A 115,343-nucleotide genomic window follows, 5' to 3' on the forward strand; every position below is an offset into this window, starting at 1 on the left:
ACTATTTCTATAGCTTGATCTTGTGAAGATGTTTTAATTTCAACAAGTCCATATTTTGATAGAGTTAGCGTAAATTCATTATTTTGAATATTTACATCAAACTGATGTGATTTATATTGAAAATAATAAGGGTTAATATCACTTTCTTTATCAAGAAAAAAAGATTGAACCAACTCAATATTATCATTGGGTATAATGAATATTATTTTTTTATCTTCAATTCTTAGATCATTAAAAGATATTTTCTTATCTTTTAAAAAATTTCTAATAACAGTTGTTGTATTTTGTAATTTTTGAATTTCAACGGGTTCATTATCAATTTCAAGCAAAAGATATGATCCGCCTTGTAAATCTAAACCTAGATTTATCTTTTTAGAAATAAAACTGTCTTCAGGGTTTTGAAAATTTGATGCAGCGATAAAAATAAAAAAAATTGATACTAAGGAAACTAAGATAATTCTTAATTTAGAAAAGTATAACACTTTAGTAAAATGTTATTTTTTTACTTCAGGGGAGTTAAGTAATCCTTGAATACCTGTAGATTTGATAATTTCTACTTTAACGTTGTCAGCAATTTGCACTTCAACTTTTTCATTATCAATAATTCTTTCAACTGTCCCAATAATACCAGCAGAAGTGACAACCTTGTCTCCTCTTGATAAGTTTTCTACCATGGCTTTATGCTCTTTAACTTTCTTTTGTTGAGGTCTTATTAAAAAAAAGTAAAAAATAACAAAAATTAAAATTAATGGTATAAATTGCCCTATTCCTTGATCCATAATTCTCCTTAATTAAAATGAATTCTTACAACATCTATCTAATTAAAACAACTTTAAATCTTAACGATTTTTTCAATATTATTCATGTAAGGCTTTAAAGCTTCTGGCACTAGAATAGACCCGTCTTCTTGTTGATAATTTTCTAATATGGCAACTAATGTTCTACCAACTGCTAAACCACTGCCGTTTAAGGTGCCAACAAGCACAGTTTCTTTTTTTTCGTTTTTATATCTGGCTTTCATTCTTCTAGCTTGAAATGATCCACATGAAGAACAACTTGAGATTTCTCTATATTTATCTTCTGATGGAAGCCACACCTCAATATCAAAAGTTTTTTCAGCACTAAAACCCATATCGCCAGTACATAAAACAATTTTTCGGTATGGAAGTTTTAGTAAATCTAAAATTTTAGTTGCACAATCAGTCATTCTATCAAGTTCAGGTAAGCACTTATCAATTTCAACAATACTCACCATTTCAACTTTGTAAAATTGGTGCTGTCTAATCATTCCCTTAGTATCTTTACCATAACTTCCTGCTTCTTTTCTAAAACAGGGTGTTGAGGCAACCATTCGCATTGGAAGTTTTTTTTTATCAATAATTTGGTCTTTTACAATATTGGTTAAAATAACTTCAGCAGTTGGAATTAAAAATTTTCTGTCACTAGAATCGTCTAATTTAAGTTCAAACTGATCATTATCAAATTTAGGTAATTGTCCCGTACCATACATAGTAGCATCTGTTGCAATTAGTGGCGGGGATATTTCTTCATAACCATTAGTATTAACATGTGTATCAAGCATAAAATTTGATAAAGCTCTTTCTAGCATGGCCAATTTATCTTTTACAAAAACAAATCTTGAACCAGTAGTTTTCGTTGCTAGATCAAAATCAAGCATGTTTAAGTCTTCACCTAATTCATAATGTGATTTAGGTTTAAATTTAAAATTTGGTATTGTTCCTGATTTAGAAATTTCTACATTTGAGTTTTCATCTTTACCTGTAGGAACGTCTGGATGAGGTATATTTGGTATTGATGACAAAATTGTTTCCAATTCATTTTTAACACTAGCTTGTAATTTACTAATATTATCTATTTCAACAGTTATCTTTTTTGATTTTTCAAAAAGTGATTGATCTTTAGACTTTGAGATATCTTTTTTTTCTTTTTCAAGTAATTCTCTTTGTTGGATGTACTCTCTATTATTCTCATCCAATGATAAAATCTTATCCACATCTATTTCTATAAATCTTTTATTCAAAGCTTTTTTAAAAGTCTCAACATCATTTCTAATTTCTTTAATATTATGCATTTTTTTTATTCTTCTTATCAATAATGTTTACAGAAAATATAGATAATTCATATAAAATCAATAATGGTATTGCTAGTCCAATTTGAGTTATGGGATCAGGTGGTGTTAATAGTGCAGCTGCAGCAAAAATTATTACAACGACATATTTTCTTTTTTTTCTAAGAAATTCAGCATCAACAATACCTACTCTAGCTAATAAGCTAAGGACAACTGGCAACTGAAAACTTATACCGAATGCAAAAATTAATTTCATAACCAGAGAAAGATATTCGCTAACTTTAGCTTCCAATTGAATGGGTAATCCTGTTGAAGCTCCTGTACTCTCAAAAGAGAGAAAAAACTTAATAGCTAGCGGCATTATTAAATAATAAACAAGCATGCCTCCTAGAAAAAATAATATAGGCGTTAAAACTAGATAAGGAACAATTGCAATTTTTTCATGCTTATAGAGTCCTGGTGCAATAAATTTCCATATTTGTACCAATATATAGGGACATGTAACAAAGAATGCTGCAAAAAAAGAAACCTTTAAGTATGTTAAAAATGTTTCCTGTAAAGCTGTAAAAATTAACCTTCTATCAGTTCCACTTTCATTTACTGCTTTAGCGAAAGGCTCAACTAAAAAACCATATAAATGTTCTGAAAAAAAATAACATCCAATAAAAAAAATGAATAAAAAAATAAAAGAATGAATTAATCTTTTTCTAAGTTCAGTTAGATGGCTTACAAAACCGCCTTCATTTTCAGATTTTGTCATTATCTTTTTTTCTTCTATGGGTTTTTCTATTTCATTAGAATTGATATCAAGGTCAGCTACTTCATTTTGTATATTGCTAATATATCTTTTTGTGGTTCCAATCCACGAACCAACTTTTTTTAACATATAGGGGAAGTCCTTGGGTCCAATAACAATGATTGCAACAGCAACAACTATTAAAATCTCAAACCAGCCAATAGTGGGCATTTAATCTATTCTTTGTCTTTGCTATCTTGATTATTTTCTGAAACATTTTTAGGCTCAGGTTCGTCTGTAATGTCTGTAGCCATACCTTTTTTAAAACTTTTTATACCTTTGGCTACATCGCCCATTAAGCTAGATATCTTGCCTCTACCAAATAAAAGTACAACAAGAATAACTACGATTGCTATTTGCCAAATTCCGATGCTCATAATATTTTATACCTCTTTTAAATTTATTTTTAAAGTAACTTTTTACTTTTCTTCATCTGGACTTAGTGTTCCACCTAACATCTCATCGATATTTTCATAAATATCCTCTTTTTTTTCAACTTGTTTCTCTTTGTAAAATTTACCAGTACCAAATATTGCATTATCAATATTTGAGCTATCAATAAGACCGGCAGATCCCAATTCGTCAACTGTAGGTAAATCAGACAATTTTTGAAGACTAAAATGACTTAAGAAATCATCAGTTGTTCCATACTGAATTGGTTTACCGGGTACGTCTTTACGGCCTTGTGGTTTTACCCAATTTAGCTCCATTAAAATCTCAAGTGTGTTTGTTCCAAAAGCAACACCTCTTATTTCTTCTATTTCAGCTCTAGTAACAGGTTGGTGATAAACAATTATTGCTAATGTTTCAACTGCAGCTCTTGACAATTTTTTTTCTACAGTTTTTTCCTGAGACATAAGGTTCGATAAATTTTCAGAAGTTCTAAAAGACCATTTATTAGAAATACAAACTAAATTAATTCCTCTTGATGAATATTCTTTTTGTAATTTCTGTAATGATTTTAAAACATCAATTTTTTTTGAAATTTTAGATTCGATAGTGTCAATATCTAATGGTTCAGCAGCAGCAAAAATTATTGCCTCAACTTCTCTTTCACCATCATTTATTTTTGATGGGAAAGTAACTATATTGTTATTTGTTTTTTTTTTTATTTTTGTCATTTTAATTCTTTAATATAAATATCATCAAATAAGTTTTCTTGCTTTATAGTCAGATTGCCCTCTTTAACCAACTCTAAGGAACCAGCAAAAATTCCTGCTTTACCAGTTGTTTTATATTTTGAGCCACTTTTAAATGAAGAAGGTATTAGTTCATTAATATTTCTCCAATCAATTAAATTACCAAAGAATTCTTTGATTCTTTTGATGCCATCTTCAGTGGTAAAAACTGGAAGTTTAGGAATATTCATCCTTTGAAAATCTTTGGTCATAATAATTGAGGAATAAGATTTTAAAAGTTCGTAAAGATTTAGTTTATATTCAGTACTATATATAGATCGTATATATCCTTTAATTCCTCTAGTTCTTATTTCTCTACCAAGTCTTTTTCTTTGTAACATTTGGTCAGAAAGTAATCTAATCAATTCTAATTTTTTTAATTGTAATTTTAATTTTTCAGCAACTTCTAAAACTTTAAATTCTTCTTCTGGATTTCCTGGCAATAAAAGTTTTGATTTAAGATAAGTTAACCATGTAGCCATCAACAAGTATTCTGATGCAGATTCTAGATTTAGATTTTTTTCATTAGTAATATAATTGTGAAATTGATCAGCCAGTAAAGTTATAGAAATATCCTCAAGGTTAACTTTTTGAGCTTTTGCCAAATCTAATAACACATCAAGTGGGCCGTTATAATTGTCAAGATCTACATTAAAGTTTTTAGAATCAGTATCAGACATGTCAAATATTAGCTTATAATCTTATAAAATTGTGATGTTTTTTTTATAATAAACTTACTTATAACTGGTGAATATAGGGCTACATCATTCATTTCTTTTAAATCTCCATTACAATGAAGAACTAAATCACAACCTGCAGCAAAGGATTTCTTTGTATTAATTGCTATAGAGCCCTTTAAACTTTTCATTGATATATCGTCAGACATCAAAATATTTCTAAATTTAATTTTATTTCTTATTAATTTTATAATTTTCTTTGAATGTGTTGCTGTGTTGACTTTGTCAATTTTTTTATAAATAAGATGTGCTGTCATTGCAAATAAACTATTTTTATTTTTGAATGCCATAAAGTCATGATTATTCAAATATCTTAATTCCTTATTGATTGTAGGGGTTTTTTTATGACTATCGACCTTTGCTAAGCCATGGCCTGGTATATGCTTTATCACAGTGGCAATTTTATTATTATGAAACTCTTTAATACAAATATCTCCAATTTCTGAAACAATCTTTGTATTGTCTGAAAAGGCTCTGTCACCAATTATTGCACTTGATCCTTTGGATCTAACATCAAGGACTGGTAAAGTATTTATGTTAATTCCTATATTTTTTAATAATAAGACAGTTTTATTGATAAACTTTTTGTATTCGATATAAAATTTTTTTTTATCTTTAAGATAAAGATTACCAAAAAATTCTCCAGTAAACTTATCTGCTTTAAAAAATTTTTTTACTCTATTAACTCTACCACCCTCTTGATCAATTAAAATAGGATATTTTTTATCATTGAATATTTTTCTAATTTGACCTGTTAATTTTTTTACTTGTGTGATATTTTTAATATTTCTTGAAAAAAGTATTATTCCCCAAGGTTTATGTTTAATTAGAAATTTTTTTTCACTAGTCAATAATTTAGTAGATTTTAAACCAACTATGAAACTTTTACGATTATCCATCATTATTAATTAGTTCCCAAAACTTGTAATTCTTTTTATTTTTATCTATGGTTTTTTCAACATATTCAACAATATCAACAGTATCACTTTTAAGTATAATAAGATTACGAGAATAATTTTCAGTTTTATCCTCAATATTTTTCAAAGATCGGTATGAATTTTTTTTATTTTCATTTGAAAAATAATATTTGAAAGATAGAAAAAAAAATAAAATTATAACAATCAAAAATAAAAGATATTTAAGTTCTTTTAACATTACATTTTTTGAGGAGTGTTTACTCCAACAATATCCATTCCAGATTTGATAACATTAGATATAACTTTTAAAAAAACTAATTTATCATTTGAAATTTTCTTTTGTTCGTTAATAAACCTTTTTGATTGATCCTCTTTGCCCATATTCCAATAAGAATGAAATTCTGATGATAGTTCGTAAAGATAAACTGGTATTCTGTGTGGTTCAAGTCTTAGACTTGCAGCTTCAATACACTTAGGCCATTCTGCTATTTTTTTTAATATCTTTATTTCATCACCAGTATATTCAAATTCGTAATCTTTTATATTCAAATCATTTTCTATATTAAGATTTACGTGTCTAAAGACAGATGATATTCTGGCATAACAGTATTGGACATAATAAAGTGGGTTATCTTTAGATTTTTCTTTAACTTTTGTAAAATCAAAATCTAACTCTACATCGCTACTTCTATTAAGCATAATAAATCTCGTGGCATCTTTACCAACTTCGGCTATCAAGTCTTCAACTGTTATATAGTCACCTTTTCTTTTTGACATTTTAAAAGGTTTTCCATCTTTAATTAATTTAACGAGTTGACTTACTTTACAAATCAATTTTTTTTTATCTCCTGATAGAGCTTCAACGACAGAAGTTATCCTTTTAATATAGCCAGCATGGTCAGCCCCTAATATATTAATAAGTGTATCGTAATTTCTATTTAATTTATTATCATGATAGGCAACATCACTAGCAAAGTAAGTCCACGATTTATCAGACTTTTGAAGTGCTCTATCTTTATCGTCACCAAAATCTGTTGATTTAAATAAAAGTTGCTCCCTTTCTACCCAGTTTTCATCATCTTCACCTTTGGGAGCCTTAATTTTTCCACTATAAACTAGCTTTTTTTCCTTTAATTTATCAATTGCTTTCTGAACTTCATTATTTAAGACAATATCAGTTTCACTTGTAAATCTATCGTGCACTATTCCAAGATTTGATAAATTATTTTTAATCAATTTTAAAGATTCTGAAACCGATAATAAAGTTAGTTCTTTTGAAACATTTTCAAATTTATCAAATTTTAAAACTTTATTAGATTTTATAATATTTTTAGCAATATCAACTAAGTAATCACCAGGATATAAATCTGAGTTTTCAATAGGGAATTTTTCATTAAAAAGTATTTCTCTAATTCTAAAAAAAACAGATTTTGTAAAATTTATGATCTGATTACCATAATCGTTAACATAATATTCTTTTGAAACATCATGCTTGTTAAAAATTAATATATTTGAAATAACATCTCCCAATATTGCTCCTCTACAATGTCCAACATGAAGAGGGCCAGTGGGATTAGCTGAAACAAATTCTATAAGATATTTTTGTTTTTTTTCTTTATTATTGACACCGTAATCCTTGTGATTTTGATTAATACTTTTAATAAAATTATTCCAATATATTGTCTTAAATTTAATATTAATAAATCCTGGTTTTGCTACAGAAATAGATTCAATTTTTTCATCTTCATTTTTAATCAATTCAATTAAAATATTTGCGATATCAATTGGAGATTTTTTATTAGCCTTAGAGAGAACCATGGCTACATTGGTTGATATATCGCAGTCAAAATTTGATGGTGGTATGTCTACATTAACTCCATTTAAAGATTCGGGTAATTCTAAAGAACCATCTTTATTAAGCTTTTTAATCAAGATTATTATTTTACCCAAGTAGAGATCAAAAATGTTCATTAAATACCTTTATTTAAATTGATTGCATATCTATCTGTCATACCTGAAATAAAATCAGCTATTGCTCTATTTGGGTCATTCTTTAATTGATCATCGTTTAAAAATTTTTTGGGCTTACTCTTAATTTTATAAAAAAGTTTATTAATAATTTTTTTTCCATGATTATTTTTTAATAATACTTTTTTGTTGTTATACATTTTGCTTCTTAGGAAAAACCTAACTTCTTTTTCAATTTTTTGAAATTTACTTGAAAAACACACTATAGGATCATCTAAATTATAAACATCTTTTAAATATTTAACTTTATTATTTTTTAAATTATTTTTAGTATTCTTAATTAAATCTCTAACCATTAAATCAATTGAATCTCGTATTATTTGATATATCAAAATATCTTTATTGTTATTTTTAATATTATTTTTGTGTGATTTATAAATATCTTTAAAAAAATTAATTTCAATCAAGTCGTTTAAATTAAACATTTTGGCTCTAATTCCATCTTGTATGTCATGATTATTATAAGCAATGTCATCTGAGATTGCTGATATTTGAGCTTCTAATGAACCAGAGTTAGTAAAGTTTATTTTATTCTTAAAACTTTTTAATCCAATCAACCTATTAACAGTAAAGAGATCATCAATTGGGCCATTGTGCTTTAATAATCCATCTAAAGTTTCTAATGTTAAGTTCAGGCCTTTAAATTTAAGGTATTTATGCTCAAGAAACATAACTATCCTTAAGGTTTGAAGATTGTGGTCAAAGCCTCCAAAGTTAACCATACATTCATTAAGAGCATCTTCTCCAGCATGTCCGAACGGTGTATGCCCTAAGTCGTGAGCCAAACTTAAGGTTTCAGCTAGATCATCATTTAAACCTAAATGTTTAGCTATTGATCTTGCAATTTGCGCAACCTCAATTGAATGGGTAATTCTAGTTCTAAAATGATCCCCTTCTGTGTTAACAAAAACTTGTGTTTTATGTTTTAACCTTCTGAATGAGGCACTGTGAATAATTCTATCTCTGTCTCTTTGAAATGGAGTTCTGTAAAGTGAATTAGCTTCTTTAAAAATACGACCTTTGCTTTTAGATAAAGCTAAATTTGAGTAATTATTCATACTTTAAATTTAATAAATTGATATTATATTAGTATTATCAGTGTTGTTATATGATTAAAGAAATTAAATTTACAGATAAAGCTATAAAACAGATTAATAATTTGTTGTCTCAAAAAGATCCAGGGTCATTTTTTAGAATCGCTATTAAAGGTGGTGGTTGCTCAGGTTTTCAATATGAGTTTACTTTTGACAAAAAATTAGAAGCAGACGACTTAAAACATGAAAATATTCTTATAGATAAAACTTCAGCAGACTTATTAAAAGGTTCAGAAGTGGACTTTGTTTCAGAACTAATTGGCGATCAATTCAAGATCACTAACCCACAAAGCAAATCTTCTTGCGGTTGTGGTGTTTCTTTCTCTATATAATGATTATTACATCTTGGAATGTTAATTCTGTTAGAGCAAGAATTGAAAGTATTAAAGAATACCTTCAAAAATTTTCTCCTAATGTTGTTATGATGCAGGAAATTAAAACACAAGATGAGACCTTTCCCTATGATGATTTTTCAGCATTAGATTATGAGAGTCATGTATTTGGACAAAAAAGTTATAATGGTGTTGCTATTATATCCAAACATAAACTAGAAAATGTTAGAATAGATTTAATTAAAGATAAATTGAAACAATCTAGAATTATTTCAGCAGAACTAAAACATAAGAAAAAAAATGTTCAACTGATTAATATTTATACTCCAAATGGTAATCCTGTAGATACTGATAAATACACTTATAAAAAAAACTGGTTAGATAAATTAATTAAACAATTAAAAACTCTTTCAAAGAAAAATGAAAATATTATCTTAGCTGGAGATTTTAATATTCTTCCCTCAGCTGAAGATGCTTATAATATTAAAGGGTTTGAAGATGACGCTTTATACAGACTTGAGATAAGAAAAAAATTTAGAGAAATGATTAATCTAGGTTTTCATGATGCCTACCGTCACATTCATGGTGAAAAGGAAGGTTATACTTATTGGGATTATATGAGAGGTGCTTGGCAGAAAAATAACGGATTAAGAATTGATCACTTCTTAGTATCAAATTCTTTATTAAATATAGTTAAGAATGTTAATATTAATAAAGACCCCAGAGGAAAAGAAAAACCCTCAGATCACACACCTATTGAAATTGAATTAACTTAAAGATTTAATTTTATTAACAAGTTCTTCGTTAATGTTTCTTGGACCTTTATCTAGTCTATTTTTATGTCTTCTTTCACCTGGAAGTCTAACACCATCCATAGCTGACATTTTACTAAAAAAATCATCAGCATGTTTATCCCAACCTTTACCAGAAATTTTATCAGGTGAAATTGCTATAATAAATTCACCACCACTTGGAGGACCACCGTCATTATTGTCTTTAGCAGCAGTTTCAAAACTAAAATTTTCACCAATTAATGCACCAGCTAATAATTCAACCATCATTGCTATACTAGATCCTTTGTAGCCACCAAAAGGAAGTATAACTCCACCATCAGCGATTTCTGCAGGATCAGTTGTTTCTTTACCATCTTTAGTTAAACCTGTTCCAAGAGGAACTTTGTGCCCTTCTCTTTTTGCTATCTGAACTTCACCCATTGCCATTGAGGCTGTTGCCATATCGTAGACAACTGGAGTTTTACCAGGTCTAGGCCAAGCAAAAGAAATTGGATTTGTACCATATAAAGGTTTCGTAGCACCCGCTGGTGCAACGGCAGGCTTGTAAGATGTACAAGCGATACCAACAAGACCAGCTTCAGCAATAGCTTCAGTTTCAGGCCAAAGAGCTGCCATGTGATGTGAATTTTTTATAGCAAGAACTGCTACACCATTTTTTTTTGCTAAATCAATAACTGCAGGTAATCCTAAGCTTAAAACCATAGGAGCAACTGCATTATTACCTAATACTTTAATAATACTTGGAGCAACATTTTCTAATTCTGGTCTTGCTTTACCGTTAATTTTTTTACTTTTTAAACCAGACACATAAGCAGGTAATCTAAACAAACCATGAGAAACAGAACCATCTCTTTCAGCTCTCATAATAGTATCTGCTAAAATACTAGCATTTTCCTCATCACAACCATTAGCTAATAATGTTTTTTTAGCTAATTCTAAAATTTCATTTAATGTTAAGGGAACTGTACTCATCCCAATATTAAATATTATTTATGCTTGCTTTTCAAATCTTTTTTTAGATCTTCATGATCACCAACGACATTATGATATTGGCTTTTGGTCACATATTTTTCTAAAAAAGGTACAGCTAATAAAGGTATGAAACCACCAAGTACAATTCCAAATGCTGCACTTTTTAAATTAGGATCAAGTAAGGCTGCTATAAAGTCTGCTATAATATGAGCTAGAACTATTCCAATTATTCCAGCAATTGCACCGTTAGAAACTAATTTTAAAAAACGGTTTATGCTCCAACCTGAATAAAAACCAATTAATGGTATTAGGGTATGTACGAAACCAAAGATAAAACCTCTTAATATTCCATATTCTTCTATAAGTTCTTCTAAAAAATGAAGAAATTCTGGTAATTCGTGTGCGTGTTCCATTAGTTACATCTCCTACATATTGTTGAAACTTCAAGCTGAAACTTGTTGAAGTCATATTTTTTGATTGGGTTTTTTTTAAATATTGTTTCAAATAATTCTGATTTAAGCTCTTCTGTGTCTCCACAATCTCTACAAATGGCTATAGATGGATTATGCTTAACATGTTCATGACTGCACAATACATAAGTCTTATTTTGATTAGATTTATGTATCTTATCCTCTTCTATTAGTTTTTTTAAAGATCTGTAAACAGCCATCGGTTGTATCTTCTTAAATTTCTGAAATTTGTCTAATATTTCATAAGCAGTTAAATGCTTCTTAGATTTCTTAATTATATCAAAAACTATATCATTATTATTCATTATGTGATGTTATAACATAACACTTTATTATGTCAATACCCTGATAATAAAGATTTTTGTTTCATCTATAATTGTAATAAATTCCTAACAAAATTACATATAAAGGAGACTATGTTTTTAAAAAAAGTTTAAAAAGATCTCTACTTAATTAAATAAGTTTAAAATAGCTGAACACTTGTAGAACTTTATCTAATTCTGCGGTATAGTTATTTCTTAAATCACCGCAATCATTTCAGCTATCTGCTGACCATCAAAAAATAAATTTAACAATTTAAAGTGTCAAAATTATGTTTTTGAAAATGATAAAAATACTCTGTTTTATGGGCATACATGACTACAAAACGTTAAATATTGAGTTTGGTTTTGGACCAACAGATAGAGTTACAACACTTGAGTGCAAAAGATGTGGTTACATTACAATTAAAGGAGGTAAATAAAAAATACTTATCATGAAAAGTATTGAAAGAAATATAGATATAAGAAGATATCTTAATTGGTCAAGAATAGTTAAGGGCAAACCCATACATATAAGGTTGTATGAATTAATTTATTACGAATTACTTATAATGTGGTTTGAGATGAATAAACCTCCTTTAAGAAGATTAATTTATGAAACTATTAACTCTCAAGACTTTGAAGAAAATTTTATCAGAGGAAAAATTTTTCAAAAATATATAGATGAGGCTTTAGAAACCCCCTGTGAAGATGGTTCTGGATATTACAATCCAGACTCAAGAGAAATTCTAACAGAAGTTAATATTAAAGAATTATATGATATTAAATTTTTGATAAAAGACGAATTGGATAATGTAAAAATGATTGATAGATACAATGGGATATTCACATTTTGTAAAATTTATGAAAAATGGTGTTTAGAAAAAAAAGCTAAACAGGTTGAAGATATAACAAAAAAAGAAAGATTTGACGTAACATCAGATCTGCCATTAAAAATTTCTGAAAAACCTTAAAATCTATTTTACTCTGCCGTATACGTCTTGATACCTAACAATATCACTCTCTTTTAAAATTGAGCCTACTTGAGCTTCAATGATTTTAACAGGTTTATTACCAGGATTTTCAATTCTATGAATTGCTTCTAATGGAATGAATATATGATCGTTTTGTTTTTTTAAAAAGCTATCTTTGTTAAGTGTAATTTTGGGAGTTCCTTCGGTTACCAACCAATGTTCTGATCTATGATGATGTTTTTGTAAACTTAATATACCTTTTGGTTTTACAAATAGTTCTTTAATTAAAAAACCTTTGCCTTCAAACAAATTAACATACCTACCCCAAGGTCGGTAATAAACATTTTTTTTCTTATAATATTTATTCTTATTTTTATCATACATTTTTAAGATCTCTTTCCAGCTGCCAAGATCTGACCAAGGTATATCTAATTTAATAGCGTTTATTTGTTTAGTTTTTTCTAAAATTGCATAATCAAAAGATTTTGCAGTAGCTTTTTCAAATGAAGCTTTATTTAGGTAATAAGTGTTATTCTTAAGTTTAGCTTTTGAAACGGCACTAACACAATTTTTATAAATAATTGGCTGGTATTTTTTAAAGTTATTTATTATTGAATCTTTTCTTAAAAAAAACATACCTGAATTCCAATAACCTTTTTGTTTAATGACTTGTTTAGCTTTAGCTTCTTTTGGTTTTTCAATAAATTTTGTAACTTTATTAATTTTTCCTTTAACTTTTTTAGTTATAAAATAACCGTATTCACTTGATGGAGATGTTGGTTTAATCCCAAAGATGAATATATTTTGGTTAGTTAAATTGGCTTTATTTATATTTATAGCTTTATTAAAAATACTTGCTTTTTCTATTAAGTGGTCTGCTGCAAAAAACATTAACGGTTGCTCATTTGGAATGTCTTTAATTAGTGCTGATGCAAGAATTGCTGGTGCTGTATTTCTTTTTGCAGGTTCTAAAACAATTTTATATTTACTTATCTTTTGTTTCTTAAGATGTTTTTTTACTTCTTTTAAATATTTAAGATTTGTACTTATGATTGGTGCATCAAAAGTTGAAGATTTAACTCTTTCAAGAGTTTTTCCTAATAAAGTCCAATTACCAAAATCAATAAATTGCTTTGCTTGATGATTTTTAGAATTAGGCCAAAGTCTAGTTCCTGCTCCGCCACATAAAATAACGGGTTTAATTTTCATTAAATATCAGCGTAAACTTTTACTTCTTTTCTTTTACCAGGATGTGTTGGTGCACCTAAATAAGCGGGACCTACTGTTTGAGCGTATTTCCAAATAGTACCAGATCCAAAGCTTGATTTTTTTGCTTTCCACTTTTTATGTCTTGTGGCTAATTGTGATTTAGTTAATCTAACGTTAATAGTTCCTTTTTTAGCATCTATATCAATTACATCACCATTACGTAAAAGAGCTAAAGGGCCGCCTAAGGCCGCTTCAGGGCCAACATGACCCACACAAAAGCCCCTCGTGGCACCTGAAAACCTTCCATCAGTAATTAAGGCAACCTTCTCACCCATACCTTGACCATAAATAGCACCCGTTGTTGAAAGCATTTCTCTCATACCAGGTCCCCCAACTGGTCCTTCATAACGAATGATAATTACATCACCTGCTTTATATTTTTTATTTTGCACACAAGCCATTGCAGCTTCTTCATTATCAAAACATCTAGCTTTTCCAGTGAATTGTAATTTCTTTAAACCAGCAATTTTAACAATTCCACCATCAGGGGCTAAGTTACCTTTAAGACCAACAACTCCTCCATCTGGTGATAAGGGATTGTCATATGCTCTTAGAACTTTTTGCTTAGGATTAAATTTAATATTTTTTAAATTTTGTTTCATCGTTTTTCCAGTAACAGTCATGCAATCACCATGAATAAAACCACCATCAAAAAGAGTTTTTAATAACATTGGAACTCCACCAGCTAACCACATATCTTTTGCAACATATTTTCCACCTGGTTTTAAGTCAGCAAGATAAGGAGTTTTTTTAAATATTTTAGCTACATCCATTAAATCAAACTTAATTCCAATTTCATTAGCAATAGCTGGTAAGTGTAAAGCAGCATTTGTCGATCCACCAGTAGCCGCAACTATTGTTGCAGCATTTTCTAAAGATTTTTTGGTAACAATATCTCTTGGACGAATATTTTTTTGTAATAAATTCATTACAGTCTTTCCACTCAATAATGCATACTTATCACGTTCTTCGTATGGAGCAGGTGTTCCAGCTGAATAAGGTAATGCTAAACCAATAGCTTCAGAAACGCAGGCCATAGTATTTGCAGTAAATTGACCTCCACATGCGCCAGCACTTGGACATGCAACTAATTCTAATTTTCTTAATTCTTTAGCAGTCATTTGTCCTGCTGAATGTTTTCCAACTGCTTCAAATACATCAACAACAGTTACGTCTTTTCCTTTGTATTGACCTGGAAGTATTGAGCCACCATAAATAAATACACTTGGGACATTTAATCTAACCATTGCCATCATTAAAGCAGGTAAAGATTTATCACATCCTGCAATACCAACTAATGCATCATAACAATGACCACGTACAGTAAGTTCAGTTGAATCAGCAATTACTTCACGAGAAATTAAAGACGATTTCATTCCCTCATGACCCATCGCAATACCATCAGTTACAGTTATTGTACAAAATTCTCTAGGAGTACCACCTGAGGCTCTAACACCTTTTTTAACCGATTGAGCTTGTCTCATTAAAGCAATATTACAAGGAGCAGCTTCATTCCAAGTTGACACAACACCAACAAAAGGTTTTGCTACATCTTTTTCCGTTTCACCCATCGCATAGTAAAATGATCTATGTGGAGCTCTATCAGCACCTAATGAAGTATGTCTGCTTGGTAATTTCTTTTTATTAAATTTTGCCATTATATACCCTTTATAGTTATTGATATTCTCTCAACATCATTTTTTAAATTATTATAATTAGTTTTTTCTTGATCAACAATATCTTTTGGTGCTCTATCAACAAAGCTTTTATTAGCTAATCTTTCTGATATCTTATTCATTTCCTCTTGGTATTTATCTTGTCTTGTAGTTAAGTTTTTTTTGATTAATTTTAAATCAACATCTTCATCAAAATATACTTTAAACAGATCACCAGAAACCATCAATGTAGCAGCTGGTTTATCTAAATCTTTATTATGTAAATTTCTAATGCGACCAAGTTTTTTAAGAATAATTTGATTATCAATAAAAAATGATTGCTCTTTTTTACTAACAGTTTCTATTGAAATATCTATAAATGACCCAGGGCTTACACTTAATTCATTTTTAAACGATCTTAATTCTGAGACTATACTTATAATCTTTTTTACTTGATTATTAGATGAATCACTTTCAAGCTCTCCAGAAGGCCAATTAGCTAACATTAAAAAGTCTTTACCTGAGTTATCAAATTTATTATTTAGCCAAATTTCTTCAGTCACAAATGGAATAAATGGATGTAATATTATTAATATTTGTCTAAACACATAAGCAGATACCTGTTTTACTTCGTCTTTTGCTTTTTCATCTTCTGAAAATAGGATTGTTTTAGATAGCTCTAAATACCAATCACAATAAGAGTGCCAAGTGAATTGATAAGCATTTTTTGCAGCTTCATCAAACCTGTAATCTTTTAGATTTTTTTCAATTTTATTTTTAGTTTCTATAAGTTCAGAATAGATCCATTTATTAATATTAATTGATAAACTTGGTTTTTCATCAATTTTAGAAAAATCACAATTATTAGTAATTAAAAAATTATTTGCATTCCATAATTTATTTAAAAAATTTCTATAACCTTTAACTCTATCTTCAGAAAGTTTTACATCTGTTCCAGGTGATGCCATTGAAAGTAAAGTAAATCTTAAAGCATCTGCACTATATTTTTCAATCAAATCTAAAGGGTTAATTACGTTTCCTTTAGATTTAGACATTTTCTGTCCTTTCTCATCTTTAACAAGGGCGTGAACATAAACGTCTTTAAAAGGTTCTTTGTCTAGAAACTCCATTCCAAACATAATCATTCGAGCTACCCAGAAAAATATAATATCAAACCCTGTAACAAGTACTGATGTAGGGTAAAATTTATCAACATATTCTTTATCGTCAGGCCACCCTAATGTAGCAAAAGGCCATAAGCCTGATGAAAACCAAGTATCTAATACATCTGGATCACGAATTAATTCTACTTCTTTATTATAGAATTTTTTGGCTTCTGCTTTTGCTTCGTCTTCATTTATTGCAACGAAGATTTTTTTATCTGGCCCATACCATGCTGGTATTTGATGTCCCCACCAAAGCTGTCTTGAGATACACCATGGCTCAATATTATTCATCCATTGAAAATAGGTTTTTGACCAATTAGTAGGAAAAAAATTAGTTTTTTTAGAGTTAACTATATCTTTAGCTTTAACTGATAATTTTTTTGCATCTACAAACCATTGTTCTGTTAAAAAGGGTTCAATTATCGAGTTAGATCTATCCCCATAGGGAACTTTATTCTTTATATTTTCTTCCTTAACAAAGAATTCTTTTTCTTTAAGTTCTTTTAAAATTTTTTTTCTAGCTTCAAATCTATCAAGGCCAATATATTCTTTGGGAGCATTATCATTGACTTTACCACCTTCAGTAAAAATATTTATGATTTCTAAATTATTTCTTTGTCCAACTTGATAGTCATTAAAATCATGAGCAGGCGTTATTTTTAAAGCACCAGTTCCCATTTCTGGATCGGCATAATCGTCTTTGATTATTTTTATTTTTCTTCCAACAATTGGAACTGTTACAAATTTATCAACTAAATGTTTAAATCGATCATCTTTAGGATTTACAGCGATGGCAGAATCACCCAACATAGTTTCAGGTCTAGTTGTAGCTATAGTTATAAAATCACTAGAACCTTCAATTGGATATTGAATGTAATAAATTTTAGAATTAACTTCTCTTTGATCAACTTCTAAGTCAGATATTGCAGTTTTTAAAACTGTATCCCAATTAACTAGTTTTTTATCCTTATAGATTAAACCTTTTTTATGAAGCTCTACAAAAACTTTTAAAACTGATTTTGAAAGATTTTCATCCATTGTAAAAGCATTTCTCGACCAATCACAAGAACAACCTAATTTTTTTAGTTGATTTAAAATGATATCACCATGCTCTTCTTTCCATTCCCAAACCTTTTCTATAAATTTTTTCCTTCCAATTTGATTTTTATCAATACCTTCAGTGGTTAATTTTTTCTCAACTAAAGCCTGTGTAGCAATACCTGCGTGATCTGTTCCAGGTTGCCATAATGTTTCGTAATTATTCATACGGTGATATCTTACCAAAAGATCTTGAATTGAATTATTCAAAGCGTGCCCCATATGAAGGCTACCTGTTACATTGGGAGGAGGTATAGCCACTGAAAATTGTTTCTTATTTTTAATGGGTTTAAATAAATTATTTTTTTCCCAATAAGAATAAATCTTATCTTCAACATCTGTATGTATGTATTTATCGTTACTCATAGGTGATAATAAGTTTATAATTTAATAATATGATTTAACAATAATCATTTTGAAAGCTTATTTGGTAGACTAATTTTATATATTTAATATATAAAAGGCTCTCTATTTGTTTTAAATTGAGATGAAAAGGCATCGTGGCGGAATGGTTACGCAGAGGACTGCAAATCCTTGTATCCCAGTTCGATTCTGGGCGATGCCTCCAAAAAAAATGTTGTTTTACTTTTAAAAAAAAGTAAGTTGTGTTTTTGATATTCCTCGGTAGCTCAGTTGGTAGAGCAGTTGACTGTTAATCAATTGGTCGCAGGTTCGAGTCCTGCCCGAGGAGCCAAAAAAATTACTATCTTTATTATTGATAAATCTTATTAAAAAGAACTTAAAATTATTAGTTTATTTATATGAAAATATTTAAATTTATTAGGGTCTTAAACTATGATTTATATTAGCCTACTTTCGAAACTCCAATATTTGAAATTTGTAAAGATTTACTAAATTTTAGTTTTTGATCGTTACTAAGTTCAGAATATAATTTAACTAAAAAATTATAATTTACATTCATGTGACCTTCTTGAGATCTTTCTAGATTTATTAAATATTCTGAAAAATCTTCAAAAAAATAATTTACTGGAACTTTTAAATAATTTGCTAATTGAAGAAGTCTTATTGAGCTAACTCCATTAGTTCCTTTTTCATATTTTTGAATTTGTTGAAAAGTAACATTAATTGCTTTTGCAACTTTTGTTTGCGTGAGACCTAAAGCTAATCTTCTTAGCTTTAATTTATTACCTAAATGTTTGTTAAAATTATCTTCCATTAAGACCCCTCTTAAAATTTATTTTTAAAACCTTATTGAACTAATTTTTGACTGTTATCGCAACACAAAAATTTTTTTATTTTAGAAAATTAGGTACAAAAATACAAAACGTGTCAAGAGTTTATAAAGTATAATTTATAAATAAAATTGTTGAGATATGAACCTTTAAAAGACCTACAAAATTTGGCTTAAAAAAAGTTTAGTTCGATCATTTTTGGGATTAGCAAAAAAGTCTTTTGTTGTGGCCTTTTCAACTATCATTCCCTCATCCATAAAAATCATTTGATCGGCTACCTCTTTAGCAAAGCCCATCTCATGAGTTACAACAATCATAGTCATACCTTGTTTTGCTAAATTAACCATAACATCTAGTACTTCTTTAATCATTTCAGGATCTAATGCTGATGTAGGCTCATCAAATAACATAATTTTAGGTTCCATACAAAGTGCTCTTGCAATGGCAACTCTTTGTTGCTGTCCGCCTGATAATTGACCTGGAAACTTTTGGGCTTGATCTAAAATTTGTACTTTTTCAAGGTGTTCTAAAGCTAATTGTTCTGCATCTTTTTTTGGCATTTTCTTTACCCAAATTGGAGCTAACGTACAATTGTCTAAAATAGATAAATGAGGAAATAAATTAAATTGTTGGAAAACCATTCCAACTTCAGCTCTAACTTGTTCTATATTTTTTGTATCTTCTGAAATTTCAGTGCCATCAACAATGATTGATCCTTTTTGATGCTCTTCTAGTCTATTAATACATCTAATTAGTGTAGATTTTCCAGATCCAGATGGTCCACACACAACGATTTTTTCTTTAGGTTTAACTTCAAGATTTATTTCTTTTAATACTTGAAAGTCCCCAAACCACTTGTTTACATTTTGAATTTGAATAATTGAATCTGACATAATTTATCTATCTGTTTTATATTTTAATTCTAATTTCTGGCTATATTTACTCATACTATAACAAATAATCCAGAATATTATTCCAGCAAATACATATCCTTCCATTGAAAATCCTAGCCATTCAGGATTAGTTTTAGCTAAATTTAACATACCAACTACCTCTAAAAGACCTACCACAAAAATTAGTGGTGTATCTTTTACAAGTGCCAAGAATGTATTCGCAATTCCTGGAATTACTAATTTTAAAGCTTGTGGAAGAATAACAAAAATATGAAGTTTCCAGTAACCCATCCCAAGTGACTTAGCTGCATCATATTGGCCTCTTGGAAGAGCTTGTAGTCCTCCCCTTATAACTTCAGCTGTATAAGCTGCTTCAAATAAAGTAATTGCTACAACAACTCTAATTAGTTTATCTACATATGTTCCGTCAGGTAAAAACATTGGAAACATTACAGCTGACATAAATAAAACTGTAATTAATGGAACACCTCTCCAAAATTCAATGAATGAAAGAGATGAATATTTAACAACGGGTAAATCAGATCTTCTACCAAGAGCGAGCATCATGCCAATTGGAAAACAAAAGATTAATGAGAAAAAAGAAACTATAAAGGTTAAAGATAAGCCACCCCACGCACCTGTTTCAACCCACTCAAGTCCAAAAGAACCTCCTGAAATCAAATAGTAAATTAAGATGAACGAAATAATTGGCAATATAAGAGTGTAATAAAGAGAAAGATAATTTCTAAATTTAGCAGGTACAAAAAATCCAGCTGCCATAAAGGCTAATACAGTAACAAATGTTACATTAATTCTCCATTGTTCAGCATTAGGATACATTCCATACATAAATCTATTAAACCAAACTTTGATATAAACCCAACAGGCACCGCCACCAGTGCACGCTTCTTTAGTGTCACCAGAAATATTAGCATCAAAAATGAACCAATTTAATAATGGAGGAAGTGAAAATATTATAAGAAAAATAATACACAAACTTAAAGCTGCGTTAAAATTACTTGGGTTAATATTTTTATTAAGGCTATCTAAAATTTTAATACCTGAAAATTCAATTCTAATAAAATGAAGACCAATTACCCCAAAGATTAAGGGAGTAAAAAAATTAATAAACCTAGGTAAAAAAGCGGTAATATTTGTACCAAAGAAATTATTTAAACAAAAATCAAAAATACCTAAGAAAAAAAATAAAATTCCAATAATAAGAGATGTATTTCTATTTATTTGAACTTTAGCTTTTGGTAAATCAAGATTTTTTGAATTCATTATTTTTCCTTTATTGCTATTCTTTGGTTGTACCAATTCATTAGTAATGAAATTGCTATACTAATAGTTAAATATGTAGCCATTGTAATACCAACAATTTCAATTGCTTTTCCTGTTTGCATCATTGCAGTACCCGCAAAAACTAAAACTAGATCTGGATAAGCAATTGCTGCTGCTAAAGAAGAGTTTTTGGTTAAATTTAAATATTGATTAGTAGTAGGTGGTATAATTATTCTTAACGCTTGAGGCATAATTACTAATTTCAAAACTTGGCTTGGTGTTAAACCAATTGATGCAGCAGCTTCTTTTTGCCCTTTACCAATACCTTGAATACCTGCTCTTACATTTTCTGCAATAAAAGTTGCCGTATAGAGAGTTAAGGCTAAAGTTAACGCAATTAGCTCAGGTGGTATACCCATACCTCCATCAAATGTGTAAGAAGATTGTGACATTTTTCTTAATTCTGGAAAGCTAAAAGATAAATCAACACCACCAACTAAAAATGTTAACAGTGGTAGACCTATAAAAATAGCTAATGAGATAATTAATACAGGCAACTGTTTTCCCTCTTGTTCTTGTTTCTTTTTTGCAAATTTGACAAAAAAGAAAATTAAAATCATTGCCACAATTAACGTTGTAAAAAAAATATCGAAATTTGTCCAAATTGGAGCTGGTGTATAAAGTCCCTTTATGGTCATGAAAGATGATCCTAATATCATTGTTGCATCTTGAGGCATTGGCAGAGCTCTTAGCGCTGCAAAATACCAAAAGAAAATCTGTAATAATAATGGAACATTTCTAAAGAATTCTATGTAAAAAGAAGCAGTTTTTCTAATCAAATAATTTGGAGATAATCTTGCAACACCAACAATAAGACCCAATAATGTAGCTAAAATAATTCCAATGAAAGCTACTAAGAGTGTATTTAATAATCCAACAAGATATGCTCTTGCATAAGAATGTGATCCGTCATAATCAATTAAAGAAAATTGTATATCAAATGAAGCTTCTTGACTTAAAAAACCAAAACCAAATTCGATACCTCTTGTATCCATGTTCTCTTGAGCATTCATGGTAAAGAAACCAAATATTAAAACTATAAATAATAATGTTAATAGTTGAGGTAAGATTTTTTTTAATTTCATGTGATGAGTATTATAAAAAAAGGGCTAGATAAATCTAGCCCTTTATGTGTTTTATTAGATATTAATTATCTTGCTGGTGGTACGTATAATATTCCACCTTTAGTCCATAATTGGTTTGGACCTCTATCAGGTAAAATACCAGTATCAGCGATATTTCTCTTGTAGCTTTCTCCATAATTACCAACTTGTTTGATAATTCTTAAGCTCCAATCGTTATCTAAACCAAATGCTGCACCCATTTCACCTTCAGAACCAACAAGTCTTTTGATTTGTGGGTTATCAGAAGTTTTCATCATGTCAGCGTTTGAAGATGTAATACCGTATTCTTCAGCTTCGATCATTACGTTTAGAGACCATCTTACGATGTCTTCCCAAACTGCATCACCTTGACGTACAACAGGTCCTAGAGGCTCTTTAGAAATAGTCTCTGGTAACACGATGTGATCATCAGGGTTAGTCATTTTTGTTCTTTGTGCTGCTAAACCAGACTTGTCAGTTGTGTAAGTATCACATCTTCCTGAGTCATAAGCTGCAACAACTTCATCAGCTTTTTCGAAAGCTACTGGCTCATATGAAATTCCTTTTGAATTAAAGAAGTCTCTCATATTAAGTTCAGTTGTAGTTCCGATGTTAGTACATGCTGAGATTCCATTTTTGAATTGGCTCGTAGAAGTAATTCCTGAGTCTTTTCTTACCATGAAACCTTGGCCATCGTAGAAGTTAACTCCAACGAAAGTTAAACCAATGTCAGCATCTCTAGAAAGTGTCCAAGTTGTGTTTCTTGATAAGATATCAATCTCACCAGAAGTTAGAGCTGTGAATCTTTCTTTAGCACTTAGTGGAGTGAACTTAACTTTGTTCGCATCACCTAATACAGCAGCAGCAACCGCTCTACATACATCAACGTCAACACCAGTCCAATTTCCAGCAGCGTCAGCATTTGAAAATCCAGGTAGACCTTGAGATACACCACATCTTACGAAACCTTTTTTCTGAGTGTTCTTAAGAGTTTTTGACTTCTTAGCGGCCATTGTTTCTGTTGTAAAAGTAAACAGAACTGCAACCATAGCAACTAGAGAAGTTAATTGTTTTACGTATTTAAACATATTTTATTCCTCTGTTTTATTTATTTATTTGTTAACAAATAATTCAAAATGATTTGAATTAAGTTAGATGTTTAACATTTTATATCTACCATCAAAATAAAAATTTAGTTTTTAGAATTGTTCTAACTATATGTAGTGCTCCATTAAAAACAATGTGTTACATATAGTGATGGTGCGCTCTGGTGGACTCGAACCACCGACCCTCGGTTTAGAAAACCGATGCTCTATCCAGCTGAGCTAAGAGCGCAAATTAATATTAGTATATTTATAGTACGAATTTAATTTTTAAAAAGAAATTTTTTACAAATAATTAATAAAGTTAGAAGCTCTAGTCTACCAATAATCATAAAGAAAATTAGATAATACTTAGTGATAAAATGTAGATCATAAAAACTAAAATCAGGCAACCCAAACATTGATGAATTTACTGTGTTCATGATGGTTAATATTGAGAGTTTAAAAGAGCTTTCAAAATCAATTCCACTTAAAGTTAATAGAAAGGTTAAAATTAATAAAGAGATTATAAAAACTATTACAGATAAAAAATATTTATAAATTTCATCTAATTTAAATGTATCTTTTGAAAACAAGTGTTTATTTATGTAAATATTTTTAGGTCTACTGTAAGAAAGAATTTCGTTAATTGAATATCTAAATAAAGAATAAATTTTTAAAAACCTAATACCAGAACTTGTCGAAAAAAAAGATCCACCAATAATAACAAGTATTAGAAAAACAAAAGATAAATTATTAGAAGAATTATTAAGAGAAAAACCTACATTAGAAATACTACTTGTTAAGGATAAAAATAATTCACTAAAATTATTTTCAAAATTTAAAAATACAAAAAAAATAATCAACAAAAATAAGAAATAAAATAACAAATGAATATCTTCATTAAAGAAATTAAGGTTATGGTTTTTTGTAAAGATTAAATTGTAAATTAAAAAAATACTAAAAAAAGAAGATAGTAATAAAATTGATATAATTATAACTTGGGAATTATTGACCAATATATTAGACAAATTATTAGATGGTAAAAAACCACCTGATGAAATTATGGTCATTGCTAAATTTAGAGAATTAAATAACCTAATATCAAAAAAACTTAAAATTATAAAAATTGAAAGCGTAATTAATGAATAAAATAAAAAAATTTTGAATGCTTGCTTGAATGTTTCGGATTTATTAAAAGATAAAAAATTAGTTAAAGATTTTTTAAAACTATGATCAAAAATATCAATTAAAAGTATTATAGAAAATAAAAAATAAAGACCCCCTATCCATTGAGATGCAGATCTCCATAATATTAAGCTTTGATCAATATGATTAATATTGTTAAAAATAGTAAAGCCTGTTGAGGTGAATCCAGAAATTGACTCGAAGAAAGCATTAACAAAAGTTAAATTATAAATACTAAAATAAAAAGGTATAGAAATAACTAGTGGTAATAAAAAATAACCAAGAAGTATTGTTAATATTTTATCATATATAGTTATTTTTTTTTCATCATTATTTTTTGAATAATAAAATAATATTGTTAAAAGAATAGAGACTATAAATGTAATTATGTAGGTATTTAGATTTAGATAGAGGTTTAGATAGTAAGAGTAAGTGATATTAAAAAAAGCTAAAATTGAGACTATTCCAAAAAAAACACTCAAGTAAATGAGTTTAAAGTATTTCATTAAATTAAATAGAACTTATACGAAACATGTTTTCTACAACATGTAGGAAATCTTTATTAGCCAAAAGAACGACAATATCCTCTTTTTTAAATACAAAATTTGATCTAGGGATAATTACTTCTTCGCCTCTTAAAACTGCACCAATTCTTATTTCATCTGGTAAGTTAGAATTTTTTAACTCTTTATTTACTAACTCTGAAGTTTCAATAATTTCAGCTTCAATAATCTCATATTCACCATTCAAAATACTATAAGCATTTTCAATAGTACCTTTGTGAATGTGTTTTAAGATACTTGATACAGTATTCATTCTAGGATCAATAAAATCATCAATTTTTAAAGAAGTTTGTAAAAGAGAATAATTGGGCTTGTTAATTAAAGCCATAGTTCTTTTGTCACTTAATTCATCATTGTCTTTAGCAAATTTTTCAACCAATACACTTATCATTAAATTATCTTCGTCATCATTTGTTAGAGCCAAAACAGTTTGAACCTCTTCTAAATTTGCCTCCAATAAAACTTCTTCATCTAAAGCATCTCCATTTATAACAATTGTGTTATTTAATTGGCTTGCAATAAGTTCTGCTCTTTCCTTATCTTTTTCTATTATTTTAACTCTTGCAGAATCAAAACTTTCTTCTAAATTTTTTGCTAAGTTAAATCCTATATTTCCTCCTCCAATAATCAAAATTTTATTAGAAATTTTTTCTGTATGACCAAAGGCTGCTAAAGTTTCATTCATTTGTGAGGCGTTAATTACAACATAAGCTTTGTCTTCTTTAAGCATAACATCTGTTTTTTTTAATAAAACAAATTTTTCATCTCTAATTACTCCCATTATATTAGAATTAAGTTTTGGAAATTTTTTTGTAAGCTCATTAAGTTTGATGTCTTTTATTGGACAATTTTCATCTATCAAAATCTCTAGCAATCTAATTTTATTATTAGCAAAAGGAACATTATCTAGTGAACCAGGAGCTTCTAATTTTCTTTGAAGTGATTTTGCTATCTCAATCTCAGGTGAAATAATAACATCTATTGGTAAATTTTCTTTATTATAAACTTTTGTAAATTTTGGATTTAAATAATCTTGTGATCTAATCCTTGCTATTTTTTTTGGAACATTAAATATTGAAAATGCTATTTGACATATCAACATGTTAATTTCATCATTACGTGTTACTGCAATAATCATATCAGCTTCAGTTGCGTTTGCTTTCTCTAAAATTGATGGATAGGTAGCTTTACCCACAATAGACTTTACATCTAGTGTGTCATCAATCTTTTGTATATCTTCACTTGATTGATCAATTATAGTTATTGAGTGTCCTTGCTCACTTAAAATTTTTGCAATAGTAAAGCCCACTCTACCTGCTCCACAAATTATAATATTCATTTAGTTTAATTCCTTGATCCCTAAACCTTTAAGCTTTCTATGTAAGGCAGATCTTTCCATTCCAATAAAATCAGCAGTTTTTGATATATTGCCATTAAATTTTTTTAATTGTGTAGTTAAATACTCTTTTTCAAAATTTTCTCTAGCTTCTTTTAGTGGTATAGATAAAGAGTTTTCTGATGGTATATTTCTAATATCAGGTGTTTTTAGAGATTCTTTAATAATATTTGAAATTTTATCAGTACTATCAGGCGCAAGTATTGCTATTCTCTCTATTAAATTTCTTAATTCTCTAACATTTCCTGGCCAATCATAGTTGAGTAAATATTTATTATTTGTATCAATACTTAGTTTTTTTAAATTGTAGTTTATTGAAATTTTTTCAGAAAAATATTCAACTAACAAAGGTATATCTGAAACTCTGTCTTTTAAAGGATCGATGTTAATTTCAAATACATTAAGTCGATGATATAAGTCCTCTCTAAAATTACCATTTTCTATTTCTTTTTTTATATCTTTACTAGATGAGCATATAATCCTTACATCAACATTAATATCATGGTTGCCATTAATTCTTCTAAATTTTTGATCTATTAAAACTCTTAAAATTTTAGATTGAGTATCAAGTGGGATTTCAGAAATTTCATCTATTAAAAGTATACCCTTTGTTGATTTCTCTAAAGCGCCATAAGTTATGGAGCCATTATCTTTTTCTTCGCCAAATAATTCTAATTCATATTTTTTAATATCAAGTAATGCGCCATTCAAAATAACAAAAGGACCCTTCTGTCTTTTGGATTCTTTATGTATTTTTCTTGCTATCAATTCTTTACCTGAGCCAGTAGGTCCATTGATAAAAATTCTACTTTCAGAAACTGATATTTTATCTATTTGATCTTTTATTTTTTTAAAATTGTCACTAACACCAATTAGTTCATAAGAATAAAAAAGTTTACTTTCAAATTCTTTATTCTTATTTTTAAGATTTAAGTTTTCAACAGCTCTATTAACAAAGTTTAATAATCTCTCCTGATTAAAGGGTTTTTCAATAAATTCGAAAGCACCAGCTTTTAAAGCTTTGATTGCCATTTCAACGTTTGCATGACCCGTAATTATTATAACTGGAATATTTTTATCTTTAGTTTTAATATGTAATAAAAGTTCTAAACCATCATTGTCACTTTTGTCTAACTTAACATCTATAATTGCAACATCTGGAAGTTTTTTATCAATCTCATTTAATGCTTGGTTATAGTTTGCGGCTAATCTTGTTTTGTAGCCAGCTTCAATTATTAGATCGTTAATAATATTTCTAATATCTGCATTATCATCAATAATTAATATTTCAGTACTCATTATTTTGTAAATATAATTTCAATTTTTGCGCCCTTTTCAAGTGATATAAAATTTATTTTACCATTATGATCATTTATTATTTTATTAACAATCGACAAACCTAAGCCAGTACCTTTTTTTTTGGTTGTAAAGTAAGGATTTAGAATGTCTTTTACATTGTTTTTAAATATTCCAAATCCTAATCCATTATCAATAATTATGAAGTTAATAATTTCCTCATTTTCATTTATAGAAATATCGATTTTTCCATTAAAATTAACATTATCAATTTTTTTATCCTGTATACTTTCAATAGAGTTTTTAATTAAATTGAAGAAAACTCTACTTAATTGTTCATTATCAGAGTTTAAAAAAATATTGGATTTATTTGATTTAAAATCAATTATAATTTCATTATCTAATTCATTTATTAATTTAACATTATCTTTTATCAAGGAAACTAAGTTATTATTTTTGAGAATTGGTTTTGGCATTCTTGCAAAATCCGAAAATTCATTAACTAGATTTTCAATTTGTTTAATTTGTTTTCCAATAATCAATAAACTTTTGGAAAAGTCTTCTTTTTCATGATCTGCTACTTTTTCTGAATATTTGCTTTTCAATTTATCAATGGTTAATTGAATAGGTGTGAGTGGATTTTTAATTTCATGAGCTAATTTTCTAGCTAGATTTTCCCAAGCTTCATGTCTTTCTTTGATTATAATTTTTTCTTGTTGTGCTTTTAATTTATCTATCATTAAATTAAAATTTTGATTTAAAGTCTCCATATCTTTATCAGTTTTAATTTCTGGTACTTTAATATCTAGATTACCTTTTCCAATATTAGAAGATGCAATAATTAAATTATTAATAGACCTAAAAAACCTTGATGAAAATCTTATAGCTATTGATATGGATAAAAATAATAATAATGAAACTATAACAAGATAAATAAATACAAATGATATCTTAATTCCAGTTTGTTTATTTAGAACTGTGTAGTAAAAATTAAGCGCTTCTTGAGATTCTAGTAAATATTGAGAAATTTTTTTATCTAAATACTTTATTATATATAAATACTTACCATCAAAGTTTTCAAGCTTCATAATGGATGCAGTTTGATTTTTATAAGCATTAATAATCTTAAGTGGTCTTTTATCGTTTTGGACCATTTCTAAAGCATCAGTTAAAGGTGGTGTATATAAAGTATTATCTTCTAAAGTTGATAAATATAAATTTCCATTACCTTCAATAATATGAACTTCATCCATACCTCTAATTAGTTTTTGAGTTTTAAGAAAACTTTTAAATTGATTAATATTTGTATTTAAAAAATTGATACTTTTGTTTAAATCAAATGCTATTAAAATTATTTCTGATTGTGTTTTTGTTCTAACTTCTTCTGTATAGCTTTTTGCAATTTCATAAGAATTATTAACAGCTGTTGTTATTTTTTTATCCAAATATTTATCAAGAGCAAATGAAAGGAGAAATAATGAAAATAAAGAAATTAAAATCGAAGGAATTAAAGTAAATAATGCAAAGAATGTTATATATTTTCTATTGGCTTTAGAGCCACTTACATCAACATCTATCTTTAAAGAATTTCTTACTTCTGAAAATATCATAAAAAAAAGAAGTATTAACAATGCAATATTTCCAATTAATAATAGTTGGAGATTATCATCAGATAATCTTAAAAAACTTTTATCAATAAATGTTAAAAAAGTTATAAAACCTGTGAATAAAGTGGTTAAAAATATTACAATGATGAATATATTTTTTTTAATAAAATCAATCATTTTGAACAAAATAATGTGTTATATATTTTTATCATGAATAGTTGCTTTATAATACTTGCTGGCGGTGAAAGTAAAAGATTTAATTCAAATACTCCAAAACCCTACACAAATTATAGAGGTAAACCTTTATTATTGCATTCAATTGATAAAGCTAAAGTTTTTAATAAATTTAATAAAATTGTCCTGGTAATAAATAAAAAACATAAAATTTATATCAAGAAACTTAATATTAAAAACATCAAAATTATCACAGGTGGTAAAACAAGAGCAGAGTCTGCCTATAATGCCTTAAAAAGTATTAAAAGAAATAATTTTAAAAATGTAATAATTCATGATGCTGCAAGACCGAATTTTTCTCTGAAACTTTTAGATAAACTAATGAATGAATTAAAATCAAATGATTGTGTAATTCCTGCAATTCAAACTACAGATACGGTTAAGCAGAAAATTTCGAATAATGTTAAAAATTTAAAAAGAGAAAATATTTACTTAATCCAAACACCTCAAGCATTTAACTATAAAAAACTTTCTTCACTTCAAAATAACAAAAGTAAGGAAGTTACTGATGATGCGAATTTGTTTGTAAGAGCTGGTAAAAAAATAAAAATTATAAAAGGAGAAACTGCTAACAAAAAAATTACAATAAAATCAGATATTAAGTTTAATAATTTAATAAAATTTGGACTAGGTTTTGATGTTCATAGGTTGGTACCTAATAAAAAACTTTATTTAGGTGGAATTAAAATACCTTCACCCATTGGTACATTAGGTCATTCAGATGGAGATCCTGTATTACACGCTGTAACAGATGCCATACTTGGAGCTTGTTCTATGGGTGATATTGGTGAAAAATTTTCGGATAAGAATAAAAAATTTAAAAATATTCGATCTACAATTCTATTAAGTGAAATCATTAAGCAGATTGTTAAAAAAGGTTACCTAGTCAATAATCTTGACATTAATATTATTACTCAAAAACCTAAAATCCAAAAATTTAAAAAACAAATATCGAATTGTATTGCAAAAATCTGTAATATCTCTCCTAGTCAAATTAATATAAAAGGTAAAACAACTGAAAAATTAGGTGTGATTGGTAAAGAAAAGGCAATTGCCTGTGAAGTGATAGCCTCAGTTATTAAAAATGATTAAATCTATCAACTCATTATTTGTTACAATGTTTGGTCTTGGTAAGATTAAGTATATGCCTGGAACTTTTGGGTCACTGGCTACTGTGATTATTCTTTATTATCTATTCCACACTTTAAATATTTCATCAAATATAATTTTAGTTGGGTTAATAATAATATTTATTTACGCATTTTATGCGGTTTCAAGTCATATAGAAAATAATGAAAATAAAGATCCTAGTGAAATTATAATTGATGAATTTTTAGGTCAATCAATTCCCATATATCTTTATGAGATATCACATGGAACAACAAAAGATGGAGTAGAAGCTATTTTTTATTATGCACTATTTTTTATTCTTTTTAGATATTTTGATATCATGAAACCATTTCCTGTAAACTTTTTTGATAAAAACTTTAAAAATAGCTTTGGTGTAATTATGGATGATATTTGTGCTGGTTTTTATGTGGTTTTAACCCTTTTATGTTTCATGGTTTTAAAGAGCTACATTTTATAATGAAAAATATTGTAAAAAAATTAATCAAAAAAAAACTTAAAATATCTTTTGCCGAGTCTTGCACAGGAGGGATGTTAGCTGCATCTATTACTTCCATTAGTGGCGCATCTAAAGTATTTAACATAGGTCTTATTACCTATTCTAATCAAGCAAAAATCAATATTTTAAATGTAAATAAAAATATTATCAAAAAATATGGCGCTGTTAGTGCTGAATGTTGTGAGGCTATGGTTATGAATTTAGCAAAGATATCTAAAGCTCAAATAAATGTATCTGTCACTGGTATTGCAGGTCCTAATGGTGGGACTAAAAATAAACCAGTCGGACTAATCTATATTGGAGTAAAAAAATCTAATAAAATAGTTGTCACTAAAAATATTTTTAAACAAAAAACAAGAAACTCAATTCAAAAAGCTTCAGTAAAAAGAGCCTTGGATATTGTTAGCTCTTTAATTTAAGCAGTCTTTTACATTTTTTTTATACTGTTTCAGCTCTTTTTTGGAAAGCATCAGCAATTTTATTTAAACCAAATTCAAAAGATTTTTCCATTAACAAATTTAAAAACTTATTTTTAATTTCAAAATCAACATCAAAATAAACCTCAGTTATGTTGTTATTTTCTATAAATTTCCAATTATTTTGTAAGTGTTTAAGTGGCCCATCTAAATTAGTAACATTAATCGTGTCATCTTTTTTATTAAATCTAACGTCACTTTTATAGGTATCGCTAAAAGGACCCTTTCCAATTGTTAAATCCGCTATGATTAAAATTTGATTTTTTTCTTCTTTTCTATCGTAGACTTTTGAGTCTAAGCAAAAAGGTATGAATTCTGGATATTTTTCAATATCTAAAACAAACTCAATAAGTTTATCTTTTTTTTTATTTATGCTTCTTTTAACTGATGCCTTAGGCATTAATGATTATTAATTCTATTTTGTTGAAGTTTAGCGAAATCTTCATCTGCATGGTACGAAGATCTAGTTAAAGGTGTCGATGAAACTAATAAAAATCCTTTTGATTTTGCAATTGTTTCTAACTCTTTAAATTCATCTGGATGGTAATAACGATCTAAGGGGTGATGTCTTACAGAGGGTTGTAAGTATTGACCAATGGTTAAAAAATCTACTTCAGCTGCTTTTAGATCATCCATCACTTGAATGATCTCCTCTTTATTTTCACCTAATCCAACCATTAACCCTGATTTTGTGAAAACATTTTTATTAACTATTTTTGCATTCTTTAAGAGTTCTAATGATGAAAAATATCTAGAGCCTGGTCTTACTTTTAAATAAAGTCTAGGCACAGTTTCAATGTTATGATTAAAAACATCAGGATTAGCTTCTAGTACTTTTTTATAAGCATCTCCTTTTCTTAGAAAATCAGGTGTTAAAACCTCAATTGATGTATTAGGATTTCTTTTTCTTGTTTGATCAATTACCTCAAAAAAATGATTTGACCCTCCATCTTCAAGATCATCTCTATCAACAGAAGTGATTACGACATGTTTTAAATTTAATTTTTTTACGGCTTCAGCAATCTTAACGGGTTCTAATGAGTCTAGTTTTCCTGGCTTACCTGTTTTTACATCACAAAAAGCACATGCTCTTGTGCAAGTATCACCCATTATCATAAATGTTGCATGTCTTTTACTCCAACATTCTGTGATATTCGGACAGTTTGCTTCCTGACATACGGTTACTAAATTATTATTATTAACAATTGTTTTTGTTAGAAAAAACTCTTTACTATTAACAAGTTTGGATCTTATCCAATCAGGTTTTTTTTTGATTGGATTTAAAGGTTTGTTAACTTTTTCTGGATGTCTTGGCTTAATTGTCATTCTTTTTAATTATATAAAGGGTCTCTCCTTCTTTGCCAAACATAAATTTTTCTCTAATTAAAGTTTCAACATAATCTAGGTCTAATTTATTACTTAATAGAGAGTTTTTAAATTCAAGCTGTTTGATTTTATTAGATAAATTAGCTTCTTCAATTTTGAGATTAACTAAAATTTCTTTTTTTTTAAAATAAGAAAAAAGGCCTCTTTCACCATCTAGAAGGTTAAAGAAAAAATAAAGTATTAAAAAAGTAGAGATTAATAAAAAATAATTGTTTTTTAATTTACCCAGCATTAATAAATTTTACTCATTGATGCTTTTTTTCCAAGTTCTTCTTCTATACGTAATAATTGATTATATTTTGCAACACGTTCTGATCTAGCTAAAGATCCAGTTTTGATTTGATTAGAATTTGTACCTATGGCCAGGTCTGCTATAAAAGTGTCTTCACTATCTCCAGATCTATGAGAAATTATTGTTTTATATCCAATAATTTGTGCAAACTTTATAACTTCAAGTGTTTCGGATACCGTACCAATTTGATTGAGTTTAATTAATATAGAGTTTGAAGAATTATTTAAAAAGCCTTTTTTAAGTCTTTCTAAATTGGTTACATACAAATCATCTCCAACTATTTGCACATTATTAGTATTTTTCATTAATTTACTCCATGCTATCCAATCATTTTCTGCAAATGGATCTTCAATAGATTTAATTTTGTATTTACTTATTATCTTCTTATATTCTTTAATAGATTGATCTACCGAAACAAATTTTTTTGAGTGAATAGAATACTTATCTTTCTTCATTAATTCATTTGCCGCCACATCTAAGCAAATCGAAACATCTTTGCCATTTTTAAAACCAGACTTATTAATTGCAGCAACAACTAAATCCAAAGCTTTTTGATTGTTACTAATCATTGGAGCAAAGCCCCCCTCATCTCCTACAGATGTTGACAACCTTTTCTTTATAATCAGCTTTTTTAAGTTATTAATTACAACAAAGCATATTCTCATAGCTTCTGAAAAACTCTTAGCTTTATCCGGTCTAATCATGAACTCTTGAATTCTTAATTCGTTATTAGCATGTGCTCCACCATTGATAATATTCATTAATGGATATGGTAATTTATAATTATTTTTTACTAAAAAAGTCTTATACAGTGGAATATTCTTAATCTTTGCTGAAAGTTTTTTAGCAGCCATTGATACGGCTAAAATAGCATTAGCACCTAAATTTGTTTTTTGCCTAGTACCATCAAGATTAATTAAAATTGTATCGATACGTGTTTGATCATGAATATTTGTACCTATTAATTTTTTTGAAATTTTTGTATTAACTAAATTAACTGCACCTAAAACACTTTTACCTAAATATTTTTTATTATTATTGTCTCTTTTTTCAAATGCTTCGTAAGTTCCTGTTGAAGCACCCGATGGACAAATGGCAGACGCACTTAATTTTTTTGAATAAACTTCAGCTTCAATTGTGGGGTTTCCTCTGCTATCAAAAACTTGACGAGCTTTAATCTTTAAAATCTTACTCATTTATTTTTTAATCAGATTATCTATTTCAAATAATTGAGATAGTAATTTTTCTAATTTATCTAACGGAACCATGTTGGGACCATCAGATGGAGCATTATCTGGGTCTTGATGTGTTTCAATAAAAACACCTGCAACACCTACAGCAACCGCAGCTCTTGCCAAGTATTCAACAAATTCTCTTTGACCACCACTAGTCTCGCCTAGGCCTCCAGGTTGTTGAACTGAGTGTGTGGCATCAAAAATAACAGGATAACCATTTTTTGCCATTATAGGTAGAGATCTCATATCAGAGACAAGAGTATTATAACCAAAGCTTGCTCCTCTTTCTGTAACTAAAATATTATTATTACCTGAGTCTGCAATTTTTTTTGTAACATTAACCATATCCCAAGGTGCTAGGAATTGACCTTTTTTAACATTTATAATTTTTCCAGTTTTAGCTGCAGCAATTAATAAATCTGTTTGCCTACATAAAAATGCAGGAATTTGTAATACATCAACATGAGGAGCTACAACTGAACATTGTTCAGCATTATGTATGTCAGTTAATATTGGAACTTTTAATTCTTTTTTAATCTTATCAAAAATAGGTAAAGATTGTTCAAGCCCCATACCTCTTTTTCCTTTTAAACTTGTTCTATTAGCTTTATCAAAAGATGTTTTGTAAACAAAGCCCATATTAAACTTAGAAGTTATTTCTTTAATCTTACCAGCCATATCCATGGCATGCTGTTTAGTCTCAAGTTGGCATGGGCCAGCAATAATAAAAATTTTGTTACTATTTGAAATTTCTATGTTTCCACAATTAACTTTTATATTTTTCATTTATGATTTTTAGCTGCTTTGATAAATGATGAGAATAAAGGATGTGGTGCTAAAGGTCTAGATTTAAATTCTGGGTGAAATTGAACGGCTATAAACCATGGGTGGTTTTTTAGCTCAATAATCTCTGGTAATTTATTATCTGGAGATAATCCTGAAAAGATAAGGCCATTTTTTTCAAATTGATCTTTATAACTAATATTAACTTCGTATCTATGTCTGTGTCTTTCTTGAATTGATTTTGATTTATAGATTTTTCTAATCAAAGAATTGTCTTTTAATTTGGCTTCATAAAGACCAAGTCTCATAGTACCACCAAGATTTTTATCAGTACCTTTGATTAATTTACCATCTTTATTCCATTCAGAAATTAAACCAATGATTGGTGTTCCTCCAAATCCAAACTCACTTGATGTGGCCTTCTTTATATTTAGCTTATTTCTTGCAAACTCAATAATAGCCATTTGCATACCAAAACAAATTCCAAGGAAAGGAATTTTTTTTTCTCTAGCATATTTAATTGCTTCAATTTTTCCCTCTGTTCCTCGTTTGCCAAATCCTCCTGGTATCAAAATTCCAGAAACACCTTTTAATTTTTTTTTAATTTCAGAAATTTTTAAGTTCTCCGAATCTATTCTCACTAAATTAATTTTTGAATTATTATCAATACCACCGTGTGTTAAAGCCTCATCTAATGATTTATAAGCATCTTTAAGTTCTACATATTTTCCAATAATTGCAATATTGATTGTTTTTTTTGTGTGTATAACAATTTTGGTAATTTTTTTCCAAGGATTTAAGTTAACATTTTTTCTAGATTTTATTTTAAAATATTCAAGAACTTGTTTATCTAAATTTTCTCTACTAAAGCTAATTGGTGCTTCGTAAATGGTTTTAACATCTACAGTTTGAATTACATTTTCAATTCCAACATTACAGAATAAGGATATCTTTTTTCTATGCTCTAAGGGTATAGATCTTTCAGATCTACAAATTATTATATCAGGTTGAATACCTAGACTTCTTAATTCTTTAACAGAGTGTTGAGTAGGTTTGGTTTTAATTTCATCTGAAGCTTTAAGATATGGGACTAATGTTAAGTGAATAAATAAAGCATTTTTTTTACCCACATCATTGGAGAATTGTCTGATAGCCTCTACAAAAGGGAGGCTTTCTATGTCACCAACTATTCCACCAATTTCACAAATTACAAAGTCCTCTTTTGATGTATCGCTTTTTATAAAATCTTTAATACGGTCAGTTATATGTGGGATAACTTGAACGGTTTTTCCAAGGTACCCTCCTTTACGTTCTTTTCTTAAAACATCACTGTAAATTTTTCCCGTTGTAATATTGTCAGATTTTTTTGCAGATATTCCAGAAAATCTTTCATAATGACCTAAATCTAAATCTGTTTCCGCACCATCATCTGTTACAAAAACTTCACCATGTTGAAAGGGACTCATCGTTCCTGGATCAACATTTAAATAGGGATCTAGTTTTCTTAAACGTACATTAAAACCTCTAGATTGTAACAAGTAAGCAAGGGAAGCTGAGGAAAGACCTTTTCCTAATGAAGAAACCACACCGCCGGTAACAAAAATAAATCGCGCCATGGTATTATCTTATAGCGATTAATTAATGAATTTAAAAGGATTAATTATTATTTTCAGGAATTGAAGGCGTATCACCTGACTTTTCCTCAATGATATCCAAGACTGAAGATGTGGGTGTTAACTCACCTCTAGATATAATTGTTAAAGCTAAGCTACAAATTATAAATAAAGTTGCAACTACTGCGGTAGCCTTACCCATAAAATTACCTGCAGATCTGGAAAGCATAAAATTATCCTGAGAGACACCAATCCCAAGAGCACCACCTTCTGATTTTTGTACAAGTATCAAAAGTACAAGTATTGTTGCTAGCACTAAGTTGACTACTAATAAAATATTTTCCATGTGGCTTAACTATACGTTTTTTTGACTATATCAATAAATTTTTTAGCACTTTGAGATGCACCACCAATCAAAAAACCATCAATATTATTAATTTTTTTTAAGTTTGTAATATTTTCAGGGTTGACTGAACCTCCATATAAAACTTTTGGCAATTTATCTCTAAATTTACTTTTAATAAATTTTATGGTTTTAAAAAGATCATATGATTTTGGAATAATGCCACTGCCAATAGCCCAAACAGGCTCATAAGCAATAAAAATATTAGATTTATTTTTAATATTTTTTAGACCAATTTTAATTTGTTTAGATAAAATTGAACGTGTCTTTTTTTTTCTTTTTTCACTTAAAGTTTCACCAATACAAAAAATAACTTTTAATTTAGCTTCGAGAGCACTTTTTATTTTTAGATTAATTAGTTTATCACTCTCACCTTGTTTTCTATTTTCAGAATGACCGATAATTACAAAATGCGCACCAATGTTTTTTAACATACGGGAATTAACATGACCAGTGTGGGCACCATAATCTTTGCTTTCATGACAATTTTGTCCACCAATACCAATTTGACAATTATTAAATTTTTTAGCAAAAGAACTTATTAACGTATTTGGAGGGCAGTAAATTAATCTACCTCCCTTTATTTCTTTAGATTTTGAAAATCTAATAACTTTATCCAATGTATTTAAAGAAGATAAATTCCCATACATTTTCCAATTAGCTACAAAATACATATATTTATTTGTCATAATGAAAAATTTAATCTATAGCTTGGTATTTTAAAGATCAATAAATTAATGAAGTAATGATAAATCCTTTTAAAAATTTTTCTAAAAAGAAAATTGGTGGTCTACTACTAATTTTTGTAATTATAGTAGCTTTTGGTTTTGGTGGTTTTGGTGGAGGATTTAGCACTGGCAATCAAAACAACATAGCTAAGATAAATAATACTAACATTTCTACACAAGATTTTATGGATTATTTAAATGAATCAGGATTAAGCCAACAGGTAATTAAAGAAAATATCGATAAAAATATTATAGAAGAACTTTTATCTACATTAGTATCCACGACTCTTCTTGATCTTGAAATAGAAGAACTTAATCTTTCAATCACAGAAGACGTATTAATTAGAAAAATTAAAAATAATAAAAATTTCCATGATGAAAATGGATTATTTCAAAGAACATTATATGAAAAATTTTTATTAACAAATAATTCTTCTGCAGCCATGTTTGAAATACGCTTGAAAAATAATGAACTTCAAAAACAATTATTTACCTACATAAGTGGTGGAACAAAATCACCAGAATTTTTAATTAATAAATTTTATAAAGAAAATAACAAAAAATTAGATATCGAATATATCGATCTAAGTACCTTTTATAAAAAAAAGGAAATGTTTACAGATAACGATATTAAGTTTTTCGTTGAAGAAAATGCAGAAAAATTAAAACAAGATTATATTGATTTCACTTTTGTTGAAATTAGCCCAAAAAACTTACTAGGTATTGATGATTTTAATCAAGCATTTTTTGATAAAATTGACGATATAGAAAACCAAATATCAAAAAATATTGATTTTAAAACTATAGTTAAAAATTTAGATATTTCCCCTACTGAAGTTAACTCATACATAAATCTTGATAATAAAAAAATAATAGAAAATATGATCTATAATTCAAGAGAAGATAAAATTGAAATTCTTGAAAATAATGGTGCTTATATTTTTTACAATATAAATAATTCAATCTCTAAATTGCCAGATCTTGAAAATCCTATATTTAAAGAACAAATTACAAATCTTCTATTTCAAAAAGAAAAGTTTGAATTTAATAAAAATATTTTAGAAAAAATAAATAAAAAAACATTCAATCAAGTGTCATTTAATGAGTTTGGTAAAAAAAATATAAAAGAAATTAAGCTAGATTCTATAAATGATACTAAAAAATTTGAGACAAACTCAATTCAAATACTCTATTCTCTTCCTATTAATTCTTTCACATTAATCACAAACAATGAAAATGATGTGTTTATTGCAAAGACTATAAAATATGAAGAAAAAAACATTAACAAAAATTCTGCTAATTTTGGAAAAATATCTTCTGAAGAAGGGGCGCAAAGTAAAAATAAAATTTTAAAATCATATGATTTATTTTTAAATAACAGATACCAAGTTGTTGTGAATGAAAAAACACTTGAGCGAGTTAAAAATTATTTTAGATAATGTTAAATAGAAACTTTAATGATTTTAAGTTTCAACATAAAAGAAACAAAAATCAAATCCTCTACACCACTAGGAAAATAAGAAAAGATGACGAAATCATAAATCTAATTGATAATTTTCTTTTAGAAAAAAATAGTTTTGTTTTTGAATCTGTAGAAAAGGGAAAAATAAGAGGTAGATACACTATTTTTGGTAAAAACCCTGATAAAATTTGGGAATTCAATAATAACAATTCATATTTAGTTACAAACAAAACTAAAAAAAAAATTAAAGGAAAACCTGAAAAAATTATAGAAAAGATAATTGAAGAATTTAAATTTAAAATACCATCAGGGCTTCCTCCTATTAGTTCATTAATTTCTGGTTATTTTTCTTATGATTCAATTAGATACATAGAAAAAATTCCGAATAAATGTAGAGATGATTTGAAACTACCTGATGTAAGGCTTTTAAGACCAAGAGTGTTAGTTGTCCATGATAACTTGAAAAAGAAGATTTTTTATATTGTTAATATCTTTAAGGATGAAAAAATTATAAATTATAAGAGTAGATACCTTGAAATTGAAAAACAAATAAATGAATTATTAATTCAAGCCTCTCTCCAAAAAAAAGGTTTTAATAAAACCATTATCAAAAATATAAAAATTAAATCTAATACAACTAAGCATAAGTTTTTAAAGATGGTGAGCAAAGCTAAAAAATACATAAAAATTGGAGATATTTTTCAAGTCGTCTTAAGTCAAAGGTTTGAAGCTAAATTGTCTAAAAGACCATTAGAAATCTATAAAAAACTTAGAACTACTAACCCATCTCCATTTATGTATTTTTTTAATTTTGATGATTTTCAAATTATAGGAGCTAGTCCAGAAATTTTAGTAAGACTAAGAGATAACAAGATTACTGTTAGACCAATTGCTGGAACTAGACCTAGGGGTAAAGATTTAAAAGAGGATAGCTTTTTTGCAAGAGATTTGCTTAAAGATAAAAAAGAACTTTCTGAACATTTAATGCTACTTGACTTAGGTAGAAATGATGCTGGTAAAGTTTCTAAAATAGGAACTGTTAAAGTTACAGATAGTTTTATGATCGAGAAATACTCTCATGTAATGCATATAGTTTCTAATGTGATGGGCATTTATAATAAAAAAATTTCAAAATTTAAATCACTACTTGCTGGATTTCCTGCAGGGACTGTTTCAGGAGCACCTAAAATTAGAGCTATGGAAATTATTGATGAGCTAGAAACCACTAAAAGAAAAGTTTATGCTGGAGGTATAGGTTATTTTTCTGCGAATGGTGAGTTTGACACATGCATTGCGTTAAGAACTGCTGTTGTAAAAAATAAAAAATTTTATGTCCAAGCTGGTGCAGGAATAGTAGCTGACAGTAATCCAATTAAAGAATACGAAGAAACTGTTAATAAGGCCAAAGCTTTAGTGAATGCATTAAAATAATGAAAATTTTATTAATAGATAACTATGATAGTTTTACATTTAACTTATATCACTATGTATCATCACTAGGCGTTAAAGTTGATGTGGTTAGAAATGATAAAATCACCCATGCACAAATACTAAAGATTAAATATGACAAAATTATTATATCACCAGGACCTGGTAATCCAGATCAATCAGGAAATTGTATTAAAATAGTAAAGGCACTTTATAAAAAAATGCCAATTCTTGGAGTATGTTTAGGTCATCAAATTATTGGCCAAGTTTTCGGTTCAAAAATTATTCAAGCAAAAAAGTTAATGCATGGGAAGACTAGTTTTATAAAATCAAAAAAAATAGGTATACTTAAAAATCTTCCCTCTAAATTTGAAGCTACAAGGTATCACAGTCTTATAGTTGATAAAAAAACATTATCTGATCAACTTGAAATTACTGCAGAAACTGAAGATGGAATCATAATGGGCATAATGCATAAAGAATATAATATTCACGGTGTTCAATTTCACCCTGAAAGTATAAAAACTACCTCTGGAATTAAAATATTAAAAAATTTTATTAATTACAAAAAGTAAATGAAAATTTTCATAGATAAATTAAAAAATAAACAAGACTTATCGTTTGCTGAAAGCAAAAAAGCTTTTGAAATCCTAATGAATGGCAAAGCTTCAGATGATGAGATTTTTGATTTTTTAACTCTACTTTCATCTAAAGGTGAGAGCTCAGATGAAATTGCTGGAGGGGTTTTTGTTTTAAGAGATAAATCTAAAAGAGTTACCGTTAATGACTGTATTGATACATGTGGAACGGGTGGAGACGGTATGAACACACTTAATATTTCAACCGCTTCAGCACTACTTCTATCTAGTATGGGGATAAAAGTTGCAAAACACGGCAATAAAGCTGTTTCCTCTAAATGTGGTTCAGGAGATGTTTTGGAAGCTTTAAATATAAAGATAGATTTAGAGCCTAAAGATATTGAGGAACAAATTGAAAAAAATAACTTTGGTTTTATGTTTGCACCTAACTATCACAGTGCAATGAGATTTGTTGGTCCTACTAGAAAAAAAATAGGAAAAAGAACAATTTTTAATATGATTGGTCCCTTAAGTAGTCCTGCACTTGTTGACAGACAAGTAATTGGTGTTTTTGATAAAAAACTATTAAAAGTTTTTGCTAATGCTTTGAATAATTTAGATATTAAATTTGCCTGGATTGTAAATAGTGAAGATGGATTAGATGAAATATCACCCTATTCAAAAACTAATGTTGTTCAATTAAAAGATGGTAAAATTTCTGAAATATTAATTGATCCTATAAAACTAAATATAGGTGCAAATAAATTTGAAAATTTACTTGGTGATGATGCAAAATTTAACGCAAATAAAATGTTAGATATATTTAAAGGTGAGGATAATGATTTTTCAAAAGCTGTTTGTTTAAATGCTGCTGCAGGTCTTATTGTTTCAGAAAAACATACAATTTTTATTGATGCTTATAATGAAGCAAGAACACATATATTGTCAGGAAAAACATACAATGACTTAAAGGAAATTCAAAATGTCTAAAGATGTACTAAAGGAAATTATTAAAAAAAAAATTGAAAAAGTTGATTTATTAAAAAAATCAATTTCATTAAATTCTTTAAATGAACAAATAGATCAAAATAAATCATTTATTAACTTTAAAGATAAAATTCAAAACAACATTGATAATAATAAAATTTCTCTAATTGCAGAAATAAAAAAGGCAAGCCCAACTGCAGGTATCATAATTGATGATTATAACCCTATAGAAATAGCAAAAATCTACAACAACAATAAAGCTACATGTTTATCAATTCTTACTGAAGAAGATTTCTTTCTGGGCAGCCTAAGTGACATTAGTAAAGTGAAAGAAAAAATAAATTTACCCGTTTTATGTAAAGATTTTTTTATTGATAAGTTTCAAGTACCTCTTGCAAAAAGTTATGGTGCGGATGCAATATTAATTATATTAGCTGGTGTCTCTGACGACCTTGCTAATGAATTATATGAAGAAGCATTGAGACTTAATATGTCAATAATTGTTGAGGTCCATACAATAGGAGAAGCCGAAAAAGCTCTTAACTTTAAAGAAGCATTAATTGGAATAAATAATAGAAATCTTAAAACTTTAAAAACAGATCTTAATACAACTTATGATATCTATAACGTCTTAAGTAATCACTCCTCCCCTTTAATTTCTGAAAGTGGCATTAAAACAAAGGAAGAACTTCTTGCCTTAGAGAACAAAACAGAAATAAAAACTTTTTTAATTGGTGAATCACTTTTAAAAAATTTAAATAAAAATTCGATTTTTTCCGTTCTCTAGCAAAATAAGCCCCTATTTTAAACATTTTTTAGCTATTGCAGAATTAAAAGAACACTTGTAGAACAGATTTTGTACTTTATTTGTTCTTATGCTAACTAAAAAACAAAAAAACCTGCTTTTATTCATCAACAAAAAGTTGAGAGCCTCAGGTGTATCTCCATCATACGAAGAAATGAAAGATTCTTTAAATTTAAAATCTAAGTCAGGAATACACAGATTAATAAGTGCCTTAGAAGAAAGAGGTTTTATTAGAAGGTTGGCTCACAAAGCTAGAGCTTTAGAGGTTATAAAACTTCCTGAAACAGCTTCTGCTAATGATATTTACAATAGCTTTTCACCTAGTGTTATTAAGGGTGGTCTAGATACAGAAAATACTAACTTAAATGAAATGGAAATTCCTGTATTAGGTAGTATAGCAGCAGGAACACCTGTAGAGGCAATACAAAATGAAGTTTCTCGTATACCTCTTCCAAGCAATCTTGAAAAAAACGGTCAATATTTTGGTCTAAAAGTTCAAGGTGATTCAATGATTGAGGCTGGCATTAATGAAGGTGATACTGTTATCATAAAAAGATCTGACACTGCTGATAACGGTAAAATTGTGGTAGCTTTAATAGATGAACACGAGGCAATGTTGAAAAGAATTAGAAGAAAAGGAAAAACTGTAGCGCTTGAAAGTGCTAATAGAAACTATGAAACCAAAATATTTGGTCCAGATAGAGTAAAAGTTCAAGGTATTCTTGTATCTTTATATAGAAACTTCTAAGAAAATAGTCTAAAAATCATTGATGTCAAAAGTAGCAACAAGATTTGCTCCCTCTCCTACTGGAGCTCTTCATATTGGTGGTGTAAGAACTGCCTTATTCAATTGGCTATATTCTAAAAATAAAAATGGGACCTTTCATCTAAGGATTGAAGATACAGACAAGGAAAGATCTAAAGATGAACACAAAATTCAAATTATCAAGTCTTTAAAATGGATTGGTATTGAGCATGATGGTGATGAATACATTCAATCAACTAAAATTGATGATCATGTAAATGTAGCTAATGAACTGCTTAAAAATGGTCATGCTTATAAATGTTATTGTTCAAGTGATGAAATAGAAGAGCAAAAAAAACGAGCGAGACAAAAAAAACTTCCTTATGTTTACAATAGAAAATGTAGAGATCTTCAAGAGTCTAATGCGCCTACAATTATCAAACCAGTAATTAGATTTAAAAGTAAAATTAAAGGAACTTCAGTACTAAAAGATTTGGTGCAAGGAAATGTTGAAATAGAGAATATTATAATAGAGGATTTTATAATATTAAGAAATGATGGAACGCCAACATATAATTTATCTGCAACCGTTGATGATCATCAAATGAATATGACCCATATCATTAGAGGCGACGATCATAAGATTAATACATTCAAACAAATGCAAATATACTTAGCAATGAAATGGGAAGTTCCTCAATTTGCACATATACCTCTTATTCATACAATAGAAGGTAAAAAATTATCAAAAAGAGATAATGCATCAACTTTAGATGACTACTCCAAAATAGGAATAATGCCTGATGCATTGAGGAATTATTTACTGAGATTGGGCTGGTCTTTTGAAGATAAAGAAATATTTACTCTAGATGAGAGCATTAAGTACTTTAACTTAGAAGGTATAGGAAAATCACCGTCTAAACTAGATATGAGCAGAATTCTATCAATGAACGAGCATTATATTAAAAATATTGATGAAAATGATTTATTTAATCAACTAATAGAATACTGCAAATTATATAAGAGTGAAATTAAGTCAGATAAAAAAGATAAGATCAAAAAATCTCTAACTTTCTTAAAAAATAAAGCAAAAACATTAGAAGATATATTTAATAATGGTCAATATATTATTGTAGATGAGGTAAATTTTAATCAGGATGACATTAAGATCATTGATGATAAGGCAAAAAAAATTATTTCTGATTTCAATGCTCAATTTGCTATCATAGATAAACTTAGCAAAGAAACATTGGAACCAATAGTAAATGAACTAATTAAATCAAATAATACAAATTTTAAAGGAGTTGGTCAGCCTTTAAGAATAGCTTTAACAGGTTCAAAATTTGGACCTGGCATATATGATATAATTATTTCACTTGGAAAAGAGGAAGTTATAAAAAGATTAACTAATAAGAAACTTAGTTAATACGGAAGAAGCTTCATCAGAAGATGAGGTTTTTGATCTAATTTTAGTTAAAGTTTCATCACACTCATTGATTTGTTTTTTCATTAATTCTGGATTTTTTAAAAAATAAACAACAGAGTCGTAAATCTCTTTAGCATTACATTCTTTTTGTATTAATTCAGGAATTATCTCTTTGTTGTTAATAATATTGATGATATTAGCAAATTTTGTTTTCACCAACACTTTAACAATTAAAAAATTCAAAAAATTCATTTTATAAATAATTATAGAAGGAACTCTTGCGTTACAAATTTCAAGAGAAACAGTTCCAGATTTAGAAACTGCAAAAATAGATTTATTTAAAATTTGTTTTTTAATATTTTCTTCAGAAATAACTTCAACATTTTTTAAATTTATATTATGAATTTTTTCACTAATTAAATTTTTATTATCCTCAGTAGTATGAAAAATAAAAGTAAAATTATTAAATTTTTTATTCATCATATTAATAAAATCTATCAAGATAGGTAAAAGTAAATTAACTTCCGACGATCTACTTCCAGAAAAAAGAGAAATAATTTTTTTATCATTAGATATGATGTTAGTTAGATCTATTTTGTTTTTTGACTCTTCTTCTAGCAACGGATGACCGACAAAAGTGTTTGGAATATTTTCTTTATCAAAGTATTTTTTTTCAAAATCAAATAATAATAAAATATGATCTAAAAACTTTTTAAATTTTTTTACTCTGCCCTCACGCCATACCCATACTTGTGGTGCTACATAATGAATAGTTTTTATATCATTGTTTAATTTTTTAACTTTTTCTGCAACTCTTAATGTAAAATCAGGACTATCTACACTAAACAAAATATCTGGATTAAATCTTATTATCTCTTCTACAGTTTTATCTATTTTATTCTTTATTTTAAAAATATTTAATAAAACACTTGTAAAGCCGATGTGGGTAATTTCCTTTAGCTTAAAAATAGATTTTATCCCTAACGAATTTAAATGTGTTCCACCGACACAAGCATATTGAATATTTGGATTATTTTTTTGGACTTTGGATATGACTTTAGAGGCAAGTTTATCTCCAGAGGGTTCACCAGTTAATATAAAGATTTTTTTCATTTTACTGAGATAAACATCTTATTTCTATTCGCAAATTTTATGCATTTGATTTTATCTAAAAAAACATGTTGTTTGTTTTTTATAACAATACCCTTTAAACCAGCAGTCTTACTTTGTTTGACAGTTTTTAATCCTATCGTTGGCAGATCTACTCTCAAGTCTTGTTTTTTTTTGGGAAACTTAACTAATACTCCATGATTTCTAAATATTTTGCTTTTGCTTTTTTCAAGCATTTTTTTAGTCCCACCTTTTCCTTCTATAGAAATCACTTTTTTGTTTCTAACTACAACAGCTTGGCTAAAATTATATTGTCTTAAATTATTTAATGTTTTAATTGCTATTTTAATATCTAATTGATCTTGTTTGTTTGGTTTTATCTTTGAATAATTACCTTTCGTTAAAGATAATTCGGGATTAAATTTAAGAGAATTTTCTGTTTTAATCTTGTTTTGAGCAAATATCTTAATAATTTCTTTAAGTATCGCTGCATCTCCAAGCTTTGAGGCTTTGATTATTCTTGGTATATAATAAATTCCTTTTAAATCCAATTTTAATTTAGAAAAGTTTGGTTTATTTACTTTTCCAGCAAATAAGACTTTTTTACAGTTATTTTCCCTAAGAATATTAATAATTTTACCAAATTGACCCATGGATACAGCAAAAGAATTTTTATCTTTCTTAAATTTCTTTGTTTTTGATAAATCAATTATCAAATATTTTATTTTATTTTTTTTAATTGTTTTTAGAATTTCCTTTGGAAAATCAGTATCACCAAAAATTAATCCTATCATCTTATGAAAATGGTGTGCAAATAGATCTTTTTTTATCTTTTGTTATAAATTTAATTACATCTTTAACTAACGGATTTTCTTGAAAAGAGCCATTTAATTTACTTATATTTTCATTAATATTTTTTGTAGCAAAAATTTCTTTGTAAGCGTCACTTAAACCTAAGATATCCTTGTTTTCATACTTAGCTCTTCTCAACCCTATTAAGTTCAATCCTTGCAATGAATTTCTATTTCCAGTAGACAATCCATAAGGTATTACGTCATGTAATACACCCGTCATTCCACCAATCATTGCCATTTTTCCAATCCTAGTGAATTGTTGAACAGCGGAATTGCCACCAATAACAACATTGTCCTCAATAATTGCATGACCACCTAAAGGTACATTATTTGCAATTATTACATTATTACCAACATGACAGTCATGAGCGATATGTGATGAAATCATAAATAAACAATTATTTCCAATAACTGTTTTGCCCCCACCGCTAACTGTACCAGGGTTTATTGTTACATACTCTCTAATTTTGTTATTATCACCAATTATTAAATTGGTAGGTTCACCATTGTATTTCAAGTCCTGTGGATCATTAATTGAAACAAAAGGATAAATCTTATTTCCCTTTCCAATTTTAGCACTTACAGAAATATTAACATGAGAATGAATGATAGTATTTTCATCAATTTCTACATTGGGGCCAATTATACAATATGGACCAATCTCAACATTTGAAGCTATTTTTGCTTTTGGATCTATTATTGCTGTTTTATGGATCATTTATTATCTTTGATGAATTTTTTTAAATCTTTGGCAGGATAACCCATTTGTTTAGTATTATCAGGAATATTCTTTATAACACCGGATCCACCTCCTATTTGCACATTATTACCAATTTTTAAGTGCCCAGATATGCCTGCTTGACCACCAATCATCACATTATTTCCTAATGTAGAGCTTCCAGCAAATCCAACTTGACCAGCAATGATGCAGTTTTCTCCGATCTTATTATTGTGAGCAATATGAACTTGATTATCAATAAAGGTATTCTTGCCAATTACAGTATTAGACAAAGAGCCCCTGTCTATTGTAGATCCACAACCTATTTCACAATTATCTTCAATTATCACAATTCCTATGTGAGGATATCTAGTATTTTTATTTTTATTTGGGAAAAAACCAAAACCTTTTTTTCCAATTACACATCCATCTAAAATATAAACGTTATTTTTAATTAAAGTATTTCTGATGATAACATTAGATCCAATTGAACAATTATCACCAATGATTACATTGCTTTCAATTATTGAATTATGCCCTATTGAAGAATTGAGCCCAATTTTAACATTTTTTCCAACCAATACATTTTGACCATGTTTCACAGTCTTATGTAAAATTGTTTTTTCAATGTTTTCAGTTTGGGGATCAAAATCGTCAGTAACAGAATCCGGATAAAATATTTTAGTAATTATAGCAGTAGAGATAAGAACATTATCAACCTCAATAGGTTTACAATCATTTGGTAATATACTTGATAATTGCTTAGTAGTTAAGCAATAAGCAGCTTTAGTGATTGAAGCCACAGCTTCATATTTTTTTGAATGAAAAAAAGTAATATCTGTATTTGATGCTGTAACAAGATCCTTGATATCTAAAATATTTGTTTCAACATATTTATATTTATTATTAATATTTGCAGAAATTAAGATATCATCAATTTTTATAGGACCTTTATTCTTAAAAAATGGATTATTCATTGATAAAGTTTTTTATCAAAAATTTTAAAGGTTTGCTTATCAAGAATTATTACTAATTATTTTTTATCAACAATGGTAGCTGACCATATAGCGTCAGCCATTTTTTTTCCATCAACGAATGCTTCACCCTTATACTTCCAGACTCTTCCATGAGATCTAATTGCTTCTATATTTAGTTCTAGCTTACAGTCTGGAATAACTGGGTTTCTAAATCTTGCTTTTTCAATACCCATTAAAAAAACAAGTTTGTTTTCATAAGTTTCTCTATCAATCCCATGCGCGGTAAGAGCTGCAGCTGCTTGACCAAAAGCTTCAACAATCAAAACTCCTGGCATGACAGGATTACCAGGGAAATGTCCTTGGACAAAAAAACTATCTTTCTTAACATTAACAATTGCCGTTGCAGAAAATAATTTTTTGATATTAATTAATTCTTCTATAAGGAGCATGGGCTCTCTATGAGGTAATAAATTGATTATTTCTTTTTTATTTAATTTATTGGTCATAATTATTGTAATTCTATACTTTTAATTTTTGAATTTAAAATTTCAAGTATTTGACTTGTAATATCTAATTCTTTTTTACCTATTATAATGCCATGTTTTGGAATGATGTATGAGATAGAATTTTTTTTAGCATAATCCGCAAGAATTGGTGTAAGTGACTCAGTAAGGTTTGTTTGGGCAACATTTTTTATTTTTATAATTTGATTAATTGTTTTACTTCGAGATACTTTGTAGTCTTCAACTTTTTTTTTAAATAGCTGTACTTCAATGAGATATTCTTTTTCACTTAAAATATTTTTTTTTGAAATTATATTCCTTTCTTCAGTTTGTAAATTTTTTTCAATTTCTTCAAACTTTTTTTTATTTAATTTAGTTTTTTCATCTAATTTCTTAATGATTGACTTCCCAGCTAGTGAATTATTCATCAAATAATCTATATCTAGATAGTAAATATTATTATTTGATAGAGCAATATTTGTATAAAAAAGAATAAATACTGTGGTTAAATAAATACAGATTTTTTTGAAAGTCATTAAAATGTTGTGCCAAGGTTAAATCTAAAACTTTCGGTTTTATCAGTAGAGCTTTTAGTAATAGGTTGAGACAATGAAAAATTTAGAGGTCCAATTGGTGTTAATAGATCCATTGCGACTCCTGTTGAGCTCCTAATTTTATTATTATCATCAATAGCACTATCATAATCGACACCCCATACATTGGCAGCGTCAATAAATAGAGAAAAATCTACATTTTGAAAGGATGGTAAAAGTTTAGGTAGTGTAGCACTGAAATTTAGAGCAGAAATATAATTACCACCAATATAGTCATTATTTTCGATTGGACCAATTTTACCAGATTCGAAACCTCTGAGTTTACTGCTAGGCATAAATAACCTTTTTGAGATTCTTACATCCTCATTACCAAGTGAATTTACAGCTTTTCCATAAAAACTAACTTTTGTAACCATATTTGATATTTTCTGATATCTGGTTGATTCAAATGAATTAACAATTTCATAATTATCTGACATTACTGGTAGTTCCTGTTGAAATATATTTCTAAAACCTTCATCTGGTCGAAATCTTTTATTTGTTAAGTCATAGACTAAAGAATAGTTAAAATAACTATCAAAATAATTTCCTTCTTGTTTTTTTAGAGATGTTGATGCAGCGCTTGTTGTTTCAAGTTTTTCGTAGGAGATATCAACCTCAGGTCTAAAGTATAAATTTTCAAATTGTTCAAAAGAAGTACCTAGGGATACACCTAAATCTGATGTTTTGTAACCAAAGTCAGTTATATTATCAGTACTGGTACTTCTTATAGAGGTAAATAAAGAGTTATCTGAATAATTAAAATTAGGTTTTTCATATATAAATTGTCCCTTAACAGAGTTTTCTGAAAGTTGTAAATTTGAGTTTAATTTAATCCCCTTCCCTAAAAAATTATTTTCTTTTATACCTCCACCTATTGTGCCGCCTGATGTTCCAACACCAGCACCTAAAGAAATTTCTCCAGTAGGTTTTTCTTCAACAGTAAGATTTACCACCTTAAGACCTTCGCTAGAACCTGAAACAATATTAGTTTCTACTTTTGAAAAAATATTTTTTGCTTTAATATTGTTTACAGATTTGTTGAATAAAATTTCATTATAAGGATCACCCTCATCTATTATTAAAGAGTTTCTAATAACCTCTTCAATAGTATAATTATTTCCTAGTATGTTAATTTTTTCAACATAAAATTTTTCGTTATCTTTCAAAGAAAATGAAATGTTCAATTTATTATTATCTATTATTGTTTCTTCTAGTGACGCATCAATAAATTGGTATTGTTTAGTAAGTGCTATTTTATCAACTTCTCTTAAAATTTTCTCAACTTTATCTAATGAGTACTCTTGATTTTTTAAATCTAATAAGGATTCATTAATTTTAGTAAAATATTTTGAATCGTAGTCATCAGATAAAACTAAAGTTAATTCGTTAAATATAAATTTTTCACCAGAATTAATATTGAAAATTAACTTAAAAGAATCTTCATTATTAAATTCTACAAAGGAGTTTGTTATTTTTACATTATAATACCCATTGTTTTTATAAAAATTTGCTAATAGTCTTTTGTCTAATTCTATTCTTTCCGAATTAAGATAAATAGATTGTGAAATAAATTTCCAAAATTTAGACTCTTCAGAGGTGATTATGTTCATAAGTTTTCTATCTTTAATTTTTTTATCTCCAATAAATTGTACTTCATGGATTTTAGCTCTTTTGCCTAAATTTATATCGTAAGTAAGTCGTGTAGAATTTTGTTCTTCATTTAATGTAGAGGTAGTTTTAACATCAGCGAAGTAATATCCGCTACTTTTCAAAATATTCTTTACTAAATTTAAATCTGATAGAAACAATGATTCGATATAAGAACTACGGTTTTTTAATTTAATCTTATCAAATAATAGCTCAGTTAATTTTGTACTTTTAATACCATTTATTTGGACATCTTCGATGATTGGATTTTCAATGACAGAAATTTCTAAAATTGAATTATTAATTTTTAAGTTAATTTCTTTAAAAAAATTTGTCTCATAAATATTCTTAAGCACCATATCTAAATCATCGTCATTGTAACTTTTGTTAAAATCTATATCACCAAAAATTATTATAGATTCTTTAGATATTCTCTTATTACCATCCACCTTAATATCACTAATAGTTTGAGCTATAGATAAAGTGGAAATAAAGAATAAAATAAAATTAATTCTTATAATTGTTTTAAACATAAGGTTTTATATAGTTAATTTGTTAATTTTCAAACTTACATAACTGTTCAATTTGATGATTTCATCAATATTTTTGACCTTAATTTTTTTAAATTTTGTAAATTCCTTCATTTTGATTATTTTCAATAAGAAAGTTGATATTTGATTAAATGTTATTTTTTTCTTTAAAAATAAATCAACCAATTTGTCGTTCGCACTTACTATAACAGTTTCAAATAATGAGTCATTGTGTGGCATCTTCTTTAAAATTTTTACAACTGGAAATTTAGCAGTATCTACCTTTGTAAAATTAAGTTTACTTAATAGATTAAAGTTAAGTTTTTGCGTTCGAATTTTTTTTTCATACTTGCTATAAAAAGAGTTAAAAATTGGAATTTTCATATTTGTATCGTGTATTAACATTTTTGTTAAGCCATTATTAAATTTAATAATAGCATGAACATAGGAAGCTGGGTGAATTAAGATGTTTAATTGACTATATTTATAATTAAAAATTTTTTTAGCTTCTATAATTTCAAAAACTTTATTCATCAATGTTGCAGAATCTATTGTTATTTTTCTTCCCATTTTCCAATTGGGGTGCTTAAGCGCTTGTTTTATAGTAATTTTTTTAAACTTATTAAAATTTAATTTGTTAAATGGTCCACCTGATGCTGTAATAAATACTTTTTCTATATTAATATTTTTAGCATCATCAATTAAAGACCATATTGAAAAATGTTCAGAATCTACTGGTATAAATTTAACTTTAAATTTATCTAATTCTTTTTTTATTAATGACCAGCCACAAATGATAGACTCTTTATTGGCTATTGCTATATTCTTTGTAAACCTAATTGTTTTTAAAGTGGGGCTTAAACCATCCAAACCAGAAATTGCATTTAATATATAGTCAGCTTTTTTTTTATTAAAAATTTTATGTATTGAATCATAGTTATTATAAATATTAATTTTTTTATTTTTAAGTATTTTTTTAATTTTTAAAAAACTTTTTTTTTCTCTAACAACAATATTTCTAACTTTAAAAATTTTTAATTGTTTAAGTAATTCATTAATATTTCTATTTACAGATAATAATAAAATATCACAATTTTTTTTATCTTTTTTAACTATGTCCAAAAAGGATTTACCAATTGAACCGGTCGAGCCTAAAAGTACTATTTTTTTTTTCATATTAGTTTAAAAAATTTAACAAAAGTATACCTAACGGCACAGCAAAAATTATGCCATCCATTCTGTCAAGTAATCCACCGTGACCAGGAAGAAGATCGCTAGTATCTTTAACTTTAGCTTTTCTTTTTAAAAGAGAGATGAATAGATCTCCTATTTGGGAAATTAAAGAAATTACAATTGTTAGTATTATTAAAGTAAGCAAGTCGTATATAATTACTTCATTATAAAATATTGGTATTAAAACCATCGATAAAACAATTGAACCAATGGATCCTGATATAGTTTTATTAGGGCTTATTTTAGTAAGTTTTTTTCCTTTAAAAGTTTTTCCAAATACTAATCCACCAATGTCAGATAAAATTGCAACTAAAACTGAATACAATAAATATATTTTTAAATCAGTATAATCAGATTCTATTATAAATATAAAATAAACCAAAATAGATAAATACAGTAATGAAGCTGACTTTGATATATACCTAAAAAAATGGTCCTGATATCTATTGCCTTTTATAATTTTAGAAATCAATGCATAAAATTCAATCCATATAATTATTGCTATAATCATTATTGAACCAATCATTATAAATGTATAAAAATACATTGCTGCCAATAAAGAAAGTAAAATAATAGATGTGAATATTCTTTTTTTTAATTCGTTATTCATCATATTGAGCCAAAATTTCTTTTTATGGATTTAAATTTATTTAATATTTTCTTAAAATCATTACTTTTAAAGTCAGGCCATAATTTTTTTTCAAAGAAAATTTCCGTGTATGCCAACTGCCATAGCATAAAATTACTTAGTCTCTGAGTATTTCCAGTTCTTATCAAAATATCTGGATCTATCATATTTTTTGTAAATAAATTATTATCAATATTTTTTTCATTTATTTTAATTTTTTTTTTCCTGATGTTTTTTATAGAGTTAATTAATTCACTTTTGGAACCATAATTCAAAGCAACATTTACCTGTAATGATGAATTTTTTGATGTTTTTAATTCTGAATTTTTTAAAATTTTTCTTAATCTAATGGGTAACTTATTTATTTCGCCTATAAATTTTAGTTTAATATTTTTTTTTAATAGGTTATCAATTTTATTTGTCAAAAAATTCTCCAATAAATTAAATAAATAATTTATTTCTTTTTTTGGTCTTTTCCAATTTTCAGTTGAAAAGGTATAGAGTGTTAAATATTTAATATTTATCTTCAAACATTCATCAATAACAGACTCAACTGTATATAACCCTGCTCTATGGCCTGCGTTTCTTGAATTTTTATGTTTAATACCCCACCTTCCGTTTCCATCCATGATGATGGCCACATGTTTGACTGGGTTCATATGGTCATTATTTCTTTTTCTTTGGCTTCAACTTTAGTATCTATGATTTTAATATGCTCATCCGTAAATGATTGTACTAATTTTTCATTAATCTTTTCTTCATCTTCACTAATTATTTTTTCTTTAACTAGGTTTTTTAAATCATCGTTGGCTTCTCTTCTAATATTTCTAATTGAGATTTTACACTTTTCACCCATAGATTTGATTAATTTTTTAATCTCTGTTCTTCGTTCTTCATTTAAATCTGGTACTGGCAACCTAATTAATTGACCATCAATTTGAGGATTTAAACCTAATTCTGATTTTTTAATTGCAGTATCAACAAGTGGCACATTATTAAGATCCCAAACTTGGATGTTAATTGTTCTGGCATCTGGAGTTGTTATGCTTGATACTTGATTTAAAGGCATAGCTTGACCATAAACATCAACTTTAACAAGATCTAACATCGAGGCATTTGCTCTGCCAGTTCTTAATGATGTTAACTCTTTCTGAAAAACTTCAATGGTTTTATCCATCTTCTGGCTATATGTTTTTTCATTAAACATTTATTCACCTATTTTAATTCTTAGAAAATTGTTAATCTTTAAATCGGGTATGTTTAGTTCTTTTATGATATCTTGAACTTTCTTTTTTGGTTCCATAACCCAGGCTTGTGTTAATAAAGCATTTTCTTCTTTAAATTTATTCATTTTACCTAAACTAATTTTTTGTGCAATCTCCTCGGGTTTTCCTGAGTTTTTTAACTCTTCTGCAACAAGATCCTGTTCTTTTTGAAGAAGATCTTTATCAATCAAATCTGAACTTAGTGCCAAAGGATTTGAAGCTGCAATATGCATTGAAAGTTGTTTACCAAAAGCCTTAACATCTTCACTATCGTTTGAGGTCTCAAGTGAAGTTATGACAGATAGTTTAGACAAATTATCTTTAACTACAGTATGCAAATAATTAAAATTTTTAGAACCTGGTTGGCTAAATGTTTTAGCTTTACCAAGTGTTATCTTTTCTCCCATTTTTGCAATTAATGCAACAAGGCTATCTTCAACTGTTTCTCCATTTGCCATTTTTGATTTATTGAGTTTCTCTAAATCAGATGAATTTTGATTATTCAGCTCACTTAATTCTTTTGCAAAGGATACGAAGTCATCATTTTTAGCAACAAAATCTGTTTCACAATTAATTTCAATAACTGATATTTTATTTTCATCACCTGAAGTCGCAATAACACCTTCTTTAGCATCTCTTGACATTTTTTTTGAAGCTTTAGAAATTCCTTTTACTCTTAAAATTTCAACAGCTTTATCTAAGTCACCTTCAGATTCTTTGATTGCTAAATTACAATCTTTAAATCCAGCACCAGTTGCTTCACGTAATTGTTTTACTTTTTCTATATCACTCATGTTAATTTAGTTTTTCCTTATCTTTTTTTGAAAATTTAGCATCTAACTTTTCTCTATCAATCTCCTGAATAGTTTTTGATGAAGTTTCTTTTGTTTTTGTTTCATCAACATCTGGTTTTTCCACAGATTTAGATGGAGCAGCTTTTTTTGCATTTTCAATAGTTTCTTTTACTAAATTACAATACAAATCAATCGCTCTTCTAGCATCATCGTTACCAGGAATTGGGTAATCAATACCATCAGGATTAGAATTGCTGTCAAGAATAGCACAGATTGGAATACCTAATTTAGAAGCTTCAGCAATAGCTAGAGATTCATAATTAGTATCAATAATAAAAACTAGATCGGGAACCTTTTTCATTTCTGCAATTCCACCTAATGCTCTTTCTAATTTATCTTTTTTAACACTCATCTTTAATAGTTCTTTTTTTGTAAAGCCTCTATTTTCAGCTACAAGATCAGCCTCATATTTTTTCATCTTTTTAATTGATCCTGAGATTGTTCCCCAGTTGGTTAGCATTCCACCTAACCATCTATAGTTTACAAAGTATTGTCCAGTTTCTTTTGCAACTTCAGCAATAGCTTCTGATGCTTGTTTTTTAGTAGATACAAAAAGAATTTTGCCATTATTGGCTATCGTATTGTAAACTTTTTCCAAAGCTACATTGGTTAGTTCTAATGTTTGAGTTAAATCAATAATGTGAATTGAATCTCTTTTTCCAAAAATGTATTTTTTCATCTTTGGGTTCCATCTTAAGGTCTTATGACCTAAATGAACGCCTGCTTCTAATAGTTGTTGGATAGTTAGACTTGGTATTTTCATATTTATTCCCGGTTAAGCCACCACAGTAATTTCCATTTAAGGACCGGAGGTATAAAACCACAAACTGTGTGAGTGTTAATTTAATTTAAGAGTTATTTACAAATTATTTATAAAACAAACAAGTCTTTTTTAATGAATAGTTGTCGAAATATCTTTATTTCTGATAATATTGATAGATTTCCTGTCAATTAGACGCTTGTTTTTCAATTTAAAGCTAATTTCATTGTTTTTATCAGTTATATTAATTTTTACCTCAGTTGTCCCCTCTTCATTCACTAAATCAGATATTTTATCGATGTCTTTAATTGATTTAATATTAAATAAAATTTCGTTAACAGGCTTATTAAAAAGATCCTTGAGAGATGCAATTTTTTGAACATTTATTCTTTTAAATCTATTTTCATCGTTAGAAATGGTTTTGATCAAAGTTATGATTAAGGAGCTACCCTCCACTAAAGCCTCTCTATTAAGTTCTAAAATATCTGAAAAAATAAACAGCTCAAAAACACTAGTTAAATCAGTGAACTTAATAACTCCGTATGAATTACCTTTTGCAGTTTTTCTTTCAGTGATTTTTAAAAGTGTAGCTGCAATATTTGCCTCTTTTATTGTATCATCCAAATTAAATTGTGCGTAATCGACAATTTTATAGTCATCAAAAATTTCTTTAAATTGATTTAAAGGATGGTCAGATATAAAAAAACCAATAGCTTCAAATTCTCTTGATAAACGATCCTCAAACTTCCAATCATCAATATTTAGAACTATTTCATTATCCTGTTCTTCATCTGAACCAAAAAGATCAATTTGATTTGCTGCTTTGTTTTCATAAATATTTTTTGTTTTTAAAATAAAATTTGGAATAGAATTAAATAAGGCTTGTCGATTGTTATCTATATTATCAAAAGCTCCTGCTTTAACCAAACCTTCTAATTGAAGTTTATTTATATCTTTAGGATTAACTCTATTTAAAAAATCATTTATAGATTTAAAATCTCCATTTTCATTTCTTTCTTTAATAACATTTGATATTGCTTCATAGCCAACACTTTTAATTCCACCAAGTGCATAATAAAAATTATTGTCATCAAATTGAAAATCTGCAAAGCACTTATTAATGTCAGGTCGTATTACTTTAATATTAATTCTTTTTAATTCTTCATGGAATTCACCCAATTTATTTTGATTTGAAATATCCATTGTCATAGATGCTGCAAAAAACTCTTTAGGATAATAGGTTTTTAAAAAAGCTGTTTGATAAGAAATTATAGCATAAGCAGCAGCATGACTTTTGTTAAATCCATATTCAGCAAATGGTTCAATTTTTAAAAAAATACTTGCTGCAACATCTTTGCTAATTCCATTTTTCAAAGCACCAGCAATAAATCCCAGTTTCTGCTTTTCTAATTCGGCTCTTTTTTTTTTACCCATAGCTCTTCTTAAAATATCTGCCTCACCAGCGGTAAAACCAGAGAGTTTTTGCGCTATTTGCATCACTTGTTCTTGATAAATAATAACTCCATAAGTAGGTTTTAAAATATCTTCAAGTAGTGGATGTAAGTAATCAGGTGTTTGTCTTCCGTGTTTACAGTCATTGTAAATTGGTATGTTGCTCATAGGTCCTGGACGATAAAGAGCAACAAGAGCAATAATATCTTCAATGTGGTTAGGTTTCATTTGCAACAATGCTTCGCGCATACCAGCACTTTCAACTTGAAATAATCCAACAGTGTTACCAGAAGATAAAAGTTCAAAAACTTTTTGATCATCAAAATCAATATCTTCAATTTTGAAATCTTTAACTTTTTTATTAATCAATTTTTGTGTTCTATTAATAACTGTTAAAGTTTTTAATCCTAAAAAATCAAACTTGATTAAGCCAGCATTTTCTGCTGAATACATGTCAAATTGTGTTGATGGTAACAGCAAGTCTGCTGCAGCATCTTTGTATAAAGGTACAACTTCTGTTAATTTTCTATCAGCTATTACAACGCCTGCTGCATGTGTTGCTACATTTCTATTTAAACCTTCTAATTTTAAAGAAAGATCAGTTAATTTTTTTACACGTGGGTCTTCATTAACTAATTTTTGAAGTCGTGGTTCACTATTAATACACTCAGTTAGACTTTGAGGTCTAGAAGGATCAAAAGGGATCATTTTTGAAATACTGTCAACAAAACCATATGGTAGACCTAATACTCTACCAACATCTCTAATAACCATTCTTGCTTTTAATTTTCCAAATGTAATTATATGAGCAACACTATCTTTATATTTTGTAGTTAAATATTTAAAAACAAGATCTCTTTTTTCCTCACAAAAATCTATATCAAAGTCAGGCATTGATACTCGATCAGGGTTTAAAAATCTTTCAAATATTAAATTAAATTTAATCGGATCAACATCCGTAATGGATAAACACCAAGCAACCAGTGAGCCAGCACCAGAACCTCTACCAGGTCCTACTGGAATATCGTTATTTTTAGCCCATTTAATATAATCAGATACAATCAAAAAATAACTTGGATATTTCATTTCAATTATGATTTTTAACTCATGATCTAGTCTGTCTTTGTATTTCAAGAATTTATCATCTGTTTTTAAATTGTTTTCTTCAATTTTAAAAACTTTCTGAAATTTTTCTTTTAATCCGTCTAGCGAATCTTTTTTAAGTATTTCATCAGCACTACCTCCTTTTTCAGAACTAATATTTGGAAGTACAGGTTTTGAAAACTGTGGTCTAAAATTACATTTAAATGGTAAATTGAAGTTATTTTCTAAAGCTTCAGGAAGATCTGAAAATAGCTTTGACATTTCTTCATTAGATTTAAAATAATGCTGGTTGCTATATTTAATTCTATTTTTTTCATTAACATAAGTTTTAGAACCAATGCACGTTAAAGCATCATGAGCTTCGTGCATGTCGGGTGTTAAGTAATAAACTTCATTTGTAGCTATAATTGGTATTTGAATTTTTGAAGATTGTTCTAAATTGAATTTTTCAAAAGCAATTTCGTTTTGATCACCATGTCTTTGGATTTCTAAGTAAAAATTATCATTAAATTTTGATGATAAGCTTCTATATAGTTTTGATATTTCATCTAAACGACCTTTTTCAAATAGTTTACCAAATAACCCTTGAATAGTTCCAGAAAGTAAGGACACACCCTCAGTGTCTATTAAAAGATCTTTTACATCTAAATGAGGGTCAGATAATGCATCATTTTCAAGGTAAGACCTTGAGGAAAGTTCAATAATTCTCTTATATCCATTTTCGTTAAGAGCTATTAGGGGTAATAGCCCTGTTGTATCTTCAAATTTAAAATAGATTTGAGTGCCAATAATTGGCTGTGTACCAACCTTAGAAATATTTTCAGCAAACTCTAATGCACCACATAAATTAGATGTGTCTGAAATACCTAAGCAAGGTATTTTTTTTTCTTTACAAAAATCTTTTAAGTTATCAATTTTGATAGCACCTTCACAAATTGAATACTGTGTATGAATTTTTAAGTGATTAAAATTTTGATTATTTAATTCTGGCATTGATAGCTTTTATATTACCATCAATCATTTCTAATTTGCAATCAGCCATATTAGCAAAAAATCTATTGTGAGTTGCATAAATTATTAATCTATTTTTATTTTTTAATTTATATAAAACATTAAAAACCTCTTTAGCAGTAGTATGATCTAAGCTGCCAGTAGGCTCGTCTGCTAATATAATTTCAGGTTCATTAATTAGTGCTCTAGCCATTGCAATTCTTTGCATTTCACCTCCTGATAGTTCAGATGGAAAATGAGCTTCACGTGATGAAAGACCCATTGTTTTTATAATTTCTTTTGCTCTTTCAATTGAATTTTTTTTATCATTTGTTAAAGCTAAACCAGCTAAATAAACATTCTCTAATGCAGTAAAATCTGGAAGTAAATTATTTTGTTGATAGATAATACCAATTTTACTTGATCTAATTTTATCATTTTTCGCATTTTCATTAAAGTTTACTGGTGTTTTATTAATTATCAATGAACCAGTGGTAGGTTTATCTATTAGTGACAAAACATTTAATAATGTAGACTTTCCAGATCCAGATGGACCAACTAGAGAATAAATCTTACCTTTTGTAAAAGAATAATTAATTTTTTTTAAAACATTTATTTTTTTATTGTTAGAAAAAGATTTAGATATGTTCTTTAATGATATCAAATTATTCATACTTAAGTCCTTTAACAGGGTCTAATTTTGAAGCTTTTATTGCTGGAAAAATTGAAACGATAATAGTTATAAAAATTGAACAAAGAGAAATTATAAAAATTGAAGTTGGGTTTATTTCAGAGGGCATTGTGCTCAAAAAATAAATCTCTTCAGGAAATAAGCTAATATTAAATGTATTACTTAAGAATTCTCTCAGGTTTTCAATGTATAGAGAAAATATTACACCTAAAAAGATTCCAAAAAGTGTTGCTGTAGTTCCAATAATAACACCAACAAGGAAAAATATCTTAACAATAGACTTGTTCATGACACCAATCGACTTGAGTATAGCTATATCTCTTGTCTTATTTTTAACTAAAATTGTAAGACCCGAAATAATGTTAAAAGCAGCTACTATAATAATCAAAGATAAGATTATAAACATTACATTTCTTTCAACCTTTAATGCAGAAAACAATGAGCTATTCATATCAGCCCAACTATATACAAATTCATTTTTGAATATTTCTTGAATTTTATTTTTTGCTTCTTCAATATTTGATGGTTTGTTCAAATAAATTTCTAGGTTACGGTCTTCTTTTTTAAAACTAAAAAAGTTTTCCAATGTTTCTAAATTTATAAAAGCAATATTTGCATCAAAATCCGCTAAACCACTATCAAAGATAGATCTAATAATAAAAGTTTCTTGCCGGGGTAGACTTCCTATTATTGTTTCAATGCCTACTGGAGACATTATTGATACTTTATCTCCTACACTAAGATCTAAATTAAAACTTAATTCTTTACCTATTGATATCGAATTCTTTGTTAATTGGTTTGATTTACCAATTAAGTTTCCTTTTTTTACAACATCAAGTTTTAGAAAGTTTTCTCTACTATAACCTCTTAAAATTAAACCTTTAGTGTAGTTTTTACTAATAACAATTGCTTCACCAGAATTACTAAGTATTAATTCTTTTGAAATTAATTTTAGATTTTCACTATTTAGTTTTTCTAAATTAATAGAAGTTTCATATGGCTTAACAGTGACATGAGCATTAAATCCTACAATCTTATTAATTAACTCACTTCTAAAGCCATTCATAACAGACATCACAATAATAAGTACTGCAACACCAAGGCTAATTCCAATAAATGAAAAAATGGATATTATATTTAAAAAACCGTCTTTTTTTCTGGTTTTTAAATATCTAAGTGTAATTTCTTTTTCTAATGCAGAAATCAATTTTTTAATTTTTGTTCAGTTAAAATTTGAGTTATTTGATCTAGTGTTAAACTTTTAGGATCCTTTCCAATCTCTTTAAACTCTAATAAATTATCTTCTGAATTTTTTCCTAAAATTATTTGATAAGGCACACCTATCAAATTAAATTTTTTAATTTTAGATGAAAGATTTTCATCCATATCATCAATAATTGTATCAATATTTTTACTTTCAAAATGTTTAAAAAGTTTATTCGCTTTATCTAATGCCGATGTATCATTTTTGTTAATCATAGGTATTATTGCAAGTTCGTATGGTGCTACAGAAAATGGCCATTTCATTATTTCATCTTTTTGATCATATTTAGCTTCTATAATTGCTCCAACTAGCCTTGATACACCAATTCCATAAGATCCCATTTTAACAAAATCTTTTTTGCCACCTGGGAGATCTACAGCTGCATTTAAAGCTTTTGAATATTTATCTCCAAAATAAAAAATGTGACCTACCTCTATACCTTTTGTAATTAACCTATTTTCTTCTGACACCTTTTCTTCAAATTCATTTTTATTAAATTTTTCATCGGCTACAGCGTAATATTGTTCATATTTTTTTCTTAAGTCTTGTAAGGATTGTCTATCCAATACAGTTCCTTCACTACCTAAATCAAAAACTCTTTTATCTGTAAAAATTTTACTTTCTCCTGTATCTGCTAAAATAATAAATTCATGAGATAAATTTCCACCAATTGGTCCCGTATCAGCTGCCATTGGTATTGCTGAAAGTTCTAATCTTTTAAATGTTTTTAAATATGAGAAAAAGAATTTATTATACGAGAATGTTGCATCTTCGTCATTAACGTCAAACGAATATGCATCCTTCATATAAAACTCCCTACCTCTCATTATTCCAAATCTTGGTCTAACTTCATCTCTAAATTTCCATTGTATATGATATAATAATTGAGGAAGTGACTTATAAGATTTTACACTTGATCTAAATATATCTGTAACTAACTCTTCATTGGTTGGTCCATAAAGCATTTCTCTACCTTGACGGTCTTTAATACGAAGCATTTCATCACCATAATCGTCATAACGACCACTTTCTTTCCAAATATCACTGGGCTGTATAGTTGGCATAAGTATTTCTTGGGCACCAATTTTATTTTGTTCTTCTCTTACTATTTGTTCAATTTTTTTCATCACCTTAAAACCTAAAGGTAGCCATGAATAAATACCTGCTGAGGATTGTTTAATCATACCAACCCTTAGCATTAACTGATGTGATTTAATTTTTGCTTCTGATGGGTTATTTTTTAATATTGGAATGAATGACTTTGAAATGTACATTTTAATTAATTATATATCTTAAATTTAAATATTCATATTTTATCAATAAATAAATTATCACGAAAATAACTGTTGTTATACCAGTACAATAAATGAATTTTTTTAGCATCTTAGGATTTTCAGGAGAACCTGCGTCTTCACCATCAATTTTGATAGATTTTTGTCTATTTACATCAATTGGAAGGATTGTAAAAAAAACTATCCACCAAATTATTATATAAATTATAGCAAGACCTGTTGCACTCATTTAAATTCTTACTAGGTTGATATTGATAAATGGTCTTTTACCAGTGAAATCTTTAGCACATTTTCTACATGTTATTTTTAAAGCATCAATTAAATTAAATTCTTGCTTTTTACTTTTTATAGAAAAAGTTCTAGTTGTTTTTTCGATTGCTTCTTCTAATTCGTATATAAACTCATCAACATCATAAACAGGCAGTCCTCTAAAAGTTAACACGGGTCTTTTGTGGATATTACCTTTTGCAGTAATTAAAATAGTAACCTCCATATATCCATTTGCACTAATGTTTTTTCTATCTTTAATTGATTGAGCATCTTCTTCTACACTCATATTACCATCCAAATAAAGTCTACCACTTGGTGCTTTATCAAAAACATGTGGTTTACCAGGTGCTAATTTTACAATATCTCCATTTTCAACTTGAACAGGATGTGGAACTTTCATTTCTTTAGCAAACTTCATATGTTCAATCATATGTCTGTGTTCACCATGAACAGGAACTGCACATTGAGGTTTTACCCAATCGTACATCTCTCTAAGATCATCTCTATTGGGGTGTCCAGAAACATGAACAAATTCGCTTTCTTCTGAAATAACTTCAACACCATCTTTAACTAGTTGATTTTGTAATTTATACAATTTTTTCTCATTACCTGGAATAATTTTTGAAGAAAAAATAACAGCATCATCTTTTTCAATGAATACATCCGGGTGAGTATTACTAGAAATTCTCATTAGTGCTGCCATAGGTTCCCCTTGGCTACCTGTACAAAGATAAACTATTTTTTCTCTAGCAATTTTTTTGGCATCACGCGCATCGATAGGTTCTATAACATTTTTTAAATAACCACATTGTCTTGCTGCTTTAAATATTCTATGCATGGACCTTCCTACTAAAGATATTTGTCTACCAGTTTTTTCTGCACAATAAAAAGCTGTTTCCATACGTGCAACATTTGAAGCAAAAGAAGCCATAACAATTCTCTTTTTAAGGCTACCCATGATATTTAATAAACTTTTTCTAACATCTAACTCTGAACCAGCTTTACCCATGCTAAATACATTTGTTGAATCACAAATCATAGCAAGCACGCCCTCATTACCAATTTCTTTAAGTCTATCTGAATTAATCTTTTCACCAATAAGTGGCTCAGGATCAATCTTCCAATCACCAGTATGCAATATTACACCTGCTGGAGTTTCAATTCTAAGACCATTGGGCTCAAGGATTGAGTGAGTTAGAGTTATATATTCTATTTTAAATGGATCTAAATTTACTGTTCCATTTAATTGAACTATTTTGAGAAACTTGGTTACATCTATATTTTTTTCTTTAAATTTTTCTTTTATTAAAACCGCTGTAAATGGAGTTGCAAAGATTTTACATTTAAGTTGAGGCCAAAGATGTGCGATCGCACCAATATGATCTTCATGTGCATGAGTTAAAATAATTCCTAAAAGGTCATCTTTTTTATCAACAATAAATCCAGGATCTGGGTAAATAAGATCAATACCTGGTAAAGTATCATCAGCAAATGTAACCCCAATATCAACCATGATCCATTTATGCTCACCAGGTTTACCGTAGGCAAATAGGTTCATATTCATACCAATTTCTCCGGACCCTCCTAGAGGGCAAAATAATAATTCATCTTTCATATTTATTTAATTAAAGTAGTGGCTCTGATTAGGCCTTTAATTGTTATGTCTTTATTTAATGTAACTTTCGTTTTTATTGAATTTTTGAATAAACCAGAAAATCCTCCAGTAATAATAATTTTAAAGGACATCTTAGTCTCTTTCTTAATTAAATTAACAATATTGTCAATTAAACCCTCATATCCCCAAAAAAAACCTGCTCTAACAGCACTAATAGTGTTTAAACCAATTACTCTATTTGTTTTTTTTAAATTGATCTTTGGAATTTGTGATGCTTTATCGGTTAATGTATCCAATGAGAGTTTAACACCAGGTGCTATAACGCCACCATGATAAGTATTTTTAATCAAAACATCAAATGTGGTTGCAGTTCCAAAGTCTAAAATTATAAAATTATCCTTATTATTAATGATGCTAATTGCATTTGCTAATCTATCTGAACCAATTTGTTTATAATTAACTTTAATCTTAATCAATTTATTTAAATTAAGTTTTTTTAGTTCGTGACACTTAATTTTATAAACTTTTTTAAAAAAGATTTTAACTGCATTAAATTTTTTTGGTACGACGCTGCAAAATAAACATTTATTAATTGATTTATTTTTTAAATTTAGGCCAAGTAAAGATTTATTAAGTGAGGAGTGATTTATTTTTTTTGTTAACAAAATAACACGTTTAATGATAATATTTTTAGAGTTTACTAAACAAATTTTAGTTTCAGTATTTCCTATATCGCCAACAATAATCATTTTAAATTTCTATCTAAGTTTTTTATATTAAATTTAGGAAACATTGGAATAAAAGTTTCATAAATTTTTTTTAACCTTAAAGCAGCATAATTAGGGGTAATTTTGGTACCAGTTAAGTCAAACAAATTTGTAGTTAAATAGTTTTTTATAATTGGACTCTTAGTCAAATTTACACCCACTCCAACAACAATAAATTTTTCACCAGATTTGGTTAATATTTCTTGTAAAATACCTGAAATTTTCATTCTATTAATTAATAAATCATTTGGTTTTTTAATTGTAATTTTACCATTATAAAATTTTGATAATAATTTTTTAACTAAAAGACAGTTAACTTTTGTTAAATCTTTCAATGATAATTGGACTTTGTTAATTTTAAAAAAAATACTAACAAATAAATTTCCTTTAAAAGAAGTCCATTTTTTTCCATATTGACCCCTTCCCTTTTTTTGTTTTTCAGCAATTATAATTCCAGATTTATTATTGGTTTTTTTAATTATTTGTATGGCTAGATCGTTAGTACTATTTACAGTTTTAAAATTAAACTTTTTTAATTTCATTAAATAATATTAATTCTAGATACAATTTCCAATAATTTGCTTGGAAAAATAAAATATAAGAGAATTAATAATGTTGAAAAAGTCAGGGATCCTTTTAGCCAAATATTATGATCTGTGTCATAACTTTCTTTTTCTTTATCAAAGTAAATAACCTTAATTATTTTGAGATAATAAAATGCAGCTATTACTGTTGATAAAAGACCCACAATAGCCAAGAAGTACATTGACTGCTCTATGACAGCTTTAAAAATATAAAATTTTGCAAAAAAACCAGCTAGTGGAGGAATCCCTGCTAATGAAAAAAGAATAGCTAGTAATGATAATGATAAAATTGGATGATTTTTTGATAGCCCTGATAAATCATCAATGGTTTCATAGTAAGCATCATTTCTCTTTAACATCAATAGGCAACTAAAAAAGGCAAGATTCATAACCAAGTATATCGACATATATACAATGGAGCTTTGAATGCCTTCGTTTGAACCTGTAGACAAACCAGCTAGAGCATAACCCATATGACCTATTGAACTATATGCAATCAACCTTTTAAGATTATTTTGACCAATTGCAGCAATAGCACCAAAGATCATAGAGGCGATTGATAAAAATATTAATATAGGTTGCCATTGATCGATCATATTAACAAAAGGTATATATAAAAATCTTATGAAAACCGTAAGAGCTGCAACTTTTGGTACAATTGCAAAGAATAATGTGACAGCAGTTGGAGAGCCTTCATACACATCTGGTGCCCACATATGGAATGGTACAGCTGATATCTTAAATGCCAAACCAACAAGTATAAAAACAATTCCAAATGTTAAACCATAATGAGATGAATTCATTAAATCACCAATAACATTAAAATTAGTTGATCCAGAAAACCCATAAACCAAAGAACATCCATACAACAATAATCCTGATGATAAAGCACTCAAAACAAAATATTTTAGTCCAGACTCTGAAGACTTTAATTGATCTCGATTAAATGATGCTAACACATATAAAGCTAAAGATTGCAACTCAAGACCTATATAAAAAACCATAAGATCATTTGAACTGATCATTACCATCATGCCTAAAATTGAAGAAAGAATTAAAACTGGATATTCTATTAAAAAAATCTTAAATATTTTGAGATATCTTGTTGAAATTGATAAAACAAATGCACCTCCTAAAATAGTGAGTATTTTCATAAATGATGAAAGATTATCCACAACGTAACCATCATTAAATAGTGAAATATTTTGATCTAACGGATTATTAAAAATTAAAATACCCGTAATAAGTAAAGATCCTACTGCAAGATTATGAACAATATTTGAGCTATTCTTTTTATAAACTCCAAGAAGCAATAAAAACATTATAGACAAAGAGATAAATATTTCAGGTAGTATAAAATTTAAATTATCCATTAATTTTGTATCTCTGTTATATTCATATTTAAGTTAAAATTGTACATCTCTATTAAATCTTTTACAGAAATTTCAATCGTGTTAATAAGAGGTTCTGGATAAAATCCAAAAAATAAAACTGGTATTGCTAAACACCACAAAATAAATTTTTCTGAATTATTAAGGTCAGGCATTTTTAAAAGTTCTTTATTTTTAATTTCTCCAAATACAACTCTTCTATATAGCCACAACATATATGCGGCGCCAAAAATAACACCTAAACTAGCTATAACTGCTACTAAGAAATTATCTTTAAATGCCCCCATCAGTATTAAAAATTCACCTATAAAACCACTAGTACCTGGTAAGCCTAATGCAGCTAAAGTGAAAAGCATAAATAATATAGAATATTTAGGCATAACCGAAACTAAGCCACCGTAAGTTGCTATTAACCTGGAATGCATACGATCATAAACAACTCCAACACATAAAAACAATGCTGCTGAAACCAAACCATGACTTATCATTTGAACTATACTTCCTTCAATACCTTGTTGGGTAATTGTAAAAATACCTAATGTAACAAATCCCATGTGTGCAACTGAAGAATACGCTATTAACTTTTTCATGTCTTCTTGCATCAGCGCAACAAGAGATGTGTATACAATAGCAATCAAACTCAAGGCATAAACAAGAGGCGTAAATAAATCAGAAGCTACTGGGAAAAGTCCTAAAGAAAACCTAATAAACCCATAACCAGCCATTTTAAGTAATATAGCTGCAAGCAAAACAGAGCCAGCAGTAGGCGCTTCAACGTGTGCATCTGGCAACCAAGTGTGTACAGGCCACATTGGAGTTTTGACAGCAAAAGAACTAAAGAAAGCTAACCATAATAAATTTTGATATTTGGTGTCTATACCAAGTTCATAAAGCTGAGTTATATCTGTGGTTCCTGATATCCAGTAGATCGAAATTATAGCAATTAGCATTAAAACAGAACCAAGTAATGTGTATAAGAAAAATTTAAATGCTGAATATACTCTTCTTGCTCCACCCCATATTCCAATTATTAAAAACATAGGTATTAATCCAGCTTCAAAAAATAAATAAAATATAACAAGATCAAGAGAGCAAAAAACACCAATCATTAAACTTTCCATTACTAAGATAGCAATCAGGAAATCTCTAAGTCTGTCTTTAACAGTATTGTTAACTGAGATTATACAAAGTGGTGTTATTAGCGCAGTTAAAACTATAAATAAGATTGATATTCCATCAATACCTATCTTATAATTAATAATTCCCTTTAACCATTCTCTATCTTCAACAAACTGAAAATCAGAAGTGGTTGGGTCAAACTGATACCAGAGGTATAAAGAAATCAAAAAGTTAACAAACGATGTAAATAAAGCAACATATTTACCTGTATTAGAATTCTTATCTTTGGAAAATAATAGAAACAAAGAGCCCACTACAGGTAGTAAAATTAAAGATGATAAAATTGGAAAATTCATTAATTCAAAATTAAAAATGTTAATAACGCAGAAAATCCTAATAATATCATAAATGCATATTGATAGATAAATCCACTTTGAAATTTACTTGCTTTTAAAGATAGCCTATTAATCAATGAAGAAACTCCATCTGGTCCAAATTTATCAATAATTTTAACATCAACCACCTTCCAAAAAAATATTCCTAATTTTTTTGAAAATTTAATGAACAAAACATCATAAAGTTCATCGAAATACCATTTGTTTATTAAAAAATTATGTAATGGTTTATTGGATTGAGCAATTCGATTTGGAATATCTTTATCTTTAACAAATAAATAATAAGCAATTGGAATGGAGGTTAATACAAGTGCTGGTGTAGTTAAAAGAAACCATAAAGGAGGATGTTCTGTACTTAATGGATTTAAAAATTTAATTGAATCTCCCCAAAAACTATTTCCACTACTATTACCAATGAACAAATCCTTAAATAAAAAACCAGCAAAAATAGCTCCAATAGCAAGTATAAATAAAGGTAAAAGCATTACTAATGGGGATTCGTGCATTTCGTTAATATTAATTTTTTTATTATTATAATCTCCATGAAACGTTTTAAAAATTAATCTCCAAGAATAAATTGATGTTAAAACAGCAGTCAAAATTCCTACACCTGCCGCATAATATCCTGTTGTATTTCCTTTAAGATACGCAAATTCTATAATTGCATCTTTTGAATAAAAACCAGATAAGAATGGAAAACCAGTAAGAGCTAATGTTCCAATAATCATAAATATATAGGTATATGGAAGTTTTTTATAAACACCTCCCATCTGATTAATATCTTGCTCATCTTTAAATGAGTGAATTACAGATCCAGAACCTAAAAAAAGTAAAGCTTTGAAAAAGGCATGAGTAAATAAGTGAAACATAGCAACATTATAAGCACCTACTCCTGCCGCAAAAAACATATAACCAAGCTGACTACAAGTTGAGTATGCAATTATTTTTTTTATATCAGTTTGCACTAAAGCTACAGTTGCAGCAAAAAAAGCTGTAGTCATTCCAACAACAGTAATTATATTTAGTGTAAGAGGTGAGTATTCAAAAATTGGAGAACATCTTACAACTAAAAAAACACCAGCTGTAACCATGGTAGCCGCATGAATTAAAGCTGAAACTGGTGTGGGGCCTTCCATGGCATCTGGCAACCAAGTGTGTAAGAAAATTTGTGCTGATTTACCCATTGCACCTATGAATAAAAGAATACAAATTAAATCAATTGCTCCAACATTCATTCCTAAAAATAAAAGTTTTTTTTCAACAATTTGTGGAATTTGATTAAAAACTTCTACATAGTTTACAGTACCAAATAAATAAAAGATTAAAAAAATTCCTAAAGCAAAGCCAAAATCACCTACTCTATTTACCACAAAGGCTTTTATTGCAGCTGCATTTGCTGTTTCTTTTTTAAACCAAAAACCAATCAAGAAATATGAACAAAGCCCTACACCCTCCCATCCAAAAAATAGCTGAAGAAAATTATCAGAGGTAACCAATGTTAGCATTGAAAAAGTGAAAAGTGACAAATAAGCCATGAATCTTGGCTTATGCGGATCATGAGACATATAACCAATTGAGTAAATATGCACTAAAGCTGAAACTAAAGTTACAACAACAAGCATTACAGATGATAAAGCATCAACTTTAATAGACCAATTAACATCTAAAGTTCCAGAGTTAATCCAAGTTGCTACAACTACATTACTTTCATATCCGTTAACAATTACTTGATAGAATAATATAATTGAAAGTAACGCTGAAATTGACACAAAAAGACTAGTTATAATTTCTGAATTCCTATCACCTAAATATTTACCAAAAAAACCTGAAGTTATTGAGGCTAATAATGGAAGAAATATTAAAGCTAATTCCATATTATCCTTTTAAACTGTCAATTTTCTCAACATCAATTGTTGATGAGTTTCTATAATAGACAACAATAATTGCTAAACCTATTGCCGCCTCTGCCGCTGCAACAGTTAATATAAAAAGAGTGAATATTTGACCAGAAATATCGTTTAAAAATATTGAAAATGAAACTAAATTAATATTTACAGCTAATAAAATAAGCTCAATACTCATTAAAATTACTATAATATTTTTTCTATTTAAAAATAATCCGACTATGCCGATAGTAAAAATTATTGCAGCCAATGTAAGATAGTGACCTAAACCTATACTAATCATCAGATTTAACTCCTTTATTGTTCTCAACATCAATTAATTCAACACCATCTGATCTTTCACGAGATATTTGACTAAAATAACTTTGTCTTTTAACTCCAGATCTTTGTCTAAATGTAAGAACAATAGCACCTATCATTGCAACTAATAAAATCATTCCACTTAACTGAAAAACATGAATGTAATCTGTATACAGAACGTAACCAATTGAATGAGTATTGGTTATATCTTTATCTATTGTTAAAGACATTGCCGAGACAAGATCAGGTTTATATTTCCATCCACCAATTACGATTATTAATTCGAAAAATATTATAACACTCACTATTAGTCCAATAGGTATATGTTTTGAACTTTCCTGTGCACTAAACCACTGATTTTTTTGTTGAGCTACATTTAACATCATAACTACAAATAAAAATAAAACAGCAACCGCGCCTACATAAACAATCAACATGATCATTCCTAAAAATTCAGCACCAATCATTATAAATAGGCATGAAATGCTTATGAAATCTAAAATTAAAAAGAAAACAGAATGAACGGTGTTTTTAGATACTGTTACCATTATAGCGGAAATAATTGCTATAAAAGAAAACGTATAAAAAAATATTGCGTGCGCTAACATAATTATCTGTGAGAGTTATCAGCTTTAATATTGGCTGCTAAAACATTTTCCCATCTATCTCCATTATCGAGTAATTTTTCTTTATTATAATAAAGCTCTTCTCTTGTTTCAGTTGAAAATTCAAAATTAGGCCCCTGTACAATCGCATCAACTGGACAAGACTCTTCACAAAGACCACAATAAATACATTTCATCATGTCAATATCATATCTAGTAGTTTTTCTACTACCATCAGCTCTTTCAGAGGATTCAATTGTGATTGCTTGAGCTGGACACACAGCTTCACATAACTTACATGCAATACATCTTTCTTCACCATTAGGATATCTTCTTAAAGCATGTTCACCTCTAAATCTTGGGCTTATTTTTCCTTTTTCAAAAGGGTAATTTATTGTTTTTTTAGATTTAAATATTTCTTTGATAGCAATATTTAAGCCACCTAAAAAATCTAATAAAAAAATTGTTTTAAATATTCTTGAAATTTTCATAATTAATTAATCGGTAATAAGTTGAAGTAAAACAAATAGCTAGCTGTTAGAACTACCCATGTTAATGATAATGGTAAAAATATCTTCCATCCTAGTCTCATTAATTGATCGTATCTATATCTTGGAACAATAGCTTTAACCAAGGCAAACAAAACAAATAAGAATAATATTTTGAAAATCATCCAAATTGCGCCTGGAATTAAGTTAAATGGATAAAGATCAATAGGCGATAGCCATCCACCTAAAAAAAGTATTGACCCCATAGCGCACATCAAAAGAATATTTGCATATTCTCCAAGCCAAAACATTGCATACATCATGCCTGAATATTCAGTTTGATAACCCGCAACAAGTTCTGCTTCTGCTTCAGGCAAATCAAATGGTGGTCTGTTTGTCTCCGCTAATGCAGAAATAAAGAAAATCACAAACATTGGAAATAATGGAATTATAAACCATAAATTTTCCTGAGCCATAATTATGTCGTTCAAATTTAGTGAACCAACACAAAGCAAAACGTTTATAATAATAACTCCAATTGATACTTCGTAAGAAACCATTTGTGCGGCAGATCTAATAGCGCCTAAAAAAGGATATTTTGAATTTGAAGCCCAACCACCCATAATAATTCCATAAACACCTAAAGAAGAAACAGCGAATAAATAAAGGACACCTACATTAATATCTGCCAATACTTGAGTTGCGCTGAATGGAATAACAGCCCACGAAACTAAGGCCAAAGTCATAGTTACAATTGGTGCTAGTATAAAGATTACTTTATTTGAACTTGAAGGAATTATAACTTCTTTAAAAATATATTTTAATGCATCAGCTAATGATTGAAGCAAACCAAAAGGTCCAACAACATTAGGTCCTTGTCTTTTTTGTACAAAAGCCCAAATACGTCGGTCAAGCCACACAATCATAGCCACAGAAACTAAAACAGGAACTAATAAAAATAATATTTTGTAAGTTTGTAAAAAAATAATATTAAGATATTCCATAAATTAACCTTCTGTTCCTGTAGACTTTAAATCTGCTTTTAAATGTCTACACTCAGACATAGTTTTTGAAGCTCTAGCAATTACATTTGAATAATAATAATCATTATCTATTTTAATCAATTCATTTTCAAAAATTAATTCCTTAACTTTTGATGAAGTTAAAGAGTTATTTTTTTCAATATGTAGATTTATTTGATTAATTAAACTGCTATCCAGCTCATCTTTATCATTAAATAATTTTCTATGATTCATGGACTCTGCAAGCTCATTAATTATTACCCAATCCTCTTTTGCAAGTTCTGGTGGATAAGATGCTTTGTAGGCTTTTTGTAATTTACCTTCTAAATTTGTAAAATAACCATTTTGTTCTGTATAAGCAGCTCCTGGCAAAATAATGTCTGCTATTTCCGCTCCTTTATCTCCATGAGAGCCTTGATAAATAATAAACTCATTTTTTTTTTCAAAATTAATAGTATCTAGACCTAGAAGATAAACAATTTCAAACTTGTGATTTTCCAAGTCTTTCAAAACTTCATTGTCACCATCAGTTGTTTTATATACCCCAAGATCAAACGCACCTACTGTGGATGCATTATCAGAAATTATATTTAAAGCATTCCAATCAGTGGAAAGTTTATTATTTTCATCTAAAAATTGCTTGATTGATTCAAAAATATATTTAGATGATTTACTTTTTAGTGCAGATTGACCCATTATAATCATAGGTTTCTTAGCTTGTTTAATTAAATCAGATACCTCATGCTTACCTTCGATAATTTTTTTAACAGTTTCAGTGTTTCCATCTAAAGACTGGTAAGGGTATGTAAGGTCACCTACTTCATTTAGCGAAATAATTTTAGTTTTATTTTGAAGATAGGATTTTCTAATTCGGGCATTTAAAATTGTTGCTTCAAATCGAGGGTTTGTCCCTAAAAGGAAAATAAAATCAGCTTCTTCAATTCCATTAATTGATGAGTTGAATAAATAATTTTCTCGCTTTTCTGGATTTAAATAACTGTAATCATCTCTAGATTCTATATTTTGAGAACTTAATGTTTTATTAAAAAATTCTTTAAATATATAAAGTGTTTCCATATTGACTAAATCACCAGTTAACCCGCAGATTTTTTCTTTATCAGTGTTTTTAAATTTAGATTTAATTATATTAAAAACTTCAGACCATGACGCTTTTTCAAATTTTCCATTATACTTAATATAAGGTGTATCTAGTCTTTGATTTGATAAACCATCGCAAGCATGTCTTGTTTTATCAGAAATCCATTCCTCGTTAATATCTTCGTTTATTCTTGGTAAAATTCTCTTTACTTCCCATCCATAGGTATCAACTCTTATATTAGAGCCAATAGCATCCATAACATCAACAGATTCAGTTTTTTTTAATTCCCAAGGTCTTGCTTCAAAAACATATGGTTTAGATGTTAAGGCTCCAACAGGACACAAATCAACAACATTAGCAGATAATTCTGATTGCATTGATTGCTCAAGGTAAGTAGTTATTTGCATATCTTCACCACGTCCTATTGCTCCTATTTCTGGTACACCAGCAATTTCTGTTGCAAACCTAACACATCTAGTACAATGGATGCACCTAGTCATTTGAGTTTTAATTAAAGGACCCATATTTTTTTCAGGAACTTGTCTTTTATTTTCTTTAAATCTAGATTTATCTACCCCATAAAACATTGATTGATCTTGAAGGTCGCATTCGCCACCTTGATCACATACAGGACAATCTAATGGGTGATTTGCAAGCAAAAATTCCATCACACCTTTTCTTGCTTTTTCAACAAATTCAGTATTCGTTTTAATATTCATACCTTCAGCAGCAGGCATTGCGCATGAAGCTACTGGTTTTGGAGATTTTTCCATTTCAACCAGGCACATTCTACAATTTCCAGCAATTGAAAGTTTTTCATGATAACAAAATCTTGGAATTTCAACTCCAGCTTTTTCACAAGCTTGTAAGACTGTTAAGCCATCTTCAACTTCGACTTCAATATTGTTAACTTTTAATTTAGGCATTTTTTTTATCCAATAAATGTTGATCAACTAAATAAGGAACTTCATTAAGTTTTTTTATTGTTGGTTCAAAATTATTTCTTTCCTCAATTTCTTTTCTAAAATGTCTTAACAAACCCTGAACAGGCCATGAAGATCCTTCACCAAAGGCACAAATAGTATGACCAGCAATTTGATTTGTAACATCACCAAGCATTTCTACTTCATCTTTTGACGCCTCTCCTTTAGCCATTCTTTCTAGCATTCTCCACATCCATCCAGAGCCTTCCCTACATGGTGTGCACTGTCCACAACTTTCATGTTTATAAAATCTAGCAATTCTTGCCATACATTTAATAATATCTTGATCATTATTTATAACGACAATACCTGCGGTTCCTAAACCACTTTTCTCAGCAACAAGTGAGTCAAAATCCATTGTTAGAGTTTCACATGTTTTTTTTGGTATAATAGGCATAGAAGATCCACCTGGTATTACTGCTTGTAGATTATCCCATCCACCAATTACTCCGCCAGCATGTACTTCAATTAACTCTTTAAGAGATATACTCATTTCCTCTTCAACATTACATGGCTTATTAACATTTCCAGATATACAAAATATTTTAGTTCCTGTATTTTTCGCTTTTCCTAATGACGCAAACCATTTACCACCTTTTCTTAAAATCGTCGGAACAACAGCTATAGTTTCCACGTTATTAATTATTGTTGGACATCCATATAGTCCTATTAAAGCTGGAAAAGGAGGTTTCAATCTTGGCTGACCTTTTTTACCTTCAATGCTTTCTAGAAGTGCTGTTTCTTCACCGCATATATAAGCACCTGCTCCATAATGAATATAAATATCTAAGTCCCAACCAGTACCAGAAGCATTTTTTCCTATAAGTTTTTTTTCATAAGCTTCATCGATTGCTTTTTGAAGTTTTTGTCCATCAATAAAATATTCTCCACGTATATAAATATAGCAAACATGGGCCTGAACTGCGTAAGCAGCAATCAAACATCCTTCTATTAATTTGTGAGGTTCAAACCTTAAAATATCACGATCCTTACATGTGCCGGGTTCAGATTCATCACCATTTATAACTAGATAGTGAGGTCTAGAACCAAGTTCTTTTGGGGCAAAAGACCATTTAAGACCCGTAGGAAATCCGGCACCACCTCTTCCTCTTAATTCCGATGATTTAACTTCTTCTATAATCCATTCTCTACCTTTTTTAATTATTTCAGCAGTATCTATCCAGTCGCCTCTATTTTTTGAAGACTCAACATCTGAACCTTTATCATTATATAGGTTTTGAAATATTCTATCTTTATCTTTAAGCATTTTTTAAATCCAAAAGTGTTTTTCTGTTATTTTCAGGTTCATTATTAACTCTTCCTCTATATGATCCTGGCTTTGGCGTCTTACCATCAAGTATCTCATCTAAAATTTTTAAAGTTTTTTCTTTATCGAGGTCTTCATAATAGTCATCATTAATTTGCATCATTGGGGCATTAACACATGCACCCAAACATTCAACTTCCATCCATGAGCATGATTTATCAGTAGATAATTGATTTTCATTTTCTGAAATTTTTTCTTTGCATGCTTCAACAAGTTTATAAGCTCCTCTGATCATGCATGGTGTAGTTGTACAAACTTGAATAAAGTGTTTCCCAACTGGTGATAGGTTGTACATTGTATAAAAAGTGGCCACCTCATAAACTTTTATATAAGGCATATCTAAAAACTTTCCGATATATTTCATTGCTGCAAGTGGTATCCAGTTATCATTTTGTTTTTGAGCGATATATAGTAATGCCATTACAGCACTTTGTTGTTTTCCTTCTGGATATTTGGAAATCATTTCTTTTGCTGCAGCTAGACTATCTGCTGTGAATTCAAATTTTTCTGGTTGTTCTTTTGCAGGTTTTCTTAAACTCATTATCTATCAACCTCTCCAAAAACAATATCTAACGAACCTAAAACAGCCGGTACATCAGCAAGCATATGTCCTTTAATCAAATAATCCATTGCTTGTAGGTGAGAAAAGCCTGGAGCTCTAATTTTACATTTGTAAGGTTTGCTGGTTCCATCAGAGATTAAATAAACACCAAATTCACCTTTTGGTGCTTCAACAGCTGTATAAATTTCATCTTTGTCAACACGATAACCTTCAGTGAATAATTTAAAGTGATGAATTAAAGCTTCCATTGATTGTTTAATATCTTTTTTGGGTGGAGGACTAATTTTTCCATCTAATGATTTAATTGGTCCTTTTTCCATTTTACTTAAACATTGTTTGATTATTGAAACACTTTCTCTCATTTCTTCAATTCTACATAAATATCTATCAAAACAGTCTCCATTTTTTCCTACTGGAATTTTAAATTCTAGTTGTTCATAACAGTCATAAGGTTGAGATTTTCTTAGATCCCAAGGAACTCCAGAGCCTCTAATCATAACACCACTAAAAGAATAATCTAACGCATCTTCCTTGGTTACAATTCCTATATCAACATTTCGTTGTTTAAATATTCTGTTGTCAGTCAATAATGTTTCAAGATCGTCTATTATCTTCGGAAACGATTCACAAAAATTACCTATATCTTCTTCAAGACCCATCGGTAAATCTTGATGAACACCACCGGCCCTAAAGTAATTGGCATGTAGTCTTGAACCAGATGCTCTTTCATAGAATGTCATTAATGTTTCACGTTCTTCAAAACCCCATAGTGATGGAGTTAAAGCACCAACATCAAGAGCTTGAGTTGTAACATTTAATATATGACTCAATATTCTTCCAATTTCACAAAACATTACTCTGATTAATTGGGCTCTAATTGGAACATTTATCTTTAAAATTTTTTCTATAGCTAAAGCAAAAGCATGTTCTTGATTCATTGGTGCAACATAATCAAGTCTGTCAAAATAAGGGACTGCTTGCATATACGTTTTATTTTCTATTAGCTTTTCTGTTCCCCGGTGTAGAAGGCCAATATGTGGATCAGCTTTTTCAACAACCTCTCCATCTAATTCTAAAATTAATCTTAAAACACCATGCGCTGCAGGGTGCTGTGGTCCAAAATTTAGATTTAATGTTTTAATTTTTTTTGTCATTTTCAAGGTCAGTTTGATCTTTAATATATTTTGTTCCTTCCCAAGGGCTTTCGTAATCAAAATTTCTATAATTTTGCTCTAACTTAACTGGTTCACTAATGACTTTCTTTTGATCTTCGCTATATCTAACTTCAGTATGACCAGTTAAAGGGAAATCTTTTCTTAAGGGGTGTCCTTCAAAGCCATAATCAGTAAGTATTCTTCTCATATCTGGATGGTCTTTAAACTTAACTCCATACATATCAAAAACTTCTCTCTCCATCCAATTTGCTGCAGGATAAATGGGTGTTAGTGATGGAATAACTTCATTTTCACTTATTAGGTAACTTAATATAATTCTTTGATTAAATTCATGACTTAAAAACAAATATACAACTTTAAAACGTTGAGCATTTTCAGGGTAATCAACAACTGTAATATCAATTAACTGTCTAAATTTTGTATTCTCGTTACTTTTAATAAATAACGTTACATCTATCAAATCTTCAGTATTAATATTAACATATAACTGTTCATGTCTAATCTCAGTTTTTTTAATTTTAGTTGTAAGTTCCGAGTTAATTTTTTTTTCAAGATCTATTAAATTTTGCATATAAATTACCTTTCAAAAGATCCTTTGTTTCTAATTTTTTTTTGTAATTGCAAGATTCCATAAAGTAATGCTTCAGCTGATGGAGGACATCCTGGCACATAAATATCCACAGGTACTATCTTATCACAACCACGGACTACAGAATAAGAGTAGTGATAATAACCACCACCATTTGCACAACTACCCATCGAAATAACATATCTCGGTTCAGGCATTTGATCATAAACTTTTCTTAATGCCGGTGCCATTTTATTAGTTAAAGTTCCAGCTACAATCATAACATCAGATTGTCTTGGTGACCCTCTTGGTGCAGCACCAAATCTTTCTAAATCATATCTTGGCATTGCTGTTTGCATCATCTCAACAGCACAGCAAGCTAAACCAAAAGTCATCCAGTGTAATGAACCAGCTCTTGACCAGTTTATTAAATTATCAAGTGAAGTTGTGATAAAACCATTTTTACTAAAGTCTTCAGCAAGTTTTTTAAATTCTTCAGGAATTTCTTTATTTTTATTTTCTAAGTTCATAATCTAAAATTTTATTCCCAGTCTAGTGCACCTTTTTTCCATTCATAAATAAATCCAACCGTAAGAATGAATAAAAATATCATCATTGAAGTAAAGCCAAGACCTCCAATATTGCCCAATGATATTGCCCAAGGAAAAAGGAAAGCTATCTCTAAATCAAAGATTATAAATAGAATTGCCACTAAATAAAACCTTACATCAAATTCCATTCTTGAATCTTCAAAGGGTTCAAAACCACATTCATACGCAGATAATTTTTCTGGATCTGGATGTTTTGGTGATAATATTAAGTTTACAACAACAAAAGCACAACTCAGACCAAGTGCAATAATCAAAAATATAATAATTGGTAAGTAATCTTTTAAAAATTCTGAAAGCATTTGAGTCTATATAGCAGTTTTTACCTCTTGTTGAAGGGTACTTACGTCACATTTTTAATAATATAAATGTTAATTAATAGGGAAAAAGTGGCGGGAGTGAAGGGACTCGAACCCTCGACCTATCGCGTGACAGGCGATCGCTCTAACCAACTGAGCTACACCCCCACTTTAGTTGTTTTGGTGGGCAGTAAAGGACTCGAACCTTTGACCCCCTCGGTGTAAACGAGATGCTCTACCAACTGAGCTAACCGCCCAAAACCAAATTACGCACCTTTTATAACAACTTATTTGAGAAAGCAAACACTTAAGAAAGGAATAAAAAGTACATTTGTGAACAAACTCCATACCTATTGCATACCTGGCTTTTATACAGCTGGATTTTATTCTCCATACCTGGTGCATAAATGGCTGCTTTTTTATTACCTCACTTGAATGAGGGTAATGACAAATAAAACGAACAACATAAATAACAATAAAGAAATTTAGTTGGTGTTTTTAAAACTTAATAAAAATTACTAGTAAGTAGTGAGTTAATATACTTAGAATTTTTTGAAAGTCTTGTGATACCAGGTATAAGATTCCTTAGATAGCTATCTAAATTAGATGAATATTTAAATTCAAGTATAAGATTATTGGTATTAATGAAAAATTTCTCTACATAATTAATCATTTTTTTATATTTTAAGTCAAAATCAAGTGTTGCCCTAATTTTCTTATCAGCAGAAATTAAATAAACCCTCCTATAACTTGTCATTGATACAGGTTCTAAGTTTTTTAGAGGCAGTAATTTATTTATATCTTCGGTTAAACTAGATAAAGTATTATTACTTAATTTTTTTTTGTTAAATTTGTCAAGTTTATATAAAATTTTATAACCCTGAAAATTTTTTTTAATTTTTTTTTCTAATATTGGAGAAATTAATTTACCTGTATCTTCTCCATACCATCTTACTCTGTGCTTCTCTCTATCGTTTATACCATTAAGATTATCCACGGCAGATTTTAAGCTTAGCGTGTCAAAATAAATACTATTAACAACTCTTTCATTAAATTGTTCTATAAAAAATAATTTACTATTTAGCAAACTTAATAATAAAGTTTCTTTATCTATATTCTTAAATACCCATTTTCTTTCAAATCTAAAATTATTTTTCATTATTAAATTTTATCTTCAGGATTGTAAATTTTACCTATGATATTATTAGTTATCTTATTTTTAATAATGTTATTAATGGTAAGTTTGGATGGTTCATCTTTGGCATATAATGTGATGTAATCTTGATAGACAATATCATTAATATTTAATTCAGGTTCATTGTATTCATTCTTTTTAATATATGTAGCCAAAGGTATTCTTACATTAGATGTATTTATATTTTTTGCAGTTACAGTTGATCCATCCTTGCTAACTATACCTAAATATGATTTTGTAATATGAACAGCATTAATTTTTAAGTTTGAATTTTCTCCAGCGCTAACGGCCTTATCACCAATATTATCAAAATATATGTCGGATATAACAGCATTAGTTTCTGAGACATCTATTGCGTCATTTTTAATATTTGTTATTTCTAAACCACTTATAACTCCTTCTCCATTATCAACATCAATTGCGTCTGACGATATATTTTTAATAACTCCATTTTCAATCAAAAAATCAGAATTTACTATGTTGATCGCATCCTCAGAAAAAACTTCATTTATTTCAAAATTTTGCATTCGTATTTTGGAATTATAAATATTTATTGCTCCATATAAAATATATTTATCAAATAAAAAATTATTAGAGTTTCCTTTCAAATTTTCAAAAACTACATTATGAAAATAATTTTCATTAATGGTATTTCTTATAAAAATACCACCACCTTTATTATCTTTTCTTCCTATAATTTTTATAGGTGTATTCACTTTTGGATCTCCGCCATCTATATAAAATGATGATTCGGATATGATAAATGATTCATTTAATAGTATCACTTCTTCATTTTGGATAATTTTTACAACATAATTTTTAGGTATAGTTATAGTTTTATCAATAGTAGTAATTTTTTTTTTTAGCCTTAATGTTTTGCCCTCAGCATAGAAATATTCTAAATAAGTATTTTTTGGTATACTTGTGTGACTTGTGTATTTAGAATTTAATGGATCAATTATTTTAAAGAATTTATTTTTGTATATCTTGTCTGCGAACAAGATCTTATTACAGTAAATTTCATTATTTACCTTATTGTCTAAAATAATAAATTGATTTTTTTGATCAATAGATTGATTAATTTCATAAATTATTTCTTTATCCAATAAGTTGTCTTGGCAATAGATTTTTTCTACAACCAAGCTCTTATCTGGAAGTTGATTAAATTCAAATAAATTCCAATTTTTAATATCTATACGGTTGCCCGATTGGGTAATTAAAAAATTAGATGTTTCGGATGAAAATTTCGATCTCAGTCTATTTCCTCTTTCGTAAATTTCATTTTTATTAAAGTAATATAACCCAGGACCAAAATAGTATGTATTATCTGCATAGAAATAATCACCATAAATTTTAGCATTAATTTTTAAAATCTCATTCTTTCTTTGCTTAAAGAATTTATCTAAAAATTCTTTAGAAGTTATTTTATGAATATTTTTTTTATATAGGTAAAAAAATTTTTTATTTGGAGTGTCAATTTTTCTAAAAAAAAATTTATGCGCAAAAGGATTTGGGCAATCTTCAATGTCTTTGTTACATAAAATTGCTCTTTCAAATGACGCTCTACTGTTCCTGTAGTATCCTTTTTGCCAATCAAATATATTCTTATTGTAATCTACAACTTGTCTATGACCATCAAAGGGTATTGGTTCAAATTTTGCGCTTAATGGATTATAATAAAACTTGACACTTTTTAATAATGTACCATGGTCATAATAATTAATATCTGATGCAGCAAAGTACCATGCCCATTTTTCAACATCAAATAGATCTTCTATTTGCAGATTGCCATTAAGAAAATCTTTAAGTAAATTATTGGCGAAAAGTGTTAATTGAATATTTTCTTTTGATAGCCAATTTTTTTTATTATAAATTTCAAAAACTACTTCTTTACCGTTTTTATTATTTTGCTCAGAATTCCACTCTTCATTTAAAGAAAATATTGGTCCATTTCTTTTTTTGTTTCTCTCTAAAAGAACCTTATCAAAGCCTTCCTCTAAAACATAGAGACCATTACTGTCACCATTAATCTTTAAATTAATAAATTTATATTTAAGTGCAATTAAATCACCTACTTGCATTAATTCATGAAAAAGCCACTCATGTATATAATTTCGAGCTCTAGGTTTCATTAATGAAAACTTATTTAATCCTAAAATTTTTTTATTATTATCTAACTCAATTTTATAAGAAGCTTTGTTTTTTTCATTAAAATGAATGTTTCTGTCACCTTTTAAACGTAAATCTACTTTATGAATTTGTTTATTAAATTGTATTGAGGCTGGGACTTCAATAAAATTATAGCTCATGCCACTAGTATCACCACCAATTCTTAAGACACTTTTTCTGTCCTCTTCTAAGATTAAACGATTTTTAAAATTTATATTAATATTGATTTCTGGAATTTTTATAAAATAACCATAAATAATCTGAGGTATTATTTGAGGAATTTTTAAATAATTATTATAGGATGACTTATAAAGTCTATCAAAAAATATTTTTTTATAATTACCCCAATAACCTGTTTGCAAAACTAAAAATATAAATATTAAAAATAAGCTTACACTTAAAAAAAAATAATATTTTAGAAATCTATAAGTTGAATTTATTCCAGTTTTTGGTTTCTTTATTTTACTTCTAATAATCATTTTTGTAAAATATGATTAAATTGCAATAATATCACTTTGCGCAACTACAACTTTTACATTCTTTTTTTGTATAGAGTTAACAACGGTATTTAATGCTTGAAAATTTTTTATTTTAATTTGAAAATTTAAAGTTGTGCTACTATCAGACTTAACTAATGATATTAATTTTATAAAATCTGATTTTTTTAGTAGTAAATTTTTTAAATTTTCTATTTCCTTCTCATTTGCATTAAAATTGCAAATTATTGACAAACTTAATTTGTCTAAATCTTTTATTTTAATCTTACTCGTATATTTAGAACGTAAAAATATTAAGATTAAGATGATAATTATGCCAATTATTATGACTTGAAACTGTCCTGCTCCACATGCAATCCCAATAGATATAATTAAAAAAAGATAAATTAATTCCTCAGGCTCTTTTATTGCTGCTCTAAAACGTACAATAGATAGGGCACCAACTAAACCTAAGGAAAGTGCCAGTGAAGATTTTATAATGGTTATGATAATTGTAGTTGTAGCCGCAAGAATTAGAAAATTCTTAGAAAACTCTTCTTTATTAGACAGTGTTGAAGAAAATCTTTTATAAAACTGCTGAACCAAAAAACTTAAAAATATTGAAATTAATAAACTAATGACGAAATTTTGTAAGTTTATGGTGATATTCTGTGTTGCTAAAATTTTTAAACTAGATAAATCCATAATAAATTTGATTAAATATTAAATTATAAGCTATTTTTCAATATATACTACCACATTATTTGATTTACCTTTATCTACGAATATTGGGTCCGCAGATATTGGCCCTCCAGCCTTGACTGACAAAACTCCATTGGTAAAATATTTTTTTATTACTTTTTTATGTACACAGGAAAGTCCATTTATTTCGACAGTGTAGCCTGCATCTAACCAATCTATGTATTGTTCATTATTATTAGCATCACATAGCACTCTATAAATAAACACACCTTCTCTTAACATAATTTTTAAATCATCTGATCTATGACGTGCTATTTGGATTAAAGTTTTTTCATTAAGCTCAATATTATTTGAATTATCTGTGTATCTCCTATTATTAAAAATATAGTAGCCATTATTATATTTATTTATGATAATTACTTTATTAGCTTCTTCTATATTCATTTTTTTATACCAACTCTTTTTTTTTGCTTTTTCAATCATAATATAACTCCCTGTCTTTGTACCAAATAAATCTTTTAAAGTAGAGAATGGGAATATTTTATTTCTAGAAACTAAATATCCATAAGAAAAAGAAAATAAAAATATCAAAACACATGCAATCGAGAAGTACATCACCTTTTTCATGCTTAAATGATACTTGTTAAATTGTATTTTACAAGTTTGTATATTGAGTTGGTTTTTATTAATTAATTACTTTTTTTTATTAACAACATTTTTAAACCTTATAACTATATCTATATAACCATCTTCATTAGCATCTGCATAAAAGTAATCAGTTATTGTTATTGGTGGGTAATATAGGACTCTAACCTATGGCCCCCTCGGTGTAAACGAGATGCTCTACCAACTGAGCTAACCGCCCAAAACAAGCGCTACTATTACATCAAGGAATAGATAATGTAAATTGGTAATTATTGAATACTGGCTTGAGATTTATCATTAGATTGAGAAATTTTCTCAACCTCGACCCACTCAACTCTTTTTAATTCTTTTGTTAAAGCTATTTTTAATACTTCGTCAGCATGCTCAACAGGAGTAATTTTTATATCATCAATAATTTTCTTAGGCATATCAACAAGATCTTTTTCATTTTCCTTCGGAATTATAACTTGTTTTATCCCAGCTCTGTGTGCTGCTAATAGTTTTTCTTTTAATCCACCAATTGGCAATACTTGACCTGTTAATGTTACCTCGCCTGTCATTGCAACATCTCTTCTGACAGGGTTATTTGTGATTGCAGAAACTATTGAAGTGACCATACCAATACCTGCTGAGGGTCCATCTTTAGGAGTAGCTCCTTCTGGAACATGAATATGAAAATCCTTTTTTTCAAATAAAGGAGGAATGATTCCATAATCTAAACTTTTTGATCTAATAAAAGATTTTGCAGCTTTGATAGATTCTTGCATAACCTCACCTAATTTTCCTGTAATTTGCATTCTGCCTTTTCCTGGCATTATAACAGTTTCAATTTTAAGAATTTCCCCACCGTATTCAGTCCAAGCTAAACCAGTAACAACACCGATTTTATCTTTACTTTCAAGTTCACCAAATTTAAATTTTTGAATTCCTAAATAGTCTGGTAAATTTTTTAAATCAATTTTAACTTCTTTCTCTTCTCCAGAAACTACTTTCTTAACAACTTTTCTGGCTACTTTTGAAATTTCTCTTTCTAGGTTTCTTACACCAGACTCTTTTGTATAGCTTTGGATAATTTCTTTAATTATATCCTCAGATAAAGTCATTTCATTTTCTTTAACTCCATTATCTTTAACTTGTTTGGGTAGTAGATACTTATTTGCAATATTAATTTTTTCATCTTCTGTATAACCAGCTAATCTAATGACTTCCATTCTATCTAATAACGGTGGTAAAATATTCAAAGTGTTAGCTGTAGTAACAAACATGACGTCAGATAAATCATAATCAACTTCTAGATAATGATCATTAAATGTTGTGTTTTGTTCTGGATCTAATGCTTCTAACAAAGCAGAAGATGGATCTCCTCTATAATCATTTCCAATTTTATCTATTTCATCAAGAAGAATAAGTGGATTTTTTGTACCTGCTTTTTTCATCATTTGAATAATTTTACCAGGTAAAGAGCCTATATAAGTTCTTCTATGTCCTCTTATTTCCGCTTCATCTCTCATACCACCTACAGAAACTCTTACAAATTCTCTGTTAGTAGCTTTTGCAATTGATTTTCCTAATGATGTTTTACCAACACCTGGAGGACCAACTAAACATAAAATTGGACCTTTAATCTTTTCCATTCTTTTTTGGACTGCTAAAAATTCAATAATTCTCTCTTTAACTTTTTCTAAACCAAAATGATCTGCATCAAGAACTGCAAGTGCTTTTTTCAGATCAATATCAACTTGGCTTTTTTTATACCAAGGAAGATCTGTCATCCAATCAAGATAATTTCTGATAACAGTAGCCTCAGCAGACATTGGGCTCATATTTTTTAATTTTTTAAGCTCAGCCATACATTTCTTCTCAACATCTTTTGGCATTTTTGCTTTAATAATTAATTTATTCAAACTTGAAGTTTCATCTTTTCCATCTTCGATTTCACCCAATTCCTTTTGAATAGCTTTAAGTTGTTCATTTAAATAATATTCTCTTTGAGTTTTCTCCATTTGAGTTTTAACTCTTCCTCTAATTCTTTTTTCAACTCCAATAATACTGGTTTCATTCTCCATTATTTTAATTATAGAATTAAGTCTTTTCTTAACATCTATAGTTTCAAATATTTGTTGCTTCTCTGAAATTGTAGCTGTTAGGTGAGATGCAATATTATCAGCGATGTGTGATGCATTAGTTAACTTTTTAATATTATTAATTGTTTCACTTGATACTTTTTTATTAATTGAAGTTAGTTTTTCTAATCTTCTTACAGCAGTCATTGCTATTGGTATTAAGTCTTCATCTTTAGTTACTACATCATGGTGATGAGCATATTCACAAATAATAAATTTCTCATTATCTTTAAAATCTAAAATTTTTACTCTTTTACTTCCTTCTACTAAAACTTTTACTGTACCGTCTGGTAATTTTAATAACTGAAGGATATTACCTTCACAACCATACATGAAAACATCAGTTTTTTTAGGGTCATCTATTTCTGAATTTTTTTGAGTAACTAGAACAATTTTTTTATCCTTTTTCATAACTTCATTTAAAGCGGCAATAGATTTATCTCTGCCAACAAATAATGGGACTACCATATTTGGAAATACAACAATATCTCTTAACGGTAATAAAGGTCGTTCAATTTTTACATCCATCATCTAAATATGGATATTAAATATGATATTGCAATAGGTATTTATTACTTATTAACGTGAAATTAGGCAGCAGAAGTTTTGTCAGTCTTTGTTTTGCTACTATTTTTTGAATGAACTATGATTGGTTGAGATAGTCCTTTGGCCGCACTAGCGTCTACAATAACTTCCTCCACATTGTCTTGACTTGGAAGATCGTACATTGTTTTTAATAAAATATTTTCTAAGATTGATCTAAGGCCTCTAGCCCCAGTTTTCTTATTAATTGCTTTTTGTGCAATCTCTTTGATCGCATTTTCTTTAAAACTTAACTTAGCTCCATCTAATTTAAATAATTCTTGGTATTGTTTAATTAGCGAGTTTTTTGGTTCTTGTAGTATTTTAACTAGAGATTTTTCATCAAGATCTTCTAATGTAGCTATCATTGGAAGTCTTCCAATAAATTCTGGGATTAAGCCATACTTTAACAAATCTTCAGGTTCTAAAGTTTTCATCCACTCACCTGTTTTTTTATCATCTGTTTTTTTTACATTTGCACCAAATCCTATTGATGTACCTTTATCTCTTTGAGATATTATTTTATCTAAGCCAGCGAATGCTCCACCACAAATAAACAAAATATTTGTTGTGTCTACTTGTAAAAATTCTTGTTGTGGATGCTTTCTGCCACCTTGAGGTGGAACGCTCGCCACTGTCCCTTCCATAATTTTTAATAGAGCTTGTTGTACACCTTCTCCAGACACGTCTCTAGTTATAGAAGGGTTTTCTGATTTTCTGCTAATCTTATCAACTTCATCGATGTATACAATTCCACGTTGTGCTTTTTCAACGTTGTAATCAGCAGCTTGTAATAATTTTAAAATTATATTTTCAACATCTTCACCAACATAACCTGCTTCTGTTAAAGTGGTTGCATCTGCCATTGTGAAAGGAACGTCAAGGATTCTTGCTAGAGTTTGAGCTAATAAAGTTTTTCCACAACCAGTTGGACCAACTAAAAGAATATTTGATTTTGAAAGTTCAACTGTTTTGCTGGTTTTAGTCTCATAATTAAGTCTCTTATAATGATTATGAACAGCAACTGATAAAACTTTTTTTGCGTGAGGCTGCCCAATAACATAATCATCTAATACAGCACAAATTTCTTTAGGCGGTGGTAACCCATCTTGATGTTTAACAAATGTGTCTTTACTTTCTTCTTTGATGATATCCATGCATAGTTCAACGCATTCATCACATATAAATACAGTTGGACCTGCAATAAGTTTTCTAACTTCATGTTGGCTCTTTCCACAAAAAGAACAATAAAGAATATTTTTATTATTTGTTGTCATATAATTTATAAACGAATCAGTAAAGTTACTTTAATATAGAAGACTCATACTAATCAAGTGTCAGTTTAATGGGGTGTCAAGATGTTGTGTATTAAGATCTATTTTCAACTACTTCATCTATCAAACCAAACTCTTTTGCGGTATCTGGAGTCATAAAGTTATCACGTTCTAGTGCTTTCTTCACATCATCAACAGATTTTCCAGTATGTTTTGAATAAATCTCATTAAGTCTTTTTTTCAAGGCTAAAACTTCGTTAGCATGAATTTCAATATCTGTAGCTTGTCCTTGAAAACCAGCAGAAGGTTGGTGAACCATAATTCTAGAATTTGGCAAAGAAAATCTTTTACCTTTTTTACCTGCAGCTAATAAAAATGAACCCATTGATGCAGCTTGACCAATACATAATGTTGAAACATCTGGTTTAATGTATTGCATAGTATCATAAATTCCAAGACCTGCTGTCACTAGTCCTCCAGGACTATTGATATATAAATTGATTTCTTTTTTTGGATCCTCAGACTCTAAAAACAAAAGTTGAGCTGTAACTAAAGATGCTACGTTATCATTTATTGGTCCTACCAAAAAAATAATTCTCTCTTTGAGAAGTCTTGAATAAATATCATAAGCTCTCTCACCTTTATTTGATTGTTCAACAACCATAGGTACAAGAGTATTCATTTGATCTAATAAATTTGTTGTCATAAGTTGATTCTCTTACTTATACAACTTGTGATTACTTTTTACTAACTTTTTTTGTTGAAGGTTTTTTAGATGCTGAGGGTTTTGGTTTTTTTTCAATTTTAGTAGATTTTGAAGCTTTTTTTTCCTCAGGATGATCGTGGTCATGATTGTGGTCATGTTCATGATTATGATCTTGTTTTTGATGTTCCTTTAAAATTTTTTCTGCTTCTTCTTTGCTAATTTCTTTTTTAGATGGTTTTGCTTTAGTTTTAATTAAATCGATAATTTTTTCTTCATACACGGTTCCTCTTAAGCTAGCTAATGCTGATGGATTTTTTTGATAAAATTCCATAACCATCTTTTCTTGGCCAGGCATCATTCTAAGTTGTTTTTGAACTTCAGCTTGAACTTCTTGTTCGGTTACTTTGATTTTATTTTGTTCACCGAATTCATTTAATATCAACCCAACTTTAATTCTTTTTTTAGCGATTTCCTCAAAATTTTTTCTACTTTTTTTAGAATCTTCTTCAGTCATACCTTGAGATAAAATCTTAACTTCTTCTTCAATTAAGTTTTCCGGAATTTCATCCACTTTAAAATTTTCAATTTCTTTTAAGATTTGAGTTTTTGTCAATTTATCTAGAGAATTTTTATATTCATCATTAATTTGTTTACTAACTAATACTTTTAAATCAGCAAGATCTTTTGCACCTAAGTTTTTAGCAAAAACATCATCTATTTTTACTTCCTCTGATTTTTTTACTTCTGTAATTTTACAAATAAAATTAGCTTTCTTATTTGCGTATTCTTTTTGTGGATAATTTTCAGGCAGAGTAACGTCAACAGATTTTTCATCATTTTTTTTAACGCCGATAAGCTGCTTATCAAAGCCTTTAATAAATAAGTCCTTACCTAGAATTAATTGAGTATTTTTTCCTTCACCACCAGTAAAATCTTTTCCATCAATCGTTGCTTTGTAGTCAAAAATAACTAAATTTTTCTCTACTGCTTTAACATCTGCTGCAACTTCTTTAAAATTGTTCTGACTTTTGGCTATTTCTTTAATTCTTTTATCTGTTTCGTTTGTGTCAATTTTAACTGAATATTCATCAAATTTAATATTTTCAACAGACTTTAACTCTACCTTTGGAAGTTCTGTTATCGACATTACATATTCTAAATCTTTATCTTCACCATAGGTTTTAAGATCGAGCTTTGGTTGTCCAGCTGGCTTAATTTTATTATCTTCTAAAGCCTTAACTGATGTATCTTTAAGAACTTTATCTAGCACTTCACTAAAAATTGCTTGGCCAAATTGTCTTTTTAAAACTTCTTTAGGCACCTTGCCAGGTCTAAAACCTTTTAAGTTAACAGTCTTTTTAATTTCTTCATATTTTTCATCCATATAAGAATTCATAGTTTCTTTATCTATGAAAACTTTAATGTCTTTATTTAAACCTTTTTTATTTTCTACTGTAACTTTCATAATTTTTTAAGCTTGTTGGTAGGCGAAAAAGGACTCGAACCTTCACATCTTGCGATACTGGTTCCTAAGACCAGCGCGTCTACCAATTCCGCCATTCGCCCACAATTCTTGTGGCTTTATATAGGATAGTTTCTATTTGTCCAATGACAATAATAATGAAATATATTAATAATCAATTATATTTACTAGTAATTTAAAAAAAATGATTATTTCTCCATGTATAAGTATATGTAAAACAGATCCTCAAACAGGATATTGTTATGGATGTGCAAGAAATAATGAGGAAAAAAAAATGTGGAAAATGCAAGAAACTACAGAAGAATGGAAAAAATCAAACTTAACAATCATTCAAACACGTCTGAGTGGCTGGCAATTAGAGAGTTTTAAAGAATCTTATGGTCATAAGATTGAAAATGGAATTTCACTTTATAAAAAGAATTTAAATAATGAGTAAATCTACTTTAGCTATATTAATTTATGTTGCGGGGTTAATCTTTGGAGCGTTGGTTTTAAATATATGGAGTGCAGAAACTGGACCCAAAGCTTTTATAGGGATAATTTGGACAGCAATTTTATTAATTGCACTTTTTTATGCTGACAAACATGAAAAAAAGTAAAAAAATAATTTTTTTTGGTATATTTTCAATCTTATTAGTAAGCTTCCAGACATTTGCTTTATCTGAAATTATGCATTTAACAGGCTGTAAGAATTTAAAAGATGGTTTTATTAAAAATGAATATATTTTAGATTTAGAAAAGTCTTTAATGAAGAGAAATTATATTTATGACAGTAAAACTTTTAAAAAATATAAATCTACTGATCTTAGTGTTAAACAAGAAAATTTAATTGAAAGATTTATCTATGAAGATGAGAGCTTAATACTAACAGACAAAATTGGTTACCCACAATTTTATACCCAACTAGTTTTTGAAAAAAATAAACCATTAATTAAAATCAAAACAGTCATAAATGGAGAACAAGGTATCTCAAAAATTTCAACATGTGATAAAGTGGAAGTTTTCGTAAAAGAAAGTTAAGATTTTTTACTTTTCTTATTTACTTTACTTGTAAAGTTTATTTTTTTTGAACCAAACCTAGTATTAGTTATATTGCTTCTATGTTTAGCATAAGCTTGTTTTTGAGCTAACTTCATAGCTTTTTTAGATGACATTTTATTAGTTTATATTTTTTAAAAATTTTGTCGAGCAAGAACATTAAAATTTTTGTCTGAAATGATTATCTCTCCAGAAGAAGTTGTAATATTTAGCACTTCTTGAATTGTTACATAATGTGTTACTAATACTAAATTGTTATCACCGTTCCATTCATTAATATATTTTTTTAAATCATAAATTTGTTTATTTTTATTACTTGCAAATTTTGCACTAAAAAATGAATTTAAAAAACTTTTTGTTTCATATTTATCAAAAGCATGTTGAGCTGTATGTTTACATCTACACCACTCACTGGATAACACCTTATCGATCTTAATATTATTTTGTGAAAAAAACTTCCCAATACTTTTAGATTGTTCAATACCCTCTATGCTTAAATTTCGTTGGGTTTCACATTTTAATATATCAAAATCTAATGGATCACCTCCACCTGGTGCAATTGCATGTCTTATAAATATTAATTTTTTACCTTCTTTTAACAAACTTTGTATTTCATCATTTGAATTTGCTTTTACTGAAATATTGAAAGATAAAAGTATTAATAAAAAAAATTTTATAAGATTCATATATGGATATAAAATTCAAAAAATTAAATAATTCAATAGTTAAATGTAAAAGTTGTCCTAGGTTAATTGCGTTTAGTAAAAAAATTTCTATAGAAAAAAGAAAACAAAATATAAAGGAAACTTATTGGGCTAAACCAGTTACAGGATTTGGTGATATTAACGCTAAACTATTAATAGTAGGTCTGGCGCCTGCAGCTCACGGGGGTACTAGAACAGGCAGAGCGTTCACTGGAGATAAATCTGGAGATTTTCTTTTTAAATGTTTATTTAAAGCTAACATATCGAATATATCAACTTCTACGCATATTGATGATGGTTTAAAATTAAATAAAACCTATATTACAAATATTCTTAAATGTGTCCCTCCAGAAGATAAACCTATAAAAAATGAATTATCCAACTGTTCAACATTTTTTAAAAATGAATTGATCTTATTAAAAAATTTAAAAGTTATTATAGCGTTAGGTAAAGTTTCGTTTGATAATTGTATAGAATTTTATAAAAAAAATTATCATTTTGATAAAAAACTAATCTTCATACACGGTGTAAAATATTTATTACCTGATAATAAAATTCTAATTCCTAGTTATCACCCTAGTCCAAGAAATGTTAATAGAAAAATAATTAATACACAAAAAATGGTAAGCTTGTTAAAGAAGGCTAAGAAAATTATTTAATTTTTATACTATCGCAAAAATAAGGTTTAAAAACTTTAAAAATGTCCTCTGGAACTTTTATAGGTTTTCCATTTTTATCTACAAAAACTAAATGTACTTTTGCCTCAACAATTAATTCGTCATCTCTAGAAATAAATTGTGACATAAAAAAAGAAGTTTTTGTAATAGATTTAACAAAGGATCTAATTTTTAACTCGTCTTCAAGATAGGAGGGTTTTTTGTACTCAATGTTACAAGATTTAACAACAATTAAGGCTCCATAATCTTCTTTAATTTTTTTATTATTAAATCCGATTGTAAACAATGCCTCTGTTCTTGCTCTTTCAAGAAACTTCAAATAGTTTGCATAATAAACAACACCACCTGCATCAGTGTCCTCATAATAAACCTTTATATTGTGAAAAAAATTTTCGTGCATGAATTTATACTATCAAAAATAAATATTTTTAGCATCAAACTAAGATATAATATAACAATGAAAGTTTATATTATTTGGCTTTTAGGTGTAATTGCTTGGAATTATTTGGTCCCTAATGCTGCACCCATTGAAGATGTAATTGTTGCAGTACTTTTATCTTTTTTAAGTATTGGTCTTAAAAAAGTATTTAAATAATCTTATTCAGCTGAAAAATAAATATCTTGATAATAAGAGATACCTTTTAATTTCGAATTATCAGTGTCAGTCATTATAGCTATACCTGAAATTTCTGTAACATCAATTTCATGAAGTTTCTTAAAATCTTTTTGCACATTTGCTTTAACAGTAACCCATGTATTTTTGTTATTTTTTGTAGTTGAGAGAACATAATCAATAGATTTTTTTGTATATGGACTTGGCCAATATTTTCCAACATCATTATTACTTGAAAAAACATAATTAATTGCCCTGTTAGATAATGGTGTAGAACCTGTTTTTTTTATTACAAAAACTCTAGCAGCATAATCGTGCCCTTTTTTACTATTTTCAATAATTCCAGATAAATCTTTCTCAACTTTCCATGTAATATTAATAATAGGAGTTTTATTAAGATCAATTCTAATTTCTTTTCCCAAGCCTGACCCAACACCTTCAGCCTCTGCTCTTATAAAGTTACCATTTTCGTTAGACCCAACAGCCCAGCTGGTCTCTCCTTTAACTTTTTTAACTTTTAATGTATTTAGCTCATCGTTAGTAAAATCAAAAACGTAAACATTTTCAGCTAACAAAGGTTTTGTTATTAAAAATAAATATCCTAATAATATTAAAAAAAATTTCATCAGTCTGAGGGTATATCTAAATTTAATTTTAAAACAATATTTGAACACACTTTAAGCATTAAATTATCAATATTGGATACTATATAAATAGAATGAAATTAATTTCTATATTTGTTTTATTAATATATTGGTCCATAATTCTACTGGCACCAGTTATTTCTAAAGAAAGTAAGTCTCTTAATGTTGATTCTAAAGTGCTAATTAGTAAGTAGAACGACCACCACTAATATCAAAAACAGCTGCTGTTGAAAATGAGTTTTCTTCTGAAGCTAGCCAACAAATTAATGAAGTAAACTCTTCTATCTCTAAAAATCTACCTCTAGGAACCTTAGAAAGCATTCTGGCAACATGTTCTTTTGACATTTGATCAAGAATTCTTGTTTTTGCACCAGCTGGGGTAACAGCGTTTACAGCTATATTTTTATCAGCCAGTTCTTTACCTAATGATTTAGTTAAACCAATAGCTCCCGCTTTAGCTGAACTGTAGGCACTAGCATTAGCGTTACCATCCTTGCCAGCTACAGATGCAACATTGATGATTCTACCATAATTATTTTTAATCATATTGGGCACAACACACTTGCAACAATTAAAAGTCCCCATTAAATTAATTTGTACTATTTTATTCCACTCATCAACATCATAATCCCATAGAGAGGATGTCGAACCTGTAATACCAGCATTATTAATTAAAATATCAATGTTCATAGATTTTGTTATTTCATCTACAGTTTCTTTAACATTTTTATAATTGGAAACATCAACAACTTTATAAGACAGATTTGGGTTGTTTAGTTCTTGAGTGGCTTTTTTAAGTTCATTTTCATCTATATCCCAAATAATAGTTTTAACACCTGAGCTTAAAAATCTTTTTGCTATATCAAGACCAAACCCTTGGGCTCCACCTGTGATAATTGCTGTTCTATTATTTAAATCAAACTGATGCATTGGTTTATTTACTAGCTAAAAGATAATAAGTCAAAGATGATACAAATGCTCCAATGATCCAAGAATAAGAATGGAAGCTCATTAAACTTTCATTCCAGATAGTTGAGGCCGCAAAAATAAAACCTAAGACTAATGAATAGATAGCTTTTAAATGCCAGCCATTAGAATAAAAATACATGCCCTTCTCGTTTAAAGAAAAAATCTCATTGTTATTTAAGTTAGTTTTTTTTAATAAATAATAATCAACAACCATAACACCAAACAATGGACCAAAAAAAGAACCAAGGGTATCCACAAATGCTAATATTCCAATCTGACTTAATAATGGCAACCAAAGCATACCAACAATAAAACCAATAATCGTAATAACAATAGCAGATTTTTTTAAATCAAGAGATTGAGGAAAAAAATTCAGTAATGAATTTTGAGCTGGAACATAATTTGCTATTAAATTTGTTGATGCAGATGCAAAAACAATAAAAAATAAGACAATCACAGTTAACTGAGAATTGTCAATTTTACCAATGATATCTGTAGGATTTGTTAAAATTCTTTCCATGAGTTCTAAATTTTTGTTTAGAAAAATATCTGATCCAATGACTATAAAAACTGCAAAGAAAGAAAAAATTATCAAATTTAATATTAAGCTTAAGTTTCCTTTTTTTAATTCACTCTCATTTTTTACATATCTACTAAAGTCACCGTAGTTGACTATAACTACTGAAAAATAAGCAAATAAAGTTGCTGCCACAGTAATCAATGGAGCAACATTGCTACTATTTAAAATATTTTGTATCAAAAAAATATCAACAAATGCAGCAGAAGTAACCTTAACATCATAAAGAAAAACTGTTAAAAAAAATATAAGCATTCCTGAATAAACGGTAATCGCAGAAACTTTTATTATAAGTCTATTAAACTGATGGCTTTTACTAAATAAAAAAGCTTGTAATAAAATTGCAAAAACAAATGCTATCCAATCAATTAAATTTAAACCAAAAACAAATACTAAAAAAATATCCTGATCTAAAAGTGAATTATCAATAGAATATAAGGTTATTCTAATTAAGTAGCTAAAAAGTTTTGATAAAAAATATGTTTGAATTCCAAACATGAAAATTCCAACCAATCCTCTTAATAGAGCAAAATATTTAGCTCCTTTTATTCCAATCGAGGTTCTTAAAATTACCGGAAAAGGAAGTCCATATTTTTGAGATGGTTTACCAATTAAATTTGCAAAGAAATAAACAAATATTGAAGCAATTAAACTTCCAGTTAAAACTACAAAAACATTTAATTCATAAACTAAATAAAGTGAGGCAATTAAAGAAAAAGCAATCAAACTTTGGATATTATTTGCCCAAAAATAAAAAAGATCTTTCCAATTCCAATTTTTTTCATTTGGATTAACTGCAACTAATTCCCAGTTAATTAGAGTATTTTTTGATTTGATCTGATTCACTAAAACTATAATAAACTAATAAGTTCTACTGTCCATATAGATAGGTTGGTAGCCATAAAGCTATTTGTGGGAAGATTATTATTAAAATCAATCCTATAATTTGAATTACCATAAATTGCATCATGCCGTAGTAAATATCTTTAAGATCCCACTCTGGAACAACACCTTTAAGAAAATATGCTGATAAGGCGACTGGTGGTGAGAGCCAGGCTGTCTGGAGATTAACTGCAACAAGTATTGCAAACCAAGTTAAATTAAAACCAAGCGCTTCTACTAAAGGCAATATGATTGGAACTATTATCATTACGATTGGTACCCATTCTAGAGGCCAACCTAAAAGAAAAATTATAACCATAATCATTGCAAGAATTAAGTATCTGTTCATCTCTAGACCAAGTAAAAATTCTGTAAGAAGCATGGGTGTTCCAAGTCTTGAAAATACAGCTCCAAAGAAGTTAGATGCAGCGACTAAAACCATAATTAATGCTGCTATTTCTAATGTTTTAACGAGAGAGTCTTGTAATTTTTTGAAAGTTAATTTTCTATAAGCTAAAGCTAAAAGTAAAGATCCCATAGCTCCGCACCCAGCAGCCTCTGTTGGTGTTGCAAATCCAAACAAGATACTTCCAAGAGCAGCAAACACTAATGCTGCAGGTGGAACTAATCCTAAGAAAAATTCAACCCAAACTTCTTTCATACTTGTTGCTCTTAATTCTTTTGGTAATACAGGTCCTAAACTTGGATCTATCCAACATCTAATTGTTGTGTATGCCGCATAAAGAGTTGCAAGCAATACACCTGGTATTATTGCTGCAGCAAACAAATCTGTTACAGGAATTTCCATTATTGGACCCATCACAACAAGCATAATGCTAGGTGGGATTAAAATTCCAAGCGTACCACCAGCAGTAATAGTTCCAGCTGCTAATCTTACATTGTATCCTGATTTATTCATTGATTTTGCAGCCATAATCCCAAGGATGGTAACTGATGCACCAACAATTCCAGTTGCTGCAGCAAAAACTACAGAAACGAAAAGCACAGCATAATAAAGTGAGCCCCTTACCTTAGCTAACATAAGTTGGAAAGCTGAGAATAATCTTTCCATTAATCCAGCTTGCTCCATCATAATTCCCATAAAGACAAAGAGGGGAACTGCAGCAAGTGTTTGCTCTGTCATGACCATAGAAAACTGCAAGGTCATTAAATAGAATACTAATTTACCAAATCCTAAATAACCAAATACAAAACCCAAGAAAATTAAGGTAAATGAAATTGGAAATCCTACAAAAATTGAAAAAAGCATTACTCCTATAAGAATAAATCCTAATAAAGCAGGATCCATAAATTCAGCTAACATTATTTCTCCTCTCCAGGCCACTTACCTTTAGTAGCTGCCCAATAACTTTTAAATAATTCCGATATCCCTTGAACAATCAAAAGAATAATTCCGACAAACAAACAAGCTTTAATTGGCCACATATAAGGCATCCATGCTGTGTCCATACCCTTTTCACCTCTCATGATAGACTCTTGAAGAAAGCCAGTTGACATATAAAGAAATACACTTAGTCCTGGAAAATAAAATATTAGGTAAAGCCAAAAATCTATTCTTCCTTGGTTTTTGGTTTTAAAATTTCTGTATAAAAAGTCTGCTCTAATATGAACACCTTTTGAAAGCGCATAACCAGCTCCCAACATAAATAAGGCTCCATACATAAATCTACTCATGTCATAAGCCCACATAGTGGGTGCATTGAAAAGTTTTCTGGCTAAAACTTCATAAACCATTGCAAATATTAACGGTATAGTAATCCAGCAAACTGTGTTGCCAACCCATTTATTAAATAAATCAATTTTTGTAATTGCTAATGCCATCCACTTAGGCATATTTCTTGGCATTTTACCTGAACCACCTCTTCTTTCAGCAATCATTTCATCTGAAATGTCTAGTTTCATAGGCTTTATAGATTTAAGAGGTTTTTTAGATTTGTGGTTTCTTGGCATAAATATTTAAAAAAAAACTAAAGCGGATCGTAAAATCCGCTCTAGTTATATTTATTTTTTATCTAAATACTACTTTAAAGTAGCTGCGTGAGCCATTCCTAGCTTAGCATTAGACATTTGAGATCCAGACCAGAAAGGAACTGCAATATCAGCAAACGCTTTTTGAGAGTCCCAAACTTCTTTAAAGAATTTGTTCTCATTAGCATTTTTTTCTAGACTTGCTTTTGCAGCAGCCATATATGCTGGGAAATAATCTGCTGGAGTATCATGTAAAATCACACCGTGTTTTCCAGTCAACTCAGCAAGAGCTTTTCCGTTTTCATATATTCTGTAACTCATAGATTTTGATAGAGATGCATTCGCAGCAACTTCTAAAGCTTTTTTCTCTAAAGCAGACATCTTTTTATACTTAGATCCTGTAATGTAGAAATCAGCATTTACTACTACTTGGTGAAGACCTTGTAGATAGTAATGTTTTAGAACTTTCTGGAAACCGAATGTCATGTCTGGCTTAGGACAACACCATTCAGCAGCATCAATTGTTCCTGCTTCAAGTGCTGGTAAAATATCTCCACCACCCATTGCAACAGAAGCTACACCAATGTCTTTATAAGTTTGGCCAGGAATTCCCGGAGGAGTTCTGAACTTGTACTTTCTAAAGTCGGCCATGCTATTAATTGGCTCTTTGAACCAACCTAAAGCTTCAGGTCCTACCGGTTGTAACATAAATCCTTTGATGTCTCTTCCCATCTCAGACCATAGTTGGTCGTAAAGTTCTTTACCACCACCATATTGGAACCAAGATAAAAAAGCGATGTTATCGATACCAACACCTGCACCTGCTACTGGCGAACCAAATAACATAGCTGCTGGGTGATCGCCTGACCAATAGTGAGTCCAAGCAAAACCACAATCGATTAATCCTTTATCAACTGCATCTAAAGTTTCTTTTACACCCACTACAGATCCAGCTGGCATAATTTCGAACTTAAGCGATCCACCAGTTAATTCTGTTACTGTATCAGTGAAGTCTTTCAACATTACCACTTCATCAGCTTTTGAACTAATTACTGTTTGACACTTAAGAGTTTGTGCAGATGCACCCGTTACTGTCATTACAGTAAGTAGAAGCGATCCAACAAACAAAGATATGATTTTTTTCATATTTATATTTCCTCTTGTTGTGTTTTTTTATAAAAAAACCACCTTTTCAAAAATAAAAAATTAAAACAAGTCTTAATATTAATAAAATACTAATTATAAGCATTGGTAATACTAGAATTTTAATTTTTACTATTATAAACATTCTAAATTGATGGAAAATTTTGATTATATTATTTTAGGAGCTGGATCAGCAGGTTGTGTTCTTGCAAATAGACTGTCTGAAAGTCCAAAAAACAAAGTTCTTTTAATTGAAGCAGGTGGCAAAGATAATTACCCATGGATTCATATACCAGTAGGATATTTCAAAACTATGCATAACCCTAATGTTGATTGGTGTTATAATACAGAGCCAGATGAAACTATGAACAATAGGTCCATAAGGTATCCTAGAGGAAAAACTCTTGGAGGTAGCTCATCAATAAATGGTCTGCTTTACGTTAGGGGTCAACACAGAGACTACGATGTTTGGAGACAGCTAGGAAATAAAGGCTGGAGTTGGGAAGATGTGTTACCTTATTTCATCAAAGCTGAAAATCAAGAACGAGGAGAAAGTGAATTTCATGGTGTAGGAGGTCCTTTGTCTGTTTCTGATCAACGAATACAATTGCCTTTATTAAATGAGTTTCAAAAAGCGGCTGAGGAATTTGGAATTCCAAAAACTAAAGATTTTAATACAGGAGACAATCATGGCTGTGGTTATTTTCAAGTAACAGAAAAGGATGGCTTTAGATGTAGTACTGCTGTTGGTTATTTAAACCCAGCTAAGAAAAGACCTAATTTAAAAATAATTACAAAAGCTCACGTTAAAAAGATTAATTTTGAAAACAAAGTTGCTAAAGAAGTTGAGTATTGGATTGAAAATGAAATATTCACTGTAAGTGTAAATAAAGAAATTATCTTATCTTCAGGAGCAATTGGTTCTCCACAATTATTACAAGTATCTGGAGTTGGAAATTCAAATAAATTAAAGGAACTAGGAATTGAAATGGTGCATGAATTAAAGGGTGTTGGTGAAAATTTACAAGACCATTTAATGTTTAGACCAATATATAAAATACAAAATATAAAATCTCTTAATAAAAAAATTAATAGTTTATTTGGTAACTTGTTAATTGGATTAGAATATATCTTTAATAGAAGTGGGCCAATGACTATGGGTGCAAGTCAGATGTGTATGTTTGCAAAAAGTGATCCTTCATTAGAGCTGCCTGATTTACAATGGCATGTTCAGCCAATGAGTATGGATACATTGGGAGCTACCAAAAACCATGATTTTCATGGTTTTACTCCAACAGTTTCACAAATTAGACCAACTAGTAGAGGTCATATTAGTATAACAGATAAAGACTCACGAACTTACGCAAAAATAAAAATGAATTATTTGTCGACAGATGAAGATAGAAAAATTGCAGCAGCTGGTCTTAAATTAACAAGAAAAATTGTTTTAGAATCTGAGACATTTAAAAAATTTAGCCCAGAAGAATACCGACCTGGAATTCATTTAACAGAAAATGAAGATATTTTAAAAGCAGCAGCAGATTATGCTCAAACTATTTTTCATCCTGTTGGAACATGTAAAATGGGTCAAGATGATATGGCCGTTGTTGATGATCAACTAAAAGTTCATGGAATTAAAAATTTAAGAGTAATAGATGCATCAATAATGCCCAATATCACCTCTGGAAACACTAACGCACCCACAATAATGATTGCAGAAAAAGGTGCTGATATGATACTAAGCAGCTGATGTTTGCAGAATTATTCGGGCCTGAACAACTTATAATTTTAGGCCAAATTATATTTATCGATTTAGTATTAGCTGGTGATAATGCCATTATTATTGGAATGGTTGCCTCTAAATTTCCACCCGAACAAAGAAAAAAAGTAATTTTTTGGGGGATAGGTGGTGCAGTAATTTTAAGAATTATCTTAACCATGTTAACTGCTTATTTATTACAAATAACAGGATTAAGATTAATAGGAGGATTACTTCTTCTTTATATAGTCTACAAACTCTACACAGATGTAATCAAAGGTCAGTCAGGTGATGAAGATATTAAAGTAGATAATTCAAGCTTTATGAAAGCTATATGGACAGTTTTACTTGCTGATTTTACGATGAGCTTGGACAATGTTTTAGGTGTAGCTGGTGCTGCTGGTGATCATTATGTATTATTAATATTTGGTTTAGCTTTATCAATAATTCTTATGGCAACAGCTGCTACTGTAATTTCAAGATGGATTAATGAGTATAAATGGATAGCATGGATTGGTTTAATTGCTATACTGGTTGTTGCTATCGAATTAATTTATACTGATTTAAAGTTATTTATTTAAATGTACTTACAAAAAATAAATCTTAAAAACAAATATGCATTAGTTACAGGTGCTGGTAAAGGATTGGGAAGAGCCTGCTCAATTGCTCTAGCTGAAGCTGGAGCTACAATCATTGCTTTAAGTAGAACTCAATCAGATCTTGATAAACTTGAAAAAGAAATAAAGAAGATAAAAGGTAAAGTTATCAAAGTTAATTGTAATGTAATGAATTATGAAGATCTTAAAGAAAAACTAGATAAGATTAAGATTATAGATATTTTGGTTAATAATGCTGGGACAAATATTCCAGAACCTTTTGAAAAAATTAAACAAGAAAGTATGAACTACTTAGTAGATTTAAACCTTAAAGCTGCTTTTAATGTTGCTCAATTAGTTGTTAAAAAAATGTTAAAGAATAAAAAAAGAGGTGGATCTATTATTAATATGTCATCTCAACTTGGTCATGTTGGAATGTCTGGTAGAAATGTTTATAACATGACAAAATTTGGTATTGAAGGTTTGACTAAGGGTATGGGTGTTGAGCTTGCAAAAAACAATATTAGAGTAAATACAGTGGCCCCTACTTTTGTAGCAACACCAATGGTTAAAAGATTTTTTAAAAATAAAGAGTTTAAAAAACTAGCTTTAGGGAATATTCCTATGGGAAAATTGGCAACAGAAAGTGATGTTGCAACAAGCGTTTGTTTTTTAGCTTCATCTGCTTCATCGATGATTACAGCCACATCAATCCTAGTAGACGGTGGATGGACAGCAAAGTAATATATAGATTACTTTCATTAGTAGCGTTATTTTTTTCAACTCAATCTTTTGCAGTAGAGTTTCAGGGAAAATTCATTCAAGGACATTACATTATTGGAAAAACTGAGCCTGGGTCATCAATTTTTGTAGATAAAAAAAAAGTTAAAGTCACAAAAGATGGTTATTTTGCATTTGGAATTGAAAAAGATAGAAAATTTGACATTACAATTACTGAAAATAATAACAAAATTATAAAAAAAATTAAAAAAAGAAAATATAATATTCAAAAAATTGAAGGCTTACCTAAAAAAAAAGTTACACCACCTGAAGAATTTTATGCAAGAATAAAAAAGGAAAACAAATTAATAGCTGATGCAAGAGAAATTGAAAGTGACTTACAGTTTTTTAAAGAAAAGTTTATTATCCCAGTTGATGATGCAATAATTACTGGTGTTTATGGTAGTCAAAGAATTTTAAATGGCATACCCAAATGGCCTCATTATGGTTTAGATTTTGCTCAAAAAAAAGGTACTCCAGTTAAAGCAATGAATAACGGTGTTGTTACTCTAGCTGAAAAGGACTTATTTTATACTGGAGCAACTTTAATATTTGACCATGGTCATGGTGTTTCAACTCTTTACATGCATATGGATGAAATTTTTGTAAATGTAGGTGACCATGTTAAAAAAGGAGATATCATTGCTACAGTTGGTTCCTCTGGTAGATCAACAGGACCTCATCTTGATGTAAGACTTAATTGGTTTGGTACTAGACTAGATCCTGCAACTATATTAAACATTCAATAATGAAAAAAACCATATTAGAAAAAACAGCAGATAAATTAGTTAATGCATTTGTTAACAATAAAATAATTGCACCACTTCCAATAAAATTTACAAAAACATTAAGTGAAGCTCAAAAGCTAAGAAAATTATGCGAGAGTAAAGTTAAAGATCCAATAATAGGATTCAAAGCTGCAGGGACAGGTATACCTGTCATGAAAAAACTTAAAGAAAAAAAACCTTTCTATGCTGCAATCTTTAAAAAGAATTTTATAAAAAGTGGAAAAAAAGTAAAAATTAATAAATCAACTTTAGGTATAGAGCTTGAGGTTTGTTACCTAATTAAGAAAAACTTTTTCTCATCAAAAGGATCAATTACTACGAAAAATATAACAAAACATATTTCTCATATGGCAGCTTGTATTGAGGTTATTGGTTACAGACAAAAGAAAAAAGGCATTACTAGTTTTGGAGATTTATGTAGTGATTTTGGCGCTAATGTTAAGTTTTTAATTGGGCAAAAGAAAAAATATAAAAAAATTAATATTGGAAATTTAAAGACAAATATTGCTAATAAAAAAATTGGACAAAGCGTTAATGGAAATACAAATACCGTTTATATAAACCCATTAAACTCACTTAGATTTGTTTTGAATGAATTAAAAAAAGATAAAGTCACTCTTGATAAAGATTTTTATGTATTTACAGGATCGACTGTTGGTGTTGTTCCAATCTTAGGTAAAGGTCTTTATACTGGAAAAGTTGATCAACTAGGTTCAGCTAAAGCAATAATTCAATAATTAATTTTAATTTTTTTTAAAACTTTTCTTCAAAAAAATCTGGTTAACTGTTACAGCAACAATTTTGAGATTATTTTCATTTACAATTTCATTAATTGCTCCTATTGGTATGTCTTTCTTATCAGCATCAAGATTCCAAAAGTAATCATCACAAATAATAATTCCATCTCTGTCTAAAAATTTAAGAGCATTAATTAAATCTTTTTTAACTTGGTAATGTTTATGAAGACCATCTATATAAACAATATCAAATATTAATTTATTATTTGAAAAAAAATCATCAGAAGTACTTTTGTACTTAATTAAATTTTTAATATCTTTTAAATTATTATCAAAATTTGATTCAACAGTTGTAAAGATTGTTTCTGGTCCGTGCTCATTACTACCTTTCCAAGTGTCTACACAGTAAATCTTTTTGGGTTTTAAATATTTGTGAATAAAATACGCACTAATACCTTCAAATGAACCTATCTCTAAGTATTTAGTATCTTTACTTAAGTATTCTTTTAAATTTTTTTTCCAATCATAAGAATTCATAGAAAAAAAATCGTGTGTTATTCGCTTGTCTTTAATCGACATCTTATTTTTTCTTTTTTCTTTTGCTCTAAACTGATTAAAAAATATTTTTGTTATTTGAAATTTTAAAAAAGCTAAAATTATAAAAATATTAGCATTATGTTTAATTAAATAATTGATCTTATACAAAAAAGGTGACGTTGAAAATTTTATCATGATGTTTTATTATTATTTGTGTTTAATGATAAGATTTTTTTAAAACTTAAACAAGCTTGAAATACGTTTCTTTATTTTAATTTTTTAAATAATTAATGATACTTCTTGTAAGCGTATCACTTACAATTAAAGTATTGTTTAAAAACCATAATAATTAACAATAATTTGGGTTTGTTTTACTATGAACAAATAAAAACTAAACTTACTTGTGCTAAATATTTTTAAAAGTTATAGTTTTTATTATGGCACTTCATTTTAGCAAACAAGAATTTGAAAAAAGAAAACTTGCTACATTAAAATCAATGAAAAAGAATAATCTTGATGCTCTTTTAATGTTTCGCCAAGAATCTATGTTTTGGCTTACAGGTTATGATACCTTTGGCTATGTTTTCTTTCAAACATTAATACTGGACAATAAAGGAAATATCATTCTTTTAACAAGGGCTCCAGATTTAAGACAGGCACAAAACACATCGAACATTGAAGACATAAGAGTTTGGGTAGATAAAGACCAGTCTAATCCTACAGATGATCTTAAAATAATTTTAAACGAATTAAATTTAAAAGATAAAAAAATTGGAATTGAATATGAAGCTTACGGTATGACAGGTCGTAATGCTTTAAGACTTAATAAATCGCTAGAAGGTTATTGTGAGGTAGAAGATCAATCAGAATTAATCACCAAACATAGGGTTGTTAAATCAACTGAAGAAATTGTTTATGTAAAAAAAGCTGCAGAACTTGCGGATCAATCGCTTGATGAGGTTTGGAAATATGCAAAAGCTGGTGCTAGTGAAGCAAAAATTTTAGCTGAAATGCAAAGAGTTGTTTTAGAAGGTGGCGGTGATTATCCAGCAAATGAATATATTATAGGCTCTGGACACAATGCATTATTATGCAGATATCAATCTGAGAAAAGAATTTTATCAAATACTGATCAGTTAACTATTGAATGGGCTGGAACCTACAAACATTATCACTCTGCAATGTTTAGAACTATTCCTATTGGTAAAGCTGATCCAAAGCATATTAAGATGCATAAGGCTTGTCTTGAGGCTTTGACTAATTGTGCAAAAACTCTAATACCAGGAAAAACTGCGGGAGATGTATTTGATATACATGCCAAAACTTTTGATGATCTTGGGTATAATAAATCAAGAATGAATGCTTGTGGCTATTCATTAGGGACCACCTTCTCACCCAATTGGATGGACTGGCCAATGTTATACACAGGTAATCCTTATGTAATAACTCCTGGTAATGTCTTCTTTATGCATATGATCTTAATGGATTCAGATAGTAAACTTGCTATGAATTTAGGTGAGACCTATTTAGTGACCGAGAACGGTAATGAGAGATTAGGTAAGCAAAAGTTGGATTTGGTTGTTCTTTAAATTAAATCATATTGATACTGTCTAGCTTTAACAACATCTTCTGGAAGACTTAACTCCACATCATCTAATCTTATAGATTGATCTTTATTAATATCTTTCTTAACAATTGCTCCATCAGTTAAACCAAGAGGTAAAATTTTTTCATCTTTTGATTTTTTAGAAGTAATTAATTTCCCTCGAGCACAAAAACCACCCTCACCGTCTAATCGATCTCCAATTTTCAAATCTTTTTTAGCATAAGCTGCAACATCTGCATTATAATTTATAGTTTGTCCTGTTGCTTTTTGATCAAGTGCAATTGCATATATCGATTGAGCAAGTTCTAAACCAATATAATGATATGGCCTCCATATAGCTGAATAACTGCCAGACAAATCGGTCACCATTCCATAATCTTTAAAGCAATTTTTGACATATTGATTTTGAGCTTTAATTACTATGTAAACACCCCATCTAAGATCATTTGGAATATCTTTTTGATTTAAATCAATGCTAGATATCACCTCTACTTGACCTTCATAATCAATTAATCCTCCTTCCACTTTTGGAATTAATTTTTTAGCAATGTCATAAACCCCAACAGGTGGAAAAGTTAATCCATTACTTGGACATTTTAAATTTGATGCATTACTGACTGCACACATTTCAATTGCAGATTTATCTCCACATAAAAAACTATTAAACATTTTAGGATTCATACCAGATTCAATTTCAGCACGTTCTTTACTTAAACCGTAGTGACCCCAAACCGTGTCTGGTGTTGAATATTCAAAATCTGGGTGGTACTTCGTTCCTTTTCCTGCACAAACCACAGAAAAACCGTTTAACTTAGCCCATTCAATCTGTTCCATAATTAATGAAGGTTGATCACCATATGCCATTGAACAAATAACATTGTTTTCTTTTGCAAGATCAGCAAGATATTTCCCACAAGTAACATCAGCCTCAACATTTACCAATATGATGTGTTTTTTATTTTTAATAATTTTTACAGCATGAACTGTTCCTATAATTGGATTTCCAGTAGCTTCTATAAAAACTTCAACATCTCTATCAATTGCCTCATCTAAAGTAGTTACAAAATTTATTTTATTAACTGTCTCTGTAGTTAAACCACTCTTAAGACAGTTTTTTTTGGCGTTATCAATATTAATATCAACGATAGTATCAATAGTAATTTTTTGTAATTGATTGTATTGAGCAAGAAACATGCTTACAAATTTTCCACATCCAATGAAGGCAACTTTTATTGGTTTTTCTCTAGATTTTAGTTTCGTATTTAAAAACATTTGATCACGATATACTATTTTTTTATATAATTGATGATACTTTTTGTAAGTGTATCACTTATAATTATAGTTCCTTTTTCATTTGGGTGCATACCGTCTTCTTGATTAAGTTCAGGTTTTAAAGCAACTCCCTCTAATAAAAAAGGAATTAAATTTAACTCATATTTTTGAGCTAAACTTGGATAAATATTATCAAATTTTTTTTTATAACTAATTCCATGAGTTGTTGGTGCAATCATTCCTGCTAAAATTATTTCTATATTTTTTAATTTTGCTGTTTGAATAATTTTTTCTAAATTTTTTTCAGTCTCGATTGGGCTTATTCCTCTTAACATGTCATTAGCACCCAATCCTAAGATCATTAAGTCAATATTAGGTTGAGATAAAGACCATTCAACTCGATTTAATCCTCCAGCAGATGTGCTTCCAGATACACTTCCATCAATAATTCCAAGATCATAACCACTATCATTAAGATTATTTTGAAGGACAATGGCTAAATGTTTTTCCTGTGGAAGACCATAGCCTGCCATTAAGCTATCACCAAATAAGATAACGTTTTCTAGAGCATTGACGTTTATGCTCACTAGACAGACGGCAATAATTTTAATAATAAATCTTTTAATCATGGATAGTCTTCTTAAGCTAAAAAACGTTAATCTTAAATACCAAACTGGTAATGATACTATTAAGGTTTTAAAGAATGTTAATTTAGAAACTAAAAAAAATGAGTCTATTTCAATAGTGGGTGAAAGTGGATCTGGAAAAACTAGCTTAATCATGCTTGCAGGTGGACTAGAGAAAACAACCTCTGGTAAGATATTTTTTGAAGATCAAGAAATATCTAAAATGAGTGAAGATGAAGTTTCTAAAATTAGAAGGAAAAATATTGGTATTGTTTTTCAATCTTTCTATCTTATTCCAAATTATACAGCTGTTGAAAATGTTGCTCTAACCTTAGAGTTAAATAATTTAAAAAACCCTACTGAACGAGCCAAAGAGTTGTTAGATCGATTTGGACTAAAAAATAGATTTAATAATTTACCTAGTCAACTTTCAGGTGGTGAACAGCAACGTGTAGCAATTGCTAGAGCTATAGCCATGAAACCTAAACTAATTTTGGCAGATGAACCTACGGGAAATTTAGATAGTGAAAATTCACAAATGATTGCAGATATTTTATTCAAATATATTAAAGAAGAAAAATCATCTTTAATTATGGTCACCCATGACCCAAAACTTGCAAATAAAGCAAAAAGAAAAATTAAAATCAAAGATGGAAAAATTGTCTAAGCTTTCAGAGTACAAGTTAACTTTGATATATGCCTTAAGAGACTTGAGTAGAAATTATAAAAAAATTTCTAGTATTATTCTAACACTTTTTATCAGCCTATTTATTTTAAGTTCAATTTTCACCATTGAAGATAGTTTAAATAAAGAATTAAATAATAATTCAAGAGCACTTTTAGGTGGAGATATTGAAATTGACTATAATCGTAATGTTGGCAACTTAGAATTAATTAACCAAGTTAAAGAATTTGCTACTGTTTCACAAATGGTTGAGTTTAGCACCATGATCTCAACTACCAATCAATCTAAAAATAAATCAATATTTTCTAGAATTAAAACCGTAGATCAAAATTACCCATTATTTGGCAAGGTAGGTTATGAACCAAGTGGTGCATTTGAAAAATTACAAACTATAGAGAATACAATCCTTGTTAATGAAAATATTTTCAAAAATCTCAATTTAAAAATTAATGATAAAATCAAAGTTCAAGATCAGTTGTTTACTGTAATTGGTATCGTAAAATCAGTACCTGATATTGGGGGTGCTTTTGTATTTGGTGATTTTGCTTTAGCTGGCAAACAAACATTAGAATTATTAAAACTTAATAATCTAGGGAGCTTTTTAAATTATGAGTATAAAGTAAAATTTAATGAGGGAGATAATCCAAAAGCTTTATCTAAAAAAATTGAACAGTTATTCAAAGATGAAAAAAAGGTTAGACTTAGATATCACGAAAAATCTGACGGCCCTTTAAAGAGAATAATTGATAATTTCTCTCAGTTTTTGTCTCTTGTATCAATTAGTGCAATGCTAATTGCAGGAATTGGAATTGCTAACACGTTACTTTCATTTATAAATCAGAACAATATGTCTATAGCAGTTAAGAAGTCTTTAGGCTTTTTCTCAAAAGATATTAAAATAGTCTACTATCTACAATTACTCATTCTATTATTCTTAATATCCACTGCCGCCTACTCTTTTAGTTTCTTTCTAGTTCCTATTGTTGATGTTTATCTGTCAGCTGGTCTTGGATTAAATATTGAAGGTAGTTTTTCTATTCTTAATTATTTCAAAGTTTTTTTAGTAGGGTTATTAGTATTAATCATATTTTCTATACCAACCATTAATGCAATTGATCAAGTTAAGGCATCAAACTTATTTAGAAATGTATTTCAAAACCTTCAATTTTATTATTCAAAAAAATCAATTCTTTTAAGTCTGCTATTATTATCAATTTTAATTTCTTTATTTACCATCGGTTCTGCTCGACCTGTTTATAGTTTGGGTTATTTTGGAGCTTTCTTTGTTTGTTTATTAGTCTTCTACTTATTATCAAACTTAATCATTAAATTGTTTAAAGGACTTAAAGAGCATCCAAATATTTCAATTAAAGTATCAGTTAAAAATATTACTCAAACTAAAAGTATTACCCCTATAACTATTATGTCTTTAGGTTTAGGGGTCACTTTACTATTAACTTTAGCTTTTGTGGGTTCAAATTTTAAAAGAGAAATTGCTAAATCTATACCAGAACTTGCGCCTGATTATTTTTTCATTGGTATTCAAAGTGATGAAAGACAAATATTTGAAGATTTAATTTTTGACATGGATAAAGAAGCCAACCTTGAAATTGTTCCCATGGTTTCAACAGGTATTGTAAAAATAAATGGAATAGATCCAAATACTTATATCGATTCAAGTAATGATAGCCACTGGGTGATTAGAAATGACAGAAGGTCTTCTTGGGCTGATAAAGTTTTAAAAGATAACCCAATTATTGAGGGTAAGTGGTGGGATTTAAGTAAACCTGATAAACTTCAAATTTCACTTGATAGTAAAATTGCTAAAGATTTTGATATTAAAATTGGTGATATTTTTACTCTTAATATTTATGGACGTGAAATTGAAGGTGAAATAGTAAATTTCAGGTTAGTAGACTACAGAGATTTTACTATTAATTTTGCAATGTTATTAAATCCTCAATTTGCAAAAAATATACCTCACGAATATTTGGCTACCTCAAAGTTTAAAAGCTTAGAAAATTTTAATGAAACTGCTTTACTAGATAAAATGCCTAGTCTTTCTATTATAAAAATTACTGATTACTTGGAGAAAGTAACAGATATTTTAAACAAAGTGTTTATTGCTGTAACCGTTATCTCTGCAATAACTATAGTCATTGGTTTAATTGTTATATCAAGTGCAATTATAGTTCAGGGTAAAATTAAAGAATTTCAAAATTTAATATTTAAAATTTTAGGTTTTTCCAAAGTTGAGGTTATACTTTCTTCAATTATTGAGTTTTTTATTATATTCACATCCATAATTCTAATAGCTCTCTTTTTTGCAGTCATAGGTTCGCAATTTATCATTGAAAATATTTTTCAAATCACTTGGAAGTTTGATTTGGCAATTTTTTTACAGGTAACTATTGGAATTGGACTAGCTACTTTAATCTTAATTATGATTACTAATTTTAAGTATTTGAGCCCTAAGGTTTATCCACTTATAAGAAATCAATAACTATACATCAGATCGAGATCTAAACCTCTCAAACATCAATCTTGTTTTAACCCCAAAATTTAAAAAAGGCTGAGGTGGAAGCCAAGTAGGTTTAGTTCGAGATTCTATTATATTAATTTCATCACTATTTTCATTACTTGCTTTAATTGCTATCTGTTCACCAAATAAAGTTCCAACTCCAATACCAGAACCATTATAGCAACCTGCCACAAAAACATTATCTTCTACTTTTTCAAAAATTTGTGAACTATTTCTAGTTCTAGATACAACGCCAGACCAACTAGATTCAATAATATCATCTGCTAAACTTGGAAACCTTTTTTTGATACCAAGTTTTTGATTTAAAGATCTTTTATCCAGCTCTGGTTTAGACATTTTAAAAGGACTATGAACTTCTGCAGTATTTCTAATTAAAATTCTTTTATCTTTTGTCATTCTAATAGTTGCTCCCATTGGTCTAACAGGCAGCACACCCCACTCTCTAGGCTCACCAATTGACTTATACTCTGTATCAGTTAATGGTCTTGTCATGCTTGCAGTTAAGGTTAAGGGGAAATTATAGTTATTTTTAATACCAAGTGATTTTAAAAATCCATTTGTGCAAAAAATAATATTTTTAGTAATTATTTTATGATTATTAAATTTAGAAATAATTGTATCTTTATTTTTTGACCATTCATCTAATTGAGCTTTTTCCAATAGTTCAACATTATCTGGCAACGTGTCAATCATAGCTCTGACTAATTTTCCAGGATGTAATAAAATTCCTCCCTTAGTGTAAAGTGCTAAGTTATAAAAATTCGTACCTAATCTTTTATCTAAATCAACTTTATCAAAAATATTATGTTCAAAATTTAATTTTAATAAAGTTTTGCTAAAATTTTCTAGTATCTTTCTATCTTTTTCATTTGATGAGGCGAAATATTTCCCACATTCATTCCACTCACAATCTACCTGATGCTCTTTAATAAACTTTTTCACAACATCAATTCCTAATTTATAAATGTCTGTTTTCTTTTTATAATTAGAAAGTTCTTTATTTGAGGTGAAACCATCATTAAGGGTCGTATCAACTAAATATCCTGAGTTCCTTCCACTTGCACCCTCACCTGCTAATTGGGCATCAACAATAATAATTTTTTGATTTGGGTGTAGTTCTGACAATTTTCTAGCAGCAGACAAGCCTGTATAACCAGCTCCAATAATCAACCATTCGCTATTTAAATTAGTTGAAAGAGTCTTAATATTGGTTCTTAGACTTAAATCATTTACCCAACTACAATAATTATCATTAATTATCCTCATTTATTAAAAAAAAAAGAATTAATAAACTTTGAGTTTTTACTTATTCTTAAGCTGTTATATTTTGAAAAATTTTTTCTTACATAGTCATCATGAATTTTATTATACTTTAATTCTAATATTAAATTAAAATCTTTTTTTTGAAATAGATCTATTTTTAAATTATTAATTGACAGATAATAAATCTTTTCATCAATTGTAGCTCTAATCTTTTTATTTTTTGAGATAAAGTAATGCCTATAATAATGTGTTGATGTTTTTGGTGAATAAT

Annotated in this window: 118 protein-coding genes and 7 tRNA genes (2 of these 125 running past the window's edge); 29 read left to right on the top strand and 96 right to left on the bottom strand. The window is 28.6% G+C overall.

Annotated elements, in window-relative coordinates; translation table 11 throughout:
- The 11 genes in view from secD to AC5SMR_RS03500 are tightly spaced (at most 50 nt apart) and all read right to left on the bottom strand, a layout consistent with a single transcriptional unit that may run on beyond the window.
- A protein-coding gene (secD, locus tag AC5SMR_RS03450) for a protein translocase subunit SecD (RefSeq protein ID WP_494577375.1) crosses the window boundary here: on the bottom strand, positions 1 to 482 show its 5' end (the start). The gene continues 1,072 nt to the left of window position 1, outside the view; only the first 482 of its 1,554 coding nucleotides appear in the window; it begins with the start codon at positions 480 to 482; its stop codon lies off the left edge, out of view.
- A 12-nt stretch (positions 483 to 494) separates the two neighbouring features.
- Entirely contained in the window at positions 495 to 782 is a 288-nt protein-coding gene (gene yajC, locus AC5SMR_RS03455) for a preprotein translocase subunit YajC (protein WP_420887231.1), read from the bottom strand.
- Between the two features lie 50 nt (positions 783 to 832).
- Complete coding sequence (gene serS / locus AC5SMR_RS03460; protein WP_494577376.1) at positions 833 to 2,092, bottom strand: serine--tRNA ligase; 1,260 nt, start codon at positions 2,090 to 2,092, stop codon at positions 833 to 835.
- Positions 2,085 to 3,056 (bottom strand): twin-arginine translocase subunit TatC, encoded by a 972-nt coding sequence (tatC, locus tag AC5SMR_RS03465; RefSeq protein WP_494577377.1) that lies wholly within the window; start codon positions 3,054 to 3,056, stop codon positions 2,085 to 2,087. The genes serS and tatC overlap by 8 nt, the downstream gene beginning before the upstream one ends.
- A gap of 5 nt (positions 3,057 to 3,061) precedes the next feature.
- A complete protein-coding gene (gene tatA / locus AC5SMR_RS03470; RefSeq protein ID WP_006996943.1) occupies positions 3,062 to 3,262 on the bottom strand; it encodes a twin-arginine translocase TatA/TatE family subunit in 201 nt (66 codons plus the stop codon).
- 42 nt (positions 3,263 to 3,304) lie between these two features.
- Positions 3,305 to 4,006 carry an SMC-Scp complex subunit ScpB gene (scpB, locus tag AC5SMR_RS03475; RefSeq protein ID WP_494577378.1) on the bottom strand — a complete coding sequence of 234 codons (702 nt, stop codon included), beginning with the start codon at positions 4,004 to 4,006 and terminating at the stop codon, positions 3,305 to 3,307.
- Positions 4,003 to 4,743, bottom strand: coding sequence for a segregation and condensation protein A (locus AC5SMR_RS03480; protein ID WP_494577379.1), 741 nt, complete (start codon positions 4,741 to 4,743; stop codon positions 4,003 to 4,005). The genes scpB and AC5SMR_RS03480 overlap by 4 nt, the downstream gene beginning before the upstream one ends.
- 8 nt (positions 4,744 to 4,751) lie before the next feature.
- Positions 4,752 to 5,702 (bottom strand): glycoside hydrolase family 3 N-terminal domain-containing protein, encoded by a 951-nt coding sequence (locus AC5SMR_RS03485; RefSeq protein WP_494577380.1) that lies wholly within the window; start codon positions 5,700 to 5,702, stop codon positions 4,752 to 4,754.
- Positions 5,692 to 5,955, bottom strand: a complete 264-nt coding sequence (locus tag AC5SMR_RS03490) for a hypothetical protein (RefSeq protein ID WP_011282074.1) — start codon at positions 5,953 to 5,955, stop codon at positions 5,692 to 5,694. The genes AC5SMR_RS03485 and AC5SMR_RS03490 overlap by 11 nt, the downstream gene beginning before the upstream one ends.
- On the bottom strand, positions 5,955 to 7,688 hold the full coding sequence (argS, locus tag AC5SMR_RS03495) for an arginine--tRNA ligase (protein WP_494577381.1): 1,734 nt from the start codon (positions 7,686 to 7,688) through the stop codon (positions 5,955 to 5,957). The genes AC5SMR_RS03490 and argS overlap by 1 nt, the downstream gene beginning before the upstream one ends.
- Positions 7,688 to 8,803, bottom strand: coding sequence for a deoxyguanosinetriphosphate triphosphohydrolase (locus AC5SMR_RS03500; protein WP_494577382.1), 1,116 nt, complete (start codon positions 8,801 to 8,803; stop codon positions 7,688 to 7,690). Before AC5SMR_RS03500 ends, argS begins: the two co-directional genes overlap by 1 nt.
- A 50-nt stretch (positions 8,804 to 8,853) precedes the next feature.
- Here AC5SMR_RS03500 and AC5SMR_RS03505 point away from each other — a divergent pair, with 50 nt between their 5' ends.
- Positions 8,854 to 9,171 carry a HesB/IscA family protein gene (locus tag AC5SMR_RS03505; RefSeq protein WP_006996950.1) on the top strand — a complete coding sequence of 106 codons (318 nt, stop codon included), beginning with the start codon at positions 8,854 to 8,856 and terminating at the stop codon, positions 9,169 to 9,171.
- Positions 9,171 to 9,947: an exodeoxyribonuclease III gene (gene xth, locus AC5SMR_RS03510; protein WP_494577383.1), complete on the top strand. Its 777-nt coding sequence runs from the start codon at positions 9,171 to 9,173 to the stop codon at positions 9,945 to 9,947. The genes AC5SMR_RS03505 and xth overlap by 1 nt, the downstream gene beginning before the upstream one ends.
- On the opposite strand, the gene AC5SMR_RS03515 is transcribed toward xth, so the two are convergent.
- The 3 genes from AC5SMR_RS03515 to AC5SMR_RS03525 are packed head-to-tail and all read right to left on the bottom strand — an operon-like array spanning position 9,939 to position 11,712.
- Positions 9,939 to 10,937, bottom strand: coding sequence for an Ldh family oxidoreductase (locus AC5SMR_RS03515; protein WP_494577384.1), 999 nt, complete (start codon positions 10,935 to 10,937; stop codon positions 9,939 to 9,941). The two genes, xth and AC5SMR_RS03515, sit on opposite strands and share 9 nt — an antisense overlap.
- A gap of 14 nt (positions 10,938 to 10,951) precedes the next feature.
- The gene (locus AC5SMR_RS03520; protein WP_494577385.1) at positions 10,952 to 11,350 is read right to left on the bottom strand and encodes a hypothetical protein; all 399 of its coding nucleotides are present in this window, start codon (positions 11,348 to 11,350) and stop codon (positions 10,952 to 10,954) included.
- The gene (locus AC5SMR_RS03525; protein ID WP_494577386.1) at positions 11,350 to 11,712 is read right to left on the bottom strand and encodes a Fur family transcriptional regulator; all 363 of its coding nucleotides are present in this window, start codon (positions 11,710 to 11,712) and stop codon (positions 11,350 to 11,352) included. The genes AC5SMR_RS03520 and AC5SMR_RS03525 overlap by 1 nt, the downstream gene beginning before the upstream one ends.
- A gap of 299 nt (positions 11,713 to 12,011) precedes the next feature.
- Between AC5SMR_RS03525 and AC5SMR_RS03530 the strand changes: the two genes are divergently transcribed.
- Both AC5SMR_RS03530 and AC5SMR_RS03535 read left to right on the top strand, forming a co-directional pair.
- Positions 12,012 to 12,149: a hypothetical protein gene (locus AC5SMR_RS03530; RefSeq protein ID WP_494577387.1), complete on the top strand. Its 138-nt coding sequence runs from the start codon at positions 12,012 to 12,014 to the stop codon at positions 12,147 to 12,149.
- A gap of 12 nt (positions 12,150 to 12,161) precedes the next feature.
- Entirely contained in the window at positions 12,162 to 12,680 is a 519-nt protein-coding gene (locus AC5SMR_RS03535; protein ID WP_494577388.1) for a hypothetical protein, read from the top strand.
- 3 nt (positions 12,681 to 12,683) lie between these two features.
- On the opposite strand, the gene AC5SMR_RS03540 is transcribed toward AC5SMR_RS03535, so the two are convergent.
- From AC5SMR_RS03540 to AC5SMR_RS03550, 3 genes are read right to left on the bottom strand one after another with little or no spacing between them, the layout of a single operon-like run.
- Positions 12,684 to 13,889, bottom strand: coding sequence for a sugar phosphate nucleotidyltransferase (locus AC5SMR_RS03540; RefSeq protein ID WP_494577389.1), 1,206 nt, complete (start codon positions 13,887 to 13,889; stop codon positions 12,684 to 12,686).
- Positions 13,889 to 15,607 carry a dihydroxy-acid dehydratase gene (ilvD, locus tag AC5SMR_RS03545; RefSeq protein ID WP_027306939.1) on the bottom strand — a complete coding sequence of 573 codons (1,719 nt, stop codon included), beginning with the start codon at positions 15,605 to 15,607 and terminating at the stop codon, positions 13,889 to 13,891. Before ilvD ends, AC5SMR_RS03540 begins: the two co-directional genes overlap by 1 nt.
- Entirely contained in the window at positions 15,607 to 18,234 is a 2,628-nt protein-coding gene (locus AC5SMR_RS03550) for a valine--tRNA ligase (protein WP_494577390.1), read from the bottom strand. Before AC5SMR_RS03550 ends, ilvD begins: the two co-directional genes overlap by 1 nt.
- 128 nt (positions 18,235 to 18,362) lie before the next feature.
- On the opposite strand from AC5SMR_RS03550, the gene AC5SMR_RS03555 reads away from it, so the two are divergent.
- Both AC5SMR_RS03555 and AC5SMR_RS03560 read left to right on the top strand, forming a co-directional pair.
- Positions 18,363 to 18,436: transfer RNA gene (locus AC5SMR_RS03555), tRNA-Cys, on the top strand.
- A 50-nt stretch (positions 18,437 to 18,486) separates the two neighbouring features.
- A tRNA-Asn gene (locus AC5SMR_RS03560) sits at positions 18,487 to 18,562 on the top strand.
- Positions 18,563 to 18,673: 111 nt separating this feature from the next.
- Here the strand turns inward: AC5SMR_RS03560 and AC5SMR_RS03565 are convergent.
- The 10 genes from AC5SMR_RS03565 to AC5SMR_RS03610 all read right to left on the bottom strand — a co-directional run bounded on the left by AC5SMR_RS03565 (position 18,674) and on the right by AC5SMR_RS03610 (position 29,710).
- Complete coding sequence (locus AC5SMR_RS03565; RefSeq protein ID WP_018414103.1) at positions 18,674 to 19,045, bottom strand: helix-turn-helix domain-containing protein; 372 nt, start codon at positions 19,043 to 19,045, stop codon at positions 18,674 to 18,676.
- Between the two features lie 174 nt (positions 19,046 to 19,219).
- Positions 19,220 to 19,954: an amino acid ABC transporter ATP-binding protein gene (locus AC5SMR_RS03570; RefSeq protein WP_020169391.1), complete on the bottom strand. Its 735-nt coding sequence runs from the start codon at positions 19,952 to 19,954 to the stop codon at positions 19,220 to 19,222.
- Positions 19,955 to 19,957: 3 nt separating this feature from the next.
- Positions 19,958 to 21,238, bottom strand: a complete 1,281-nt coding sequence (locus AC5SMR_RS03575) for an amino acid ABC transporter permease (protein WP_494577391.1) — start codon at positions 21,236 to 21,238, stop codon at positions 19,958 to 19,960.
- A complete protein-coding gene (locus tag AC5SMR_RS03580) occupies positions 21,238 to 22,383 on the bottom strand; it encodes an amino acid ABC transporter permease (RefSeq protein ID WP_494577392.1) in 1,146 nt (381 codons plus the stop codon). The genes AC5SMR_RS03575 and AC5SMR_RS03580 overlap by 1 nt, the downstream gene beginning before the upstream one ends.
- Positions 22,384 to 22,448: 65 nt before the next feature.
- Complete coding sequence (locus AC5SMR_RS03585; RefSeq protein ID WP_494577393.1) at positions 22,449 to 23,489, bottom strand: amino acid ABC transporter substrate-binding protein; 1,041 nt, start codon at positions 23,487 to 23,489, stop codon at positions 22,449 to 22,451.
- A 170-nt stretch (positions 23,490 to 23,659) separates the two neighbouring features.
- Positions 23,660 to 23,736: transfer RNA gene (locus AC5SMR_RS03590), tRNA-Arg, on the bottom strand.
- A 31-nt stretch (positions 23,737 to 23,767) separates the two neighbouring features.
- The gene (locus tag AC5SMR_RS03595) at positions 23,768 to 25,177 is read right to left on the bottom strand and encodes a TrkH family potassium uptake protein (protein ID WP_494577394.1); all 1,410 of its coding nucleotides are present in this window, start codon (positions 25,175 to 25,177) and stop codon (positions 23,768 to 23,770) included.
- A 4-nt stretch (positions 25,178 to 25,181) separates the two neighbouring features.
- Complete coding sequence (gene trkA, locus AC5SMR_RS03600; protein WP_494577395.1) at positions 25,182 to 26,573, bottom strand: Trk system potassium transporter TrkA; 1,392 nt, start codon at positions 26,571 to 26,573, stop codon at positions 25,182 to 25,184.
- Positions 26,574 to 27,929: a sigma-54-dependent transcriptional regulator gene (locus AC5SMR_RS03605; protein WP_494576084.1), complete on the bottom strand. Its 1,356-nt coding sequence runs from the start codon at positions 27,927 to 27,929 to the stop codon at positions 26,574 to 26,576.
- Entirely contained in the window at positions 27,929 to 29,710 is a 1,782-nt protein-coding gene (locus tag AC5SMR_RS03610; protein WP_494576086.1) for an ATP-binding protein, read from the bottom strand. The genes AC5SMR_RS03605 and AC5SMR_RS03610 overlap by 1 nt, the downstream gene beginning before the upstream one ends.
- 33 nt (positions 29,711 to 29,743) lie before the next feature.
- On the opposite strand from AC5SMR_RS03610, the gene ispD reads away from it, so the two are divergent.
- Genes ispD through AC5SMR_RS03625 form a run of 3 tightly spaced genes read left to right on the top strand, consistent with a single transcriptional unit; the run spans position 29,744 to position 31,813 of the window.
- Positions 29,744 to 30,859 carry a 2-C-methyl-D-erythritol 4-phosphate cytidylyltransferase gene (ispD, locus tag AC5SMR_RS03615; protein WP_494576088.1) on the top strand — a complete coding sequence of 372 codons (1,116 nt, stop codon included), beginning with the start codon at positions 29,744 to 29,746 and terminating at the stop codon, positions 30,857 to 30,859.
- Positions 30,852 to 31,355 (top strand): phosphatidylglycerophosphatase A family protein, encoded by a 504-nt coding sequence (locus tag AC5SMR_RS03620; protein WP_494576090.1) that lies wholly within the window; start codon positions 30,852 to 30,854, stop codon positions 31,353 to 31,355. The genes ispD and AC5SMR_RS03620 overlap by 8 nt, the downstream gene beginning before the upstream one ends.
- Positions 31,322 to 31,813 (top strand): CinA family protein, encoded by a 492-nt coding sequence (locus AC5SMR_RS03625; protein ID WP_494576092.1) that lies wholly within the window; start codon positions 31,322 to 31,324, stop codon positions 31,811 to 31,813. The genes AC5SMR_RS03620 and AC5SMR_RS03625 overlap by 34 nt, the downstream gene beginning before the upstream one ends.
- Positions 31,814 to 31,832: 19 nt before the next feature.
- Here the strand turns inward: AC5SMR_RS03625 and AC5SMR_RS03630 are convergent, their stop codons facing one another.
- Genes AC5SMR_RS03630 through AC5SMR_RS03665 form a run of 8 tightly spaced genes read right to left on the bottom strand, consistent with a single transcriptional unit; the run spans position 31,833 to position 38,271 of the window.
- A complete protein-coding gene (locus AC5SMR_RS03630) occupies positions 31,833 to 32,270 on the bottom strand; it encodes a type II toxin-antitoxin system RatA family toxin (protein ID WP_494576094.1) in 438 nt (145 codons plus the stop codon).
- On the bottom strand, positions 32,270 to 33,196 hold the full coding sequence (lipA, locus tag AC5SMR_RS03635) for a lipoyl synthase (protein WP_494576096.1): 927 nt from the start codon (positions 33,194 to 33,196) through the stop codon (positions 32,270 to 32,272). The genes AC5SMR_RS03630 and lipA overlap by 1 nt, the downstream gene beginning before the upstream one ends.
- On the bottom strand, positions 33,186 to 33,488 hold the full coding sequence (locus AC5SMR_RS03640) for an FtsB family cell division protein (protein ID WP_494576098.1): 303 nt from the start codon (positions 33,486 to 33,488) through the stop codon (positions 33,186 to 33,188). The genes lipA and AC5SMR_RS03640 overlap by 11 nt, the downstream gene beginning before the upstream one ends.
- Positions 33,488 to 34,744 carry a phosphopyruvate hydratase gene (gene eno / locus AC5SMR_RS03645; protein WP_494576100.1) on the bottom strand — a complete coding sequence of 419 codons (1,257 nt, stop codon included), beginning with the start codon at positions 34,742 to 34,744 and terminating at the stop codon, positions 33,488 to 33,490. Before eno ends, AC5SMR_RS03640 begins: the two co-directional genes overlap by 1 nt.
- Positions 34,745 to 35,569, bottom strand: coding sequence for a 3-deoxy-8-phosphooctulonate synthase (gene kdsA, locus AC5SMR_RS03650; RefSeq protein WP_494576102.1), 825 nt, complete (start codon positions 35,567 to 35,569; stop codon positions 34,745 to 34,747).
- A complete protein-coding gene (gene pyrG / locus AC5SMR_RS03655; protein ID WP_494576104.1) occupies positions 35,566 to 37,182 on the bottom strand; it encodes a CTP synthase in 1,617 nt (538 codons plus the stop codon). The genes kdsA and pyrG overlap by 4 nt, the downstream gene beginning before the upstream one ends.
- Positions 37,183 to 37,222: 40 nt before the next feature.
- Positions 37,223 to 37,525 carry a preprotein translocase subunit SecG gene (secG, locus tag AC5SMR_RS03660; RefSeq protein WP_020169376.1) on the bottom strand — a complete coding sequence of 101 codons (303 nt, stop codon included), beginning with the start codon at positions 37,523 to 37,525 and terminating at the stop codon, positions 37,223 to 37,225.
- 5 nt (positions 37,526 to 37,530) lie between these two features.
- On the bottom strand, positions 37,531 to 38,271 hold the full coding sequence (locus tag AC5SMR_RS03665; RefSeq protein ID WP_026362722.1) for a triose-phosphate isomerase: 741 nt from the start codon (positions 38,269 to 38,271) through the stop codon (positions 37,531 to 37,533).
- Between the two features lie 56 nt (positions 38,272 to 38,327).
- Here AC5SMR_RS03665 and AC5SMR_RS03670 point away from each other — a divergent pair, with 56 nt between their 5' ends.
- The 7 genes from AC5SMR_RS03670 to gltX all read left to right on the top strand — a co-directional run bounded on the left by AC5SMR_RS03670 (position 38,328) and on the right by gltX (position 45,741).
- Positions 38,328 to 39,749: a SurA N-terminal domain-containing protein gene (locus AC5SMR_RS03670; protein WP_494576107.1), complete on the top strand. Its 1,422-nt coding sequence runs from the start codon at positions 38,328 to 38,330 to the stop codon at positions 39,747 to 39,749.
- Positions 39,749 to 41,203 (top strand): anthranilate synthase component I, encoded by a 1,455-nt coding sequence (gene trpE, locus AC5SMR_RS03675; protein ID WP_494576109.1) that lies wholly within the window; start codon positions 39,749 to 39,751, stop codon positions 41,201 to 41,203. Before AC5SMR_RS03670 ends, trpE begins: the two co-directional genes overlap by 1 nt.
- A complete protein-coding gene (locus AC5SMR_RS03680) occupies positions 41,203 to 41,775 on the top strand; it encodes an anthranilate synthase component II (RefSeq protein ID WP_494576111.1) in 573 nt (190 codons plus the stop codon). The genes trpE and AC5SMR_RS03680 overlap by 1 nt, the downstream gene beginning before the upstream one ends.
- Positions 41,776 to 42,768 carry an anthranilate phosphoribosyltransferase gene (trpD, locus tag AC5SMR_RS03685; RefSeq protein WP_494576113.1) on the top strand — a complete coding sequence of 331 codons (993 nt, stop codon included), beginning with the start codon at positions 41,776 to 41,778 and terminating at the stop codon, positions 42,766 to 42,768.
- A complete protein-coding gene (locus AC5SMR_RS03690) occupies positions 42,761 to 43,552 on the top strand; it encodes an indole-3-glycerol phosphate synthase TrpC (RefSeq protein WP_494576115.1) in 792 nt (263 codons plus the stop codon). The genes trpD and AC5SMR_RS03690 overlap by 8 nt, the downstream gene beginning before the upstream one ends.
- 88 nt (positions 43,553 to 43,640) lie before the next feature.
- Complete coding sequence (lexA, locus tag AC5SMR_RS03695) at positions 43,641 to 44,318, top strand: transcriptional repressor LexA (RefSeq protein WP_271487021.1); 678 nt, start codon at positions 43,641 to 43,643, stop codon at positions 44,316 to 44,318.
- A 22-nt stretch (positions 44,319 to 44,340) separates the two neighbouring features.
- On the top strand, positions 44,341 to 45,741 hold the full coding sequence (gene gltX / locus AC5SMR_RS03700; RefSeq protein WP_494576117.1) for a glutamate--tRNA ligase: 1,401 nt from the start codon (positions 44,341 to 44,343) through the stop codon (positions 45,739 to 45,741).
- On the opposite strand, the gene lpxB is transcribed toward gltX, so the two are convergent.
- The 47 genes from lpxB to AC5SMR_RS03935 all read right to left on the bottom strand — a co-directional run bounded on the left by lpxB (position 45,718) and on the right by AC5SMR_RS03935 (position 92,728).
- Positions 45,718 to 46,854: a lipid-A-disaccharide synthase gene (lpxB, locus tag AC5SMR_RS03705; protein WP_494576119.1), complete on the bottom strand. Its 1,137-nt coding sequence runs from the start codon at positions 46,852 to 46,854 to the stop codon at positions 45,718 to 45,720. The two genes, gltX and lpxB, sit on opposite strands and share 24 nt — an antisense overlap.
- A complete protein-coding gene (locus AC5SMR_RS03710) occupies positions 46,851 to 47,645 on the bottom strand; it encodes an LpxI family protein (protein ID WP_494576121.1) in 795 nt (264 codons plus the stop codon). The genes lpxB and AC5SMR_RS03710 overlap by 4 nt, the downstream gene beginning before the upstream one ends.
- A 1-nt stretch (position 47,646) precedes the next feature.
- On the bottom strand, positions 47,647 to 48,423 hold the full coding sequence (lpxA, locus tag AC5SMR_RS03715) for an acyl-ACP--UDP-N-acetylglucosamine O-acyltransferase (protein WP_494576123.1): 777 nt from the start codon (positions 48,421 to 48,423) through the stop codon (positions 47,647 to 47,649).
- Positions 48,420 to 49,400: a UDP-3-O-(3-hydroxymyristoyl)glucosamine N-acyltransferase gene (lpxD, locus tag AC5SMR_RS03720; RefSeq protein WP_494576125.1), complete on the bottom strand. Its 981-nt coding sequence runs from the start codon at positions 49,398 to 49,400 to the stop codon at positions 48,420 to 48,422. The genes lpxA and lpxD overlap by 4 nt, the downstream gene beginning before the upstream one ends.
- 56 nt (positions 49,401 to 49,456) lie before the next feature.
- The gene (gene fabZ / locus AC5SMR_RS03725) at positions 49,457 to 49,906 is read right to left on the bottom strand and encodes a 3-hydroxyacyl-ACP dehydratase FabZ (RefSeq protein WP_494576127.1); all 450 of its coding nucleotides are present in this window, start codon (positions 49,904 to 49,906) and stop codon (positions 49,457 to 49,459) included.
- A 2-nt stretch (positions 49,907 to 49,908) separates the two neighbouring features.
- Positions 49,909 to 50,439 (bottom strand): OmpH/Skp family outer membrane protein, encoded by a 531-nt coding sequence (locus AC5SMR_RS03730; protein ID WP_494576130.1) that lies wholly within the window; start codon positions 50,437 to 50,439, stop codon positions 49,909 to 49,911.
- Positions 50,439 to 52,679 carry an outer membrane protein assembly factor BamA gene (gene bamA, locus AC5SMR_RS03735; protein ID WP_494576132.1) on the bottom strand — a complete coding sequence of 747 codons (2,241 nt, stop codon included), beginning with the start codon at positions 52,677 to 52,679 and terminating at the stop codon, positions 50,439 to 50,441. Before bamA ends, AC5SMR_RS03730 begins: the two co-directional genes overlap by 1 nt.
- A 6-nt stretch (positions 52,680 to 52,685) precedes the next feature.
- Positions 52,686 to 53,852: a 1-deoxy-D-xylulose-5-phosphate reductoisomerase gene (locus AC5SMR_RS03740; RefSeq protein WP_494576134.1), complete on the bottom strand. Its 1,167-nt coding sequence runs from the start codon at positions 53,850 to 53,852 to the stop codon at positions 52,686 to 52,688.
- Between the two features lies 1 nt (position 53,853).
- A complete protein-coding gene (locus tag AC5SMR_RS03745; RefSeq protein ID WP_494576136.1) occupies positions 53,854 to 54,522 on the bottom strand; it encodes a phosphatidate cytidylyltransferase in 669 nt (222 codons plus the stop codon).
- On the bottom strand, positions 54,519 to 55,196 hold the full coding sequence (gene uppS / locus AC5SMR_RS03750) for a polyprenyl diphosphate synthase (RefSeq protein WP_494576138.1): 678 nt from the start codon (positions 55,194 to 55,196) through the stop codon (positions 54,519 to 54,521). Before uppS ends, AC5SMR_RS03745 begins: the two co-directional genes overlap by 4 nt.
- The gene (gene frr / locus AC5SMR_RS03755) at positions 55,193 to 55,744 is read right to left on the bottom strand and encodes a ribosome recycling factor (protein ID WP_006997012.1); all 552 of its coding nucleotides are present in this window, start codon (positions 55,742 to 55,744) and stop codon (positions 55,193 to 55,195) included. The genes uppS and frr overlap by 4 nt, the downstream gene beginning before the upstream one ends.
- Complete coding sequence (tsf, locus tag AC5SMR_RS03760; RefSeq protein ID WP_494575633.1) at positions 55,745 to 56,596, bottom strand: translation elongation factor Ts; 852 nt, start codon at positions 56,594 to 56,596, stop codon at positions 55,745 to 55,747.
- 1 nt (position 56,597) lies between these two features.
- Positions 56,598 to 57,419: a 30S ribosomal protein S2 gene (gene rpsB, locus AC5SMR_RS03765; protein WP_494575631.1), complete on the bottom strand. Its 822-nt coding sequence runs from the start codon at positions 57,417 to 57,419 to the stop codon at positions 56,598 to 56,600.
- 129 nt (positions 57,420 to 57,548) lie between these two features.
- Positions 57,549 to 60,965 carry a DNA polymerase III subunit alpha gene (gene dnaE / locus AC5SMR_RS03770; RefSeq protein WP_494576140.1) on the bottom strand — a complete coding sequence of 1,139 codons (3,417 nt, stop codon included), beginning with the start codon at positions 60,963 to 60,965 and terminating at the stop codon, positions 57,549 to 57,551.
- A complete protein-coding gene (locus tag AC5SMR_RS03775) occupies positions 60,949 to 61,635 on the bottom strand; it encodes an ABC transporter ATP-binding protein (protein ID WP_011282025.1) in 687 nt (228 codons plus the stop codon). Before AC5SMR_RS03775 ends, dnaE begins: the two co-directional genes overlap by 17 nt.
- Positions 61,628 to 62,860 (bottom strand): FtsX-like permease family protein, encoded by a 1,233-nt coding sequence (locus tag AC5SMR_RS03780; RefSeq protein WP_006997017.1) that lies wholly within the window; start codon positions 62,858 to 62,860, stop codon positions 61,628 to 61,630. The genes AC5SMR_RS03775 and AC5SMR_RS03780 overlap by 8 nt, the downstream gene beginning before the upstream one ends.
- Positions 62,857 to 64,191, bottom strand: a complete 1,335-nt coding sequence (proS, locus tag AC5SMR_RS03785; RefSeq protein ID WP_011282024.1) for a proline--tRNA ligase — start codon at positions 64,189 to 64,191, stop codon at positions 62,857 to 62,859. Before proS ends, AC5SMR_RS03780 begins: the two co-directional genes overlap by 4 nt.
- Position 64,192: 1 nt before the next feature.
- Positions 64,193 to 64,438 (bottom strand): DUF1467 family protein, encoded by a 246-nt coding sequence (locus AC5SMR_RS03790; RefSeq protein WP_011282023.1) that lies wholly within the window; start codon positions 64,436 to 64,438, stop codon positions 64,193 to 64,195.
- On the bottom strand, positions 64,439 to 66,094 hold the full coding sequence (locus AC5SMR_RS03795) for a ribonuclease J (protein WP_011282022.1): 1,656 nt from the start codon (positions 66,092 to 66,094) through the stop codon (positions 64,439 to 64,441).
- Positions 66,095 to 66,096: 2 nt separating this feature from the next.
- Positions 66,097 to 66,843 carry a type III pantothenate kinase gene (locus AC5SMR_RS03800; RefSeq protein ID WP_006997021.1) on the bottom strand — a complete coding sequence of 249 codons (747 nt, stop codon included), beginning with the start codon at positions 66,841 to 66,843 and terminating at the stop codon, positions 66,097 to 66,099.
- Positions 66,840 to 67,403 (bottom strand): biotin--[acetyl-CoA-carboxylase] ligase, encoded by a 564-nt coding sequence (locus tag AC5SMR_RS03805; protein WP_011282021.1) that lies wholly within the window; start codon positions 67,401 to 67,403, stop codon positions 66,840 to 66,842. Before AC5SMR_RS03805 ends, AC5SMR_RS03800 begins: the two co-directional genes overlap by 4 nt.
- Positions 67,403 to 68,818, bottom strand: coding sequence for an NADH-quinone oxidoreductase subunit NuoN (gene nuoN, locus AC5SMR_RS03810; protein ID WP_011282020.1), 1,416 nt, complete (start codon positions 68,816 to 68,818; stop codon positions 67,403 to 67,405). Before nuoN ends, AC5SMR_RS03805 begins: the two co-directional genes overlap by 1 nt.
- A complete protein-coding gene (locus AC5SMR_RS03815) occupies positions 68,818 to 70,311 on the bottom strand; it encodes an NADH-quinone oxidoreductase subunit M (protein WP_011282019.1) in 1,494 nt (497 codons plus the stop codon). The genes nuoN and AC5SMR_RS03815 overlap by 1 nt, the downstream gene beginning before the upstream one ends.
- A complete protein-coding gene (gene nuoL, locus AC5SMR_RS03820; protein WP_271564293.1) occupies positions 70,311 to 72,224 on the bottom strand; it encodes an NADH-quinone oxidoreductase subunit L in 1,914 nt (637 codons plus the stop codon). Before nuoL ends, AC5SMR_RS03815 begins: the two co-directional genes overlap by 1 nt.
- A 1-nt stretch (position 72,225) precedes the next feature.
- The gene (nuoK, locus tag AC5SMR_RS03825; protein WP_026225064.1) at positions 72,226 to 72,534 is read right to left on the bottom strand and encodes an NADH-quinone oxidoreductase subunit NuoK; all 309 of its coding nucleotides are present in this window, start codon (positions 72,532 to 72,534) and stop codon (positions 72,226 to 72,228) included.
- Positions 72,530 to 73,162, bottom strand: a complete 633-nt coding sequence (locus AC5SMR_RS03830) for an NADH-quinone oxidoreductase subunit J (RefSeq protein WP_494576145.1) — start codon at positions 73,160 to 73,162, stop codon at positions 72,530 to 72,532. Before AC5SMR_RS03830 ends, nuoK begins: the two co-directional genes overlap by 5 nt.
- Before the next feature lie 2 nt (positions 73,163 to 73,164).
- The gene (nuoI, locus tag AC5SMR_RS03835) at positions 73,165 to 73,650 is read right to left on the bottom strand and encodes an NADH-quinone oxidoreductase subunit NuoI (protein WP_006997028.1); all 486 of its coding nucleotides are present in this window, start codon (positions 73,648 to 73,650) and stop codon (positions 73,165 to 73,167) included.
- 2 nt (positions 73,651 to 73,652) lie between these two features.
- Entirely contained in the window at positions 73,653 to 74,651 is a 999-nt protein-coding gene (gene nuoH / locus AC5SMR_RS03840; RefSeq protein WP_027306579.1) for an NADH-quinone oxidoreductase subunit NuoH, read from the bottom strand.
- 3 nt (positions 74,652 to 74,654) lie between these two features.
- On the bottom strand, positions 74,655 to 76,694 hold the full coding sequence (gene nuoG, locus AC5SMR_RS03845) for an NADH-quinone oxidoreductase subunit NuoG (RefSeq protein WP_494576147.1): 2,040 nt from the start codon (positions 76,692 to 76,694) through the stop codon (positions 74,655 to 74,657).
- The gene (nuoF, locus tag AC5SMR_RS03850; protein WP_494576149.1) at positions 76,687 to 78,018 is read right to left on the bottom strand and encodes an NADH-quinone oxidoreductase subunit NuoF; all 1,332 of its coding nucleotides are present in this window, start codon (positions 78,016 to 78,018) and stop codon (positions 76,687 to 76,689) included. The genes nuoG and nuoF overlap by 8 nt, the downstream gene beginning before the upstream one ends.
- Positions 78,011 to 78,619, bottom strand: a complete 609-nt coding sequence (gene nuoE / locus AC5SMR_RS03855) for an NADH-quinone oxidoreductase subunit NuoE (protein ID WP_494576151.1) — start codon at positions 78,617 to 78,619, stop codon at positions 78,011 to 78,013. The genes nuoF and nuoE overlap by 8 nt, the downstream gene beginning before the upstream one ends.
- Positions 78,619 to 79,794, bottom strand: coding sequence for an NADH-quinone oxidoreductase subunit D (locus tag AC5SMR_RS03860; RefSeq protein ID WP_006997033.1), 1,176 nt, complete (start codon positions 79,792 to 79,794; stop codon positions 78,619 to 78,621). The genes nuoE and AC5SMR_RS03860 overlap by 1 nt, the downstream gene beginning before the upstream one ends.
- Positions 79,778 to 80,386, bottom strand: a complete 609-nt coding sequence (locus AC5SMR_RS03865) for an NADH-quinone oxidoreductase subunit C (protein WP_494576153.1) — start codon at positions 80,384 to 80,386, stop codon at positions 79,778 to 79,780. The genes AC5SMR_RS03860 and AC5SMR_RS03865 overlap by 17 nt, the downstream gene beginning before the upstream one ends.
- Positions 80,387 to 80,391: 5 nt before the next feature.
- Complete coding sequence (locus AC5SMR_RS03870) at positions 80,392 to 80,913, bottom strand: NuoB/complex I 20 kDa subunit family protein (protein WP_006997035.1); 522 nt, start codon at positions 80,911 to 80,913, stop codon at positions 80,392 to 80,394.
- A gap of 11 nt (positions 80,914 to 80,924) precedes the next feature.
- Positions 80,925 to 81,293, bottom strand: a complete 369-nt coding sequence (locus tag AC5SMR_RS03875; protein ID WP_006997036.1) for an NADH-quinone oxidoreductase subunit A — start codon at positions 81,291 to 81,293, stop codon at positions 80,925 to 80,927.
- Positions 81,294 to 81,381: 88 nt separating this feature from the next.
- Positions 81,382 to 81,458, bottom strand: a tRNA-Asp gene (locus AC5SMR_RS03880).
- A 13-nt stretch (positions 81,459 to 81,471) separates the two neighbouring features.
- Positions 81,472 to 81,547: transfer RNA gene (locus AC5SMR_RS03885), tRNA-Val, on the bottom strand.
- 248 nt (positions 81,548 to 81,795) lie between these two features.
- The gene (locus AC5SMR_RS03890; RefSeq protein WP_494576155.1) at positions 81,796 to 82,449 is read right to left on the bottom strand and encodes a VTC domain-containing protein; all 654 of its coding nucleotides are present in this window, start codon (positions 82,447 to 82,449) and stop codon (positions 81,796 to 81,798) included.
- 2 nt (positions 82,450 to 82,451) lie between these two features.
- Entirely contained in the window at positions 82,452 to 85,133 is a 2,682-nt protein-coding gene (locus AC5SMR_RS03895; RefSeq protein ID WP_494576157.1) for a CotH kinase family protein, read from the bottom strand.
- Positions 85,134 to 85,148: 15 nt separating this feature from the next.
- Positions 85,149 to 85,835 carry a DUF4956 domain-containing protein gene (locus AC5SMR_RS03900; protein WP_494576159.1) on the bottom strand — a complete coding sequence of 229 codons (687 nt, stop codon included), beginning with the start codon at positions 85,833 to 85,835 and terminating at the stop codon, positions 85,149 to 85,151.
- A gap of 30 nt (positions 85,836 to 85,865) precedes the next feature.
- Entirely contained in the window at positions 85,866 to 86,459 is a 594-nt protein-coding gene (locus tag AC5SMR_RS03905) for a hypothetical protein (RefSeq protein WP_494576161.1), read from the bottom strand.
- 162 nt (positions 86,460 to 86,621) lie between these two features.
- Positions 86,622 to 86,697, bottom strand: a tRNA-Val gene (locus AC5SMR_RS03910).
- A 49-nt stretch (positions 86,698 to 86,746) separates the two neighbouring features.
- Positions 86,747 to 89,131, bottom strand: a complete 2,385-nt coding sequence (gene lon, locus AC5SMR_RS03915; protein WP_494576163.1) for an endopeptidase La — start codon at positions 89,129 to 89,131, stop codon at positions 86,747 to 86,749.
- A 59-nt stretch (positions 89,132 to 89,190) separates the two neighbouring features.
- A complete protein-coding gene (gene clpX, locus AC5SMR_RS03920) occupies positions 89,191 to 90,459 on the bottom strand; it encodes an ATP-dependent Clp protease ATP-binding subunit ClpX (RefSeq protein WP_006997038.1) in 1,269 nt (422 codons plus the stop codon).
- A gap of 91 nt (positions 90,460 to 90,550) precedes the next feature.
- On the bottom strand, positions 90,551 to 91,162 hold the full coding sequence (gene clpP, locus AC5SMR_RS03925; protein WP_006997039.1) for an ATP-dependent Clp endopeptidase proteolytic subunit ClpP: 612 nt from the start codon (positions 91,160 to 91,162) through the stop codon (positions 90,551 to 90,553).
- Between the two features lie 31 nt (positions 91,163 to 91,193).
- Complete coding sequence (gene tig / locus AC5SMR_RS03930; protein ID WP_494576165.1) at positions 91,194 to 92,627, bottom strand: trigger factor; 1,434 nt, start codon at positions 92,625 to 92,627, stop codon at positions 91,194 to 91,196.
- A gap of 16 nt (positions 92,628 to 92,643) precedes the next feature.
- Positions 92,644 to 92,728 (bottom strand) — tRNA-Leu (locus AC5SMR_RS03935).
- A 101-nt stretch (positions 92,729 to 92,829) separates the two neighbouring features.
- Here AC5SMR_RS03935 and AC5SMR_RS03940 point away from each other — a divergent pair.
- Genes AC5SMR_RS03940 through AC5SMR_RS03950 form a run of 3 tightly spaced genes read left to right on the top strand, consistent with a single transcriptional unit; the run spans position 92,830 to position 93,665 of the window.
- Positions 92,830 to 93,081 (top strand): DUF1289 domain-containing protein, encoded by a 252-nt coding sequence (locus tag AC5SMR_RS03940; protein WP_020169339.1) that lies wholly within the window; start codon positions 92,830 to 92,832, stop codon positions 93,079 to 93,081.
- Positions 93,074 to 93,244, top strand: a complete 171-nt coding sequence (locus AC5SMR_RS03945) for a hypothetical protein (RefSeq protein WP_006997042.1) — start codon at positions 93,074 to 93,076, stop codon at positions 93,242 to 93,244. The genes AC5SMR_RS03940 and AC5SMR_RS03945 overlap by 8 nt, the downstream gene beginning before the upstream one ends.
- Positions 93,231 to 93,665: a hypothetical protein gene (locus AC5SMR_RS03950; protein ID WP_494576168.1), complete on the top strand. Its 435-nt coding sequence runs from the start codon at positions 93,231 to 93,233 to the stop codon at positions 93,663 to 93,665. The genes AC5SMR_RS03945 and AC5SMR_RS03950 overlap by 14 nt, the downstream gene beginning before the upstream one ends.
- Here the strand turns inward: AC5SMR_RS03950 and AC5SMR_RS03955 are convergent.
- Positions 93,662 to 93,799: a hypothetical protein gene (locus tag AC5SMR_RS03955; protein WP_020169337.1), complete on the bottom strand. Its 138-nt coding sequence runs from the start codon at positions 93,797 to 93,799 to the stop codon at positions 93,662 to 93,664. The two genes, AC5SMR_RS03950 and AC5SMR_RS03955, sit on opposite strands and share 4 nt — an antisense overlap.
- A gap of 18 nt (positions 93,800 to 93,817) precedes the next feature.
- Entirely contained in the window at positions 93,818 to 94,369 is a 552-nt protein-coding gene (locus tag AC5SMR_RS03960) for a histidine phosphatase family protein (protein WP_494576170.1), read from the bottom strand.
- A 2-nt stretch (positions 94,370 to 94,371) separates the two neighbouring features.
- On the opposite strand from AC5SMR_RS03960, the gene AC5SMR_RS03965 reads away from it, so the two are divergent.
- Positions 94,372 to 95,046, top strand: coding sequence for a uracil-DNA glycosylase (locus AC5SMR_RS03965; protein ID WP_271627201.1), 675 nt, complete (start codon positions 94,372 to 94,374; stop codon positions 95,044 to 95,046).
- Here AC5SMR_RS03965 and AC5SMR_RS03970 read toward each other — a convergent pair.
- On the bottom strand, positions 95,039 to 95,464 hold the full coding sequence (locus AC5SMR_RS03970; protein ID WP_018414049.1) for a YbgC/FadM family acyl-CoA thioesterase: 426 nt from the start codon (positions 95,462 to 95,464) through the stop codon (positions 95,039 to 95,041). The two genes, AC5SMR_RS03965 and AC5SMR_RS03970, sit on opposite strands and share 8 nt — an antisense overlap.
- Before the next feature lie 57 nt (positions 95,465 to 95,521).
- Here AC5SMR_RS03970 and AC5SMR_RS03975 point away from each other — a divergent pair, with 57 nt between their 5' ends.
- Entirely contained in the window at positions 95,522 to 95,659 is a 138-nt protein-coding gene (locus tag AC5SMR_RS03975) for a hypothetical protein (protein ID WP_006997047.1), read from the top strand.
- Positions 95,660 to 95,661: 2 nt separating this feature from the next.
- Here AC5SMR_RS03975 and AC5SMR_RS03980 read toward each other — a convergent pair whose 3' ends face one another.
- The 6 genes from AC5SMR_RS03980 to AC5SMR_RS04005 all read right to left on the bottom strand — a co-directional run bounded on the left by AC5SMR_RS03980 (position 95,662) and on the right by AC5SMR_RS04005 (position 101,884).
- A complete protein-coding gene (locus AC5SMR_RS03980) occupies positions 95,662 to 96,303 on the bottom strand; it encodes a DUF3047 domain-containing protein (protein ID WP_494576172.1) in 642 nt (213 codons plus the stop codon).
- Positions 96,304 to 96,504: 201 nt separating this feature from the next.
- Positions 96,505 to 97,251 (bottom strand): SDR family NAD(P)-dependent oxidoreductase, encoded by a 747-nt coding sequence (locus tag AC5SMR_RS03985; protein WP_494576174.1) that lies wholly within the window; start codon positions 97,249 to 97,251, stop codon positions 96,505 to 96,507.
- A gap of 4 nt (positions 97,252 to 97,255) precedes the next feature.
- On the bottom strand, positions 97,256 to 98,713 hold the full coding sequence (locus tag AC5SMR_RS03990) for a cytosine permease (RefSeq protein WP_494576176.1): 1,458 nt from the start codon (positions 98,711 to 98,713) through the stop codon (positions 97,256 to 97,258).
- A 25-nt stretch (positions 98,714 to 98,738) separates the two neighbouring features.
- Entirely contained in the window at positions 98,739 to 100,073 is a 1,335-nt protein-coding gene (locus tag AC5SMR_RS03995; protein ID WP_018414043.1) for a TRAP transporter large permease, read from the bottom strand.
- Positions 100,073 to 100,720, bottom strand: coding sequence for a TRAP transporter small permease subunit (locus AC5SMR_RS04000; protein WP_034391601.1), 648 nt, complete (start codon positions 100,718 to 100,720; stop codon positions 100,073 to 100,075). The genes AC5SMR_RS03995 and AC5SMR_RS04000 overlap by 1 nt, the downstream gene beginning before the upstream one ends.
- Before the next feature lie 69 nt (positions 100,721 to 100,789).
- Positions 100,790 to 101,884: a TRAP transporter substrate-binding protein gene (locus tag AC5SMR_RS04005; protein WP_018414041.1), complete on the bottom strand. Its 1,095-nt coding sequence runs from the start codon at positions 101,882 to 101,884 to the stop codon at positions 100,790 to 100,792.
- A gap of 151 nt (positions 101,885 to 102,035) precedes the next feature.
- Between AC5SMR_RS04005 and AC5SMR_RS04010 the strand changes: the two genes are divergently transcribed.
- Genes AC5SMR_RS04010 through AC5SMR_RS04030 form a run of 5 tightly spaced genes read left to right on the top strand, consistent with a single transcriptional unit; the run spans position 102,036 to position 106,541 of the window.
- A complete protein-coding gene (locus tag AC5SMR_RS04010; protein WP_494576178.1) occupies positions 102,036 to 103,631 on the top strand; it encodes a GMC family oxidoreductase in 1,596 nt (531 codons plus the stop codon).
- A complete protein-coding gene (locus AC5SMR_RS04015) occupies positions 103,631 to 104,221 on the top strand; it encodes a TerC family protein (RefSeq protein WP_011281998.1) in 591 nt (196 codons plus the stop codon). Before AC5SMR_RS04010 ends, AC5SMR_RS04015 begins: the two co-directional genes overlap by 1 nt.
- The gene (locus tag AC5SMR_RS04020) at positions 104,222 to 104,980 is read left to right on the top strand and encodes an SDR family NAD(P)-dependent oxidoreductase (protein WP_271766318.1); all 759 of its coding nucleotides are present in this window, start codon (positions 104,222 to 104,224) and stop codon (positions 104,978 to 104,980) included.
- Complete coding sequence (locus tag AC5SMR_RS04025; protein WP_018414037.1) at positions 104,965 to 105,765, top strand: M23 family metallopeptidase; 801 nt, start codon at positions 104,965 to 104,967, stop codon at positions 105,763 to 105,765. The genes AC5SMR_RS04020 and AC5SMR_RS04025 overlap by 16 nt, the downstream gene beginning before the upstream one ends.
- Entirely contained in the window at positions 105,765 to 106,541 is a 777-nt protein-coding gene (locus AC5SMR_RS04030; protein WP_494576181.1) for a fumarylacetoacetate hydrolase, read from the top strand. Before AC5SMR_RS04025 ends, AC5SMR_RS04030 begins: the two co-directional genes overlap by 1 nt.
- A gap of 6 nt (positions 106,542 to 106,547) precedes the next feature.
- On the opposite strand, the gene AC5SMR_RS04035 is transcribed toward AC5SMR_RS04030, so the two are convergent.
- On the bottom strand, positions 106,548 to 107,273 hold the full coding sequence (locus AC5SMR_RS04035) for a class I SAM-dependent methyltransferase (RefSeq protein ID WP_494576183.1): 726 nt from the start codon (positions 107,271 to 107,273) through the stop codon (positions 106,548 to 106,550).
- A gap of 242 nt (positions 107,274 to 107,515) precedes the next feature.
- Here AC5SMR_RS04035 and AC5SMR_RS04040 point away from each other — a divergent pair, with 242 nt between their 5' ends.
- A complete protein-coding gene (locus AC5SMR_RS04040) occupies positions 107,516 to 108,667 on the top strand; it encodes a M24 family metallopeptidase (RefSeq protein WP_494576185.1) in 1,152 nt (383 codons plus the stop codon).
- Here the strand turns inward: AC5SMR_RS04040 and AC5SMR_RS04045 are convergent.
- A complete protein-coding gene (locus AC5SMR_RS04045) occupies positions 108,664 to 109,956 on the bottom strand; it encodes an NAD(P)H-dependent oxidoreductase (RefSeq protein ID WP_494576187.1) in 1,293 nt (430 codons plus the stop codon). The two genes, AC5SMR_RS04040 and AC5SMR_RS04045, sit on opposite strands and share 4 nt — an antisense overlap.
- Before the next feature lie 14 nt (positions 109,957 to 109,970).
- Entirely contained in the window at positions 109,971 to 110,585 is a 615-nt protein-coding gene (locus AC5SMR_RS04050; protein ID WP_494576189.1) for an arylesterase, read from the bottom strand.
- On the opposite strand from AC5SMR_RS04050, the gene AC5SMR_RS04055 reads away from it, so the two are divergent.
- Positions 110,584 to 111,249 carry an ABC transporter ATP-binding protein gene (locus tag AC5SMR_RS04055; protein WP_494576191.1) on the top strand — a complete coding sequence of 222 codons (666 nt, stop codon included), beginning with the start codon at positions 110,584 to 110,586 and terminating at the stop codon, positions 111,247 to 111,249. The genes AC5SMR_RS04050 and AC5SMR_RS04055 overlap by 2 nt on opposite strands.
- Positions 111,185 to 113,770 (top strand): ABC transporter permease, encoded by a 2,586-nt coding sequence (locus AC5SMR_RS04060; RefSeq protein WP_494576193.1) that lies wholly within the window; start codon positions 111,185 to 111,187, stop codon positions 113,768 to 113,770. The genes AC5SMR_RS04055 and AC5SMR_RS04060 overlap by 65 nt, the downstream gene beginning before the upstream one ends.
- Here the strand turns inward: AC5SMR_RS04060 and AC5SMR_RS04065 are convergent, their stop codons facing one another.
- Together AC5SMR_RS04065 and AC5SMR_RS04070 are read right to left on the bottom strand one after the other, a co-directional pair.
- Positions 113,771 to 115,075: an NAD(P)/FAD-dependent oxidoreductase gene (locus tag AC5SMR_RS04065; protein WP_494576195.1), complete on the bottom strand. Its 1,305-nt coding sequence runs from the start codon at positions 115,073 to 115,075 to the stop codon at positions 113,771 to 113,773.
- Positions 115,072 to 115,343: the 3' portion of a VTC domain-containing protein gene (locus AC5SMR_RS04070; RefSeq protein ID WP_494576197.1), read on the bottom strand. Its footprint extends 376 nt past the window's final position; 272 of the gene's 648 nt are visible here — the last part of the coding sequence; its start codon lies off the right edge, out of view — the gene reads right to left on this strand; it ends in the stop codon at positions 115,072 to 115,074. The genes AC5SMR_RS04065 and AC5SMR_RS04070 overlap by 4 nt, the downstream gene beginning before the upstream one ends.

This window comes from Candidatus Pelagibacter sp. PS_28, assembly GCF_059417885.1.

Coding starts and splice junctions, on each gene's coding strand:
- serS (WP_494577376.1), bottom strand. CDS start 2,092: ATGCATAATATTAAAGAAATTAGAAATGATGTTGAGACTTTTAAAAAA.
- tatC (WP_494577377.1), bottom strand. CDS start 3,056: ATGCCCACTATTGGCTGGTTTGAGATTTTAATAGTTGTTGCTGTTGCA.
- tatA (WP_006996943.1), bottom strand. CDS start 3,262: ATGAGCATCGGAATTTGGCAAATAGCAATCGTAGTTATTCTTGTTGTA.
- scpB (WP_494577378.1), bottom strand. CDS start 4,006: ATGACAAAAATAAAAAAAAAAACAAATAACAATATAGTTACTTTCCCA.
- AC5SMR_RS03480 (WP_494577379.1), bottom strand. CDS start 4,743: ATGTCTGATACTGATTCTAAAAACTTTAATGTAGATCTTGACAATTAT.
- AC5SMR_RS03485 (WP_494577380.1), bottom strand. CDS start 5,702: ATGATGGATAATCGTAAAAGTTTCATAGTTGGTTTAAAATCTACTAAA.
- AC5SMR_RS03490 (WP_011282074.1), bottom strand. CDS start 5,955: ATGTTAAAAGAACTTAAATATCTTTTATTTTTGATTGTTATAATTTTA.
- argS (WP_494577381.1), bottom strand. CDS start 7,688: ATGAACATTTTTGATCTCTACTTGGGTAAAATAATAATCTTGATTAAA.
- AC5SMR_RS03500 (WP_494577382.1), bottom strand. CDS start 8,803: ATGAATAATTACTCAAATTTAGCTTTATCTAAAAGCAAAGGTCGTATT.
- AC5SMR_RS03505 (WP_006996950.1), top strand. CDS start 8,854: ATGATTAAAGAAATTAAATTTACAGATAAAGCTATAAAACAGATTAAT.
- xth (WP_494577383.1), top strand. CDS start 9,171: ATGATTATTACATCTTGGAATGTTAATTCTGTTAGAGCAAGAATTGAA.
- AC5SMR_RS03515 (WP_494577384.1), bottom strand. CDS start 10,937: ATGAGTACAGTTCCCTTAACATTAAATGAAATTTTAGAATTAGCTAAA.
- AC5SMR_RS03520 (WP_494577385.1), bottom strand. CDS start 11,350: ATGGAACACGCACACGAATTACCAGAATTTCTTCATTTTTTAGAAGAA.
- AC5SMR_RS03525 (WP_494577386.1), bottom strand. CDS start 11,712: ATGAATAATAATGATATAGTTTTTGATATAATTAAGAAATCTAAGAAG.
- AC5SMR_RS03530 (WP_494577387.1), top strand. CDS start 12,012: ATGATAAAAATACTCTGTTTTATGGGCATACATGACTACAAAACGTTA.
- AC5SMR_RS03535 (WP_494577388.1), top strand. CDS start 12,162: ATGAAAAGTATTGAAAGAAATATAGATATAAGAAGATATCTTAATTGG.
- AC5SMR_RS03540 (WP_494577389.1), bottom strand. CDS start 13,889: ATGAAAATTAAACCCGTTATTTTATGTGGCGGAGCAGGAACTAGACTT.
- ilvD (WP_027306939.1), bottom strand. CDS start 15,607: ATGGCAAAATTTAATAAAAAGAAATTACCAAGCAGACATACTTCATTA.
- AC5SMR_RS03550 (WP_494577390.1), bottom strand. CDS start 18,234: ATGAGTAACGATAAATACATACATACAGATGTTGAAGATAAGATTTAT.
- AC5SMR_RS03565 (WP_018414103.1), bottom strand. CDS start 19,045: ATGGAAGATAATTTTAACAAACATTTAGGTAATAAATTAAAGCTAAGA.
- AC5SMR_RS03570 (WP_020169391.1), bottom strand. CDS start 19,954: ATGTCAGATTCAATTATTCAAATTCAAAATGTAAACAAGTGGTTTGGG.
- AC5SMR_RS03575 (WP_494577391.1), bottom strand. CDS start 21,238: ATGAATTCAAAAAATCTTGATTTACCAAAAGCTAAAGTTCAAATAAAT.
- AC5SMR_RS03580 (WP_494577392.1), bottom strand. CDS start 22,383: ATGAAATTAAAAAAAATCTTACCTCAACTATTAACATTATTATTTATA.
- AC5SMR_RS03585 (WP_494577393.1), bottom strand. CDS start 23,489: ATGTTTAAATACGTAAAACAATTAACTTCTCTAGTTGCTATGGTTGCA.
- AC5SMR_RS03595 (WP_494577394.1), bottom strand. CDS start 25,177: ATGAAATACTTTAAACTCATTTACTTGAGTGTTTTTTTTGGAATAGTC.
- trkA (WP_494577395.1), bottom strand. CDS start 26,573: ATGAATATTATAATTTGTGGAGCAGGTAGAGTGGGCTTTACTATTGCA.
- AC5SMR_RS03605 (WP_494576084.1), bottom strand. CDS start 27,929: ATGAGTACTGAAATATTAATTATTGATGATAATGCAGATATTAGAAAT.
- AC5SMR_RS03610 (WP_494576086.1), bottom strand. CDS start 29,710: ATGATTGATTTTATTAAAAAAAATATATTCATCATTGTAATATTTTTA.
- ispD (WP_494576088.1), top strand. CDS start 29,744: ATGAATAGTTGCTTTATAATACTTGCTGGCGGTGAAAGTAAAAGATTT.
- AC5SMR_RS03620 (WP_494576090.1), top strand. CDS start 30,852: ATGATTAAATCTATCAACTCATTATTTGTTACAATGTTTGGTCTTGGT.
- AC5SMR_RS03625 (WP_494576092.1), top strand. CDS start 31,322: ATGTTTCATGGTTTTAAAGAGCTACATTTTATAATGAAAAATATTGTA.
- AC5SMR_RS03630 (WP_494576094.1), bottom strand. CDS start 32,270: ATGCCTAAGGCATCAGTTAAAAGAAGCATAAATAAAAAAAAAGATAAA.
- lipA (WP_494576096.1), bottom strand. CDS start 33,196: ATGACAATTAAGCCAAGACATCCAGAAAAAGTTAACAAACCTTTAAAT.
- AC5SMR_RS03640 (WP_494576098.1), bottom strand. CDS start 33,488: ATGCTGGGTAAATTAAAAAACAATTATTTTTTATTAATCTCTACTTTT.
- eno (WP_494576100.1), bottom strand. CDS start 34,744: ATGAGTAAGATTTTAAAGATTAAAGCTCGTCAAGTTTTTGATAGCAGA.
- kdsA (WP_494576102.1), bottom strand. CDS start 35,569: ATGAAAAATATAAAAGTTAATTGTGGAAACATAGAAATTTCAAATAGT.
- pyrG (WP_494576104.1), bottom strand. CDS start 37,182: ATGGCGCGATTTATTTTTGTTACCGGCGGTGTGGTTTCTTCATTAGGA.
- secG (WP_020169376.1), bottom strand. CDS start 37,525: ATGGAAAATATTTTATTAGTAGTCAACTTAGTGCTAGCAACAATACTT.
- AC5SMR_RS03665 (WP_026362722.1), bottom strand. CDS start 38,271: ATGACAAATAAATATATGTATTTTGTAGCTAATTGGAAAATGTATGGG.
- AC5SMR_RS03670 (WP_494576107.1), top strand. CDS start 38,328: ATGATAAATCCTTTTAAAAATTTTTCTAAAAAGAAAATTGGTGGTCTA.
- trpE (WP_494576109.1), top strand. CDS start 39,749: ATGTTAAATAGAAACTTTAATGATTTTAAGTTTCAACATAAAAGAAAC.
- AC5SMR_RS03680 (WP_494576111.1), top strand. CDS start 41,203: ATGAAAATTTTATTAATAGATAACTATGATAGTTTTACATTTAACTTA.
- trpD (WP_494576113.1), top strand. CDS start 41,776: ATGAAAATTTTCATAGATAAATTAAAAAATAAACAAGACTTATCGTTT.
- AC5SMR_RS03690 (WP_494576115.1), top strand. CDS start 42,761: ATGTCTAAAGATGTACTAAAGGAAATTATTAAAAAAAAAATTGAAAAA.
- lexA (WP_271487021.1), top strand. CDS start 43,641: ATGCTAACTAAAAAACAAAAAAACCTGCTTTTATTCATCAACAAAAAG.
- gltX (WP_494576117.1), top strand. CDS start 44,341: ATGTCAAAAGTAGCAACAAGATTTGCTCCCTCTCCTACTGGAGCTCTT.
- lpxB (WP_494576119.1), bottom strand. CDS start 46,854: ATGAAAAAAATCTTTATATTAACTGGTGAACCCTCTGGAGATAAACTT.
- AC5SMR_RS03710 (WP_494576121.1), bottom strand. CDS start 47,645: ATGATAGGATTAATTTTTGGTGATACTGATTTTCCAAAGGAAATTCTA.
- lpxA (WP_494576123.1), bottom strand. CDS start 48,423: ATGATCCATAAAACAGCAATAATAGATCCAAAAGCAAAAATAGCTTCA.
- lpxD (WP_494576125.1), bottom strand. CDS start 49,400: ATGAATAATCCATTTTTTAAGAATAAAGGTCCTATAAAAATTGATGAT.
- fabZ (WP_494576127.1), bottom strand. CDS start 49,906: ATGACCAATAAATTAAATAAAAAAGAAATAATCAATTTATTACCTCAT.
- AC5SMR_RS03730 (WP_494576130.1), bottom strand. CDS start 50,439: ATGACTTTCAAAAAAATCTGTATTTATTTAACCACAGTATTTATTCTT.
- bamA (WP_494576132.1), bottom strand. CDS start 52,679: ATGTTTAAAACAATTATAAGAATTAATTTTATTTTATTCTTTATTTCC.
- AC5SMR_RS03740 (WP_494576134.1), bottom strand. CDS start 53,852: ATGAAAAAAAAAATAGTACTTTTAGGCTCGACCGGTTCAATTGGTAAA.
- AC5SMR_RS03745 (WP_494576136.1), bottom strand. CDS start 54,522: ATGATGAATAACGAATTAAAAAAAAGAATATTCACATCTATTATTTTA.
- uppS (WP_494576138.1), bottom strand. CDS start 55,196: ATGAACCCAGTCAAACATGTGGCCATCATCATGGATGGAAACGGAAGG.
- frr (WP_006997012.1), bottom strand. CDS start 55,744: ATGTTTAATGAAAAAACATATAGCCAGAAGATGGATAAAACCATTGAA.
- tsf (WP_494575633.1), bottom strand. CDS start 56,596: ATGAGTGATATAGAAAAAGTAAAACAATTACGTGAAGCAACTGGTGCT.
- rpsB (WP_494575631.1), bottom strand. CDS start 57,419: ATGAAAATACCAAGTCTAACTATCCAACAACTATTAGAAGCAGGCGTT.
- dnaE (WP_494576140.1), bottom strand. CDS start 60,965: ATGCCAGAATTAAATAATCAAAATTTTAATCACTTAAAAATTCATACA.
- AC5SMR_RS03775 (WP_011282025.1), bottom strand. CDS start 61,635: ATGAATAATTTGATATCATTAAAGAACATATCTAAATCTTTTTCTAAC.
- proS (WP_011282024.1), bottom strand. CDS start 64,191: ATGTACATTTCAAAGTCATTCATTCCAATATTAAAAAATAACCCATCA.
- AC5SMR_RS03790 (WP_011282023.1), bottom strand. CDS start 64,438: ATGAGTGCAACAGGTCTTGCTATAATTTATATAATAATTTGGTGGATA.
- AC5SMR_RS03795 (WP_011282022.1), bottom strand. CDS start 66,094: ATGAAAGATGAATTATTATTTTGCCCTCTAGGAGGGTCCGGAGAAATT.
- AC5SMR_RS03800 (WP_006997021.1), bottom strand. CDS start 66,843: ATGATTATTGTTGGCGATATAGGAAATACTGAAACTAAAATTTGTTTA.
- AC5SMR_RS03805 (WP_011282021.1), bottom strand. CDS start 67,403: ATGAAATTAAAAAAGTTTAATTTTAAAACTGTAAATAGTACTAACGAT.
- nuoN (WP_011282020.1), bottom strand. CDS start 68,818: ATGGATAATTTAAATTTTATACTACCTGAAATATTTATCTCTTTGTCT.
- AC5SMR_RS03815 (WP_011282019.1), bottom strand. CDS start 70,311: ATGAATTTTCCAATTTTATCATCTTTAATTTTACTACCTGTAGTGGGC.
- nuoL (WP_271564293.1), bottom strand. CDS start 72,224: ATGGAATTAGCTTTAATATTTCTTCCATTATTAGCCTCAATAACTTCA.
- AC5SMR_RS03830 (WP_494576145.1), bottom strand. CDS start 73,162: ATGTTAGCGCACGCAATATTTTTTTATACGTTTTCTTTTATAGCAATT.
- nuoI (WP_006997028.1), bottom strand. CDS start 73,650: ATGAAAATTTCAAGAATATTTAAAACAATTTTTTTATTAGATTTTTTA.
- nuoH (WP_027306579.1), bottom strand. CDS start 74,651: ATGGAATATCTTAATATTATTTTTTTACAAACTTACAAAATATTATTT.
- nuoG (WP_494576147.1), bottom strand. CDS start 76,694: ATGCCTAAATTAAAAGTTAACAATATTGAAGTCGAAGTTGAAGATGGC.
- nuoF (WP_494576149.1), bottom strand. CDS start 78,018: ATGCTTAAAGATAAAGATAGAATATTTCAAAACCTATATAATGATAAA.
- nuoE (WP_494576151.1), bottom strand. CDS start 78,619: ATGAGTTTAAGAAAACCTGCAAAAGAACAACCAGAAAAATTTGAATTC.
- AC5SMR_RS03860 (WP_006997033.1), bottom strand. CDS start 79,794: ATGACAAAAAAAATTAAAACATTAAATCTAAATTTTGGACCACAGCAC.
- AC5SMR_RS03865 (WP_494576153.1), bottom strand. CDS start 80,386: ATGCAAAATTTAATAGATCTTGAAAAAAAAATTAACTCGGAACTTACA.
- AC5SMR_RS03870 (WP_006997035.1), bottom strand. CDS start 80,913: ATGAACTTAGAAAATAAAAATAAAGAAATTCCTGAAGAATTTAAAAAA.
- AC5SMR_RS03875 (WP_006997036.1), bottom strand. CDS start 81,293: ATGCTTTCAGAATTTTTAAAAGATTACTTACCAATTATTATATTTTTG.
- AC5SMR_RS03890 (WP_494576155.1), bottom strand. CDS start 82,449: ATGAAAAATAATTTTAGATTTGAAAGAAAATGGGTATTTAAGAATATA.
- AC5SMR_RS03895 (WP_494576157.1), bottom strand. CDS start 85,133: ATGATTATTAGAAGTAAAATAAAGAAACCAAAAACTGGAATAAATTCA.
- AC5SMR_RS03900 (WP_494576159.1), bottom strand. CDS start 85,835: ATGGATTTATCTAGTTTAAAAATTTTAGCAACACAGAATATCACCATA.
- AC5SMR_RS03905 (WP_494576161.1), bottom strand. CDS start 86,459: ATGAAAAAGGTGATGTACTTCTCGATTGCATGTGTTTTGATATTTTTA.
- lon (WP_494576163.1), bottom strand. CDS start 89,131: ATGATGGATGTAAAAATTGAACGACCTTTATTACCGTTAAGAGATATT.
- clpX (WP_006997038.1), bottom strand. CDS start 90,459: ATGACAACAAATAATAAAAATATTCTTTATTGTTCTTTTTGTGGAAAG.
- clpP (WP_006997039.1), bottom strand. CDS start 91,162: ATGACAACAAATTTATTAGATCAAATGAATACTCTTGTACCTATGGTT.
- tig (WP_494576165.1), bottom strand. CDS start 92,627: ATGAAAGTTACAGTAGAAAATAAAAAAGGTTTAAATAAAGACATTAAA.
- AC5SMR_RS03940 (WP_020169339.1), top strand. CDS start 92,830: ATGATTATTTCTCCATGTATAAGTATATGTAAAACAGATCCTCAAACA.
- AC5SMR_RS03945 (WP_006997042.1), top strand. CDS start 93,074: ATGAGTAAATCTACTTTAGCTATATTAATTTATGTTGCGGGGTTAATC.
- AC5SMR_RS03950 (WP_494576168.1), top strand. CDS start 93,231: ATGAAAAAAAGTAAAAAAATAATTTTTTTTGGTATATTTTCAATCTTA.
- AC5SMR_RS03955 (WP_020169337.1), bottom strand. CDS start 93,799: ATGTCATCTAAAAAAGCTATGAAGTTAGCTCAAAAACAAGCTTATGCT.
- AC5SMR_RS03960 (WP_494576170.1), bottom strand. CDS start 94,369: ATGAATCTTATAAAATTTTTTTTATTAATACTTTTATCTTTCAATATT.
- AC5SMR_RS03965 (WP_271627201.1), top strand. CDS start 94,372: ATGGATATAAAATTCAAAAAATTAAATAATTCAATAGTTAAATGTAAA.
- AC5SMR_RS03970 (WP_018414049.1), bottom strand. CDS start 95,464: ATGCACGAAAATTTTTTTCACAATATAAAGGTTTATTATGAGGACACT.
- AC5SMR_RS03975 (WP_006997047.1), top strand. CDS start 95,522: ATGAAAGTTTATATTATTTGGCTTTTAGGTGTAATTGCTTGGAATTAT.
- AC5SMR_RS03980 (WP_494576172.1), bottom strand. CDS start 96,303: ATGAAATTTTTTTTAATATTATTAGGATATTTATTTTTAATAACAAAA.
- AC5SMR_RS03985 (WP_494576174.1), bottom strand. CDS start 97,251: ATGCATCAGTTTGATTTAAATAATAGAACAGCAATTATCACAGGTGGA.
- AC5SMR_RS03995 (WP_018414043.1), bottom strand. CDS start 100,073: ATGTTAGCTGAATTTATGGATCCTGCTTTATTAGGATTTATTCTTATA.
- AC5SMR_RS04000 (WP_034391601.1), bottom strand. CDS start 100,720: ATGCCAAGAAACCACAAATCTAAAAAACCTCTTAAATCTATAAAGCCT.
- AC5SMR_RS04005 (WP_018414041.1), bottom strand. CDS start 101,884: ATGAAAAAAATCATATCTTTGTTTGTTGGATCGCTTCTACTTACTGTA.
- AC5SMR_RS04010 (WP_494576178.1), top strand. CDS start 102,036: ATGGAAAATTTTGATTATATTATTTTAGGAGCTGGATCAGCAGGTTGT.
- AC5SMR_RS04015 (WP_011281998.1), top strand. CDS start 103,631: ATGTTTGCAGAATTATTCGGGCCTGAACAACTTATAATTTTAGGCCAA.
- AC5SMR_RS04020 (WP_271766318.1), top strand. CDS start 104,222: ATGTACTTACAAAAAATAAATCTTAAAAACAAATATGCATTAGTTACA.
- AC5SMR_RS04025 (WP_018414037.1), top strand. CDS start 104,965: ATGGACAGCAAAGTAATATATAGATTACTTTCATTAGTAGCGTTATTT.
- AC5SMR_RS04030 (WP_494576181.1), top strand. CDS start 105,765: ATGAAAAAAACCATATTAGAAAAAACAGCAGATAAATTAGTTAATGCA.
- AC5SMR_RS04035 (WP_494576183.1), bottom strand. CDS start 107,273: ATGATAAAATTTTCAACGTCACCTTTTTTGTATAAGATCAATTATTTA.
- AC5SMR_RS04040 (WP_494576185.1), top strand. CDS start 107,516: ATGGCACTTCATTTTAGCAAACAAGAATTTGAAAAAAGAAAACTTGCT.
- AC5SMR_RS04045 (WP_494576187.1), bottom strand. CDS start 109,956: ATGTTTTTAAATACGAAACTAAAATCTAGAGAAAAACCAATAAAAGTT.
- AC5SMR_RS04055 (WP_494576191.1), top strand. CDS start 110,584: ATGGATAGTCTTCTTAAGCTAAAAAACGTTAATCTTAAATACCAAACT.
- AC5SMR_RS04050 (WP_494576189.1), bottom strand. CDS start 110,585: ATGATTAAAAGATTTATTATTAAAATTATTGCCGTCTGTCTAGTGAGC.
- AC5SMR_RS04060 (WP_494576193.1), top strand. CDS start 111,185: ATGACCCAAAACTTGCAAATAAAGCAAAAAGAAAAATTAAAATCAAAG.
- AC5SMR_RS04065 (WP_494576195.1), bottom strand. CDS start 115,075: ATGAGGATAATTAATGATAATTATTGTAGTTGGGTAAATGATTTAAGT.